The organism is Erythrobacter sp. SN6-5, from assembly GCF_057364945.1.
The window spans coordinates 1712581-1823389 of sequence record NZ_CP200282.1; the positions used below are offsets into that span (position 1 = coordinate 1712581).

At 58.0% G+C, this 110809-nt stretch carries 118 protein-coding genes, 2 tRNA genes and 6 pseudogenes (1 of these 126 cut by a window edge); 68 read left to right on the forward strand and 58 right to left on the reverse strand.

Features of this window, described 5'->3' with window-relative positions; all coding sequences use genetic code 11:
- The 12 genes from AC0V6Z_RS08490 (at position 1) to AC0V6Z_RS08545 (ending at position 11939) form a co-directional block, all read left to right on the forward strand.
- On the forward strand, positions 1–837 hold the full coding sequence (locus AC0V6Z_RS08490) for a TolC family protein (protein WP_472638096.1): 837 nt from the start codon (positions 1–3) through the stop codon (positions 835–837).
- Positions 838–844: 7 nt separating this feature from the next.
- Complete coding sequence (locus tag AC0V6Z_RS08495) at positions 845–1498, forward strand: TolC family protein (RefSeq protein ID WP_472638097.1); 654 nt, start codon at positions 845–847, stop codon at positions 1496–1498.
- 3 nt (positions 1499–1501) lie between these two features.
- The gene (locus AC0V6Z_RS08500; RefSeq protein ID WP_472638098.1) at positions 1502–2509 is read left to right on the forward strand and encodes an efflux RND transporter periplasmic adaptor subunit; all 1008 of its coding nucleotides are present in this window, start codon (positions 1502–1504) and stop codon (positions 2507–2509) included.
- On the forward strand, positions 2490–3881 hold the full coding sequence (locus tag AC0V6Z_RS08505; RefSeq protein ID WP_472638099.1) for an efflux RND transporter periplasmic adaptor subunit: 1392 nt from the start codon (positions 2490–2492) through the stop codon (positions 3879–3881). The genes AC0V6Z_RS08500 and AC0V6Z_RS08505 overlap by 20 nt, the downstream gene beginning before the upstream one ends.
- The gene (locus AC0V6Z_RS08510) at positions 3878–5119 is read left to right on the forward strand and encodes a site-2 protease family protein (protein WP_472638100.1); all 1242 of its coding nucleotides are present in this window, start codon (positions 3878–3880) and stop codon (positions 5117–5119) included. The genes AC0V6Z_RS08505 and AC0V6Z_RS08510 overlap by 4 nt, the downstream gene beginning before the upstream one ends.
- Positions 5109–6038 carry an efflux RND transporter periplasmic adaptor subunit gene (locus AC0V6Z_RS08515; RefSeq protein ID WP_472638101.1) on the forward strand — a complete coding sequence of 310 codons (930 nt, stop codon included), beginning with the start codon at positions 5109–5111 and terminating at the stop codon, positions 6036–6038. The genes AC0V6Z_RS08510 and AC0V6Z_RS08515 overlap by 11 nt, the downstream gene beginning before the upstream one ends.
- Before the next feature lie 186 nt (positions 6039–6224).
- Positions 6225–6503: a hypothetical protein gene (locus tag AC0V6Z_RS08520; protein WP_486141825.1), complete on the forward strand. Its 279-nt coding sequence runs from the start codon at positions 6225–6227 to the stop codon at positions 6501–6503.
- 45 nt (positions 6504–6548) lie between these two features.
- A complete protein-coding gene (locus AC0V6Z_RS08525; RefSeq protein WP_472638103.1) occupies positions 6549–7670 on the forward strand; it encodes an FAD-dependent oxidoreductase in 1122 nt (373 codons plus the stop codon).
- Positions 7671–7733: 63 nt separating this feature from the next.
- Positions 7734–9875, forward strand: coding sequence for an FAD-dependent oxidoreductase (locus AC0V6Z_RS08530; RefSeq protein WP_472638104.1), 2142 nt, complete (start codon positions 7734–7736; stop codon positions 9873–9875).
- 68 nt (positions 9876–9943) lie between these two features.
- Positions 9944–10732, forward strand: a complete 789-nt coding sequence (locus AC0V6Z_RS08535; RefSeq protein WP_472638105.1) for a Na+ dependent nucleoside transporter N-terminal domain-containing protein — start codon at positions 9944–9946, stop codon at positions 10730–10732.
- On the forward strand, positions 10638–11237 hold the full coding sequence (locus AC0V6Z_RS08540) for a nucleoside transporter C-terminal domain-containing protein (RefSeq protein ID WP_472638106.1): 600 nt from the start codon (positions 10638–10640) through the stop codon (positions 11235–11237). The genes AC0V6Z_RS08535 and AC0V6Z_RS08540 overlap by 95 nt, the downstream gene beginning before the upstream one ends.
- 96 nt (positions 11238–11333) lie before the next feature.
- Entirely contained in the window at positions 11334–11939 is a 606-nt protein-coding gene (locus tag AC0V6Z_RS08545) for a CDP-alcohol phosphatidyltransferase family protein (protein ID WP_472638107.1), read from the forward strand.
- Here AC0V6Z_RS08545 and AC0V6Z_RS08550 read toward each other — a convergent pair.
- A complete protein-coding gene (locus AC0V6Z_RS08550) occupies positions 11929–12726 on the reverse strand; it encodes a DUF1499 domain-containing protein (protein ID WP_472638108.1) in 798 nt (265 codons plus the stop codon). The two genes, AC0V6Z_RS08545 and AC0V6Z_RS08550, sit on opposite strands and share 11 nt — an antisense overlap.
- Positions 12727–12884: 158 nt before the next feature.
- On the opposite strand from AC0V6Z_RS08550, the pseudogene AC0V6Z_RS08555 reads away from it, so the two are divergent.
- From AC0V6Z_RS08555 to AC0V6Z_RS08575, 5 genes and pseudogenes are all read left to right on the forward strand, one after another.
- Positions 12885–12977 (forward strand): annotated as a pseudogene (locus AC0V6Z_RS08555) (NAD(P)-binding protein); the annotation flags it as partial.
- Positions 12978–12990: 13 nt separating this feature from the next.
- Positions 12991–14076, forward strand: a complete 1086-nt coding sequence (locus AC0V6Z_RS08560; RefSeq protein WP_472638109.1) for an FAD-dependent monooxygenase — start codon at positions 12991–12993, stop codon at positions 14074–14076.
- A 139-nt stretch (positions 14077–14215) separates the two neighbouring features.
- The gene (gene eda / locus AC0V6Z_RS08565) at positions 14216–14848 is read left to right on the forward strand and encodes a bifunctional 4-hydroxy-2-oxoglutarate aldolase/2-dehydro-3-deoxy-phosphogluconate aldolase (RefSeq protein WP_472638110.1); all 633 of its coding nucleotides are present in this window, start codon (positions 14216–14218) and stop codon (positions 14846–14848) included.
- A 70-nt stretch (positions 14849–14918) separates the two neighbouring features.
- Entirely contained in the window at positions 14919–18494 is a 3576-nt protein-coding gene (locus tag AC0V6Z_RS08570; RefSeq protein WP_472638111.1) for a hydantoinase B/oxoprolinase family protein, read from the forward strand.
- A gap of 60 nt (positions 18495–18554) precedes the next feature.
- Positions 18555–19802: an Nramp family divalent metal transporter gene (locus tag AC0V6Z_RS08575; RefSeq protein ID WP_472638112.1), complete on the forward strand. Its 1248-nt coding sequence runs from the start codon at positions 18555–18557 to the stop codon at positions 19800–19802.
- On the opposite strand, the gene AC0V6Z_RS08580 is transcribed toward AC0V6Z_RS08575, so the two are convergent.
- Genes AC0V6Z_RS08580 through AC0V6Z_RS08605 form a run of 6 tightly spaced genes read right to left on the reverse strand, consistent with a single transcriptional unit; the run spans position 19752 to position 24307 of the window.
- On the reverse strand, positions 19752–20360 hold the full coding sequence (locus AC0V6Z_RS08580) for a nucleotidyltransferase family protein (protein WP_472638113.1): 609 nt from the start codon (positions 20358–20360) through the stop codon (positions 19752–19754). The genes AC0V6Z_RS08575 and AC0V6Z_RS08580 overlap by 51 nt on opposite strands.
- Positions 20361–20373: 13 nt before the next feature.
- Positions 20374–21318, reverse strand: coding sequence for an XdhC family protein (locus AC0V6Z_RS08585; protein ID WP_472638114.1), 945 nt, complete (start codon positions 21316–21318; stop codon positions 20374–20376).
- A 9-nt stretch (positions 21319–21327) separates the two neighbouring features.
- The gene (locus tag AC0V6Z_RS08590; RefSeq protein WP_472638115.1) at positions 21328–21501 is read right to left on the reverse strand and encodes a hypothetical protein; all 174 of its coding nucleotides are present in this window, start codon (positions 21499–21501) and stop codon (positions 21328–21330) included.
- Between the two features lie 22 nt (positions 21502–21523).
- A complete protein-coding gene (locus AC0V6Z_RS08595) occupies positions 21524–23239 on the reverse strand; it encodes a xanthine dehydrogenase family protein molybdopterin-binding subunit (protein WP_486176466.1) in 1716 nt (571 codons plus the stop codon).
- Entirely contained in the window at positions 23181–23813 is a 633-nt protein-coding gene (locus tag AC0V6Z_RS08600) for a molybdopterin cofactor-binding domain-containing protein (RefSeq protein ID WP_472638117.1), read from the reverse strand. Before AC0V6Z_RS08600 ends, AC0V6Z_RS08595 begins: the two co-directional genes overlap by 59 nt.
- Positions 23810–24307 carry a (2Fe-2S)-binding protein gene (locus AC0V6Z_RS08605; RefSeq protein WP_472638118.1) on the reverse strand — a complete coding sequence of 166 codons (498 nt, stop codon included), beginning with the start codon at positions 24305–24307 and terminating at the stop codon, positions 23810–23812. Before AC0V6Z_RS08605 ends, AC0V6Z_RS08600 begins: the two co-directional genes overlap by 4 nt.
- Before the next feature lie 237 nt (positions 24308–24544).
- On the opposite strand from AC0V6Z_RS08605, the gene AC0V6Z_RS08610 reads away from it, so the two are divergent.
- A complete protein-coding gene (locus AC0V6Z_RS08610; RefSeq protein ID WP_472638119.1) occupies positions 24545–25039 on the forward strand; it encodes a c-type cytochrome in 495 nt (164 codons plus the stop codon).
- A 25-nt stretch (positions 25040–25064) separates the two neighbouring features.
- Here the strand turns inward: AC0V6Z_RS08610 and AC0V6Z_RS08615 are convergent, their stop codons facing one another.
- Positions 25065–25856 (reverse strand): ABC transporter permease, encoded by a 792-nt coding sequence (locus tag AC0V6Z_RS08615; RefSeq protein WP_472638120.1) that lies wholly within the window; start codon positions 25854–25856, stop codon positions 25065–25067.
- 4 nt (positions 25857–25860) lie between these two features.
- The gene (locus AC0V6Z_RS08620; protein ID WP_472638121.1) at positions 25861–26739 is read right to left on the reverse strand and encodes an ABC transporter permease; all 879 of its coding nucleotides are present in this window, start codon (positions 26737–26739) and stop codon (positions 25861–25863) included.
- 47 nt (positions 26740–26786) lie between these two features.
- On the opposite strand from AC0V6Z_RS08620, the gene AC0V6Z_RS08625 reads away from it, so the two are divergent.
- Together AC0V6Z_RS08625 and AC0V6Z_RS08630 are read left to right on the forward strand one after the other, a co-directional pair.
- Entirely contained in the window at positions 26787–27836 is a 1050-nt protein-coding gene (locus tag AC0V6Z_RS08625; RefSeq protein WP_472638122.1) for an ABC transporter ATP-binding protein, read from the forward strand.
- Between the two features lie 77 nt (positions 27837–27913).
- The gene (locus tag AC0V6Z_RS08630) at positions 27914–28972 is read left to right on the forward strand and encodes a Fe(3+) ABC transporter substrate-binding protein (protein WP_472638123.1); all 1059 of its coding nucleotides are present in this window, start codon (positions 27914–27916) and stop codon (positions 28970–28972) included.
- A gap of 40 nt (positions 28973–29012) precedes the next feature.
- Here the strand turns inward: AC0V6Z_RS08630 and AC0V6Z_RS08635 are convergent, their stop codons facing one another.
- Positions 29013–29690: a Fe2+-dependent dioxygenase gene (locus AC0V6Z_RS08635; protein WP_472638124.1), complete on the reverse strand. Its 678-nt coding sequence runs from the start codon at positions 29688–29690 to the stop codon at positions 29013–29015.
- Between the two features lie 83 nt (positions 29691–29773).
- Here AC0V6Z_RS08635 and AC0V6Z_RS08640 point away from each other — a divergent pair, with 83 nt between their 5' ends.
- Complete coding sequence (locus tag AC0V6Z_RS08640; RefSeq protein ID WP_472638125.1) at positions 29774–30577, forward strand: hypothetical protein; 804 nt, start codon at positions 29774–29776, stop codon at positions 30575–30577.
- A gap of 175 nt (positions 30578–30752) precedes the next feature.
- Positions 30753–31568: a ferredoxin--NADP reductase gene (locus AC0V6Z_RS08645; RefSeq protein ID WP_472638126.1), complete on the forward strand. Its 816-nt coding sequence runs from the start codon at positions 30753–30755 to the stop codon at positions 31566–31568.
- Between the two features lie 43 nt (positions 31569–31611).
- Here the strand turns inward: AC0V6Z_RS08645 and AC0V6Z_RS08650 are convergent, their stop codons facing one another.
- The gene (locus tag AC0V6Z_RS08650; protein ID WP_472638127.1) at positions 31612–32124 is read right to left on the reverse strand and encodes a flavin reductase family protein; all 513 of its coding nucleotides are present in this window, start codon (positions 32122–32124) and stop codon (positions 31612–31614) included.
- 161 nt (positions 32125–32285) lie between these two features.
- Here AC0V6Z_RS08650 and AC0V6Z_RS08655 point away from each other — a divergent pair, with 161 nt between their 5' ends.
- The 3 genes and pseudogenes from AC0V6Z_RS08655 to AC0V6Z_RS08665 all read left to right on the forward strand — a co-directional run bounded on the left by AC0V6Z_RS08655 (position 32286) and on the right by AC0V6Z_RS08665 (position 34992).
- Entirely contained in the window at positions 32286–33428 is a 1143-nt protein-coding gene (locus tag AC0V6Z_RS08655; protein ID WP_472638128.1) for an acyl-CoA dehydrogenase family protein, read from the forward strand.
- 13 nt (positions 33429–33441) lie between these two features.
- Positions 33442–34183: pseudogene (locus tag AC0V6Z_RS08660) on the forward strand (SDR family NAD(P)-dependent oxidoreductase).
- 134 nt (positions 34184–34317) lie between these two features.
- On the forward strand, positions 34318–34992 hold the full coding sequence (locus AC0V6Z_RS08665) for a response regulator transcription factor (protein WP_472638129.1): 675 nt from the start codon (positions 34318–34320) through the stop codon (positions 34990–34992).
- Between the two features lie 104 nt (positions 34993–35096).
- Here the strand turns inward: AC0V6Z_RS08665 and AC0V6Z_RS08670 are convergent, their stop codons facing one another.
- Both AC0V6Z_RS08670 and AC0V6Z_RS08675 read right to left on the reverse strand, forming a co-directional pair.
- Positions 35097–37793, reverse strand: coding sequence for a TonB-dependent receptor domain-containing protein (locus AC0V6Z_RS08670; RefSeq protein WP_472638130.1), 2697 nt, complete (start codon positions 37791–37793; stop codon positions 35097–35099).
- Positions 37794–37927: 134 nt separating this feature from the next.
- Complete coding sequence (locus AC0V6Z_RS08675) at positions 37928–39469, reverse strand: hypothetical protein (RefSeq protein WP_472640876.1); 1542 nt, start codon at positions 39467–39469, stop codon at positions 37928–37930.
- 154 nt (positions 39470–39623) lie between these two features.
- Here AC0V6Z_RS08675 and AC0V6Z_RS08680 point away from each other — a divergent pair, with 154 nt between their 5' ends.
- The 12 genes and pseudogenes from AC0V6Z_RS08680 to AC0V6Z_RS08735 all read left to right on the forward strand — a co-directional run bounded on the left by AC0V6Z_RS08680 (position 39624) and on the right by AC0V6Z_RS08735 (position 52262).
- A complete protein-coding gene (locus tag AC0V6Z_RS08680; RefSeq protein WP_472638131.1) occupies positions 39624–40193 on the forward strand; it encodes a hypothetical protein in 570 nt (189 codons plus the stop codon).
- Positions 40194–40440: 247 nt separating this feature from the next.
- Positions 40441–41082 carry a lytic transglycosylase domain-containing protein gene (locus tag AC0V6Z_RS08685; protein ID WP_472638132.1) on the forward strand — a complete coding sequence of 214 codons (642 nt, stop codon included), beginning with the start codon at positions 40441–40443 and terminating at the stop codon, positions 41080–41082.
- A gap of 84 nt (positions 41083–41166) precedes the next feature.
- A complete protein-coding gene (locus AC0V6Z_RS08690) occupies positions 41167–41466 on the forward strand; it encodes a TrbC/VirB2 family protein (RefSeq protein WP_472640877.1) in 300 nt (99 codons plus the stop codon).
- A 9-nt stretch (positions 41467–41475) separates the two neighbouring features.
- Positions 41476–41760 carry a VirB3 family type IV secretion system protein gene (locus tag AC0V6Z_RS08695; protein ID WP_472638133.1) on the forward strand — a complete coding sequence of 95 codons (285 nt, stop codon included), beginning with the start codon at positions 41476–41478 and terminating at the stop codon, positions 41758–41760.
- Between the two features lie 22 nt (positions 41761–41782).
- Positions 41783–44240, forward strand: a pseudogene (locus tag AC0V6Z_RS08700) (VirB4 family type IV secretion/conjugal transfer ATPase).
- A complete protein-coding gene (locus tag AC0V6Z_RS08705; RefSeq protein WP_472638134.1) occupies positions 44237–45409 on the forward strand; it encodes a TrbL/VirB6 family protein in 1173 nt (390 codons plus the stop codon). Before AC0V6Z_RS08700 ends, AC0V6Z_RS08705 begins: the two are co-directional and overlap by 4 nt.
- Positions 45406–46245 (forward strand): TrbG/VirB9 family P-type conjugative transfer protein, encoded by an 840-nt coding sequence (locus AC0V6Z_RS08710; protein WP_472638135.1) that lies wholly within the window; start codon positions 45406–45408, stop codon positions 46243–46245. The genes AC0V6Z_RS08705 and AC0V6Z_RS08710 overlap by 4 nt, the downstream gene beginning before the upstream one ends.
- The gene (locus AC0V6Z_RS08715) at positions 46242–46697 is read left to right on the forward strand and encodes a hypothetical protein (RefSeq protein ID WP_472638136.1); all 456 of its coding nucleotides are present in this window, start codon (positions 46242–46244) and stop codon (positions 46695–46697) included. Before AC0V6Z_RS08710 ends, AC0V6Z_RS08715 begins: the two co-directional genes overlap by 4 nt.
- Complete coding sequence (locus tag AC0V6Z_RS08720) at positions 46624–47403, forward strand: TraB/TrbI/VirB10 family type IV secretion system protein (RefSeq protein WP_472638137.1); 780 nt, start codon at positions 46624–46626, stop codon at positions 47401–47403. The genes AC0V6Z_RS08715 and AC0V6Z_RS08720 overlap by 74 nt, the downstream gene beginning before the upstream one ends.
- Positions 47404–47418: 15 nt before the next feature.
- Positions 47419–48468, forward strand: a complete 1050-nt coding sequence (gene virB11 / locus AC0V6Z_RS08725; protein WP_472638138.1) for a P-type DNA transfer ATPase VirB11 — start codon at positions 47419–47421, stop codon at positions 48466–48468.
- 78 nt (positions 48469–48546) lie between these two features.
- Positions 48547–50727 carry an RNA degradosome polyphosphate kinase gene (locus AC0V6Z_RS08730; RefSeq protein WP_472640878.1) on the forward strand — a complete coding sequence of 727 codons (2181 nt, stop codon included), beginning with the start codon at positions 48547–48549 and terminating at the stop codon, positions 50725–50727.
- Positions 50724–52262, forward strand: coding sequence for a Ppx/GppA phosphatase family protein (locus AC0V6Z_RS08735; protein ID WP_472638139.1), 1539 nt, complete (start codon positions 50724–50726; stop codon positions 52260–52262). Before AC0V6Z_RS08730 ends, AC0V6Z_RS08735 begins: the two co-directional genes overlap by 4 nt.
- 17 nt (positions 52263–52279) lie before the next feature.
- Here AC0V6Z_RS08735 and AC0V6Z_RS08740 read toward each other — a convergent pair whose 3' ends face one another.
- Positions 52280–53119 (reverse strand): queuosine precursor transporter, encoded by an 840-nt coding sequence (locus tag AC0V6Z_RS08740; RefSeq protein ID WP_472638140.1) that lies wholly within the window; start codon positions 53117–53119, stop codon positions 52280–52282.
- Between the two features lie 99 nt (positions 53120–53218).
- Here AC0V6Z_RS08740 and AC0V6Z_RS08745 point away from each other — a divergent pair.
- Positions 53219–53295: transfer RNA gene (locus tag AC0V6Z_RS08745), tRNA-Arg, on the forward strand.
- Positions 53296–53484: 189 nt separating this feature from the next.
- Positions 53485–53832: a hypothetical protein gene (locus AC0V6Z_RS08750; RefSeq protein WP_472638141.1), complete on the forward strand. Its 348-nt coding sequence runs from the start codon at positions 53485–53487 to the stop codon at positions 53830–53832.
- Positions 53833–53874: 42 nt separating this feature from the next.
- Here AC0V6Z_RS08750 and AC0V6Z_RS08755 read toward each other — a convergent pair whose 3' ends face one another.
- From AC0V6Z_RS08755 to leuC, 11 genes and pseudogenes are all read right to left on the reverse strand, one after another.
- Positions 53875–54657 carry an NUDIX hydrolase gene (locus AC0V6Z_RS08755; RefSeq protein ID WP_472638142.1) on the reverse strand — a complete coding sequence of 261 codons (783 nt, stop codon included), beginning with the start codon at positions 54655–54657 and terminating at the stop codon, positions 53875–53877.
- A 325-nt stretch (positions 54658–54982) separates the two neighbouring features.
- Positions 54983–55318: a Grx4 family monothiol glutaredoxin gene (grxD, locus tag AC0V6Z_RS08760; RefSeq protein ID WP_472638143.1), complete on the reverse strand. Its 336-nt coding sequence runs from the start codon at positions 55316–55318 to the stop codon at positions 54983–54985.
- 47 nt (positions 55319–55365) lie between these two features.
- Entirely contained in the window at positions 55366–55599 is a 234-nt protein-coding gene (locus AC0V6Z_RS08765; protein ID WP_472638144.1) for a BolA/IbaG family iron-sulfur metabolism protein, read from the reverse strand.
- A gap of 5 nt (positions 55600–55604) precedes the next feature.
- A complete protein-coding gene (locus AC0V6Z_RS08770) occupies positions 55605–55928 on the reverse strand; it encodes a DUF1476 domain-containing protein (protein ID WP_472638145.1) in 324 nt (107 codons plus the stop codon).
- 128 nt (positions 55929–56056) lie between these two features.
- Positions 56057–57056, reverse strand: a pseudogene (locus AC0V6Z_RS08775) (NADPH:quinone oxidoreductase family protein).
- Positions 57053–57658 carry a 3-isopropylmalate dehydratase small subunit gene (gene leuD, locus AC0V6Z_RS08780; protein ID WP_472638146.1) on the reverse strand — a complete coding sequence of 202 codons (606 nt, stop codon included), beginning with the start codon at positions 57656–57658 and terminating at the stop codon, positions 57053–57055. The pseudogene AC0V6Z_RS08775 and the gene leuD overlap by 4 nt, the downstream one beginning before the upstream one ends.
- Positions 57658–58494, reverse strand: coding sequence for an N-acyl homoserine lactonase family protein (locus AC0V6Z_RS08785; RefSeq protein ID WP_472638147.1), 837 nt, complete (start codon positions 58492–58494; stop codon positions 57658–57660). Before AC0V6Z_RS08785 ends, leuD begins: the two co-directional genes overlap by 1 nt.
- A gap of 29 nt (positions 58495–58523) precedes the next feature.
- Entirely contained in the window at positions 58524–58682 is a 159-nt protein-coding gene (locus tag AC0V6Z_RS08790; protein WP_472638148.1) for an isopropylmalate isomerase, read from the reverse strand.
- Positions 58683–58748: 66 nt separating this feature from the next.
- Positions 58749–59813, reverse strand: coding sequence for a zinc ribbon domain-containing protein (locus AC0V6Z_RS08795; RefSeq protein WP_472638149.1), 1065 nt, complete (start codon positions 59811–59813; stop codon positions 58749–58751).
- A gap of 76 nt (positions 59814–59889) precedes the next feature.
- Entirely contained in the window at positions 59890–60294 is a 405-nt protein-coding gene (locus AC0V6Z_RS08800) for a GFA family protein (protein ID WP_472640879.1), read from the reverse strand.
- Positions 60294–61725, reverse strand: a pseudogene (gene leuC, locus AC0V6Z_RS08805) (3-isopropylmalate dehydratase large subunit). The gene AC0V6Z_RS08800 and the pseudogene leuC overlap by 1 nt, the downstream one beginning before the upstream one ends.
- A gap of 114 nt (positions 61726–61839) precedes the next feature.
- On the opposite strand from leuC, the gene AC0V6Z_RS08810 reads away from it, so the two are divergent.
- Positions 61840–62241 (forward strand): acyl-CoA thioesterase, encoded by a 402-nt coding sequence (locus AC0V6Z_RS08810; RefSeq protein ID WP_472638150.1) that lies wholly within the window; start codon positions 61840–61842, stop codon positions 62239–62241.
- A 28-nt stretch (positions 62242–62269) separates the two neighbouring features.
- On the opposite strand, the gene AC0V6Z_RS08815 is transcribed toward AC0V6Z_RS08810, so the two are convergent.
- Complete coding sequence (locus AC0V6Z_RS08815; protein WP_472638151.1) at positions 62270–63049, reverse strand: M90 family metallopeptidase; 780 nt, start codon at positions 63047–63049, stop codon at positions 62270–62272.
- A gap of 150 nt (positions 63050–63199) precedes the next feature.
- Here AC0V6Z_RS08815 and AC0V6Z_RS08820 point away from each other — a divergent pair, with 150 nt between their 5' ends.
- From AC0V6Z_RS08820 to AC0V6Z_RS08830, 3 genes are all read left to right on the forward strand, one after another.
- Positions 63200–64033 (forward strand): hypothetical protein, encoded by an 834-nt coding sequence (locus AC0V6Z_RS08820; protein WP_472638152.1) that lies wholly within the window; start codon positions 63200–63202, stop codon positions 64031–64033.
- Positions 64034–64111: 78 nt separating this feature from the next.
- Positions 64112–64870 carry a fatty acid desaturase gene (locus tag AC0V6Z_RS08825; RefSeq protein ID WP_472638153.1) on the forward strand — a complete coding sequence of 253 codons (759 nt, stop codon included), beginning with the start codon at positions 64112–64114 and terminating at the stop codon, positions 64868–64870.
- Positions 64867–65367, forward strand: coding sequence for a sterol desaturase family protein (locus AC0V6Z_RS08830; RefSeq protein WP_472638154.1), 501 nt, complete (start codon positions 64867–64869; stop codon positions 65365–65367). Before AC0V6Z_RS08825 ends, AC0V6Z_RS08830 begins: the two co-directional genes overlap by 4 nt.
- 12 nt (positions 65368–65379) lie before the next feature.
- On the opposite strand, the gene AC0V6Z_RS08835 is transcribed toward AC0V6Z_RS08830, so the two are convergent.
- The 14 genes from AC0V6Z_RS08835 to AC0V6Z_RS08900 form a co-directional block, all read right to left on the reverse strand.
- On the reverse strand, positions 65380–65727 hold the full coding sequence (locus tag AC0V6Z_RS08835; RefSeq protein ID WP_472638155.1) for a YbaN family protein: 348 nt from the start codon (positions 65725–65727) through the stop codon (positions 65380–65382).
- 4 nt (positions 65728–65731) lie between these two features.
- Positions 65732–66139, reverse strand: coding sequence for a SufE family protein (locus AC0V6Z_RS08840; RefSeq protein ID WP_472638156.1), 408 nt, complete (start codon positions 66137–66139; stop codon positions 65732–65734).
- A 75-nt stretch (positions 66140–66214) separates the two neighbouring features.
- Positions 66215–66478: a hypothetical protein gene (locus AC0V6Z_RS08845; protein ID WP_472638157.1), complete on the reverse strand. Its 264-nt coding sequence runs from the start codon at positions 66476–66478 to the stop codon at positions 66215–66217.
- On the reverse strand, positions 66475–66768 hold the full coding sequence (locus AC0V6Z_RS08850; RefSeq protein ID WP_472638158.1) for a hypothetical protein: 294 nt from the start codon (positions 66766–66768) through the stop codon (positions 66475–66477). Before AC0V6Z_RS08850 ends, AC0V6Z_RS08845 begins: the two co-directional genes overlap by 4 nt.
- A complete protein-coding gene (locus tag AC0V6Z_RS08855) occupies positions 66768–67037 on the reverse strand; it encodes a hypothetical protein (protein ID WP_472638159.1) in 270 nt (89 codons plus the stop codon). Before AC0V6Z_RS08855 ends, AC0V6Z_RS08850 begins: the two co-directional genes overlap by 1 nt.
- Positions 67037–67327, reverse strand: a complete 291-nt coding sequence (locus AC0V6Z_RS08860; RefSeq protein ID WP_472638160.1) for a hypothetical protein — start codon at positions 67325–67327, stop codon at positions 67037–67039. Before AC0V6Z_RS08860 ends, AC0V6Z_RS08855 begins: the two co-directional genes overlap by 1 nt.
- Positions 67328–67395: 68 nt before the next feature.
- Complete coding sequence (locus AC0V6Z_RS08865; RefSeq protein ID WP_472638161.1) at positions 67396–67644, reverse strand: hypothetical protein; 249 nt, start codon at positions 67642–67644, stop codon at positions 67396–67398.
- Between the two features lie 97 nt (positions 67645–67741).
- Positions 67742–68041: a hypothetical protein gene (locus AC0V6Z_RS08870; protein WP_472638162.1), complete on the reverse strand. Its 300-nt coding sequence runs from the start codon at positions 68039–68041 to the stop codon at positions 67742–67744.
- A 39-nt stretch (positions 68042–68080) separates the two neighbouring features.
- Positions 68081–68344 carry a hypothetical protein gene (locus AC0V6Z_RS08875; protein WP_472638163.1) on the reverse strand — a complete coding sequence of 88 codons (264 nt, stop codon included), beginning with the start codon at positions 68342–68344 and terminating at the stop codon, positions 68081–68083.
- Positions 68345–68372: 28 nt separating this feature from the next.
- Positions 68373–68750, reverse strand: a complete 378-nt coding sequence (gene pspC / locus AC0V6Z_RS08880) for an envelope stress response membrane protein PspC (protein ID WP_472638164.1) — start codon at positions 68748–68750, stop codon at positions 68373–68375.
- Positions 68747–69058 (reverse strand): PspC domain-containing protein, encoded by a 312-nt coding sequence (locus AC0V6Z_RS08885; RefSeq protein ID WP_472638165.1) that lies wholly within the window; start codon positions 69056–69058, stop codon positions 68747–68749. The genes pspC and AC0V6Z_RS08885 overlap by 4 nt, the downstream gene beginning before the upstream one ends.
- On the reverse strand, positions 69058–69360 hold the full coding sequence (pspB, locus tag AC0V6Z_RS08890; protein WP_472638166.1) for an envelope stress response membrane protein PspB: 303 nt from the start codon (positions 69358–69360) through the stop codon (positions 69058–69060). Before pspB ends, AC0V6Z_RS08885 begins: the two co-directional genes overlap by 1 nt.
- Positions 69361–69363: 3 nt before the next feature.
- Positions 69364–70341, reverse strand: coding sequence for a phage shock protein PspA (pspA, locus tag AC0V6Z_RS08895; protein WP_472638167.1), 978 nt, complete (start codon positions 70339–70341; stop codon positions 69364–69366).
- A 21-nt stretch (positions 70342–70362) separates the two neighbouring features.
- Positions 70363–70497, reverse strand: a complete 135-nt coding sequence (locus tag AC0V6Z_RS08900) for a hypothetical protein (RefSeq protein ID WP_472638168.1) — start codon at positions 70495–70497, stop codon at positions 70363–70365.
- A gap of 176 nt (positions 70498–70673) precedes the next feature.
- On the opposite strand from AC0V6Z_RS08900, the gene pspF reads away from it, so the two are divergent.
- The 11 genes from pspF to AC0V6Z_RS08955 all read left to right on the forward strand — a co-directional run bounded on the left by pspF (position 70674) and on the right by AC0V6Z_RS08955 (position 80702).
- The gene (pspF, locus tag AC0V6Z_RS08905; RefSeq protein ID WP_472638169.1) at positions 70674–71732 is read left to right on the forward strand and encodes a phage shock protein operon transcriptional activator; all 1059 of its coding nucleotides are present in this window, start codon (positions 70674–70676) and stop codon (positions 71730–71732) included.
- Positions 71733–71839: 107 nt separating this feature from the next.
- The gene (locus tag AC0V6Z_RS08910) at positions 71840–72250 is read left to right on the forward strand and encodes a PilZ domain-containing protein (RefSeq protein WP_472638170.1); all 411 of its coding nucleotides are present in this window, start codon (positions 71840–71842) and stop codon (positions 72248–72250) included.
- 178 nt (positions 72251–72428) lie between these two features.
- Positions 72429–72989 carry a ribosome maturation protein RimP gene (gene rimP / locus AC0V6Z_RS08915; protein WP_472638171.1) on the forward strand — a complete coding sequence of 187 codons (561 nt, stop codon included), beginning with the start codon at positions 72429–72431 and terminating at the stop codon, positions 72987–72989.
- The gene (gene nusA / locus AC0V6Z_RS08920; protein ID WP_472638172.1) at positions 72989–74650 is read left to right on the forward strand and encodes a transcription termination factor NusA; all 1662 of its coding nucleotides are present in this window, start codon (positions 72989–72991) and stop codon (positions 74648–74650) included. The genes rimP and nusA overlap by 1 nt, the downstream gene beginning before the upstream one ends.
- Positions 74631–75524: a DUF448 domain-containing protein gene (locus AC0V6Z_RS08925; RefSeq protein WP_472638173.1), complete on the forward strand. Its 894-nt coding sequence runs from the start codon at positions 74631–74633 to the stop codon at positions 75522–75524. Before nusA ends, AC0V6Z_RS08925 begins: the two co-directional genes overlap by 20 nt.
- A gap of 9 nt (positions 75525–75533) precedes the next feature.
- Entirely contained in the window at positions 75534–78068 is a 2535-nt protein-coding gene (gene infB / locus AC0V6Z_RS08930; RefSeq protein WP_472638174.1) for a translation initiation factor IF-2, read from the forward strand.
- Complete coding sequence (locus AC0V6Z_RS08935) at positions 78065–78601, forward strand: hypothetical protein (protein WP_472638175.1); 537 nt, start codon at positions 78065–78067, stop codon at positions 78599–78601. The genes infB and AC0V6Z_RS08935 overlap by 4 nt, the downstream gene beginning before the upstream one ends.
- Entirely contained in the window at positions 78598–79020 is a 423-nt protein-coding gene (locus AC0V6Z_RS08940) for a PaaI family thioesterase (protein WP_472638176.1), read from the forward strand. The genes AC0V6Z_RS08935 and AC0V6Z_RS08940 overlap by 4 nt, the downstream gene beginning before the upstream one ends.
- Positions 79020–79565: a DUF1697 domain-containing protein gene (locus AC0V6Z_RS08945; RefSeq protein ID WP_472638177.1), complete on the forward strand. Its 546-nt coding sequence runs from the start codon at positions 79020–79022 to the stop codon at positions 79563–79565. Before AC0V6Z_RS08940 ends, AC0V6Z_RS08945 begins: the two co-directional genes overlap by 1 nt.
- A gap of 4 nt (positions 79566–79569) precedes the next feature.
- Entirely contained in the window at positions 79570–79995 is a 426-nt protein-coding gene (gene rbfA, locus AC0V6Z_RS08950; protein WP_472638178.1) for a 30S ribosome-binding factor RbfA, read from the forward strand.
- On the forward strand, positions 79992–80702 hold the full coding sequence (locus tag AC0V6Z_RS08955) for a hypothetical protein (protein ID WP_472638179.1): 711 nt from the start codon (positions 79992–79994) through the stop codon (positions 80700–80702). Before rbfA ends, AC0V6Z_RS08955 begins: the two co-directional genes overlap by 4 nt.
- A gap of 20 nt (positions 80703–80722) precedes the next feature.
- On the opposite strand, the gene AC0V6Z_RS08960 is transcribed toward AC0V6Z_RS08955, so the two are convergent.
- Together AC0V6Z_RS08960 and AC0V6Z_RS08965 are read right to left on the reverse strand one after the other, a co-directional pair.
- A complete protein-coding gene (locus AC0V6Z_RS08960) occupies positions 80723–81310 on the reverse strand; it encodes a YceI family protein (RefSeq protein WP_472638180.1) in 588 nt (195 codons plus the stop codon).
- A 69-nt stretch (positions 81311–81379) separates the two neighbouring features.
- Positions 81380–83020, reverse strand: a complete 1641-nt coding sequence (locus AC0V6Z_RS08965) for an AbgT family transporter (RefSeq protein WP_472638181.1) — start codon at positions 83018–83020, stop codon at positions 81380–81382.
- A 162-nt stretch (positions 83021–83182) separates the two neighbouring features.
- On the opposite strand from AC0V6Z_RS08965, the gene AC0V6Z_RS08970 reads away from it, so the two are divergent.
- Together AC0V6Z_RS08970 and AC0V6Z_RS08975 are read left to right on the forward strand one after the other, a co-directional pair.
- Positions 83183–83761, forward strand: a complete 579-nt coding sequence (locus AC0V6Z_RS08970) for a thymidine kinase (RefSeq protein ID WP_472638182.1) — start codon at positions 83183–83185, stop codon at positions 83759–83761.
- Positions 83762–83785: 24 nt separating this feature from the next.
- Entirely contained in the window at positions 83786–84469 is a 684-nt protein-coding gene (locus AC0V6Z_RS08975) for a site-2 protease family protein (protein ID WP_472638183.1), read from the forward strand.
- A 1-nt stretch (position 84470) separates the two neighbouring features.
- Here the strand turns inward: AC0V6Z_RS08975 and AC0V6Z_RS08980 are convergent, their stop codons facing one another.
- Genes AC0V6Z_RS08980 through AC0V6Z_RS09010 form a run of 7 tightly spaced genes read right to left on the reverse strand, consistent with a single transcriptional unit; the run spans position 84471 to position 90312 of the window.
- A complete protein-coding gene (locus AC0V6Z_RS08980) occupies positions 84471–85049 on the reverse strand; it encodes a hypothetical protein (RefSeq protein WP_472640880.1) in 579 nt (192 codons plus the stop codon).
- Positions 84932–85510 carry a galactokinase family protein gene (locus tag AC0V6Z_RS08985; RefSeq protein ID WP_472638184.1) on the reverse strand — a complete coding sequence of 193 codons (579 nt, stop codon included), beginning with the start codon at positions 85508–85510 and terminating at the stop codon, positions 84932–84934. Before AC0V6Z_RS08985 ends, AC0V6Z_RS08980 begins: the two co-directional genes overlap by 118 nt.
- Positions 85503–86084, reverse strand: a complete 582-nt coding sequence (locus tag AC0V6Z_RS08990; RefSeq protein WP_472638185.1) for a hypothetical protein — start codon at positions 86082–86084, stop codon at positions 85503–85505. Before AC0V6Z_RS08990 ends, AC0V6Z_RS08985 begins: the two co-directional genes overlap by 8 nt.
- Positions 86077–86595 (reverse strand): hypothetical protein, encoded by a 519-nt coding sequence (locus tag AC0V6Z_RS08995; protein ID WP_472638186.1) that lies wholly within the window; start codon positions 86593–86595, stop codon positions 86077–86079. The genes AC0V6Z_RS08990 and AC0V6Z_RS08995 overlap by 8 nt, the downstream gene beginning before the upstream one ends.
- Positions 86592–88127, reverse strand: a complete 1536-nt coding sequence (glpD, locus tag AC0V6Z_RS09000) for a glycerol-3-phosphate dehydrogenase (RefSeq protein ID WP_472638187.1) — start codon at positions 88125–88127, stop codon at positions 86592–86594. Before glpD ends, AC0V6Z_RS08995 begins: the two co-directional genes overlap by 4 nt.
- Before the next feature lie 3 nt (positions 88128–88130).
- A complete protein-coding gene (locus AC0V6Z_RS09005) occupies positions 88131–89681 on the reverse strand; it encodes an alpha-galactosidase (protein WP_472638188.1) in 1551 nt (516 codons plus the stop codon).
- Complete coding sequence (locus tag AC0V6Z_RS09010) at positions 89638–90312, reverse strand: glycoside hydrolase family 36 N-terminal domain-containing protein (RefSeq protein WP_486176467.1); 675 nt, start codon at positions 90310–90312, stop codon at positions 89638–89640. Before AC0V6Z_RS09010 ends, AC0V6Z_RS09005 begins: the two co-directional genes overlap by 44 nt.
- A 253-nt stretch (positions 90313–90565) precedes the next feature.
- On the opposite strand from AC0V6Z_RS09010, the gene AC0V6Z_RS09015 reads away from it, so the two are divergent.
- From AC0V6Z_RS09015 to AC0V6Z_RS09060, 10 genes and pseudogenes are all read left to right on the forward strand, one after another.
- The gene (locus AC0V6Z_RS09015; RefSeq protein ID WP_472638190.1) at positions 90566–91384 is read left to right on the forward strand and encodes a helix-turn-helix domain-containing protein; all 819 of its coding nucleotides are present in this window, start codon (positions 90566–90568) and stop codon (positions 91382–91384) included.
- A gap of 456 nt (positions 91385–91840) precedes the next feature.
- Positions 91841–94297: a TonB-dependent receptor gene (locus AC0V6Z_RS09020; RefSeq protein ID WP_472638191.1), complete on the forward strand. Its 2457-nt coding sequence runs from the start codon at positions 91841–91843 to the stop codon at positions 94295–94297.
- The gene (locus tag AC0V6Z_RS09025) at positions 94239–94778 is read left to right on the forward strand and encodes a TonB-dependent receptor domain-containing protein (RefSeq protein ID WP_486176468.1); all 540 of its coding nucleotides are present in this window, start codon (positions 94239–94241) and stop codon (positions 94776–94778) included. Before AC0V6Z_RS09020 ends, AC0V6Z_RS09025 begins: the two co-directional genes overlap by 59 nt.
- Positions 94779–94982: 204 nt before the next feature.
- A complete protein-coding gene (locus AC0V6Z_RS09030) occupies positions 94983–96446 on the forward strand; it encodes an SLC5 family protein (protein ID WP_472638193.1) in 1464 nt (487 codons plus the stop codon).
- 31 nt (positions 96447–96477) lie between these two features.
- On the forward strand, positions 96478–97491 hold the full coding sequence (truB, locus tag AC0V6Z_RS09035) for a tRNA pseudouridine(55) synthase TruB (protein WP_472638194.1): 1014 nt from the start codon (positions 96478–96480) through the stop codon (positions 97489–97491).
- Between the two features lie 11 nt (positions 97492–97502).
- Positions 97503–97772 carry a 30S ribosomal protein S15 gene (gene rpsO / locus AC0V6Z_RS09040; RefSeq protein WP_298468140.1) on the forward strand — a complete coding sequence of 90 codons (270 nt, stop codon included), beginning with the start codon at positions 97503–97505 and terminating at the stop codon, positions 97770–97772.
- Positions 97773–98162: 390 nt separating this feature from the next.
- Positions 98163–100455: pseudogene (gene pnp, locus AC0V6Z_RS09045) on the forward strand (polyribonucleotide nucleotidyltransferase).
- A gap of 171 nt (positions 100456–100626) precedes the next feature.
- Positions 100627–101685: a class I SAM-dependent methyltransferase gene (locus AC0V6Z_RS09050; RefSeq protein ID WP_472638195.1), complete on the forward strand. Its 1059-nt coding sequence runs from the start codon at positions 100627–100629 to the stop codon at positions 101683–101685.
- Between the two features lie 63 nt (positions 101686–101748).
- Complete coding sequence (locus AC0V6Z_RS09055; protein WP_472638196.1) at positions 101749–102426, forward strand: spermidine synthase family protein; 678 nt, start codon at positions 101749–101751, stop codon at positions 102424–102426.
- Between the two features lie 64 nt (positions 102427–102490).
- The gene (locus AC0V6Z_RS09060) at positions 102491–103741 is read left to right on the forward strand and encodes a WD40 repeat domain-containing protein (protein WP_472638197.1); all 1251 of its coding nucleotides are present in this window, start codon (positions 102491–102493) and stop codon (positions 103739–103741) included.
- 67 nt (positions 103742–103808) lie between these two features.
- Here AC0V6Z_RS09060 and AC0V6Z_RS09065 read toward each other — a convergent pair whose 3' ends face one another.
- From AC0V6Z_RS09065 to AC0V6Z_RS09085, 5 genes are all read right to left on the reverse strand, one after another.
- The gene (locus tag AC0V6Z_RS09065) at positions 103809–104066 is read right to left on the reverse strand and encodes a DUF481 domain-containing protein (RefSeq protein ID WP_472638198.1); all 258 of its coding nucleotides are present in this window, start codon (positions 104064–104066) and stop codon (positions 103809–103811) included.
- A gap of 37 nt (positions 104067–104103) precedes the next feature.
- Complete coding sequence (locus AC0V6Z_RS09070; RefSeq protein WP_472638199.1) at positions 104104–104751, reverse strand: DUF481 domain-containing protein; 648 nt, start codon at positions 104749–104751, stop codon at positions 104104–104106.
- 126 nt (positions 104752–104877) lie between these two features.
- A complete protein-coding gene (locus AC0V6Z_RS09075) occupies positions 104878–105405 on the reverse strand; it encodes a DUF1993 domain-containing protein (protein WP_472638200.1) in 528 nt (175 codons plus the stop codon).
- Between the two features lie 534 nt (positions 105406–105939).
- On the reverse strand, positions 105940–106638 hold the full coding sequence (locus AC0V6Z_RS09080) for a GcrA family cell cycle regulator (protein WP_472638201.1): 699 nt from the start codon (positions 106636–106638) through the stop codon (positions 105940–105942).
- Complete coding sequence (locus AC0V6Z_RS09085) at positions 106622–106756, reverse strand: hypothetical protein (protein ID WP_472638202.1); 135 nt, start codon at positions 106754–106756, stop codon at positions 106622–106624. The genes AC0V6Z_RS09080 and AC0V6Z_RS09085 overlap by 17 nt, the downstream gene beginning before the upstream one ends.
- Positions 106757–106787: 31 nt before the next feature.
- On the opposite strand from AC0V6Z_RS09085, the gene AC0V6Z_RS09090 reads away from it, so the two are divergent.
- On the forward strand, positions 106788–107690 hold the full coding sequence (locus AC0V6Z_RS09090; RefSeq protein WP_472638203.1) for an ABC transporter permease: 903 nt from the start codon (positions 106788–106790) through the stop codon (positions 107688–107690).
- A 16-nt stretch (positions 107691–107706) separates the two neighbouring features.
- On the opposite strand, the gene hspQ is transcribed toward AC0V6Z_RS09090, so the two are convergent.
- A complete protein-coding gene (gene hspQ / locus AC0V6Z_RS09095; protein WP_472640881.1) occupies positions 107707–108087 on the reverse strand; it encodes a heat shock protein HspQ in 381 nt (126 codons plus the stop codon).
- A 234-nt stretch (positions 108088–108321) separates the two neighbouring features.
- Here hspQ and AC0V6Z_RS09100 point away from each other — a divergent pair.
- Positions 108322–108410: transfer RNA gene (locus AC0V6Z_RS09100), tRNA-Ser, on the forward strand.
- A 336-nt stretch (positions 108411–108746) separates the two neighbouring features.
- Here the strand turns inward: AC0V6Z_RS09100 and AC0V6Z_RS09105 are convergent.
- The 3 genes in view from AC0V6Z_RS09105 to AC0V6Z_RS09115 are tightly spaced (each overlapping or abutting the next) and all read right to left on the reverse strand, a layout consistent with a single transcriptional unit that may run on beyond the window.
- A complete protein-coding gene (locus AC0V6Z_RS09105; RefSeq protein ID WP_472638204.1) occupies positions 108747–110348 on the reverse strand; it encodes a recombinase family protein in 1602 nt (533 codons plus the stop codon).
- On the reverse strand, positions 110348–110764 hold the full coding sequence (locus AC0V6Z_RS09110; RefSeq protein ID WP_472638205.1) for a DUF2924 domain-containing protein: 417 nt from the start codon (positions 110762–110764) through the stop codon (positions 110348–110350). Before AC0V6Z_RS09110 ends, AC0V6Z_RS09105 begins: the two co-directional genes overlap by 1 nt.
- Positions 110761–110809, reverse strand: the 3' end of a protein-coding gene (locus AC0V6Z_RS09115; protein ID WP_472638206.1) for a DUF3489 domain-containing protein. 152 nt of this gene lie beyond the right edge of the window; the window shows 49 of its 201 coding nt (coding positions 153–201); its start codon lies beyond the right edge, outside the window; it ends in the stop codon at positions 110761–110763. The genes AC0V6Z_RS09110 and AC0V6Z_RS09115 overlap by 4 nt, the downstream gene beginning before the upstream one ends.

Consider the following 110809-nt stretch of genomic DNA (forward strand, 5'->3'; position numbering starts at 1 on the left):
ATGAATAAGGGACTTGCACTGGTAAGCGCATCGACACTCTTCCTGGGTGCCTGCGCAACTGTACCTGAGCCGTTCACGGCGGCGGAGTTGGACGAGACAGCGGCCAGCAATTTTGAGCGGGTTGATGTGGATCAGGAGCCGGTGACGGCGCCGATTGATCTCTACGAAGCGATGGCTCGTTCGCTGAAGTACAATCTCGATTACAAGGTCGAGCTGATGGAGATCGCGCTGCGCGACCGCGAACTTGATCTTCAGCGTTACGATATGCTGCCGCAATTGGTTGCCAGCGCTGGCTATGCCGGACGCAACAACTTCTCTGGCGCTAGCTCGCTCTCGCTGATCACGCGGCGGCAATCGCTGGAGCCATCGACTTCGCAGGAACGCGATCTGTTTACCGCCGACCTCGCACTCAGTTGGGATGTGCTCGACTTTGGCCTGTCCTACGTTCGGGCGAAGCAAGGCGCCGATGAAGTCCTGATCGCGCAGGAACGTCGCCGCAAGGTTGCCAACCGCGTGATCGAGGATGTGCGTTCTTCCTATTGGCGGGCGGTCAGCGCCGAGCGCCTGCTGACCAAGCTGCAAGAGCTGGAAGATTCGGTCACCACCACGCTGCAAAATTCAGAGCGTTTGGCCGAGCGGCGCCTGTCTGCCCCGCTAACCGCGCTGACCTATCAGCGTGAACTGCTGGAAATTCAGGCGCAAATCCGCAAGCTTCAGCGCGAGCTGGTCGTTGCAAAGGCGCAATTGGCGGCGCTCATGAACCTGCGCCCCGGCACAGAGTTCTCGCTTGCTTTGCCAGATCGCACGAACACTCTGCCCGCGGTCAAATACGCCTAGCGAAGACATGATGATGACAGCACTGCTCAATCGTCCGGAGCTACGCGAAGTTAGCTATCGCCAGCGGATCAATTCGCGCGAGCTGGACGCGGCATTGCTGTCGGCATTGCCGAGTTTCCGCGGCGTGTTGGGCGTAAACGTCGATTCAAACGACTTCCTGTTTAACAATGACTGGATCAATTACGGTGCCCGCGCTAGTTGGAACGTCCTGAACCTGTTCCGCCTGCCTGCGCATAAGAAGGCCGTGCGCGCTCAGGACGATCTGCTGCAGCAGCGCGAATTGGCGCTGACCATGGCGGTGATGACGCAGGTTCACGTCTCGCGTGCGCGCTTCAGTCATTTGAGCGAAGAGCTTGACACGGCCTCGCGCCAAATGGCGGTGCAGGACAAGATACTGGGGCAAATCCGTTCCGGTCATAGAGCTGGCGCGATGAGCCGCCAGACGCTGCTGCGTGAAGAGATGAACACGCTGGCCGCAGAGGTGAAATACGACATCGCCTATGCAGAGGCGCAAAACGCATATGCTGGCTTGTTTGCCTCCATGGGTATCGACGAATTCAGTCCAAACGTGACCGGACGCGAAGATGTCGCTACGTTGCGCGCATCACTGGAGCAAATGTGGCAGGACCGCGAAGCTGCGGTAAAGCTGTCTGGAAGTTAAAACATGAGTGACATTGAGCAGGTGGACGAGGGATCACCGCCCGCAGAAGATGGCAACCGCAAGCTGTGGATTGGCGGCGGCGTTCTCGCTGCGGCTGCGGCCATTGCCGGGGTCGTCTACGCGGGCAGCGGCGATACGCAGTGGTCGGACAATGCGGCTGTCGCCTCGGCAGAGCAGACGGAGCTGGCAGCGGGTGAGGGCGGAGATGCCCTTCCAGAGCCTGAACCGGAACCGGTGCTGGATGCACGCGGCGTGATCGCGGCAAAGAACGAGAGCACGGTGGCCTCGCGTATGACGGCGCGGATCACCTCTATGCCTTTTCGGGAGGGGCGCAGTTTTGGCAAAGGCGCTTTGCTTGCCCGGTTTGACTGTTCAACCATTCAGGCGGAACTGAACGCGGCACGCGCTGCAACGGCGGCCTATCAAAAAACCTACGAGACCAATGTTGAGCTCGACAGCTATGAGGCGGTTGGCAAAAACGAAGTGGCGGTTTCCCGCGCCAATCTTGGCCGGGCGCAGGCAGAGGCCAATGCGGTCTCGGCTCAGCTGCGCGATTGTGCAGTCTATGCACCATTCGCCGGCACGGTGGTGGAAGAAATCGCCAGCCGCGGCGAAGTGGCCGCTAGCGGTCAGCCGCTGCTGCGTATTCAAAGCGGCGGCGATCTGGAGGCCGATCTGATCGTTCCCAGCAATTGGCTGACCTGGCTTGAACCGGGCGCGAAGTTTGACTTCGTGATTGACGAGACAGGCGCGACCATCACGGGTGTCGTAACCCGGCTGGGCGCTTCGGTTGATCCGGTTAGCAAGACGATCCGCATCGGTGCCAATATCGATCGCGGTGATGCACTGGTCCTGCCCGGTATGAGCGGCACGGCAACGTTCGAAAAGCCAAGCGACGAGCCTGCCGCGACAGAGGAAGTGGGCGAGGGCGCTGCTGGGGGCGCCGCTGAAGGCGAAGCGAGCGGAGCGGCCGCGGAAGGGGCTGAAGCCGATGGCAGCCAGCCAAGCTGATCCGATTGAGACCGCTGCGCCCAAGGTTAGCGCTCTGACCCCCAAAGGCGCGCAGCCAGATGCGGCAAAGCTCGCCGCATTGCTGCAATTCGAGGCGGACATTCGCCGTCAAGAGACCATCGAAGAACTGCAATATCTTGTCGCCAATGAAGCGCGCCAGGTCTTGCCCTACGGCCAGATGTTTGTGCTGCGTCAGGCGAGGATTGGGCAAGGGTTCGAGGTGCAATGCGCTTCGTCTCTGGCGACCGTTGATCGCAATGCACCGCTGATCCACGCTTTGGAAAAGGCGATTGAGCGCCTGGCCTTGGATCACGGGCTGGAACAGCCGAACGCTTTTGATGCGGCGAGCCTGCGCGCGGATGAGGCCTTTGACGAATATCCCTATTCCCAGGTGCATTGGCAGCCGCTGCTTGGCAAAGATGGTGAAGTGTTTGGCGGATTGCTGTTCGCTCGCGATGAGCCATTGCGTGAGGGCGAGAAATACCGTGCGGCGCGCATTGCGGAAACGGCGGCGCATTCCTGGCTGGCGCTGAGCGGTGGTAAGCCTGTTCGCCGTCTGCCAGTGATCGACAGCAAGAAGAAGAAATGGATCGCGGCTGCAATTGCTGTTGTCCTGCTGTTCCCTGTGCGTCTTACGGCTCTGGCCCCGGCTGAGATCGTTGCCGAGCGGCCGTATATTGTCGCCGCGCCGTTTTCAGGTCGGATTGCGTCAATCGAGGTCACGCCCAACGCGCCGGTGAAGGCGGGCCAGGTGTTGCTGCGCTTTGACGATGTGCGGCTGGATAATGAGTTGGAGCTTGCCGAGGAAAGGCTCGCTGTTGCCCGTTCGCGGCTCGAACGCTCTACCAGCTCCGCCTTTAGCGACGAGGACGAGACCTCTGATATCGCGATCATGCGGGCCGAGGTTGAGGTCGCGCAGGCAGAATATGATTATGCGAAAGAGCTCGCTGGGCAATCAGCGATAACCGCTCAGCGTGACGGCATGGCCCTTTTCAGCGACCGCCGCGATTGGGAAGGGCGCGCGGTCAATGTCGGCGATCCGATCATGCAGGTCGTCAATCCAGACGAGGTGATGATCCGCATCGATCTGCCAGCGGCGGAGCAGATGTCGCTGGAAAAGGGCGCGAAGATCAAGATGTGGCTCGATTCCCAGCCATTGTGGGCAATTGACGGCCTGTTAGAAACGGCGAGCTATCAGGCCCGCCAGACGCCTGATGGAACGCTAGCCTTTGCACTGACCGCGCAGCTTGACGATGATAACCCTAGGATTGGATCGCGCGGTACGGCTCAGGTCTATGGCCGCTGGGTGCCGTTTGTTTATTCGCTGCTGCGCAGGCCCATCGCGGCCCTACGCCAATTTGTCGGACTATGAATTCAGCGGCAATCCCGATTGATCTGCCAGAGGTGCCAAAGCCGCCTCCGCTGCCCGCTTTGCGGCAGGAACTGCGGATTGAGCCCGGCGCGCCGCTGGTGAATGGAGCGCCAAGCTGGAACCTGTTTGATCCGGTCCGCCATGCGTTCTTTCAATTGGGCCAGATCGAATTCGTGATCTTTTCGCATTGGGCGAGCGGCAATCTTGCCCGGATCGGCGATGATTTGCAGCAACGCGGCCTATCCAGCGATGAAGCCAATGATGCGTTCAATTCCGTTGTGGAATTTGCCGCAACCAATGGCCTGACCATTGGCCCGGTGGGACGCGATAGCGTTTCTGCCTATATGGAGCAGCGCGCCAACAACAAGAAGGCGGCGTGGAAATGGCTGCTCGACAATTATCTGTTCATCCGCATTCCATTGGTGAAGCCTGCCCGGTTTCTGGAACGTACGATTGACCGTGTCCGCCCGCTGTGGTCGCTCTACAGCCTCGTATTCTTTGGCGTGCTGGCTCTCACCAGCCTGTTTCTGGTTTCGCGCCAATGGGATGCCTTCATGGCGTCGTTTCTCTATTTCTTCAGTTGGCAGGGTCTGATCGCTTACGGCGCAGGATTGTTCTTTGTGAAGATCCTGCACGAGCTCGGTCATGCCTATACCGCCACTCGCTATGGCTGCCGGGTGCCGACCATGGGGGTCAGCTTTCTAGTGATGATGCCGGTGCTCTACACCGATACGACCGCGGCCTGGCGGTTGACCTCGCGCAAGAAACGCCTGGCGATTGATTGCGCAGGTGTGGCGGCAGAGTTGATGGTGGCCAGCATTGCCACGATGCTGTGGGTGATCCTGCCCGATGGCACCGCGCGCAGCGTGGCCTTTATCCTGGCGACAACCAGCTGGATCATGAGCCTTGCGATAAATCTCAATCCGTTCATGCGCTTCGATGGCTATTACGTGCTGTCAGACTTTCTCAACGTGCCTAATTTGCAGCCACGCGCCTTTGCCCTGGCAAAGTGGAAGATGCGCGAAATCCTGTTCGGGCTGGGCGCGGCTGCGCCAGAAGAGGTTCCAGGCAAGCTGCGGCGCGGGATGATCCTATATGCCTATGCGACATGGGTTTACCGCCTGTTCCTGTTCACCGGGATCGCGATCCTGGTTTACAATCTGTTTTTCCAGCCGCTGGGCCTGATCCTGGCGATTGTGGAGCTGGTGGTGTTTATCGGCTTAGCCAGTGTTTGCTGAAATGCGCGAATGGGCTGGTCTTCGTAAATCGATCACCAGCACCCGCCGAGGCAAAGCGTGGTTATGGATTATTGGTGGCCTGTTGCTCGCGGCCTTTCTGCCGCTGGACCGTCATGTGACCGGCTATGCTGTTCTGACGCCGGTTGGCGCTGCGCCGATTGTGTCGGGAGAGCCTGCGCGTGTGGTCAAAGTGATCGCGCAAAACGGTCAGTCGGTAACGACAGGGGATCCGATCATTGAGCTCGACGCGCCAGAACTTGCCGCCGATGCAGCGTCCACCAAAGTGCGGATCGCCCAGCTTGAGCTGCAAATGGGCCGTTCTATGGCTGACAGCCGGGATCGCTCCAATCGCGCCGTGCTGGAACGCGAGCTGGCGAGGGAGCGCGGCAAGCTGGCCGGGCTCGAGCGGCGAGCGGACAAACTGATCCTGCGCGCGCCGGGGCCGGGCGCTGTCTCTGGATTGATGCCCGACATGCATCCGGGACGCTGGATCGGCGGGGAAGAGGTGATCGCTCATGTGGTGACGCCGAGCGATTACGACGTTCAGGCCTATGTACCCGAAGACGAGATTTGGCGCCTGGGCGAGGGCGCGCTGGGCACATTTGTGGCCGCGGATGCAGGCGGACCGTCCCGCTCTGCCAAGCTGGTCGAAATGTCTTCTAGCGCGATCGCTCGGCTCGAACAGCCTATCCTCGCCTCGACCAATGGAGGCCCGATTGCGGTCGACAAAGATGGCGAGGAACTGGCCCCTCGCGAGGCGCTGTACCGTATTCGAATGATCGCGGAAAAGGGCGCGCTTAGCGGAGAGGACTATCAAATCCAGCTGGTGCCGGGATCGGTCCAGATACGCACCGAAGGGCGATCTTTTGCGCAGTGGGCGGCGACTGAGCTGGCGCGCATGTTCCGCCGTATCTTCTAACGTTGCGCTATGCGGCGGGCTGATCTGCGTGTCTGCAGCGTCGTAAACAGCAGGTCAACCAATGATCTTACGAGACATACCAAACTAGGAACGGGTGCCAGAGAGCCAGCGGGCCACCTGACCGTATTTACCTCTATGCCAATAGCAATTCTACATTGAGCGAAACGGGATAATTCTCGTTTCAAGATGACAAAACACGTGATCCCCTCAGAGCTGCTCGGCAATATATCCGGTGAGCTTATTCAGTTGGCCGAGATTATTGAAGGTCTCGGCGAGGCGCTGTGCTGCGATGAGCAGGTGCTCTCGAATCATCTTGCGCAATTGCAATCGGTTGATCTGGTGTCGCAGTCGCTGCGCTGTCAGGCAGGATTGCTGGCGTCTGACAATGCCATTGCCGATATCGAAAAGGTCAACCTGCTGGACTTGCAGGAGCGCTTATCCAAGGGGCTTGATTGCCTGAGATAGCGCACATTCTTTGACATCGGCGAGCAGGCGCGCAAATGGGCAGGGATGACTGCCCGCGCGCCCTTTGAGATTCTGTTGATCGGCGGCGGGCATGCGCATCTCGCGGTGCTGGCGGACTGGATTCGCAATGGCTTGCCGGTGACACGCGCGGCAGTGCTCACCCCCTCGCGGTTCTTGCGATATTCCGGCACAGTGCCCGGCTGGATCGCTGGCGAATATTCACCGGAGGATGGTCTGGTCGATGTGCAGGCACTGGCGAAACGCGCGGGCGCTGAGTTCATCGCTGACCGCTGTATTGCAATCGATCCGGCAGTACGCTCTGTTATGACGCTGAGCAGCGGGCTGATCGCGTTCAAGACATGCTCGATCGACACCGGCGGGGTCGGCAGGGCCGCGCGCGTTCTCGGCGATGATCCGCGCATTGCCGATGTCCGCCCGATTGATGCCTTTGCGGAGCGGGTGCGCGAATGGAGCCACACCGCGCGGGCTCGACGCGTTGCAGTGATTGGCGGCGGGGCTGGCGGGACGGAGCTTGCCTTTGGTCTGCGCAATATGCGCACCGAAGGCACCAAACCTGAGGTCACACTGATAGCCGGAACAGACGGACTGCTGCCGGGTTTTGGAGCAAGAGCGCGCAGCCTCGTTCAATCCGAACTGAGCGCACAAGGGATCGAAGTCACTGCAGAAAATGCCCGTATCGAAAACGCACAATTGCTTGCCGGGCCGCGAAAGCTAGAGCCAACCGATTTGATCGTCGCTGCCATAGGTAGCGGCGCACCGGATTGGCCCGCAGCTGGCGGTCTTGCCACTGATGCGCAAGGCTTCATCGCGGTCGATGCGCAGCAGCGCGTTCTATCCCACCCGTATATCTTTGCCGCGGGGGACGTCGCGAGCCGTCAAGACAGCCATGTTCCGCGATCCGGCGTGCATGCGGTCCACACTGGTCCCCTGCTCGCCGCAAATATCCGCGCCGCCGCGTTGGGGCTAGAGCCAAGCCGTACTTATCACCCGCGCCCGGCCAGTCTTTACCTGATTTCCATCGGCAATGGCTTGGCCATCGCAGTCTATGGTTCGTTGGCGGCTAAGGGCCGCTGGGCCGCAAAATTCAAACGCTGGATCGACAAACGCTGGCTCGCCTCCTACGCGCATTTGGCAGAAACAGAGTAACCGCATAGCCAAAGCGCGCGAATAGGGGGTCATAATGCACATAGGGCCACGACAAGGAAACCCATGAAAAAGATTGCCATCATAATCGCGCTGGCCGCTCTGATCGCCGCCTATTTCATTTTTGATCTGGGGCAGTATCTGACCTTTGAAGCGATCAAAGAGCAGGTGGCAGGCGCGCAGCAGACGTTCGCTGACAATCCGATTCAAGTGATCGCGGTGTTCTTTGCCATATATGTGATCGCAACAGCTGCGTCGTTTCCCGGTGCCGCCTTCCTGACTCTGGCCGCTGGTGCATTGTTTGGTTTTACCACGGGCCTTATTGTTGTTTCCTTTGCTTCGACCCTGGGTGCAACTTTTGCTTTCCTCGCTTCGCGGTTCGTTCTGCGAGACACGATTGAGGACAAGTTTGGAGACAGGCTTAAAGGCATCAATGAAGGGCTGGAGCGTGATGGCGCGTTTTACCTCTTCACCTTGCGGATGGTCCCGGCTGTGCCGTTTTTCGTAATCAATCTTGTGATGGGTCTTACCCGCATCAAGACGTTGACCTATGCGCTCGTCAGTCAAGTGGGCATGCTGCTTGGTACGGCGGTTTATGTGAATGCTGGTACGCAATTGGCCACGCTCGATAGCCCGAGCGGGATCTTTACCCCTGCCATTATCGGTTCCTTTGTCCTTCTTGGCATTGTGCCGTGGATCGCCAAGGGCATCATTGGTGCGATCAAGCGTCGCAAGGTCTACAAAGGCTTCACCAAGCCGAAAAAGTTTGATCGCAATATGGTGGTGATCGGCGCTGGCTCTGCTGGCCTCGTTTCCGCGCTCATCGCCTCCACGGTGAAGGCCAAGGTGACCTTGGTCGAAGCCAATAAAATGGGCGGCGATTGCCTCAATACCGGCTGTGTGCCGTCAAAGGCGTTGATTAAGAGTGGCAAGGTCGCCGCGATGATCCGCCATGCTGACAAATATGGCCTAGCTGCTCAGGAACCGGAGGTGCCGTTTAAACAGACCATCGCCCGCGTGATGGGTGCGGTGAAAGCGATTGAGCCGCATGACAGTGTGGAACGTTACACCGGTCTCGGCGTCGATGTGATCGAAGGCTATGCGAAGGTTGTTGACCCATGGACGGTGGAGATCGCGCGTAATGATGGCGGTACAGACCGGTTGACCACGCAGAGCATCGTGATCGCAGCGGGCGCAGAACCGTTCATCCCGCCGCTCGAAGGGCTGGAAGAGAGCGGCTACCTCACCTCGGATACGATGTGGGATGCCTTTGCCGAAATGGACAAAGCGCCTGCGCGCGTCGCGGTGCTGGGCGGTGGGCCGATTGGTTGTGAGATTTCTCAAGCCCTCGCGCGCCTCGGCTCTAACGTGACGCAGATTGAAATGGCGGACCGTGTGCTTGGCCGCGAAGATGAAGAAGTCTCACAGCTTGCGCAGCAATCGCTGGAGGAAGCGGGCGTTACCGTGCTGACCGATCATAAGGCGGTGCGCACGGAAGGCGGTGCAATTGTTGTCGAGCACGCGGGCAGCGAACGAGCGGTTGCCTATGATGCGCTGATCATTGCGGTTGGGCGCAAGGCGCGCCTTACCGGATATGGCCTCGAAGACATTGGTGTCGATACCAGCCGCACGGTTGTGACTGACGAGTTTCTCGCCACGAAATTCCCCAATATCTACGCCGCAGGCGATGTCGCGGGCCCCTATCAATTTACCCACACAGCCAGCCATCAGGCCTGGTTCGCCAGCGTCAATGCGCTGTTCGGCCAATTCAAGCGGTTCAAGGCGGATTACCGCGTGATCCCGGCAGTGACCTTCCTCGACCCAGAGGTGGCCCGCGTTGGCCTCAACGAGATTGAGGCGAAGGAGCAGGACATCGCTTACGAAGTCACACGCTACGATCTTGACGATCTCGACCGCGCCATCGCCGAAAGCGAGACCAAGGGCTTTGTCAAAGTTCTAACCCCGCCGGGCGGCAAGGACACAATTCTAGGCGCGACCATTGTCGGTGCGCATGCGGGCGAGTTACTGGCCGAGTATACCCTAGCCATGAAGCACAAGCTGGGCCTCAATAAGATCCTTGGTACAGTGCATCCTTATCCCACCATGGCCGAGGCAAACAAATTTGCAGCGGGCAATTGGAAGAAGGCGAACAAGCCAGAAAAACTGCTCACATTCGTCGAGAAATATCACGATTGGCGGCGCGGATGAGCGTGCACTGGCGTTAGGCAAGGTTTTCAGCAACAAGGGCCAGCTAACGTACAAAGAAGGGCGCGCGCTTGGAAGTTTTTGACCAGTTTCGGGGAATTCTCGGCCTTGCTCTACTGGTGCTGATTGCATGGGGTCTGTCTGAAAGTCGCGGCGGTCGGCCCAGTTGGGCCTGGATCGCCGGGGCGCTGGCAATGCAGGGCGCGCTCGCGCTGATCATCGTCCGTGTGCCATTCGTCTGGTCCGTGATGGAATATGCCAATGCCGGTGTGGCTGCGATTGAACGGGCTACGCTTGATGGTTCGTCCTACATGTTCGGCTATCTCGGCGGGGCACCGCTCCCCTTTGAGCTGAAAGAGGGCGCGGATGCGCCGCTGATCGTGGCGTTTCAGATATTGCCGTTGGTGATTGTACTGTCGGCCATTGCGGCCCTGCTGTGGCATTGGGGCGTGCTTCGCTGGTTGGTCAGCGGCCTGTCCTACATGCTGCGCCGCACGCTCAAGGTCAGTGGTGTCGTAGGGCTCGCGGGTGGCTCCAACATGTTTCTTGGGGTTGTGGAAAGCCCGCTGGTTATCCGGGCCTACTTTGCCAAAATGAGCCGGGCTGAGCTGTTTCAGGTGATGGTGCTGGCCATGTCGACGATCAGCGGCGCGGTGCTGGTGCTATACGCCTCTACCCTATCAGACACGGTGCCCAATGCGGTGGGGCACATGATTTCGGCCTCGCTCGTTTCGCTGCTCGGCTGCCTTGCTGGTCGCGAAATTGATGGTCCCGGGCGACGTGGATGCGGACGGCGGCGAAGAGATTGCAACCGAGGTCGACCGCGAAGATCCGGGCCTCAAATACGAAGGCAGCATTGATGCCATCGTCAAAGGCACGATGGATGGGATGCAGCTGTTCCTGGCTGTGGTGGCAGTGATCATTGTGGTGTTTGCTCTGGTCTCGCTGACCGATCAGGCACTGGCGCTGCTGCCCTTGGTCGGCGGGGAGGCGCTCACATTGGGGCGCATATTCGGCTGGCTGTTCTCTCCACTTATGTGGGTGATTGGCGTGCCGTGGGAACAGGCGCAGGATGCGGGCGGATTGATGGGGACCAAGGCGATCCTCAACGAATATGTCGCCTTCTTGGAACTCTCCAGCCTGCCAGAGGGTACATTTGATCCGCGTAGCCTGCTGATCGTGACCTATGCTCTGTGCGGCTTTGCGAACCTTGCCAGCATTGGCTTACTTGTGTCGACCATAGGCACCTTGTGCCCTGAACGCCGCGCAGAGGTGGCGGGTCTGGGTATCAAGAGCTGGATCGCGGGCAATATCGCCACCGCTATGACGGGCGCATGGATTGGCCTTGTGACGTTTTCATTGTGATGCAGACCTCCCGCCCCGCCTCCCCACCCGTCCACCAATGGTACCATCACGATATGGTGGCCGGTTGGGTAAGCGGGGCTGGTAGAGGGGGCAGCGATGTTTGATCCGAAACTCCGCCCTCTCATTGATCCGCCGCTTAATCGGATAGGCGCTGCGTTGGCTCGTCTCGGGGTGAGCGCGAACATGCTGACCTTTGGCGGATTGGCTTTGGGTTTGGCCGGAGCGTCAGCGATTGCCTTTGGCGAATTGTGGTTGGGCCTTGCCCTCATCATCGCCAACCGCTTGGCAGATGGATTGGATGGGGCGGTGGCGCGCGCGACGCAGCCGAGCGATCTCGGTGGTTATTTCGACATTGTGGCGGATTTTGCCTTTTACGTCTCAATCCCGCTCGGTTTCGGCTTGCTTGATCCGACGAACACTTTGCCCGCCTTGGTCCTGGTTGCCGCATTCGTTTTAACCGGCACCAGCTTCCTTGCCTTTGCGGTGATCGCGGGCAAGCGCGGCGAACAGACAGACGCTCACGGGAAAAAGAGCTTCTTTTACTCCACTGGCCTCGCGGAAGGTGCTGAAACCATTGTGGTTTTCATTGCAATGTGCGTGTTTCCGGTATGGTTCGCATTTATCGCATACGCATATGCTAGTCTATGCGTCCTAACCGTTTTTCAGCGCAGCGCTCTGGCCGTTATTCAGTTCAAGGATTGATCCGCTTTTCGACATTGCCGCGCAGATCTTCGATCCGCGCGGCATTGGCGCCCAGATCACTCACGCCGACCCGGCTGATAGAGCGAAAATCAATCTGATTTTCTGCGATGCGAGCGGTCACGTCATCTTTAAAACCAAACCAGAATGTCTCGGCCAGGCCGTCAACCCGGCCAGCTACTGTATCGGCCACCACATTGTCAAAACCCATGTCTTCCATTGCCGCAGCAACTGCGGCCACAGCGTCAGCCTGACTGGTGCTGCCCAGCGGCAAAGGCGCGAGGTCAGCGTAGGCCGATGTGATCAGTTGAGCGTGGGATTTGCCGGCGATTTCAGGATCGCTTTCTTTCCACATATCGATTTCGCCCAGCGGGGTTTGATAATCATTGATCGGGTTTGCACCGCTTTCATCACGTACAGCAAGTGCCGTTGCAGAGAGGCCGGGAGGGTTCGCGGTGTCGGTCGCAATATCGTGGATCGGCGGGATCGCGCCCGCCTGAGCGCGGACCATTGCCAGCGCACCAAATGCGGTCGCCGGGATTGCAATCGCGAGCAAAGCCAAGAGCCAGCCCTTGCGCGGTTTTCTAAACACGCAGACGACAAAAGAAACCAAGGCCGCCAGCGCCACGCCGCCGAGAAGCAGCGGCCCGGCCTTGGCGATCAAAGTGCCAAGACCAGTTTGCCAGCTCCACAATCCAAACTTGGTGCCAAGCGCTGAACCAGCGAAATAGACCGGCAAAAGCAAGGCGAGGAGAAATACGAAGCGGCTGTGCCAAGGTGTTGTTTGCATGCCCGCATCTCTAGCGAGGCAGCCCAAACCTGCAAAGCCCTCTCATTGTGCCAGTGAATTCGGATGTTGATAGAATTCACTGCGCCCGCGATAGGGGCGCTCCAGACGCCGCATGGCGGCGCAGGCAGATAGGCATGCAGTTCTATGAAAGCGTTTCCATGAAAGCGGTTATCGTTGGCGGTGGAATTGGCGGCTTGTGCGCGGCATTGTGCCTCGACCACTTTGGTTGGCAGGTGGAGGTTTTGGAGCAAGCCGAAAAGCTGAGTGAAGTGGGCGCTGAGCATTCAGGTCAGCCCCAATGGCGTGAAGGTACTGCGCGCGCTTGGCGTGGAATCGTTGTTGAAACAACACGCCTTCGCTCCGACAGAAGCGCAGTTTCGCATTGGCGCCTCAGGCACGCTCATCGGTCGCACGCGCTGGGGTACCGCTATGGAGCGGCGTCACGGCGCGCCTTATTGGCATGTGCACCGCGCAGATCTGGTCGAAGTGCTTGCAGGCGCATTGGAAACGCGCAGTCCGGGCGCGTTACGCACTGGTGCCGAGGTCACCGGCTATGGCCAGGATGAAGGTTCTGCCTGGGTCAGCCTTGCCGATGGATCGCGAGCGCAAGGTGATATTGTGATCGGCGCAGATGGCATCAAATCTGTCATTCGTCAGCAGATGCTTGGGCCGTCCAATCCTCGCTTCACAGGCAATGTCGCATGGCGTGCGGTGGTACCTATGGATCGGTTGGGCGAGCACGTCCCGCCGCCTGCTGCCTGCATCTGGATGGGCGAGGGCAAACATGCTGTCACCTACCGTCTGAGCGGCGGAACGCTGGCTAATTTTGTGGGCGTGGTGGAACGCGATGATTGGCAGGTTGAAAGCTGGAGCGAGCACGGCACCAAGGAGCAGGCCCTCGCAGATTTCGCTGGGTGGCACCCGGTCATTACTCGCATGATCGAGCAAGCCGACGCGCATTATCGCTGGGCCTTGTTTGACCGCGCGCCCATTGGCCAGTGGAGCGACGGGCGTGTCACCCTGCTCGGCGATGCCTGCCATCCAATGCTGCCATTTATGGCGCAAGGGGCAGTGATGGCGATTGAGGATGGCTGGGTGCTTGCGCGCATTTTGTCCGAAACCGCCCGCGCGCCAGACGCTTTTGCCCGTTACGAGGCGCAGCGTCAGCCGCGCACCGCGCGGGTTCAGCGCCGCGCCACCGGCAATATGGGCATATTCCACCGTCGCAGCGCGCCTGCGAAACTCGCGACATATGGGCCAATCTGGCTGGCAAGCCGTCTCATGCCCACAGCACTGGATGCTCAGTTCGACTGGATCTATGGCCATGATGTGACCGCACAAACTGGCTAAATCGGGATTTGGCGCGCATACGTTTGCTCCACTTCGGCCCGGCGTTTTCACTGGTGCATAGGGCGCAGTTGGCGTTACAGACGCCCCTCTTACAAAAGCGTCCGGCAAGCGGCGCATTGGGGCACGGAGGCATACCCATATGACCAGTGATCTTTCATCCCGGCTCAGCGCAGCGCCCGTGGTTCCCTTGATTGGTGAGAATGACGCGGCGCTCGCCGTGAAGACCGCCAATGCCCTAAACGCTGGCGGTCTGTCGGTCATCGAGGTCGTGATGCGCAGCGATGCGGCTCAGGCTGGGATGGAGGCGATCATCGCCGAAACCGAGGGTCTGATCGTTGGTGCGGGCACTGTCCTGACCCTTGATCAAGCCAAATCTGTTCGCGCGAGCGGCGCGGAATTTATCGTTTCGCCCGGCCTGGTCGATGAGATAGCTATCTATTGCCTCGACGAAGGCATTCCCTTCTTCCCCGGCACAATGACCGCTGGCGAGGTTCAGCGCGCCTATGCACTGGGCCTGCGCGATGTGAAGTTCTTTCCCGCCAGCCTCGCGGGCGGCGTGCCCATGCTGAAGGCATTGGGTTCGGTGTTTCGCGAGATGCGCTTCATGCCCACGGGCGGTGTTTCCGCCAGCAATTTGGCAGAGTTTCTGGCGCTCGATCACGTGCTGGCTTGCGGCGGCAGCTGGCTGACCCCGCGCGATGCGGTGGAAAGCGGCGACTTTGCGCGCGTCACTCAGCTGGCGAGCGAAGCTGTGGCGATTGCCAAGGGCTAGCTTGCCATCACTGCCCCGCTCGACCACAGCTTAGGTTGTGATGAGTTCTTTGGGTGCGTGTTGAGGCAAGATGGACGGGGACACCGGCTGGCAGTTTTGGATTGATCGCGGCGGCACCTTTACCGATATCGTCGCGCGCGATCCCGTTGGCGCGCTGACGACTCACAAATTCCTATCGGAAAATCCTGAGCATTATGAGGATGCTGCGCTGCATGGCATTCGCCTAATTCTGGGCCTGGACGGTGGCGCTCCGATCCCGATGGATCAGGTTTCCGCTATCAAGATGGGCACGACGATCGCCACCAATGCTCTGCTGGAGCGGGAGGGTGAAGACACACTGTTCCTAACCACGCGAGGCCTCGGTGATGTGATCGAAATTGGCTATCAATCGCGGCCAGACACGTTTGCGCTCAATATCGAGAAAGCGCACTTGCTGTACCGCGAAGTGGTCGAAATTGATGAGCGTGTGTTGGCGGATGGTACGGTCGAGCTGCCGCTTAATCGGGCGCAGGTGCGCGGCGTTCTGCAAGCGGCCTATGATACGGGTATTCGCTGCGTCGCGGCCGCATTGATGCACGCCTACAAATTTCCTGAGCACGAACGGCAAGTGGCGAAAATCGCACACGAGATTGGCTTTACGCAAATCTCCATCAGCCATGATGTCAGCCCGCTCAGCAAAATTGTGCCGCGCGGGGAGACGACGATTGTCGATGCCTATTTGACGCCTATTTTGCGCGGCTATGTTGACCGGGTGGCGAGCGCCTTTGGTAAGGTGCATGAACCGGGGCAGCTGCTGTTTATGCAAAGCTCTGGGGGACTGGTGGATGCGGCACAGTTTCGCGGGCGTGATGCCATTCTCTCTGGTCCAGCAGGCGGGATTGTCGGCTGTGTCCACACCGCAAAGCTGGCCGGGTTCGACCGCGTGATTGGCTTCGACATGGGCGGGACATCCACCGATGTGTCGCATTATGCGGGCGAGTTTGAGAAGGTCTATGAGACCAAGGTCGCTGGCGTGCAGATGCGCGTGCCGATGCTGAACATTCACACTGTGGCCGCTGGCGGTGGATCGGTGCTGCGCTATGAGGATGGCCGACTGCGGGTCGGGCCCGGCTCTGCGGGAGCGGACCCTGGCCCGGCGAGTTACCGGCGCAGCGGTCCGTTGACGGTTACGGATATCAATGTGGTGCTGGGTAAATTGCAGCCGGAGCATTTCCCGAAGATTTTCGGCGCTGATCAGAATGAGCCGCTGGGTGTGGAGGTGGCGCGCGCTGGCTTTGAAGCGGTTGCGGGCGAGATCTCCGATGGCCGCAGCGCAGAACAGGTGGCAGAGGGCTTCCTAGAAATCGCGGTCGAGCACATGGCCCAAGCGATCAAGAAAATCTCGATTGCGCGCGGTTATGATGTGCAGAAATATGCTCTCAATTGCTTTGGTGGCGCTGGGGGACAGCATGCTTGCCTGGTCGCGGAACGATTGGGTATTCGCTCAATCTTGCTGCATCCTTTTGCCGGTGTTCTCTCCGCCTATGGCATGGGGTTGGCAGCGATAGAGACTGAGCGGCAGCGGGTCGTTGACGATGAGCTGAACGGTCCGGTGCTGGCGCAGGTTGAGGTAATGATCGCCGAGCTTGAAGCAGAGAATGCCCGCGAGTTGGCGCAGCAAGGCGTAGGAGAAAAAGCGCTCGAACATCGCGCTTCCACGCTGCTGCGTTATCGCGGGACGGACACGGTGATCCGCGTCGCCATTGGCAGCGCAGCGGCAATGCGCGCGGCATTCGAAGCGGATCATGCACGGCAATTCGGTTTCCTTGCGCCAGGTAAAGCCGTGTTGCTGGACACTTTGGTCGTCGAAACGCGTGCAGCGGGAAAGCGGCCAGATGAGGCGGTGGTTAAAGCGCATGGCGACGCCACGCCAGACCCAATTGATGAAGTGCGAATGTTCACCAAGGACGCGCATCACAACGCGCCGGTCTATGACATTGCTTCGCTGGTGCCCGGAGCCACAATTCAAGGCCCCGCAATCATTACCGAGCCGACCGGTACGATCATTGTTGAACCGGGCTGGAGTGCAGACCTCAACGCCTATGGGCACCTTATCCTGACAGCGGGGGAGGTTGAAACTGCCTCCGCAGTGGACGCGCAAGTGGCCGAACAAAGCGATTCCGTCACGCTGGAGATATTCAACAATCTCTTCATGTCGATCGCGGAGCAAATGGGTATTGTCTTGCGCAACACGTCTCAATCGGTGAATGTGAAGGAGAGGCTCGACTTTTCCTGCGCCATTTTCGATGCGGACGGCAATCTGGTAGCCAATGCTCCTCATGTGCCGGTGCACCTTGGCTCGATGGACGCGAGCGTAAAGACGATCATTGAGAGTGGCCAGTCGATCCAGCCCGGCGATGCCTTCGTGCATAACAACCCGCATAGGGGCGGCTCACACCTCCCTGATATAACTGTGGTCACCCCGGTGTTTGACGAGACAGACGGATCGCTGATGTTCTTCACCGCGTCACGCGCGCATCACGAGGATATTGGCGGCATTGCGCCAGGGTCCATGTCGCCGCTGGGTCGCACAATCCACGAAGAAGGTGTGCTGCTCGACAATATCAAGCTGGTGGAGAACGGCGAATTTCAAACGGCGCGAATGGAAAGTGTTCTCAGCAGCGGGCCTTACCCGGCGCGCAATCCGGCCCAGAATATCGCTGACCTGATGGCGCAGGTCGCCGCGAACAAAGCAGGCGCGAATGAGCTCGGTAAGCTGGTGTGCAGCTATGGGCTGGGCCAAGTGCGCGCCTATATGGGCTTCATCCAGGACAGCGCGGAGGCGGCGGTCAAACGCGCAATCCAGAAACTCGAAGATGGCGAGTTCGCGCTCGAACTGGACAGCGGAGCGGCGATTAGGGTTGCCATCCGCGCCGACAAGCAAGCGAGCCGTGCGACAGTCGATTTCAGCGGAACGTCCACCCAGATGGACAATGCCTTCAACGCCCCGCGCGCGATCACGCATGCCGCGATCCTATATGTCTTCCGCTGTCTCGTCGGCGATGATATTCCGCTCAACGCAGGCTGTATGAAGCCGCTCGACGTGATTATCCCAGAAGGCTGCCTACTCAATCCCGCGTTCCCGGCGGCTGTGGTGGCGGGCAATGTCGAGACCAGCCAGGCTGTCACCGACGCTCTGTTCGCGGCGCTAGGGCGGCTCGGCACGGGGCAGGGGACCATGAACAACCTCACCTTTGGCAATGCCCGCGTCCAATATTACGAGACGATTTGCTCCGGCGCGCCCGCCGGTCCGGGCTTCGACGGGGCGTCCGGCGTCCACACCCATATGACAAACACTCGTATGACCGATCCTGAAGTGCTGGAGCAGCGCTATCCCGTGGTGCTCGACGAGTTTCGGATTGAGCGCGGATCGGGCGGCAAGGGACAATGGAACGCAGGCGACGGGGTCCGCCGGGTGATCCGGTTTCGAGAGGAGATGGAATGCGCCATTCTGTCAGAGCGTCGACGCGTACCTGCACCGGGGATAATGGGCGGCGAGAATGGCCGGGTGGGTCGCAATCTGGCTCTGCGCGTCGATGGACACTGCGATAACCTTGGCGGATGCGCGCAAACCCATATGGCGGCTGAGCGACCGGATTGTGATTGAAACACCCACCGGCGGCGGCTTTGGCCCGCTTGCTGAGCGAAAAATGGAAGAAGGCAAAGCATGATCAGCAAGGTACGCAATATCGGACCAGGAGCGCTGGTAACTGCCGCCTTTATTGGGCCGGGCACAGTAACGGCCTGTACAATCGCCGGGGCGAGTTTTGGCTATGCTTTGATTTGGGCGTTGGTGTTCGCCACCTTGGCCACTATCGTGTTGCAAGAAATGGCTGCTCGTCTTGGTGTGGTCACGCAAAAGGGTTTAGGCGAAACTCTGGCCGATCTGCTTGATAGCTCAATCTGGAAATGGCCTTTGATCGTTTTGGTTGGCCTTGCGCTCTATCTTGGTAACGCGGCGTATGAAGCGGGCAATCTGTCAGGAGCAGCTTTGGGGATCTCTGCGATTGCGGGCGAATCCGATGCAGTCTTCAAAGGTGCAGTACTGCTGATTGCGGTACTGGCCGCAGGACTATTGGTATCTGGCAGCTACAAGCATATTGAAAGGGTCTTGCTTGGGCTGGTTGCGATCATGGCAGCGTCGTTTGTAGCGGTGTTTCTAGTGGTTCGGCCGGACATGGGCGCTTTGCTGACTGGCGCGTTCGTACCGCAAATTCCATCAGGTGCATTGCTGACCGTTATTGCCCTGATCGGGACCACAATCGTGCCTTACAATCTGTTTCTCCACGCGTCCGCTGCCAAGGCAAAGTGGGCTGGCCCTGATGATCTGAAGACCGCGCGTGCCGACACCAGCATTGCCATTGGTATTGGCGGGATTATCGCGATCCTGATTGCATCGACCGCCGCGGCCAGCCTGTTTGCCGCAGGCATCTCTGTTGGCAGTGCAGCGGAGATGGCGGGGCAGTTCGAACCGTTGTTTGGTTCCAGCTCTAAATATCTGCTTGGCATAGGTTTGTTCGCAGCGGGCCTGACCAGTGCGATCACCGCGCCGCTCGCTACGGCCTTTGCCATGACCGAGATATTGCGTGTCGAAGGTGGGCAAAAATCATTCAAGTTTCGGGCAATTGCGCTCAGCGTTATTCTCATCGGAGCTGGTGTTGCACTCACCGGAATTCGCCCGATTGAGATCATCCTCACTGCGCAATTCGCCAATGGATTGCTGCTGCCAATTGTTGCGATCTTCCTGCTCTATGTGATGAATCAGAAAGCCGTACTTGGCCGCTTTGCCAATGGTACACTTGCCAATGTACTGGGCTTTGGCGTGGTGCTGATTGCGGCGGGGCTGGGCGTGCGTTTGATGCTGCTAACTGACCTGCTTTATGGTCCTATCAGCGTCATCTTCGCGTTTTTCTAGGCGTTCCAAATCACTCGGATGATCAATATCAGCCAGGAATTTAGGCGCAACTTCAATAAGCTGTGCCTGGCGAATTAGATCGCGCGCGCCCTGTTCTCCATCGCAAGAGACCAGTGCTGTGAAGTGTGAGAGTCCGAACAATGCTGGCGGCATGCGTGGACTCGAACTTTTGACGGAGCTGCGGGAGGCATAAAGAGCATTGGGCGCTGAGCATGCCGCAAGGCGTTTCAAGTGAGTGAGCGGCACGAATGGCATGTCAGCAAGCGCAATAAGCAGCGCCTCGGCCTTCGCCTCAGCGGCTAGTCTTGCCGCAAGAGCAACCGACGAGCCCATGCCGAGATCGGCATCTGGATTGACCGCGATTTGAAAGCCGTCTGCGTGCCAGCCATCGGCGCACGCGTGTTCATCGCTTGATGCAATGACTATGCGATGATCGGCGGGCAGGGCAGCTAGAGTATCGCTCGCATGGAGGCCCAGCATGGTGCCGTTCAATTCCGCAGACAGTTTGTCCGCTGCGCCAAAGCGCTGAGATTGCCCCGCCGCCAGCAGCGCGATCATTAGCCCGCCGTGACTATGCATCATGGCCCGCAAAATCAGCTGATTGATAGGCCTGCACGATTTCGCTTAACGCAGATAGCGCCAATGTCTCTGGATCGCGCGAGGAATGAAACATGCCAAGCGGGGCATTGATCGAAGCGATCGCGTCGGCGCTCACACCGCTGGCGAGCAACGCGTCGCTGCGCGCGCCGTGGGCTTTGCGGCTGCCCATTGCTCCGCAATAGAAATGCGGCAGTTCCAGCGCGCGAGCGAGCAGTTTTACTTCCCAATCATGGTCGTGAAATAGGAAAACAAAGGCGGTCCAGGGATCGCTAGTGAGCAGATGGATATCGCCGGTCCGGGTGAGCAATTGAGCCGGAGTGCCAAGGCTGGTGAGGCGCTCGCAGATCTCGGGATCGGGCGACAAAACGTCGCTGGCAATGTCCATCGCGCCTGCGAGCTTGACCAGCGCCTCAACACTGGCGCCATGCCCGATGACGCAAAGGCGTGGTCGAGGCCAATGGCCGAATATGCCTGTGTCGGATGCGACATCGGCTCGGGCTGCTTGCCAGCCGTCAATGCAAGCGATCTCACTGATGCTGATTTCCACGGTGAAGGGCGCTCGCGCGGTGATTGCTGCGGTGCACCGCTCGGTGAATTCCCTGTCCGCCAATGGTTGGAAATGCACATCGATCCCGCCGCCGCAGGGAAGGGTGATATCGATGTAACGCGAGCCTGCGCCAAAGCGGACAATGCGTGGTTTGCCCTGGCGCAGGGCCTCTAGCGCTTCAGCAACGACGGCGTTTTCGATGCACCCGCCAGAGAGCGATCCGGCAAAGCGTCCGTCTTCGCAAACTGCCATATGCGTGCCGGGGTTACGGATGGAGGGACCGTCGACCGCCATCACTGTCACAAGCGCGCAGACGCGGCCTTCGCGCTGCCGATCGCTCAGAAAGGCAAAGACCCGGTCGCGGTCCATTAGGCGTTTCTATTCAGCAGGCTGTTCGGGTTCGGCGACTTGTTCTGGCCCGGTCTCGCTGCTGGCCGCTTTGCCTGGCTCGGCTACGACAATTTGCTCGACCGGTTCCTGAACCTCTGACCCGCCACATCCGGCGAGTGAGAGTGCACTAACAGCTGTAATTGCTGCGATGAATTTGCGCATGTCTTGCCTCCTTAGCCAACGCTTATGCGAATTGCTTCGCGAACGGCATCTCGCGCAGGCGTGTGCCGCTAGCAGCAAAGATCGCATTGGCTAAAGCAGGCGCTGCGGGCGATGTACTCGGCTCACCCGCGCCGCCAATCGGCACGGTGCCGCTGTTGATGATCGCAACTTCTATGGCTGGTGTCTCGTCCATACGCAGCATTTGATAATCGTGGAAATTGCTCTGCTTGACGGCTCCGTCTTCCAGCTCAATTTCACCGTACATAGCCGCGGTTAGGCCGAACACGATCCCGCCCTCGATCTGATTACGGAAACCGTCAGGGTTCATGACATAGCCCGCATCCATTGCGGCCCAGACATTGAGCATTTTGGGGCGGCCTGAAGTCATGTCGACCTCGATTACCTCTGCGCCCACCGTACCGAAACTCTCGATGATGGCGACGCCCAGGCCAATGCCTTCTCCGCGCGGAGTGCTCCAATTGCTTATCTCGGCGACCTTTTCCAGCACGCCTTTGTGCCGTGCGGTGTTCGCACCGAGCATGTTGAGGCGGTATTCCAGCGGGTCCGCACCAGCGGCATTGGCGGCCTCGTCAATGAAGCTCTCAATGAAGAAACCCTGCTGTGAATGATCGACCGAACGCCATGCGGAAAATGGCAGGTGCAATGGCGCCTCCGCGACACGCACCGAAGTGTTGGCAATGTCGTAAATGCCAGGAACGCTTGCCTCCGCCGGGTCATGCCGCTGAGTGAAGATGTTGTTGTAAGCGACCAACCTGCCGCCTGCGTCAAGACCGCCTTTAAAGCGGCTCACATCTGCCGGTCGGTACAGCGCCTTTTGCGTGTCTTCCTCACGCGACCAGATCATCTTGATTGGATAGCCAGTGGCCTTCGCCACTCGCACTGCCATAGTCACATAATCATTCTCTAGCCGCCGCCCGAATGCGCCGCCCAGAAACGGGTGGTGCACGGTGACATCCTCGTCATCCATGCCTAGGGCTCCCGCGGCCGCGCTGCGCGCCCTGAGCGGCACCTGAGTGCTTGTCCAGATGTCGCACTTCTCCCCATCATCGGTGTCGCGCACCCATGCGGTGCAATTAACCGGTTCCATCGGAGCATGGGCAAGAAACGGAGCGGTGTATTCCGCCTCCAGCTTAGTTGTGGCATCGGCAAAAGCGCTTGCTGCATCGCCTTTGGACGCGGCTTGCTCCCCGCCGTCATCACCTGCTGCATCAATCGCGTCTCTGAAGGCTGCGAATTGATCGGCGGTTGTTTTGATCGAGCTTTCTGAGGCGCTGTATTCCGCCGTGATTGTGTTGAGCGCCTGCTGCGCGTTCCAATATCCATCGGCCACCACTGCGATGAAACTGCCCATGTTGAGGATCTGCTGCACACCCGGCATGCCTTTGGCGGCTTCCGCGTCCATGCTCGTTACCTTAGTGCCAGGTACCGGAGCACGGCGCACCGCCGCATAGGAAAGATCAGACAATTCCGCGCCGGGAATATTGGCGTCGATCCCGAAGTCGGCCTTGCCCATCACCTTCGCGGGAATGTCGGTCCGGCGCTTGCTCTTGCCCATCAGACGGTAATCTTTGGGGTCCTTCAGCCGTGGCGAGCTGTCCATTGGCTGATCAGCAGCAGCGGCTGCGAAATCAGAATAGGGCGCAGATTTGCCGCTGCCGCTATGGATCAGCGTGCTGTCGCGCGTGGTAATCTCGCTTAGCCGGTACGCCCCATTCATCGGCTGCTGCACCGATCAGCATCTTGCGCGCTGCCGCGCCTGCGATCCGCATTTGATATTGGCCGGTGGTGCGGATTGAGGAACTGCCTCCGGTGATCATAACGTCGGCCAATCGCCCGATCTGCGTGAACAGGCCGTCCCATGTCGGCTCAATCCAATCAGCGGCATTCATCGTGAACGGGGCGACGAACATGCGCGCGGCGTCGCTGACGATATAGCTGCCATCGGCGGGGGCTTGCATCACTTCGACTTTTGACCAATCGGCATCCAGCTCATCGGCCAGCATTTGCGCGAGCACGGAATGCGCGCCCTGACCCATTTCGCAGTGGGGGATGATCGCTGTCACCACATTGTCCGCCCCGACTTTTACCCAGCTGTTGACCAGCTCTTCGCCAGCACCGCCTGCGACCTTGGCTTTCAACTTGCCGACCGGATTGCCTGGGCGCACGCCAACCCCGATCAGCAATGCGCCGCCAGCCAGCACGCCAGCACCAATGAAGCCGCGACGGCTCCACTTGGCGGCTGCGCTGCGCTCAGTCTTTGCCGTAGGTTTCGCTGTTTCTTGCTCGCTCATGCCGCGCTCTCCTGCGCTTCGTCCTCGGATTGCGCGGTCTCCAGACCGGCGGCAACCTTAATAGCTTGGCGAATGCGTTTGTACGTTCCGCAGCGGCAGATGTTGCCGCTCATCGCAGCATCAATGTCTTCATCGCTCGGCTCAGGATTGTCACGCAGCAGAGCCGTCGCCGACATGATCTGGCCCGATTGGCAATATCCGCATTGTGGCACTTGCTCGCTGATCCAGGCTTGCTGAACCGCGTTCAGCTCGCCGTCTTTGCCTGCAACACCTTCAATCGTGGTGATCGCTCGGCCTTCAGCCGCGGAGAGCGGAGTGGAGCAGCTGCGCACAGGCTCTCCGTCGAGATGCACGGTGCAGGCCCCGCAAGCGGCGATCCCGCAGCCAAACTTGGTCCCGGTCATGCCCAGCTTCTCGCGCACGATCCACAGGATCGGCATATTGGGATCGGCATCCAGGCTGGTGGCTTGGCCGTTGATGGTGAACTCGATCATTCGTTTGGCTCCATTGGGGCGGGGGTTTGCTCGTGCCGCGCAGTACGTTTCAAAACACTACCAAATCTTGAGCGTCAGCGAAAGCCGCTCAGCCTTGCTCCCCTTGGCGGAGCCGCAATCCGTTTCATTCTGGCTAGCGAAAAGGAGATGGCTGTGAAAGCTAGGCATTGTAGTAATTCTCGTCTAGGCGGCGATCATTGGGGTCGACGCAATCTGGATTGTAGAGGATGTTCGAATATGAAGCGTAACGCATTGCTAGGCACTTTGGCCTTGGTGGGCCTTGTATCTGTTTCGGCTTGTGGTGGCGGCGCAGAAGAGGGCGGCTCAGCTCCTGTCGATTCAGAAACAGGTACGGTAGAGGCCGCCGTTGAAGCGCCAGTAGAGCCAACCGAAGCTGTCGCAAGCGTAGCCTTTGCTGATCTAACCGGTGACGCGGCTGCTGGTGAAAAGGTCTATGGCCTTTGCCGTTCATGCCACGTGCTTGAAGAGGGTGTGAACCGTGTTGGCCCATCATTGCACAGCATTGTTGGTAGCGTGTCCGGCTCGGTTGAAGGGTTCAACTACAGTGAAGCAAACGCCAACAGCAACATCACATGGACACCCGAAGAGCTCTTCACCTATCTGGAAAATCCACAAGGCGCTATGCCTGGCACACGTATGGCGTTCCCAGGGGTGAAAGATCCGCAAGATCGCGCTGACTTGATCGCTTATCTGCAAACCAACGGCGAGTAATCGCTAGCGCGGCGGGTCCGCTGAATTAGGATTTCGCCGCGCGGTTCAGCATTAGCACAGGGATCAGACCTGCGGCCAGGATCAAAAGGCTGGCGGTTGATGCCTCGGCCAGCTTTTCATCGCTGGCAAGCCGGTAGACCCGCGTGGCCAGGGTCTCGAGATTGAAGGGCCGCAAGATCAAGGTCGCGGGCAGCTCTCGCAGAGTGTCGATGAACACCAAAGCCGCTGCTGCCGCGAGGCTGGGCGTCAGCAGTGGGATATGGATCCGCCGCATGACCTCTCCCGGTCCCGCGCCGAGCGAACGGGCGGCGGCATCAAGCGATGGCGGGACTTTTTCAAACCCACCGCTGACCGAGTTGAAGGCGACGGTCAGAAACCGCACCGACAGAGCATAGATCAAAATCGCGCTGGTGCCCGCGAGCAGCAGGCCGTGTGTAAAGCCAAAGGTGTCGCGCGAGAAGCGGGTGATGGCTTGATCGAACACGCCCAAGGGGGCGAGCAATCCCACCGCTAGCAGCGCGCCGGGCAGGGCATAGCCCAATGTTGCCACCCGGATGGCAAAGCGGGTGATGCGGCTGTTCGAACGGCGCTGAGCAAAGGAGAGGATAACCGCCGCGACGGTGCAAACCAGCGCTGCGCTGATCCCCAGGGTAAGGCTGTCACTCGCGTAACTCCAAAGGGTCGCAGCGCTCATTTGATCGCCGGTATCGAGCGCCAAAACCACGAGATGTGCAGCCGGAATGCCGAAGCCTAGCAGCACGGGCAGGGCGCAGAAAATGAGCGCTAGCGCCTGTTGCCAGCTATTTAGCGCAACCAAGGCTTCATCCGATCGGGCGGCATCGCGGCTGTCCGTGCGTCCTCGTGCAGCTGCTTGCCTCAAGCACCACCAGCGCAATCACGAAGACCAGCATAAATGCCGCGAGTTTGAGCGCTAATTGCTTGTCACCCATCGCCAGCCAACTGCGGAAAATGCCGGTGCTGAAGGTCGGAATCGCGAAATATTCAGCAACACCGAAATCGGCCAAAGTCTCCATCAGGACAAGCGCGAGACCGCCAGCGATGGCGGGCCGTGCGGCTGGCAAGGCGACGCGAGTGAAGGCACGCAGGGGAGCTGCGCCGAGGCTGCGAGCAGCGCGAAACTGCCCGAGACTTTGCGCGGAAAAGGCCGCGCGAGCGAGCAGATAGACGTAGGGGTAAAGCACAAGGCTCAGGATCAGCGCCGCGCCGGGCAGTGAGCGGATTTGAGGGAAACTGTATTCTCCCAAACTCCAGCCAGTTATTGTGCGCAGGGCGCTTTGCACCGGGCCTGTGAACGAGAGTAGGTCGGCATAGATATAGGCGGCAATATAAGCGGGCACGGCAAGCGGCAGCACCAAGGCCCAAGCCAATATTCGCCTGCCGGGAAAGCGGGTCGCACTGATTAGCCATGCGGTGCCGACCCCGATAACGCCCGCGATCAAAGCGGCTAGCAGCATCAGCGCGCTGGTGTTGATCAGATAATCGGAGAGGATGGTGGAGGCGAGCTCAACCAGACTAGCGATCCCGCCACTTGGTGCAGAAACCACAATGGTGAGGATCGGAATCGCCGCCAGAACTGCGATGATCCAGGCGCCTAGCGACCAACGATCTAGCACCCCAAGGCTCGTTGATGCGGCGGGCGAGAGGCCCGCGCCATCTCCCTTCGCGGTTGCGCGCGGCAAAGCATTGAGCCTAAGGCGGCTCAACGCAACTGGCCCGGAATGAAGATTTGAGCCTCGAATTTCGCCATATCGCCCATGCTTACGGTAACACGAGGGCGTTAAAAGACATCAGCTTCACAGCGCCCCAAGGAGAGATCACGTGTCTGCTTGGATCGTCGGGCTGTGGCAAGTCTACATTGTTGAATCTCACCGCCGGATTGCTGCCTGTGCAACAAGGCAGCGTGCATATTGGCGGCCAATTACTGGCCGATGAGAGCCACTCTCCGCCTCCAGAAAAGCGCCCCGTCGGGCTGGTGTTTCAGGATGGCGCCCTGTTTCCGCATATGACGATCGCGCAAAATGTCGCCTTTGGCCTGCCGAAATCGGGCGGCGGCAGCGATGTGATCGAAGAATGGCTGGAGCTGGTCGGTCTGGCCGGGCTGGGCGAACGCTATCCGCATGAGCTTTCTGGCGGGCAGCAGCAGCGGGCAGCCTTGGCCCGGGCGATGGCGCCAGAGCCGCAGGTGCTGCTGATGGATGAGCCATTCGCCAGCGTTGATATTGTGTTGCGGAAAAGCCTGCGACGGGAATGTCGAGCTTTGCTGCGCCAGCGCGGGGCGACGGTCATCATGGTGACGCATGATCCGGAAGAGGCGCTGGATATTGGCGACCAAATCGTTGTCATGGATCGCGGGCGGATTGCACAATTTGGCACCCCGCAAAAGCTTTATGATACGCCGAGCAGCGCGCAAGTTGGCGCGATCTTCGGCGGCGCTCAGGTGATTTCTGGTGGGCGCGCGGGAGGCGGGATTGTGACCGCGTTCGGCACGTGGCCTCCCTCCGCTGTGGTGGGGGATATGCCGGATAGCTTGAAACTTGAGCTGCTGCTCCGCGCGGATGGCTTCGAAGTGACAAGCGCGGATGAGGGGGGCGGATTGGTGGTTCGCGACATTCGCCGCACGGGCGCAAACACGCAAATCGTGCTCGCCAATGATGGCGGGAAAGAGCTGACCATTGAGCATGCCGAAGGCGAAATGCCTGTCATTGGCGAGCAGGTGGCAGTTAAGCCGCGCGCGGCAAGCGTTATAGCATTTGCGGCCGCGCCAACGGCGGATTGATCGCCGCCATGTCATCAAGGCTTGCGGAATTAAATTATAATGCTAATCAATCGCAATAAGGCATTCAAGGAAACATAATGGCTAAGCGATTTTGGGGCGGCGCGCTCACAGCAATTCTGGCGGGCGCGCTCGCGGCGTGCTCTGGGACGAGCGGTGATAGCGAAGCGTCCGACGGCGTCGAGATCACTGGTGAAGTGAATCTCTATTCCTCGCGTCACTACGACACTGATTTGGCCCTGTATGACGATTTCACCCGCGAAACCGGTATTCGCGTGAACCGGATTGAAGCAGGCGCAGATGCTCTGATCGAGCGGATTGTCAGCGAAGGCGAATTTTCCCCGGCGGACCTTTTGGTTACCGTCGATGCGGGCCGCCTATGGCGGGCCGAAGAAGCAGGCATATTGTCTGCTGCACAGTCCGATGTGCTGACCGAACGCCTGCCGGAATATTTGCGGCACCCGGACGGTCTTTGGTTTGGCCTTTCCACCCGTGCCCGCGTGATCATCTACAATAAGGCGGCAGGCGAACCGCAGGGCCTGGCTAGCTATGAAGATCTGACCGACGCTGCCTATAAAGGCGCGATCTGTGTTCGCTCGTCTTCGAACATTTACAATATCTCGCTGCTGTCCAGCATGATCGCCAACAATGGCGCAGAGGCCGCAAAGGACTGGGCCACCGGCGTGGTTGCCAACTTTGCCCGCCCGCCGCAAGGCAATGACAGCGCCAATATCGAAGCGGTTGCCTCGGGCGAATGCCGCATCTCGATCGTCAATTCCTATTATCTCGCGCGCTATGCAGCAGAGGACGCGGAAAACCCAGAAGTGCTGGAAGCCATTGGAGTGATCTTCCCCAATCAGGAAACCACCGGCACGCATATCAACATTAGCGGCGCAGGCGTGCTCCAACACGCTCCCAACCGTGAGAATGCGATCCGCTTCCTCGAATATCTGACCGAGGAAAGCGCGCAGCAATATTTCGCCAACGGCAACAATGAATATCCGGCGGTCTTGAGTGTTGCTGCGTCATCTGCAGTGGAGGGCCTGGGCGAGTTTAAGCCAGACACGCTGAACGCGGCGGAGATCGGCAAAGGTCAAGCGCAAGCGGTGCGGATTTACGACCAAGCCGGTTGGAACTGATTTGCGGTGTGACAACGCGCTTCAGGCTTAGGGTACCCCGCTAAGGCTGCGCCCACATCCTTAGCAGATTGGCGATGCTCTTATCGAGCGTTAGTGCTAGGGCAGGATCGGTGCCGTCCGCTGCACGCAGGCTGGCGCGCAGATTATCGAGATCAAACAATAGCTCGCGCTGCGGCCCGTCCGCGATCAAGCTCTCGATCCAACCGACACAGACATGCCGAGTGCCCGAGGTGACCGGACGCACTTCATGAATGCTGGTCGACGGGTACAACACCAGCTGGCCCGCTTCGCCTGCAATCTCTTGCGTCGCGCCGGCATTGTGAATCGCCAGTTCGCCGCCCTCATATTGGTCGCGCGGGGTCAGAAACAGAGTGAAGGACAGGTCGCTGCGCATCCGGCCTTCTCCTTTCCCCATCAGCGCATTGTCGATATGCGCGCCGTAATGGCCGCCGTTTTCCGTCTTGCTGACAATCAGATGCGAGAATCGCCGGGGCCGTGCGCCCGCTAGCAGGATCGGATTTTCGACGATATGCGGCAACAGCGTTTGGCGCAGCGCCTGGCCAGCCTCATTGCTCATCACCGCTTGTTGATTGACCTTGACCGCACTGGCTCGCTTACCAGCCGTGCTGCGCCCATCTTGCCAGGTTAGCTCGCCCAGTTGCGTGGTGATGGTGTCCAGAATTTGCTGGTCTGTAATCGCGGATATCGACAAGATCATTGAGAGTTGGGCCCGATAGTGAGTTGCACAAGCGCGGCGTGCGGCTAGTGTCTCAAGCATAGAATTGCGCGAAAGGCGAGACAATGAATTCCAAGCTGAAATTGTGGACCGGATTGGGCGTGGCAACCGCGCTGATGGGCAGCGGGCTGGCAGGATGCGCTGGGGAAGGCGGCGAGGGCGGTGAAGGCGATGAAGCAGCACAAACCGGAGAAGCTGGCACTGGCGGCGAGGCTGGTGAAGGCGGTGAAGCAGCTGGAGGCGAAGGTGAAGGCGGCGAAGCGGGAGCGGATGTTGGCGCGCTTGAACTGCCCAATCGCCTTGCTTTCATGTCCGGCCATGTCGCAGCGGGCCTCGCTCTATACCGGGCAGGCGATGCTGAGGCTGCGGCTCCGCATTTGCTCCACCCGGTTTCCGAAACTCATGCCTCTGAGCGCGCGGGCTTAGAGGAACTTGGGTTCGATCCGGCACCGTTTGAGGCGGTGTCAATCGCGCTTGAAGAGGGCAGACCAGCGGCGGAAATTGAACCGCAATTGGCGGCGGCTGAGGCAAACCTTCGCGAAGTGCGCGGCAAGGCTGGCGGCGATGAGGTAGAGGTCATTCGTTTTCTGATGGATACAGCCGTGGCTGAATACAGCGTCGCGGTCTCTGGTGGGAAAGTCACCGATTCAGCTGAATACCAGGACGCATGGGGTTTTACCCGTGTGGCTTGGCAAATGGCCGCAGATCTCGACACGCCGCGCGCCGAGGATGTGCGCACGCAGCTCACCGCTATGCTCGCGCTCTGGCCAGAGGAAGGGCCGATCCCGCCTGCTGATCCTGCGCCCGCTGGGCAAGTCTCTGCGCTCGCATCAAAGGTTGCTTTGGCCCTACCGCAACCTGCGTCCTGAGCTGTTCGGTTACACTGCCGTCCCAAGACTGACTTTCAGGAGTGAACGCTAAACTCACTTGAAGAGCGCCGATCAAACCGCCAAATGCGCCGCCAAGACACATTCGGCGTATCGTGCGCCAAGGCTGCGCCATACCTGGCGGCTGGCCATTCTATTTGATTTATCGAGGCCCTAATTGACCGAGCTCATTTTAGATCGCGATCAGTTCACCGAAAGCGGCGCGCTTTCCGTTGAGACCGTCACCTATGTCCATCACTGGACGGATAGCCTGTTCACATTGCGGATCACGCGGCCTGCGGCTTTCCGTTTTCGTTCGGGCGAATTCATCATGATTGGCCTGCCGGGCGACAATGGCAAACCACTGCTGCGCGCCTATTCCATGGCCAGTCCGAGCTATGAGGAAGAGATCGAGTTTCTCTCAATCAAAGTGCAAGATGGCCCGCTGACCTCACGGCTCCAGCATATCAAGGTCGGCGATCCGATTTATCTTGGCAAGAAGCCAACCGGTACGCTTGTGACGGATGCTCTGTTGCCGGGCAAGCGGCTGTTCATGCTCTCGACGGGCACAGGCCTTGCGCCGTTTATGAGCCTCGCCCGTGATCCAGAGATCTACAATCTGTATGACGAGATTTTCATCATTCACTCTGTGCGCCAGGTGAATGAGTTGGCTTATCGCGAGCTGCTGGAAAGCCAGCTTGAAGGCGATCCCCTGCTGGAAGACGAAGACCGCAAACGGTTCCATTACATCCCTACTGTCACGCGTGAGGATTTTCACACCACCGGGCGGATCGGGACGCTGATCGACAGCGGCAAACTGTTTGAAAAGAGCAATGGTCCCAAGCACTTTGTGCCTGAGGAAGACCGGGTGATGCTGTGCGGCAGCATGGCGATGATCAAGGATCACGCTGCTGATCTGGAAGAGCGCGGCTTTACCGAAGGCAGCAATTCTCAGCCAAACCAGTTCGTGATTGAGCGCGCGTTTGTCGGCTAAACGATGGCTTCGCGCCGTTTAGGCACGTAGTCAGACGGGCCGATCAGTCGGTCTGCAAATTGCGATATTGACCGCCATAATACAGCAGCGGATCATGATCCGTGGTGAATCGCACTCGTGTGATTTCACCGATCAGGATCAGGTGATCGCCGCCATCATGGACGGCGTGCTTGCGGCATTCGAAGTTCGCCAGCGCATCGTGAATGATCGGCACCCCATGCTCGCAGGTGTCAAACGCGATCTCGGAAAAGCGGTCCGTCCCTTTGGTGGCAAACAGGGTGGATATGTGCTGTTGATCCGCGCGTAGGACATTGATCGCAAAGTGATCGCTCGCCTCCAACGCGCTGGTGGTCGAGGCGCTGCGCGCTGGGCACACCAGCAACAGAGGGGGGTCAAGGCTGACCGAAGTGAAGCTGTTGGCGGTGAGGCCCACCGGCTCCCCATTGTCGCCCAGCGAAGTGACCACAGTGACGCCGGTTGCAAACGTGCCAAGCGCATCGCGCAGGATGCGCGGATCAGAGCCAGAGCGATATTCGGTGTGGGAAGGCGACTTCATGTGTCAGCGTATGTGCGTGCACCCCATTCATTTTGCAAGCGCGCACTGGCACTCATGCGAATTTCGCAAGGCAATTATGGCTTTGTGGTCTTTACAAAATCCGTGCGTACGGCATGAATTGCAATCAGCAACTTGAATGATAATCGGGAAGAGGAACACCAATGCTCAATGTCGCCCACCGCACCGCTTACAATGATGATCACGAGGCGTTTCGCGGCACTGTTCGTAAAGTCCTGAGCGAGCATATGGAGCCATTCCTTGACCAGCATGAGGAAGAGGGTGTGGTCCCGCGCGAGGCGTGGAAGGCCTTGGGAGACGCGGGGATGCTGTGTCCCACGGTCTCAGAAGATAATGGCGGCTTGGGGCTCGATTTCGGCTTTAACTGCGTGATTGCAGAAGAGCTTGCCTATCTGGGAACATCCGCCGGTTTCACTTTGCAAAACGATATCACAGTCAATTATTTTGAACGACTGGGCAGCGATGAACAGCGCGCGAAATATATGCCTGGCATGATCTCTGGCGATATCATTACCGCGATTGCGATGACGGAGCCGGGCGCGGGCAGCGATCTGCAAGGTATCCGCACAACGGCGGTGGAAGACGGCAATCACCTCGTCATCAACGGCTCAAAAACCTATATTACCAACGGCCAGAACGCCGATGTTGTGATCGTTGTTGCTAAGACCAATCCGAGCATGGGTGCCAAGGGTACTTCGCTGATCCTGGTCGATGCGGACACGCCGGGGTTTGAGCGCGGGCGCAATCTCGACAAGATTGGCCAGCATTCCGCCGACACATCAGAGCTGTTCTTTACCGATGCACGCGTGCCCAAGACCAATATTTTGGGCGGGGAAGGGCGCGGCTTCATCCATCTGATGGAGGAGCTGCCACAGGAACGCCTCAGTATTGCGGTCTCGGCCATGGGCGGCGCGCAGCGCGCCTTTGATGAAGCGGTGACTTTCACAAAAGACCGCAAGGCCTTTGGCAAGACCGTGTTCGAGTTCCAGAACACTAAGTTCACGCTCGCGGACCTTCAGGCGAAGCTGCAGGTAGGCTGGGCACATTTGGACTGGGCGATTAAGCGTCATCTGGCCGGAGAGCTGACTACGGACGAGGCCAGCGCGGCCAAACTGTGGCACACCGAAATGCAATGGGAATGCGTCGACACTGCGCTGCAATTGCACGGCGGGGCGGGCTATATGAATGAATATGCGATAGCGCGGTTGTGGCGCGATGCGCGTGTTCAGCGGATTTACGGCGGCACCAGCGAGATCATGAAAGAAGTGATCAGCCGCTCCATTTAAAGGACAAAGCCTGATGTCAGGCCCACTCGATTTTAGCGGTAAACTTGTCCTCGTGATCGGTGGATCAGGCGGGATCGGCAATGGCATTGCACAATCGTTTCGTAAGCGCGGGGCCGAAGTGCATGTTACCGGCACGCGGCCCGACGCGGGCGATTATCTGGAGGCGGAAGACAGTGATTTCACTGAGCTTACCTACCATCAGCTTGATGTGACGGACCGCGATGCAGTGAACGCTTTGCCAGATGAGGTTCTCGAACCCGATGTGCTGATCCAGTGCCAAGGGCTTGTGCGATATGAGCGCCAGGAATTCGCCCAGAAAGGCTGGGACGATGTGGTTGATGTGAACCTCAATTCGGTGATGGATGTTGCGCGCGTCTTCCATGCCGCTTTGGCTGGTAAGGGCGGAACGATGATCGTTATCTCCTCTATCGCTGCGTTCAATGCAGTGATCGGAAACCCGGCCTATGCGGCGTCTAAGGCCGGAGCTGCGAGCCTTGTGAAAACCTTAGGCGTGGCTTGGGCGCGAGACGGCATTCGCGTGAATGGGATCGCGCCGGGACTGGTCCCCACCAAGATGACTTCGGTGATGACCGACCATCCCGAGCGATTGGAAGCGATGGTGAGCGGCATTCCCATGCGGCGAACTGGCACACCAGAGGATATGGCTTAGCGCCGCCCTGTTCCTTGCCTCGCCATTGTCGAGCTACATGACGGGCCAGACCTTAGTCGTAGATGGCGGGCTGACTTTGTCGTGAAACCTTGCAGATTTACGAGCCGAAATGCCCCCTAATTCTCCGAATATGACAAGATCGCTGTAGCGGTCAAAAACACGTCATGAATGCGTCACAAGTCGCCGCCATCCCATGCTTCAATGTGAAGCGGGGTGGTCGTGGACGTCATCAACATCTTTCTGACGAACGATCTGGCTGAAAACCAGGACGACTTTGTCCATGGCGACCGCCAATTCACCTTTGACCGGCTCTATGCCGATGGCCCGCGGCGCCTAGTAGAAGGGCCTATGTGGGCCTTTATCGATTGGGTGATGGACGATCTGGCGGGTCTGGAAATGTGCCGCCGGTTGCGCGCCGATCCGCGTACGCGTGAGGCGCATGTGACTATGGTGCTCGAACAAGATGACCATGATGACCGCCGCCGCGCCCTAAAGGCCGGGGCGCATGATTACATGATCGGGCCGATTGACCGCACAAAGGTGCTCGACCGGGTGCTGGCGCTGCAATCGCGTCAGAACGATCGGCACGCGGCGCGTTTGTTTGAAACTGGCGATTTGTCGATTGATATGGCGGCCTTGCAAGCGCGGTGGGATGGAGAGGTCATTTCCCTGCGCCCCAATGAATTTCGCCTGCTGCGCTTTCTCGCAGAGAACCCCAACCGGGTACTCAGCCGAGATGACTTGATCAACGGGCTGGGCAAGCGCGAGCCGCCCATTGATGAGCGCACGGTCGATGTCTGGATTGGCCGGTTGCGGCGTGCGATCAAGCAGGCGGGCGGGGGCAACCCGCTGCGCACGGTGCGCTCGCGCGGTTATGTTTTTGATCTGCCCTGATCATCTAACGCCACAAAAAACCCACAAAAAGGGCCGCTCTGGCTTCCCAAAGCGGCCTCTCTAGTGACTGAGCAATCCGGGGAGAGGTGGACCGCTCAGCGCGCTTAGAATTCGGTTTTGATCCCGATTGAGAAAGAGGTGCCGACATCATAGCTGTTGATGTCGATCCGGTTGTTCGAGTTTTCCTGAAACTCCAGATTGTCGCGACCAAAGATGTTGCGCACCTCCAGCTCCAGCTCGAACGGTTGGCCGAACATCCCGACCTCAGAGCGCGCGACTATATCGACGGTCAAGCCGGGGTCCTCGACGATGTCAGGGCGCTGGAATCCGCGCGTGGTCACCCGCTGGCTCGCGTAGTTGAACAGCACGGTGAACTGCTGGACCTTCTCCGTGTCCTCGATCCCGATAGAGAAGTTGGCGATGTGATCGGATTGCCCGACCAGAGGGTCACCATCATCGAACAAGAGCGACGCGTTGGTCTCGCCGCCCGGTGGCACGAAGGTCACATCAGCCGGATCAACCGAGATCTGCGACTGGGTGTAGGTGTAGTTCGCAAGAAACAGCAATTGCTTGGTTTCAAAGAAGCTACCGCCCCAATTGTAGAGGTCGATCCCGTAAACCAGGTCGATCTCGGCGCCGTAAAGCTCTGCCTTGGGCGCATTGGCAAAACTGGTCACAAGATCGCCAGCGGTTGAGAAGATGAAGGCTTCGATTGGGTTGTCGATTTCCTTGTAGAAGCCCGCGATGCTGATCCGGTCAGAGCCGCTGATGTAATATTCGGCGCGCGCCTCCAGATTGAACAGCTCGCTGTCGGTCAGGAAGGGGTTGCCGCGAAATTCGCGGTTCGATTCCGGATCGAAATAGGTCTGCTCCACCAGCTCGCGAAATTGCGGCCGGGCAATGGTTTTGGAGGCGGCAAGGCGCAACTGCAAATCCTCGACCGGCTCCCACGTGATCGTGGTGCCCGGCAGGAAGTAATCTTCGGCCAGATTGGTTGGCGTCGCGCCGACGATCGGCGTGGTGAAGATAGTCTGATCGAGCGCAACCGTCTGCGTCGCATCCTCATAGCGGACGCCAAATTCCATCGTCAGCCTGTCAGTCGGCAGGAAGCGGATAATGCCGTATCCGGCCTGTGTTTCGAGCGCTGCGTCAAAGACGGGAAACGGGCTTGTCTCGTCCAGGCGAACGTTGAAGCCAGCCAATGTCGCTCCATTGATGAGGTCGCCCGGACGGCGCAGACCGAGGATTGGCACCAGGCTGTCGTCTAGCACATCGCCTTCGATCAGCGGGCTGAACTCTCGGCTGGAGGAACGGCGGTCAGTGTCGCTATAGGCGTATCCTGCGGTCAGCTCGAGCGTGTCGGTGACTTCGTAAGAGACGTCGACACTACCGAACAGCAGTTCCTCCTGAAGATCATCGAAGGCGATGGTCGTCAGGCCCGTGTCCGACAAGCGGTTGAGATAGGCTACGAAGAATTCGCCAAGCGGGTCCTCGGCAAAGTTCGTCCGGGTGTAGCGAACATTGGCGTTGAACGGTGCCTCGCGATCAGTGCGGGCATAGCCAGCGCGCACATCAAAGTCGAAACGGTCAAAATCGAACTCGCCGACAAATTGTGTGTCGATCAGCTGCCGCTCAAACCAGGCCGTTTGCTGGTTGGCAAAATCAAATCCGGTCTCGCCGAAAAGGAAATTTGTGCCTTGCTCAAGCCGCGCGGTTTTCAGCGTGTCGCGGATGTACAGGTTGGTCCATCGCAAGGTGTGGGGGCCGAGGTCGAGGCCAAAACTGAGTAGGCCGTTCACCAGAACATTGTTGTCAGTGATGAAGGTCGTGAAGTCTTCCGTGACCGTGGCCAGGTCAGGCGTGGCAAACTGGCTGCGCACGTTGCGGTTGCGCCAATTGTTCTTGATCGATGCGGTGGCGATTATGCCGAGGTAATTGTCGCCGCCCAGCTCAATCGAGGTGCCGCCCGTTATCGATGCGGAAAAGTTCGCTGGCAGTGTGTCATTGCGCTGCAATGTGACGAGATTGGTCGGCAGGATCTGCCCCGCAACCCCTTCTTGAACCTCAATCGAGGTGTCTTCGATCCGGTCTCCGCTGGCAAAGAAAGCGGCCAGATTGGATGGTATATCGCGGTTGCCATTGTCGAAACCGAACGGGTCGAGATCAGAGCCAAAATAGGTGAGTCCATCTTGGAAGGTGGTCTCTGTGTCTCCGCCGGTGCTGAAGCTGAAGCTGAGGAAATCCTCTGCCGGCACGGCGCGCGTGGTCAGGTTGATCACACCGCCGCCAAACTCGCCAGGGAAGTTCGCAGAGTAGGTTTTCTGCACCAGAGAGGACGCAACCACGCTGGTCGGAAAAATATCGAGCGGGACAACACGGCTGAGCGGTTCCGGGCTCGGCAGGGGCAGGCCATTGAGCAGCGCGAGAGAATAGCGATCTCCCAGACCGCGCACGAATACGCGGCCATCACCGACCAACGACAGGCCAGTTACCCGGCCCAGCGCGCCGGCAATATCGCTCTCACCGGTGCGCGCGATGTCTTCTTCGGACAATACGCTGAGCACTTGGGTTGAGGCGCGCTGCGGGTCGCGGTTGCGGCGCCCGGTGACGATAATGCCGCCGCCCGGCACAGACACGTCCGGCTGCTGTTCTTGCGCCTCTTGTTCTTCTTCGCTCTCGACTGTCTCGTCATCCGCTTCAGTTACCGGAGACTGCTCAACCTCTTGCGCAGCGGCGAATGCTGGGAACGTCAGCGCGGTTGTGAAGAGCAGCGTGCCTACGAGGCGCTTGCCAATTGGCATGATATTAGACCCCCTCATGAAATCAGGTCTGAAACTGTGATGAGCCAGATGCATGGCTCTTAGATTGTGAGAAGGGAGGCGCCGGAGATCTTGACCAGATCACAGCACCTCCCTTTCGCATTTAAGGCGTCCGATCAGTAGACAGGCAGCGAGGTGCAAGCCCCGGTGGTGCTACCGAAATCAAGCGTGCCGGAATTGCAGGTCCAGTTGCCGAAGCGGGTATCCGCAGCATCTGGAACCGCGCCGACGAATGTTTCCGCTGTGAAGAAGCTGGAGAGGGCGGTTGGATCGAACGCGGCAACGCCGGTTTCATTGGTGCCGTTGACGATCCCGGTCAGTGAGATGGTGAAGGCGACGTTGTTGTTCGTGCCGCCATCGACCAATGCCTGAACCTCTGCATCGCTCACGCCAGAATCGCCGCGAACAGGCCGCGCCGCATCACAATCGCCGACTACCGAGTTGAAACTAGGCGGGACATCGCGAGTGAAGGTCTCGTCGATGCGCAGGCAAGTCTCGTCATTGGTGTCGATCACGCCATTGGCGAGATTGAGCGCTGCGCCGCCGCGCGCACGGATCGCTTGCGAGTTTGAGCCGGAGCGTTCGAGGAAGGTGAAGTTTGCCACCTGAAGCACGGTGCGTGGGCGGGCGTTGACGGAGAAGTCTGCATCGGGCGAGTCGAGTTCAATCAGGCTGTCACCGCCAGAAGTGCGCTGAGCCACTACGACAAACTGCAGGTTGGCCTGAGCGCCTGTGTCGACGTCGATCGAGTCGTCGTCTGCGCCAACGGCCACAACATTGGTCATGTTCACTGCGCCGCCGAAGAATTCCATGCCATCGTCCGAGCTGTTGAACGACATGAAGTTTGCGAGCGTGGTTCCGCTGCCGATGCCGCCAGTGGTCAGCGATTGCAGCTCATCACCTGGCGCAAGGCTGAAGCCGGAGAAGCGGATTTGGTTGTAGTTCATCTCGCCAGAACTGTCCGCACTGTCGCCGCCGCCAAAATTGGTAGCAACTGTGGTGCCCTCGAGCGATTGCTCGCAGGTCGGGTTGGCATTCGGATTGGCATCGGTGTTGAACACACCGGTTGCGCAGTCTGAGACTGGCGCGCGGCCTAGGAGAACAATGCCGCCCCATTGGCCGGTTGAGTTGTCATCGCTGAGGCCGAGGACATTGTCGCGGCTGGTCCAGACGATTGGACGCTCAGCCGTGCCGACGGAGTTCAACGCATTGCCGCGGTTGACGACCAGGAACGAACGGCCGGTCGAACCGAACACGATAACGCCGTCAGCAACCGTCAGCGTTACGTTCGTGCCGGTGCTAGCAAAGCCTTGGTCTGTGCCGACATCGACGCGGCCGGGCAGAGCGTACAGCAGGCCGTCCACGAATGGCAGGGTGTCATCGGCATCGATCAGCGCGGGTAGTTCGCACACGCGGTATTCGCCGGTTGGACCAGTGATCGTGCCAGCATCGGTAAGGCCGCCAGTTGAGTTGATCGTTGGGCAGCCAGCCGCCGGTGTGACGGTTCCGCCGCCGGTCGGCGGTGTGGTGGTGGGCGCTGGGGTTGGCGCGGGGTTATTGATGATGATGTCCCCAGAGGTGCCGGGTGAGACGATTTCATCGCCGCCGCAGGCAGCCAAAGCAGCGAGGCTGCAACCAAGAACGAGAGTACGAGACATATTTTTCACAGCGAGCGGTCCCCTTAAAAACCGAAGAATCGATTGAGCGCAGAGGTTGCGTTCGGGGACTCCGCTAGGCAGCGATCATGACGGAATTGCTTCGAATATGACGCTTCGGTTTCTTTGACCGAACTATGACAAAAAAAAGATGTTTGTGTCTTTTTCGACAGATTTTGCGTTACCTCAAGGTGATAAAAGTTGTAAAATTTGTCGTTTTAAAACAGATGGAAAGCGGATCGCGTTACAGAAAAATGACAATATGACATTTTTATTGCGATTTGGGGTGTGGCGGCGCATCTTCTCATCATTCGAGAAGGAGAGAGCCGTGTTCATCACTTCAGCATTGGTTGCTGCGTCTTTGACAGCAAGTCCTGTCACATCTGAGGCCATTGCAAGGCAGGTAGAGCCTGATTTGCAAGCCGCACATTTGGTCGCTGGCCGTAATGCTGATGCGATTGCCGAACTGGAAGCGATCCGCTCTCATGATGCCGCACAACTGATCAATCTGGGCATCGCCTATGCCAGACAGGGCGATGAAGAGCGCGCACGCTCTTTGTTTAGAGCTGCGGCCGCCAGCAGTGATCGTATTGAAATCGACACGGCCAATGGCACGGCAACCGATTCGCGCCGACTCGCTCGCAAGGCACTGCGAATGCTCAAAAATGACGAATTTGCGCCAGCTTCGACTGAACGTTTCGCCAATCGTGTGACATTGAACGAGTGAACCGTTCGGTTGGCCTTGTCGCCTAGCCAGTATTTCCAACACTTCATCGCACAAAACGACGCAATTGGGCGGGTTCGATAGGCCCCCTGATTGCTTTCGTGTTTGCAACCGGTCCAATCTATCGCTTAATCATAGGCGTTAACTTTAATTGCTACGCAATATTTTGCCTTGATAAGGGTATGGTCTGCGTAAATGTCACTTGCTTGTCATGTACTATGAGCAAGGGGGTGTGATTGGAGGGTTTTGGATGATTCTCGCTCGTTTGGGCATGGCCGGTGCCGCTGCTGCGCTTGCCCTAACAACTGCACCCGCGCAGGCGGACGTGCTGCAAATCGATGCTGACGGTGCCCGCTGGGTCACCGGCGCACGGGCGGTGGCGATCACCCAAAATCCTGAATTCTCTACCTCTGGCGAGGTTGCTGATCTCGATGCTATGATCGTACCGGACGGCATTATTGCCGATCCTTCGCGCCATGCCTTGGGTGTGCCAGCAATGTATGCCGACACCATTCAAAGCCTGTCTGTGCGGTTCGATCTCAGCCCATCGCTGCTGGAGGCACTGGTTTGGCAAGAGAGCCGTTGGCGTCCCAATGCAGTGTCGCATGCGGGCGCGCGGGGCCTCGCGCAATTGATGCCGGGCACCGCTAGATATCTGGGCGTGGACCCGGATGATCCGTTTCAAAACCTTGAGGGCGGGGCGCGCTATCTGCGCGAGCAACTCGATCGTTTTGACGGAGATCTCGAAAAAGCATTGGCCGCATACAACGCTGGACCCGGACGGGTAGAACGTGCGGGCGGCGTTCCAAACATTCGTGAGACGAAACTCTATGTCGCGGCCATCATGGGCCGATTGGCTTCGCACTCGCGCATCGATACGCAACCTTTTTAACCATGACGTCGTACACGCGGCACCTAAGGACAAAGCAGAACACGAATGAGAACATCAATGTCGTTACTTCTTCGCATGCCAGCCATGATGATGGCTCGGATTGCGACCTTTATCGCTCTGATGCTGGCACCCGTTGCTGCGCATGCTCAGCAGGTTGCTGACCCGCAAGGTTCCGGCCCGATCGTCGCGGCGCTGGGCTGGTTGCAAGGTACGCTGCTGGGCAATGTCGCGACCGCGATTGCAGTGATGGCTGTCGCAGCGGTTGGCTTTATGATGCTGACTGGCCGCATGAATTGGCGCTTTGGCGCGACCGTAATCATCGGCGTGTTCATTCTGTTCGGCGCATCGACCATCGTTGCTGGCATTCAAAGCGCGGCGGCCTGAGGCAGGTATATGACCAATCTCGTCCGCCATCCGGTTCACCGCGCTCTTACCCGTCCGCAAATGTTTGCTGGCGTCACGATGAACTTTTTCATCATCAATCTGATGGTGACGACGATTGCATTTTTGATCCTCAAAAACTGGTGGATCATGATCGTGCCGGTGGTCGTGCACGTAATCGGCTATTTTTCTTCGCTTCGCGAACCGCGCATTTTCGACCTTTGGATTACTAAGGTTTCCAAGTGTCCGCGGGTCAAGAATTACAAGCGGTGGGGCTGTAACAGCTACGCTGCGTAAGGCCTGACAAGGAGGGCCTACTATGGTGAAATGGATTGGACCGGCAAGCTGGAGCGCTAAAGAGGCGCTGGCTGGCGCTCGTCTGCCATATGCGCGGCTGATCGATGAAAGCACGGTTTTGCTGCGCGATGGATCGGTGATGACCGCGATCCAGGTGCCCGGCTTGCTGTTTGAAACCGAGGATTCCGACGCGCTCAATGCCCATGCAGCGACGCGCGAGGTGATGCTGCGCTCGACCTTGGATGCGCGCTTTGCGCTCTACCACCATGTCATCCGCCGTCAGGTTGAGGTTGATCTGGAGGCACACTTTGCCGATCCGCTGTCGCGCCATATTGACCAGCGCTGGAAAGAGCGGCTGGCGGGCGGTTCGCTGTTCATCAATGACCAGTTTATCACGCTGATCCGTCGCCCCGCGCGCGGCAAGGCCGAGCCTTGCAGAGCGTTTTTCACGGATGTGGAGCCGCACCGGGCAAAGCGAACTCGAAGCTGATATCAAGGACGTGCGCAGCCTGAAATCAGCCGCCACGGGCCTGGTCGCATCGCTTTCTGCCTACGGTGCGAGCGTGCTTGCCGATTACTCCGTGCCCGGCAGTGATGGCACCAATTCAGAAATGCTGGAGCTGCTCTCCGCGCTCTACAATGGCGAGATGCGTCCCGTGCGCCGCCCGGCTGAAGACACTGATATCGGCCATATGCTGCCCTATCGCCGCGCCAGCTTTGGCCTTGATGCTATGGAGCAACGTGGCTCTGGCCAACCGGATTTCTCCGCGATCTTGGGCCTTAAAGACTATCCCGAGGCGACCTCTCCCGGTCTGCTCGATGGCTTGCTGCGCCTCCCATATGAGATGATCGTGACCGAGAGTTATGCGCCCAACGAACGCACGACCGCGCGGGAGCGGATTGATCTGGCGCTGCGGCGCCTGCGTTCCGTCGATGAAGAAGCGGCGGCAGAGCGCAATGATATGCTGGCGGCGCGCGATGCGTTGGGCAATGGCGCGGTCGGATTTGGCGATCACCACCTTACCGTGCTGGTCCGAGAGCGCAGTCTTGATCGGCTGGACGATGCAACGGCGGCCTGCGCCGCAGCGCTGGCGGATACCGGTGCGATTGCAGTGCGCGAAGACACCAATCTGGAACCTGCATTCTGGGCGCAATTCCCCGGTAATGAGGAATATATCGTGCGCCGTGCACTCATTTCCTCGGCCAATATGGCGAGCTTTGGCAGCTTCCACGGCTTTGCCTTGGGCCAGGCCAGCGGCAATCATTGGGGCGATGCGGTCACTTTGCTGGAGACGACCAGTGCGACCCCGTTCTTCTTCAATTTCCACCACGGCGATCTTGGCAATTTCTCGGTCATCGGGCCATCTGGTTCGGGCAAGACGGTGGTGATGAACTTCTTGGCGGCGCAAGCGCAAAAGTTTAGCCCCCGGACCATCTTGTTCGATAAGGATCGCGGCGCGGAACTGTTCGTGCGCGGTATTGGCGGGCGCTATGACCGCATCTGCGCCGACGAGCCAACCGGGTTTAATCCGCTGTCTTTGCCGGACACGCCGACTAACAAGGCATTCTTGCGCGATTGGCTGGCGGTGCTGCTCGATGCAGACGGGCCAGAGGAATTCGCAACGATCAGCGCGGCTGTCGATGCGGCCTATGCCAATGATGCGGGCTTGCGCCGTCTGCGCCACTTTAAGGAGCTGCTGGCCGGGGCAAAACGCCCTGAGCCCGGTGATCTGGCCGACCGCCTGTCGGCATGGATTGGTTCGAACGACGCGTCAGAAGACGCAGAAGGCGGCGAGCATGCCTGGCTGTTCGACAATGAGCAGGATAGGCTCTATCTCGATCATCGCGTGCTTGGTTTTGACATGACTGCGCTGCTCGAAAACCCGCGCCTGCGCACGCCAACCATGATGTATTTGTTCCACCGCGTCGACGAACGGCTCGATGGGCAGCCAACCATGATCCTGATCGACGAGGGCTGGAAGGCGCTCGATGATGAGGTGTTCGCCGCGCGTATCCGCGATTGGCTCAAGACTTTGCGTAAGCGCAATGCTCTGGTCGGATTTGCCACACAATCCGCCGCCGACGCGCTGGAAAGCCGCATTTCGACCGCTTTGGTCGAGCAGACCGCGACCATGGTGTTTATGCCAAACAGCAGAGCGCAGGCTAAGGATTATTGCGAGGGCTTTGGCCTGACCGAGCATGAGTTGGCGCTGATCCGCACATTGCCAGCCCATTCGCGCTGTTTCCTTGTGCGCCAGCCCGATGCGAGTGTGGTTGTCCGGCTCGATCTGTCTGGCGCGCCTGAGGTGCTTACTGTCCTTTCTGGCCGTGAAAGCTCCGTGCGCAGGCTTGACCTGCTGCGGGAGGCAGTTGGTGACAAGCCAGAGGATTGGTATCCGGCGCTGACCAATCATGCCTGGCCTGACGGACCGAGCTTCGATTCCGATGACGCACAAGCCGTGCGATTGGCGGCCGAATGACGGCCAATTGCGACACTGTTGCCGAGAATATGGGCACTGGCGTTGCCGCCGCTTTAACGGCGGTGGATTGCATCGCCAGTGAAGTGACGGGCGACGCCTTTGGGCGCTTGTTTGCCTCGGGCGGGTCGCTGGCGACGGTGCTGACAATCTTGCTTACGCTCTATGTTGCGTTCTTCGGGATCAGTCTGCTGCTCGGGCGTTCCAATCTTAGCATTCGCGCGCTTACTCCGCGCATCCTCACCATTGGCTTGGTGCTGACCTTTGTGACCAGCTGGGTCGCCTATCAAAGCGTGGTGTGGAACATCGCCGTTGGTGGGCCAGACTGGCTGGCGGGTATTCTCACAGACAGCGATGGTTCCGCAACGCAGACCTTCGCGACCAAGCTCGATATCGTGTTCCTGGCCGTGCAAGACGCCAGTACGGGCGAAGTTGATATCAGCGCGTTCTCGCCGCCCGGCATGATGTGGCTCGGCGCTATGCTGCTGCTGCTCGGTACCGTCGGCCTGCTTGTGACGGCACGCATTGGCCTCGCACTGCTCGTGGCGCTGGGGCCGATCTTCGTAGTTATGGCGCTTTTCAATGGCACACGCGGCCTGTTTGTTGGCTGGCTCAAAGGCGTAGTGATGCTCGCGCTGACTCCACTGTTCGCGGTGCTCGGCGGATCAATCATGCTGGAGCTTGCCGTGCCAATCCTCGCCGCTTTGGTGGCTGTACCGGGCGAGATTGATCAGCAGGCCGCCATGGCGTTCTTCCTGGTCGGTGCGGTCCATGTGGCGCTGATGATCATGACGATCAAAGTCACCTCCACCATGGTCGCCGGATGGCAGGTGTTCGGCTTTGCCCAGAATGTTGAGGTTGAGAAGGGCCGCGACATGACAAGCATGCCGCCTCAGCCGCAAGTGACGGTCGCCGACAATCGGAACGCGCAAACTGCGCCAGTTGGCGCGACTGGCCAACGCCGGATTGATATGCCGACGATCACAACCATCACCGCCGCCAATGACACGGGAACGGCCAGTGGTGCTACAGTGCGCGAGACCCGCGTGTTCGCGACCAGTTCAGGCGGAGGCGTGCAGAACGCTCCGCTCAATCCATCCACGTCACGCACCCATGGGATAGGCAATCGCTTCCGTCCCGCACATTCGCGTAAACCGGAGACGACAAAATGATCCGCGCGCCGAAATTCCGGCTTCCGCTTGCAGCCCTCGCATTGGGCCTCATGCCTATCGCCGCTGCGCCTGCCGTCGCGCAGGACTCGCGCCTTGTCACCATGGTCTATGATGAGACCCAGGTGGTGCGCATTTCTGGCAAGCCCAAAGTCCAAGCCACGATCAAGTTTCGCGATGACGAGACGATCGAGAACGTTGCGATTGGCGACAGCCAAGCCTGGCAGGTCACGCCCAATAAACGCGCGAGCCTGCTGTTCGTGAAGCCGCTTTCGGCCAATGCCAGCACCAATATGACTGTGGTGACGACCAAGCGCACATATCTGTTCGATTTGGTCGCAAGTCCGCGCAACAAGCCGCTCTATGTCCTGCAGTTTAGCTATCCGGAGGCTGAGGCCGCTGAAGAAGCGGAGCGGCTTGCGCGGCTGGAGCGGGAAGAGCGCGAACGCGCCAGCGCAGCGGAATTGGCGGCGGCCAATGATCCATTCGCGGTGAGCGATCCATCGCGGCTCAATTTTGAATGGGCGAGCGAAGGCGACAAGGAACTGGTCCCGACCCGCGCCTATGATGATGGCGACACCACGTTCCTGACCTGGCCTGATGGCACGACCATTCCGGCAATCCTCGTGACCAACCACAAAGGCGATGAAGGCCCAGTCAATTTTACCGTTCGCGGGGACACTGTGATCGTGGAAGGCGTGCCGACACAGATCATTTTGCGCTCTGGCGAAGACAGCGCAGTTTTGACCAACACCGGGCCGATCCGATCGGTCGATCTCGGGGCGCTCAACGATAATGCTGCGCTTGCCCGACTTAGCACCAACACGGAGGTGAAGTGATGCGCCTTGCCATGCGAATGCCGCCCAAGAAGAGGCCAAACGGCGCGGATGCAAATTCTGACGCCAATGTTGATCCGCGCGATGGCGAGTCGGCAGAGATCATCGATCTTGCCAGCCGCAATGGCTTTCCCGCTGTCACAGAGCGCGCGTCCAAATCTGACGGATTGGGCCTCGCTTTGGGTGCGGTCATCGTCCTTGGCCTTGGCGCAGTTACGCTGTGGAGCATGGACGCTGCGCGCACCGGCACGGCGGAAACTGCTCCAGCGACCGTGGCTAGCGCGCCGCCGCCTGCGAGAGCGCCGGGAGCAGCCGCTCCTGTGAACGTTGCGCAGGTTGCGCTCGGCCAGAGCGCCGCGCAGCGACCCTGCGCCATCGCCAGTGTTTTCGAACAATCCCAATCGCGTGCTTGGCCCAGCGACCAATCCCTATGCGACGCCGACTATGGTGTTTGATGCCAGCGCTGCGGCAGGCGCTGCGCGTCTTGGTGAAGCCGTCGCACCGGCACCTATAGCGGCGACAGCTAGCGCTACCTCTGCACCGGGCGGCGCAGTAGGCTCTGCCAGCGAATTTGCCAGCCGCATCGGCGGTGTAGGCGGCGCTCCTGCTCAGGCGCAGCCAATGGCTAATCCAACCTCCACGGTGACCCAAGGTACCTTGATCCCGGCGATCCTCGAGACCGCTATCGACACCGATGTGCCGGGCTTTGTTCGGGCCGTCGTCAGTCAGGACGTGCGCAGCTTTGACGGCACCAAGGTGCTGGTGCCGCGCAGCTCGCGCCTCGTCGGGCAATATCAGTCCGGCGTCCAGCAGGGGCAAAAGCGTGCCTATGTCATCTGGACCCGCTTGATCCGCCCCGATGGCGTGTCGGTCAACATCGCCTCACCAGCGGTCGCCTTTGACGGCACCACCGGCCTGCAAGGCGATGTGAACAACCACTTCTTCCGCCGGTTCGGCTCTGCCATGTTGCTCTCTGTGGTTGGCGGTCTGTCCGCCATCGGCAGCGGCGGTGCATCGGTCGTCCTCGGCGGCGCAGGGCAGGGTGCGGCCAGCATTGCGGCTCAGCAAGACGGTGCGATCAGTCCGACGATACGCGTGAAGATGGGTGAGCCGATCCGGGTTTTCACCGCGCGCGATCTCGATTTTAGCACGGTTAACTGAGCTGATAGTGACTGCATGAGCGCAGAGATCCATCCTTTGGCCAATGACACTGGGCCAACCGCAGCGGCGACCGGCGAGCAGGCTGTACCTGCGCCGGGCGCGGCCATTATTGGCGAGCGCAGTGTCTATCTCGACGCCTATCTTGCGCCGTTTCGCCGCTGGCTGGACCGCGACACCGTAACTGAGATCATGGTCAATCAGCCCGGCGAAGTCTGGGTTGAAGACGCCTCTGACCCCGGTTTCAAGCGGATCGACGCGCCCGATATTGATGACCGGCTGGTTCAGCGTTTGGCAGAGCAGGTCGCGCGGGTTAGCCACCAGGGGATCAACCGCGAGCATCCGCTGCTTGGGGCGACCTTGCCAGACGGCGCGCGGATTCAGTTCTGCGGTCCGCCTGCCTCACGCAAGCATTGGGTGATGGCCATTCGCCGTCACCGTCGGCTCGACCTGCCGCTGGATGCCTATGACGCCGGGCCGCTCACGAGCGCGCCGGAAACGCCAATGCCGGACGCTCAGAACGAGCCGATTGCCTACCTGCGCGAAGCGATCCGCAATCGCCGCACGATTTTGATTTCGGGCGGTACCAGCACAGGTAAAACCACTTTCCTCAACGCCATGCTCGGCGAGATCCCGCGCGCAGAGCGAGTGGTGATGGTGGAAGACACTCCTGAGCTCAAATTCCCCGGCGAAAACTCGGTTGGCCTGGTCGCGGTGAAGGGCGAGCTGGGCGAGGCCAAGGTCACGGCCAATGAGCTGTTGCAAGCGGCGCTGCGCCTGCGGCCAGACCGCATTGTGCTGGGCGAATTGCGCGGCGCGGAAAGCGTCTCGTTCCTACGGGCGATAAACACGGGCCACCCGGGCAGTTTCTCGACGATCCACGCCAACAGTCTGACCGGCGCGCTTGAGCAATTGTCGCTGATGGTGATGCAGACTGGCATTGGCCTCTCCCGCACGGACACAATCGCCTATGCGGCGAGCGTCATTGACGTGATCGTGCAGCTGGGCCGTGATGCCAATGGCAAGCGCGGGATCACGCAAATCGCGGATTGCAGATCGTTGGTATGACAAGTTTGCGCGCTTGATTTACATCGCGGATATGTCCGGTAAATCAGCAGCATTCAAACTCTCAAGAATGGGGCGATGATGGGCAGCCAGCCAATCTCCAGCACTGACGACGTGCCCGCCGATCTTGGCCCGGATGACGCGGTGCCGCCGCACTCTGGCGAGGCGTACTTCAACCGCGAGCTGTCCTGGTTGAGCTTCAACGAGCGTGTGCTGGCCGAGGCTGACAATGCGAAATATCCGCTGCTGGAGCGGCTGCGTTTTCTCTCGATCTCCGGTACCAATCTCGATGAGTTTATGATGATCCGCGTGGCGGGTCTGGTCGGTCAAGTGCAGCGCGGCATCGCCCGGCCAGCGATCGATGGCCGCACCCCGTCACAGCAGCTTTCCGCCATTCGCGAGCGATTGGAAGTGATCTCCGATAACCAACAAAGAAGCTGGCGAGAGCTGCATCATTTGCTGAGCGATGCGGGGATTTCGGTGGATGAGGATCAACGGCTAAGCGATGACGCAAAGGACTGGCTTCAGACCTATTTTCGCGATGAAATCCTGCCGGTGATCACACCGCAAGCACTTGATCCGGCTCATCCCTTTCCCTTCATCGCCAATGAGGGAACCGGCGTGCTGTTCACGCTGAACCGCGATGCTGATGCTGAGCAGATCATCGAGATGATCCTGATTCCAAGTGGTTTACCACGCTTTATCCGGGTGCCGGGGGAAGGGGCGATCTATGTCTCGATCTCCAACTTGATCCAGCGCTATGCCAGCATGCTATTCCCCGGCTTTACGATCAAAGGCGATGGCCAGTTTCGGGTCCTGCGCGACAGTGATATTGAAGTTGAGGAAGAAGCCGAAGACCTCGTGCGCTATTTCCGCAGCGCGATCCAGCGCCGCCGCCGTGGCCGCGTGATCCAGCTGGAAATTGAAGAAGACTTTGATCCGCGGGCTGAGCAAATATTGCTCGAGCAGCTTGGAATTCACGAAGCTGCAGTGATCAAGACCGATGGTATTATCGGCATTGATGGGCTGGCTGAAATTGTCGAGGAAGACCGGCCAGACCTCAAGTTCGACAGCTACAGCCCGCGCTATCCAGAGCGTATTCGCGAGCATGATGGCGATGCATTTTCGGCCATTCGCGAAAAAGACATCGTAATTCACCACCCCTACGAGAGCTTTGAAGTGGTGGTCGACTTTATCAGGCAGGCGGCGGCTGATCCCGATGTCGTGGCGATCAAGCAAACGCTCTACCGCGCAGGCTCGCAATCGGCCGTCATCAACGGTCTGATCGCAGCGGCGGAAGCTGGTAAATCGGTAACCGCAGTGGTTGAGCTGAAGGCGAGGTTTGATGAAGAGCAAAACCTGATGTGGGCGAGCAAGCTGGAGCGCGCCGGAGTTCAGGTGATCTACGGCTTTGTCGACTGGAAAACCCACGCGAAAGTGGCGATGGTCGTGCGCCGCGAGGAAGAGGGGCTGCGCACCTATTGCCACTTTGGCACGGGTAATTATCACCCGATCACCGCCAAGATTTACACCGACCTGTCGTTTTTCACCGCTGACCCTCAGCTGGTTCGTGATGCGACGAAAATGTTCAATTTCATCACTGGCTATGTAGAGCCGGACGAGCTGCAGGCGCTGAAGATCGCGCCGATCAACCTGCGCGATGAGATTGACAGCCGGATCGACATCGAAATCGCCAATGCAAAGGCGGGTAGGCCCGCCGCAATCTGGATCAAGTGCAATCAGATCACCGATCAGGGGATCATTGACCGCCTGTACGAAGCGAGCGGGGCTGGGGTTATGGTTGAGTTGATAGTGCGCGGTATCTGCTGCCTGAGGCCCGGCATCGCGGGGCTGAGCGAGAATATTCGCGTGAAATCAATCATCGGGCGCTTTCTGGAGCACAGCCGGATTTACGCCTTTGCCAATGGCGCGCCGATGCCCGGCGAAGAGGCGCGGGTTTATATTGCATCAGCGGATCTGATGGAGCGCAATCTTGATCGCCGGGTCGAAACGCTGATCCCAATCACCAATCGCACCGTGCATGATCAGGTGCTGCAACAGGTGCTGCTCGCCAATATGCTCGACACAGAGCAAAGCTGGTGGTTGCAATCCGATGGCTCCTATGAACGTGTCGTAACAGATGCTAAGCCTTTTAATTGTCACCGTTATTTTATGACAAACCCGTCGCTGTCGGGGCGTGGGGGCGCATTGGAGGCGGGCGCTGTGCCGAAATTGTCGCTGCGAAGGGGCGGAACTGGATGACATTGAGAGCCAAGCGAGCGGATCGCGAGGGGGCGTTCTCTGGGAACAAAGCCGAACGCGCGATCATCGATGTGGGTTCGAATACGGTTCGTTTGGTGGTCTATGGCGGGACGATGCGGGCGCCGACTGTCCTGTTCAATGAAAAGGTAACGGCGCGGCTAGGACGCGAAATCTCCCAAACAGGCAGGCTGGCGGATGAAGCGGTGGAGCTCGCCATGCGGGGCCTAAGGCGCTTTGTGCTGCTGCTCGATGGCTTGGGGATTGAAGATATTGAGACGGTTGCCACCGCCGCTGTGCGTGATGCCGAAAATGGTCCAGAGTTCGTGGCGGATGTCCGCGCGTTGGGGCTGGATTTGCAAGTTATCTCTGGCGAGGAAGAGGCGCGGCTCAGCGCGAACGGTGTAATTGGTGCGTTCCCTCGCGCCCGCGGGGTGGTGGCCGACCTTGGCGGCGGCAGCCTGGAGCTGGTGAGCATAGCAGGCGGTGAGACAGGAGAGGCGACCTCACTGCCGCTCGGCACATTAAGGCTGCCCGAATATCACGCGGATAAGCAATCCGACATGCGCAAGGCGCTGCAAAAGAGGCTCAAGAAAGCTGGGTGGGGCGAGGCGATTGAAGCGCCGCTCTACTTGGTGGGTGGCACCTGGCGGGCGATGGCCGTTTACGCGATGCAGGAACGGGGCCATCCGCTGAGCGATCCGCACGCGTTTGAGCTCACAAAGAAAGAGGCGGTTGCGCTGGCCAAAGGGCTTGCCGATCAGTCGCCCGAAACCCTGAAATCGATTGACCGGATTTCCACCATGCGCTCGGAGAAACTGCCCGATGCGGCGGTTCTGCTGCAGGCGATGCTGGAGCAGTTGGAGCCGGAGCGGGTCGTCTTCTCGTCATGGGGCCTACGCGAAGGCTTACTGTTCGACGCCCTGCCGACGCATGGGAAAGAGCAAGATCCGCTGCTGGCCGGTGTTGCGGTGTTTGCGGTGCAGCGCGGCGCACCGCCGACCTTGGCAACGCAGATTGCGGGCTGGACGGCCGATGCCGCGCCGCTGGGCAAGCACGGATCAGAGCGGCTGCGCCTGTCCTCGACCATGCTGGCGCTGGCGAGCATGCAGATTGAGCCGAACCTGCGCCATCCGCTGGCGGTGGATTGGGCGATGCACAAGCGCTGGCTGGCGATTGATGGGCAAGGGCGTGCGATGCTGGCGGCGGCGAGTATGGCCAATGGCAATCACTGCAATCTGCCAGACGAATTGCATGCGCTGGCTTCCAAAAACGCTCTGGAAGAGGCGGTGTGCTGGGGCCTCGCCATTCGCCTGGCGCGGCGGATTGGCGGGCGCTCGCGGCGCTCGCTTCAGGTCAGCCGGTTGATGCTGGGCGAGAATGGCCTCGTCTTGCGGCTGGAGGACAGCCATCGCGACCTATTCGGCATCCCGACCGAGAAGGATTTGAAGTTGCTTTCAGACCGCCTCGGCGTCGATTTCACCGTAGAGATCGTCGATGATGGCGCGTTGCACCAGCCCGTTGGAAGTCAGGAGTAGCCTAGGGCAGGGAGGCGTTAAGCCTCTTGTTTCTCACTCGCAAAGGGGGAGAAGTTGGTCTCAGTATCGAACAGATCGACGCCTTCCGCGCTTTTCAGCTTGCCAACCACCAAATAGGTCACCGGGGTCAGTAAAGCCTCCCACAGAACCTTCAGCAGCCAATTGGTGATCATCACGGTGATCACCGCCTCAGTGCTCCAAATGCCGTAAAAGGCGATGGGGTAGAAGATCAGGCTGTCGACCCCTTGACCAACCACAGTCGAGCCAATCGTGCGGGCCCACAGCGCCTTGCCCTTCGTCCACACCTTCATCTTGGCCATAACGTAGGAATTAACGAATTCACCGGCCCAGAATGCGATGATCGAGGCGATCACGATCCGCCATGTGCTGCCAAAGACGGATTCGTAGGTTTGCTGGCATATCTCGCCGGGGATTGAGTCGCTGTCGCCTGTAAATTGCAGCGAGGCGCTGGCCGCGCATTCCCACCCAGCAAAGGCGGGCAGGCCGACTACAACATAGCTCATAAAGGCGAGGAAGATCATCGCCGCAAAGCCGGTCCAGATCACCCGGCGCGCTTTTGCAAAGCCATATATCTCGGTCAGAATATCGCCGATGACATAGCCGAGCGGGAAGAACAGGATCCCGGCGCCGTAGATAAACATCCCATCGGGCGCTGGCCACATGCCATCGGGCCAGAATGGCACTTCGACGAAGGTCAGTTTTGCCGCGCCGATGATGTTGGAGAGCAGCAGGATCGCCACAAAGGCGGCCATCACCAGGTCGTAATAGCGGAAAGTTCGCGGTGCTGTGCTGGTCGCAATCGGCCCGCTGGCCGCATTGTTATCCGGGTTATTCATAGCCGAAGTGCCTAACGCGATTTTACACCGTCGCAAAGCGCGCTATTGGGCGAATGCGCTTTCGAATTGCGATTGCTAAAGTGTTTGCAAAGAGCGTGCGCGCCCGTAGCTCATCTGGATAGAGCGCGAGACTTCTAATCTTGAGGCAGCAGGTTCGAGTCCTGCCGGGCGCGCCAGTTTGTAGATCATGCCGTAGGCTACTGCGCGAAAATTGCTGCATATGGCGGTCATTGCAACTCGTCGCTCATACCGCACAGCTGATACGGCTCATCGCTCTTGCCGCCATGACAGCGCGCCTTTCGACACCTGCTGTTCATGTGCTGAGCGACAATTTGCGCGCATTAATCACCGATAGGAGACATCCGATGACCCGTATGATTCTTGCCTCAATTGCCCTTGCCGGGACTATGATCGCGGCTCCGGTCGCCGCTCACCAGAAAGGGATTGTGGTCGACGGCTACCGCGTGCCGCTTTCGCCCAACAATGACAGCAACAAATGGTGGCTCGATTATCGGACTGACATCAGTGAAGCCAAGCGCGAGTTGGCGAGTGACCTTCGCCGGGCGACCGACGAAGAGGATCGCCGCGATGCCTATGAGGAATATCGCCAGGAAATTCGCGATGCGCGCCATGATTACCGCAAGGAAATGACTGAGCGTGGATATCGTGTTGCCAATTTTAAGCAGAATAATCGTCGGCTTGCGCGTAGATAAGTGGAAGGTGCGGGCTGGCACTGGCCTGCCAGCCAAATTTTTCTACCCGCGCTGAACGGTCTCCAGCAATTCCGCCGTGATCGGATAACCGGCGTCTTCCATGATCCGCAGCATTGGCTGATCATTGCTGTCGTCAACCATGGGAACGATGGTTTTGACTGGAATAGCCTCGGCCTGAGCGCGCGCTTCATCATAGCTTGCGAACAGAGCCAGGCGCTCCAGGTTCCGGCGGGTCGGGAAGATCAGCTTGATCTCGCCGCGTTCAGCCATGTCGAGCGCGCCCTGCGCACTGACCCAGAACAAACGCGTGTTTTCTGATTGATCCGCGGCGATCTCCACCTCGCCCGTGCCCAAATTGGCAAGGTAAAAGCGCGTGTCATAGACGCGGCTGATGTTCTCATTCTTGGGATACCAGCGGGCGAACGGCGTGATCTGATCAAGGTCGAGCGACCAGTCGAAGGCCTCAAGCACGGGTGCAAGCTCTCCCATCTCCAGCAGCATTGCCCGCGCATCGGCGGCCTTTGCCGCGTCAACATCGCCCGCAATTCCAAGCGCTAGGCCAGTTTCTTCGATGGTCTCGCGAACTGCCGCGATCTGATGTGCAAGCTCACTTACATCGAGTGGAGAGGTGAGCGTGCGGGCTAGTGCAAAGTCCGCATCATCGACGCGCCCGCCAGGGAACACCGCCATGCCGCCGGCAAACGCCATATTGCGCGATCGGACCGTCATCAGGGTTTCAGGAGCGCCGCCATTGCTGCTCTTGCGAAAGATAACGATGGTCGCGGCGGGGATGCCTTCAGGTGACTGCTGTGTGTGATCTGCCATTGCCTGCAGTGATGCCGGGGGCGGGGCGACTTGCCAAGCGTATTTGCAGCTTTGCTTGTCGGTATCTTTTACATTTGACCTTATGGTTAATCCGTAGAAACCATTTAACTGGCTGAAAAGGCCGCTCTTCGTGTTTTTGGCACGGTGGGTGCATAGTATTGTGTGCCCCTAGTGGTCTTCGATAAAGAGGTGAGGTCTTTTTTGGTCTCTTGGTTTCACCTCCCCGAAATTAGAAAACCCGCCTCGTTTGGTTCACGAGGCGGGTTTTTCGTATCTGGAACGTTTATATTCTGGCTTTCGCGCTCGCGGATGCGAGTGCGCAAACTTAAGAGGCTTCGGCCTTCGCGACCGCTTTTTCTTCCATCAGCTGTTGCAGTTCGCCCGCTTCGAACATTTCCATCATAATGTCGCTGCCGCCCAGAAATTCGCCCTTCACATAAAGCTGAGGGATGGTTGGCCAATCGGAATAGGTCTTGATGCCTTGGCGCACTTCCATGTCTTGCAGCACGTCGACGCTTTCATAGGCGACGCCGCAATGATCAAGGATCGCGATGGCCCGGCTGGAAAATCCGCATTGCGGGAACAGCGGCGTGCCCTTCATGAACAAAACGACATCGTTTTCGCTAACGATGTTGGCGATGCGGGCGTTTGTGTCAGACATAATGGCCTAAACCTTTGAAAAATGAACCATGGAAAATCGTATGGGGATTAGGTGGGAACCACGGTGGTGACTTGCAAGGCGTGCAGTTCGCCGCCCATGCGCTCACCCAGCGCCGCATAAACCATCTTGTGCTGCTGAACCCGGTTCTTGCCTGCAAATTGCGGCGCAGTGATGGTCGCAGCCCAGTGATCATTATCTCCGGCCAGATCGCGCATCTCCACCACTGCGCCGGGTAGCGCCGCAGTGATGAGCGCCTCGATGTCGGCCGCTGCCATAGGCATGCCGCTTAGCTCTCGCTCATCAATTGACGTTTTGCCTCGACGGCTTTTTCTTCCAGCTTTGTGCGAATGTCATCTTCGCTGACATTGCATTCCGCCGCGGTGAGATCACCCAGCAGCTTGCGAATCACATCTTCATCGCCGGCTTCTTCAAAGTCTGCCTGCACGACGGCTTTCTTATAGGCGTCGGTCTCTTCCTCGGTGAGGCTCATGAGGCCAGCGGCCCATTCACCCAGCAAGCGATTGCGACGCGCCGCCACTTTAAAGGCGGTTTCTTCGTCCATTGCGAACTTGGCTTCTTCGGCGCGTTCGCGATCTTTGAAATCAGTCATGTTAGTCCCCTCGGCCAGCGGCCCAAGAATTGAAATGTACCCAGGCAAAATAGGAGGCTGGGCGGCCTGCGGCAAGCGCGGATCGCGCGGCGTCTTCAATAAGCGTGCGCGAATTATGAATTTACGGCCTAGTCCATCGTCACCACGAGCTTGCCCACTGCCTCGCGGCTTTCCAGCTTGGCGATTGCCTCGCCTGCGCGCTCCAATGGGAAGGTTTCAGAGACCAGCGGATCAATCTTGCCCGCTTTCATCAACTCGAACAGCTCCTTGACCTGCTCGACGAATTTGGCCGGTTCGCGCGCTGTAAACGCGCCCCAGAACACACCGCAGATATCGCAGGATTTCAGCAGCGTCAGGTTCAATGGCATTTTCGCGATGCCCGCCGGGAAGCCGACCACTAGAAAGCGGCCCTCCCACGCGATTGAGCGCAGGGCTGGCTCGGAATATTGGCCGCCAACAATGTCATAGACGATGTTCGCACCTTCTGGGCCGCACGCGGCCTTAAATGCGCCGAGCGAGCTCTTTGGAGGCGGCTTTGTCCATTTCGTCGCGCGGATAAATCACAACCTCGTCCGCGCCAGCCTGCTTGGCGACTTCGCCCTTCGCTTCGCTGGAGACCGCCGCGACGACTTTCGCGCCAAACGCTTTTGCAAGTTCAACCGCAGACAAGCCAACACCGCCCGCCGCGCCCAGGATCAGGACCGTGTCACCTGCCTTGATGTGGCCGCGATCCTTCAACCCGTGGATCGTGGTGCCATATGTCATGAGCAGCGATGCGGCCTTCTCATAGGGTACGCCGTCTGGGATGGGGAACATGCGAGCGGCAGGCACAATGACCTTCTCCGACAATCCGCCATTGCCAATTCCGGCCATCACTTTGTCGCCGATGTTGTAGCCTTCCACGCCTTCGCCAACCGCCTCAACCACGCCAGCAAGTTCGCCGCCGGGTGAATAGGGGCGCTGCGGCTTGAACTGATAGAGGTCGCGGATCATCAACGTATCAGGATAGTTGATCGCGCACGCCTTTACGTCGACCAGAACTTCGTCTTTGCCCGGCGCTGGCACCTCAATTTCGTCGAGTTTCAGCGTTTCCGGTCCGCCAATCTCGTGTGTGCGTAGCGCTTTCATGCGTGTGTCTCCGTTCCTTGTGTCAGCCAGCTTTGCGAGGATGCGCGCTGGTTCTCATATGATTGAATGGCGTCTTTGCGCTCTAGCGTTAGCGCGACCTCGTCCAGCCCGTTCAGTAGACAATGCTTACGGAACGGATCGATATCGAACGCAAAGCGATCTTGAAACGGCGTTGTGACGGATTGCGTTTCCAGATCGATGTCGATCGGCTCGCCCGCTCGTGCGACCTCCAGCAAACGGTCAATCGCCGCTTGAGGCAGGACGATCGGCAGAATGCCGTTCTTCACCGCGTTGCCAGAGAAGATGTCCGAATAGCTTGGGGCGAGGACCGCGCGGATGCCCAGATCCAGCAGTGCCCAGGCGGCATGTTCGCGGCTGGAGCCGCAGCCAAAATTATCGCCAGCGATCAGAATTTGCGATCCGGCATAGGCGGGATCGTCAAATACATTGCCCTCGATCTCGCGAACGGTTTCAAACGCCCCTTTGCCTAAACCCTCGCGAGTGATGGTTTTGAGCCATTTCGCCGGAATGATAATATCAGTATCGATATTTTTCGCGCCATATGGGATCGCTTGCCCCGCGACATGCTGGATGGCATCCATTATTTTGCTGATCCTGGAAATGTTGGCAAGCGGCCGAGATGGCGAGGGTCATGCTGTATCAGCACGGTCGCATCGAGCGACTTTGCGATGGCATTGAAGCGTTCAAAAGAGGCCAGAGTGTCAGCGCGGTTGGTGTTGAATGATGGCACTCCGCGGTTCTCGATCTGCTCTTCGAAATGATAAAGATCCCCGGTCAGCAGAAGATTGCCGGTTTCGGGCAAGCGCACCAAAAGGCTGGTGTGGCCGGGGGTGTGGCCCGGCATCGCCTTCATGACGACTGACCCATCGCCAAAAACGTCATGATCGCCAGGAAACGCAACGACCTCTGCGCCTTCTTCACCAAGCCAGGCGGCGAAGGGCCGTGGATCAACCAGCGGATTGGGCTCTTTGGTTTCTTTCACCACGTCCCAATCACCGGCACCGATAAGCAAGGTCGAACCGGAAAAATCGCTGAGCTGGCCTGTGTGGTCGAAATGAAAATGGCTAACCCCAGCATAGGTCACTTGTTCTGTTGTCACGCCAATATCACTGAGCTGATCGGCAATCGAGCGCTCTAGCGAAAGGGTGGTGCCGCCTTGCGAAAGGCCAGTGCCAATAAGGCCTGACGGGAGGCCCGCGTCCCACAGCAAATAGCGGGTGCCATTGCGCAGCAGATAGCAGCTTGCGACCAGAGTGCGCGCTTTCCCATCATACAGGTGGGCGTCGGAAAATGCGGCTGAATCGCTAAATGCAATCGTTCCGCAATCAAGCCGCCATATCTCCAGATCGGGCTCTTCCTGAGCCTGTAGCGGAGATGCCAGCACGAATGTAGCAAGCACTGCTGCAAAGAGTTTCATAGGCCGTTTTCCCCTTGGTATAGCGGCGCTTAGTCTGTTTCCGGATTTTCGCCGGAGGGCACTTTGGGGGCCTCTGGCTTCTTGTCTTTGCTCTTGCGCTTGTTGGCATAGAGCAGCGCCGCTGCAACAGCGGCAGAGCCGATTGCACCGGCTGCGATGGCAGCTTTGCTTTTGGTGTTTTTCGTCATGATATCCTCATGGGAGCGGGAGGGCAGGCTTGCAAGGGATTGCGCGCAATATGTTCTCAGCTTCGGCTAGGTTGCAGGTGCTGGTTTGTCGACCTCAGTCTCGGCGGTGGTCCCGCAGGACATGCAAAAGCGGAAGAACGCCATTTTTCGGGTCTCGCAGCTGATGCAGCGATCGAACAAGGTCATGCCGCAATGGACGCAGAAATTGCTCTCGGTTCCCTCCATTTTTGCGATGGGCCGGTCACAGCCAGGGCACACGCTAGAAGACATTTTCTTAAACGCTTCATCGTGCGAGACGAGCTTGCGCCGCTCTTCCTCGGCCTTTTGCTCAACCTCTTGTCGCTGAGCGAGATATTGCCGCATATTCTTGATTAAGAAATGGCCCGCTGCAAATGTCAGGATAATGCCGACTCCGTAGCGAATATAACCGCCATAGCTCGGCAAATAAGGCACCAGTTCGACGAAGAAGACAAACACCGAGGCGAGCACAAACCCGCGTGAGATCGGCCAATATTCGCCCTTGCGGCGCTTCACGATCAGCCATGCGGCGATCCCCAGCATGGGCAGGGTGATGAGCAGTCTCAACCCGAACACCTGCAGCTCTTGCCAGAAATACGCCTGCTCATAGGCAGGCACGCCTGCGTCCTCGGCATCGTACAGCTGCTCTGAAATCGCGCTGCGGCGCTGGCTCAGCTCAGCCTCTTCGGTGTCGAGCGCGTTGATCGAGCTGCTTATGGAGCGCTCGTTTTGCTGCAATTGCTCAAGCGCGCGGGTGCGCGCTATAACTTCGGGATCTTGCGTCGGATCGGTTGTCGCAGAGCGGGTCTTGATCCACGCCTCAAACGTCTCTGTCGCGGATTGCTTTTCTTCCGCAGCTTGACGCTGCTGAATGCCAAGCAGTTCGCGCCGATCATCCAAAGCGGAGCGTTCTTCATCAAGCGCATTTATCTGACCGCGCAGCTGCTTTACCTCCGCGGTTTCAACATATTGATCGCGGTTCAGCTCAGCCTGGACCTGCGGCAGGTCGCCAATGATGAGATTGCCCAGGCCAACCAGAAAGGCGGCAAAGACAATCGAAACCAGCCACAGCACGCCCTTGTAGAGCCGCTCTGGAACCCGAATTCCCTTCATCACATCCATCGCTTGCTAACCCTCCCAATGCGAAGCCAATGCCTCGCGAAAACAGATCAATCAATCGCTTTGACGATCAAAGAAAGACATCGCTGCCCACTTTGCCTGGCTCCCGCCGGTGTGCAGCGTCGGCTTTGCCAAACCAATTCCGCCCATCGAGCGTGCGCGCCTCAATCCCCGTGATCTCGTCAGGTGCGAATAGCCGCATGTTCACGCCCACTCTGTCGCCGTCACAATGCTCTGTCAGCACCCAGTGGGTTGTAGCGCCGCATTCGCCGCAGAATTGCATTTCAACCGCAGGCTCTTTGTAGTCCTTGCGGCGATAGGCGCGGGTTGAACCAGCAACTTTGATCTCGCTCTCGGAGAAATATCCCCAAGCTCCGCCAGACTTCAGGCACAGCGAGCAATCGCATAGGTTTATGTATTCAGGCTGCCTCGTGATGATTAGACTCACGTTCCCGCAATGGCAGCTGCCCTGCATCACTTTAATGTGCGCACATCGGTCAGTCGCCCGGTCACAGCCGCCGCTGCAGCCATCGCGGGTGATAGCAAATGCGTGCGCGCACCGGGGCCCTGGCGGCCAACGAAATTGCGGTTGGAGGTTGAGGCGCAGCGCTCGCCCGGCGGGACCTTGTCAGGATTCATGCCTAGACAGGCGGAGCAGCCCGGCTCGCGCCACTCAAACCCGGCTTCCGTAAAGATGTGGTCTAGGCCCTCCTCTTCCGCTTGGCGTTTCACCAAGCCGGATCCCGGCACCACGATTGCCCATTTCACATTGCCCGCCTTGCGCTCAGCCATTCAGCACTTCGGCGGCGGCGCGCAGATCCTCGATCCGGCTGTTGGTACAGCTACCGATGAAGATGTTCTCAACGGGAATGTCGCTCATCGCCGTGCCCGGCGTCAGGCCCATATAGTCGAGGCTCTTTTGCGCTGCCTCTTGCTTGTCCTTATCGGCAAAGCTTTCGGGCGAGGGAACTATCCCTCCGATGGCGATAACGTCTTCGGGGCTGGTGCCCCAGCTAACCGTGGGTTCAACATCGCTGGCATCGATCACCACGCTCTTGTCGAATTCGGCGCCGGGATCGCTAACGAGCGAGCGCCAATATTGCACCGCCTCGTCCCAGTCCGCTCCCTTGGGCGCCATCGATCGTCCCTTGAGATAGTCGAACACCACATCATCCGCCGCGATCAGGCCAGCCCGCGCGCCCGCCTCTATGCTCATATTGCACACGGTCAGGCGTTGCTCGACACTCATTTGTTCGAACACTTGGCCGCGATATTCGATCACATAGCCAGACCCGCCCGCGGCGCCAATTTGCCCAATAATGTGCAAAATCAGATCTTTGGCGGTGATACCTGCGGAAAGTTCTCCTTCAACGCGAAGCTCCATCGTCTTCGATTTCTGGAGCAGCAAGGTCTGCGTTGCCAGCACGTGCTCAACTTCGCTGGTGCCGATGCCGAATGCGAGCGCGCCCAATCCGCCATGAGAGGCGGTGTGCGAATCCCCGCAAACGATCGTGGTGCCGGGTAGGGAGAAGCCTTGCTCTGGGCCAACGACATGGACGATGCCTTGTGCGTCATCCGCATCGCCAATGTAGCGAATGCCAAATTCCGGGGCGTTTTTTTCCAGCGCTTCCAACTGAGCGCGGCTTTGCGGATCGGCGATCGGGATTTTTGCGCCGCTCGCATCACGCCGCGCCGTGGTTGGCAGGTTGTGATCCGGCACGGCCAGGGTCAATTCAGGGCGTCGCACAGGGCGGCCTGCCAGCCGCAAAGCTTCAAACGCTTGCGGGCTTGTTACCTCGTGAACCAAATGCCGATCAATATAGATCAGCGACGTCCCATCCTCGCGCGTCTCAACAACATGCGCGTCCCAGATCTTCTCATACAATGTGCGTGGTTTGCTAGCCATACGGATCCGATTAGCGGCCTTGATGCAACACTTGCAAGCCGGACTGTGCCAGGCAGGCGGATAGTCATGGAAATAGTCATGGAAAAGACACCATTGTGTGTTTAACTTACAATCATGTCAGCAGTGCCCTTTGCCTTTCCGATTAAAGTCCTTCCCGAAGACATCGATTTCATGGGGCACGTGAACAACGCGCGCTATTTGAACTGGGTGCAGGATGCCGTTCTGGCGCATTGGAATAACCTTGCCCCGGCAGAGGAAATTGCTTCCAAAGCCTGGGTCGCTCTCAAGCATGAGATTACCTATCGCCGCCCAGCGTTCCTGGAAGATGATGTGATCGCGAACACGGTGCTGGAGCGCTATAACGGAGCGCGCGCATTCTACCGCACGGTTATTTCGCGGGGTGAGGAAGTGCTGGCCGAGGTGCAATCGAGCTGGTGCTGCATCGACTCGACCACCCTGCGCCCAGCGCGGATTGGCGAGCATATGCGCGAGTTCTTTTTCCCAGAGGGCGATTGAGCGGGGCGCTCGCCGCGAAGGCGAGTGATTAACCCCACTTCGCAGGGTCAAGTGCCAACAGTTCCGCCAGTTGCGCGTAAAGCGCTGGAATATCTCGCCGCAGCGCCTGCGGCTTTTCGAAGAAAGTGACGATCGCTTCCGCGAAGAACTCTTCGTGGTTGGTCGCGCCATATGGGTCGATCAAAGTTCGGTACCCGTTTTGAACCCGCTCCACGTGGTCGTTATATGCGTCCAGCATGGCCTTCTCCCAGCCTTCATATGCCTGCCCTTTGCGCAGGATGGGGATACCATTGGTGTGACCGGTTAAACTGTCCAATTGATGCGCGAATTCGTGGATCACGACATTGTGTCCGTCATGGGCATCAAGGCCGCCCTTGAGAGCATGATCCCATGACAAGACGACCGGTCCGCGGGTCCAGCTTTCGCCGAGCATGGTGAGGTCTCGCTCTTGGACGACGTAGCCGTCGTGCGTGTTGCGGCGGGTGCGGAAGGCCGAGGGGTAGATGAGCACGGTCCTGAGCGTGTCGTACCAGGCCGGGGTGTTAACGACGAGCAAGCAGGCCTGAGCGGCGATGGAAAGTTTCATGGCCTCATTCACTTCAAGGTCGTTCTGGCCATGAAATGTGATCTGATCGAGGAACAGATTGATCTTCCCTTCCAGCTTCAGTCGCAAGGGCTGGGGCAGTTGGCGTGTGATTGGCACCAATTGCCTGACCACTTCGCGCTGATCAGGGGTTAGCGGGGTCGCGAGAAGCCTTTTGCGCCGCTGCACCTTCGCAATGCGGCGATAGACTAGAAAGCTAAGCAAATGGCGCAATGACGCCTAGAAGTAGATAAAGCCCCATCTAAGCGAAATAGGGCGCGAGACACGCGTTTGTTAGATGTCATGCGTAGAGCGTTTGACCGGCCGCCAAATTTCAGCGACGTTGTAACGGGTTAGATGGGGAAGGTCGGCCGTATGATTTCACGTATCGGTTTTGCGATTTTATGTTCGGCGATGTCACTGCCTGCAAACGCGAACTCTCAAAAAGAGGACGCAGGCGAGGGCGCCCCAGTCCAGATAACCGATGAAGAAGCGACGGAATTGCAAGGCGCGTTGGAGCGCGGTCAAAAGCTTTATGCCTATGATCAGGCTGCATGGCACACTACCGATGCGATGTTTGAAGATATTGCAGACCCGGCTGGCGAAGGTATTCGCGGCTGGATCGTGAATGACATCGAAGCTGGGCTCGAAGTTGTCTTCATGAGGGGCACCGATGACGGCTTCGAAGCCGTTTGGTCGGCATTTTTCAGTGAACAGAAAGTCACCGATGCCAAGACTTACGAACCGGGCGAGAGGCCATTGTCCGAGTTTGAGGCCGCCCTCGCGAATGCGAGCAAAACTCCATTGAACGCAGAGATGCAGCGTTGTTCGCGCAAGCCTTTCAATACTGTTGTATTCCCGACTGGAAAGGCAGGCGGTGGTTTGTATGTCTACTACCTCGTGCCGCAAGAAACGCTCGATGCGGTCCCGCTTGGCGGCCATTATCGATTTGAAGTACTGGACGGAAAGGTAGTGAATAGTCGTAAGTTCACCAACAGTTGCATATCCCTTGAGAATGGCGAAAACGAAGACGGCAACCGTCCAGAAGCGCTGATGATTTCTCATCTACTGGATGATGTTCCTACTGAAATCCATGTGTTTTCCATGTTTGCTGCCGGTTTACCCCTATATGTTTCGACCATTGAGAATAAACGTGTTTGGGCTGTCGAGGCATCGAGCGGACAGGCAAGGGCTCGTATAATCAGATAAGCGGTCTGTTGATTTCCGTTTCAGTCCGAATTGTTTATACGCAACCTCAATGTCTCCAACTGCGTACCTAATAGCGTAATGGCTGCAAGATTTTCCCTGCCCGCCCGACCGCGCCAGGCGGCAATTGGCCTTGCCTTGGCGACCATGATCGCCGGTGGCTGGCTGGGGCTGCATGCTTACGGCATGTTCGTGTTTGAACTGACGTGGTCGAACTGGCCGCTGGCGCTTGCATTGGCGGCGGTGCAATGTTGGCTATCAGTCGGTGTTTTCATCATCAGTCATGATGCGATGCACGGCACATTGGCGCCGGGGCATCAGCGGATAAATTCGGCTGTCGGGGCGGTGCTTCTGGCCCTCTATGCAGGCTTTGCGTGGCGGCGGATGCGTGATGCGCATTTTGAGCATCATAAACTGGCAGGCCGCGAAGGCGACCCGGATTTTGACGAGCATCATCCGACCAGTTTTCTGCGTTGGTATTGGACTTTTTTCACCCGCTATTTCAGCTGGCAATCCTTAGTATTCGTACACGCTATCGTCGCGACCTATCTGTTTATAATGGATATTCCATTTATGCAGATATTTCTGCTCTATGGTCTGCCGGCGCTCGCATCCTCGCTACAACTTTTCTACTTTGGGACGTATCGGCCGCATCGCCACGGGATGGGCGCATTCCCCGACGATCACAATGCGCGTAGCGACCATTTCGGCACGCTGGCGAGCCTCGCCAGCTGTTTTCATTTTGGCTATCATCTGGAGCATCACCGCCGCCCAGATGTGCCATGGTGGGCGCTGCCGATTGCGAAACGGGCAGGAATTGGAGCAGGAGCGACCATATGAGCTGGCTCGAGGTTTCCCTGGTTGTGATGGCCGCGCTGATCGGCATGGAAATCTTTGCCTGGTACGCGCACAAATACATCATGCATGGCTGGGGCTGGGCATGGCACCGCGACCATCATGAGCCGCATGATAATACCTTCGAAAAGAACGACCTGTTCGCGGCCGTGTTCGGTACGATCGTCTTTTTGATGTTCTGGGTTGGATATTACGTCTCAGACGCTTTGTGGTGGGCCGCTTTTGGTATCACCCTGTACGGCGTGATCTACACGCTGGTGCATGATGGCCTGGTCCACCAGCGCTATTTTAAATGGGTCCCGAAAAAAGGTTATGCCAAGCGGCTGGTACAGGCGCACAAGCTGCACCATGCGACAATCGGTAAAGAGGGCGGGGTCAGCTTTGGCTTTGTCTTCGCGCGCGATCCGGCGAAGCTGAAGGCGGAACTGAAAGAGCAAAAGGCCTCTGGGGTTGCAGTCGTAAGGGATAGCGCTGGGGCTTAGGCACCACCAATTTCATTCGTTTCGGGTGACGATCCAGCTCCCGCAGATCAGCAATACGGCGATTGATACCCAAACCCATGGCTCGCCAAGTGTGAACCACGTCACCACTGCCCCCGTCGCCATCGCGCCAACAGCTAGCACTTTTGCTCGCCGTGAGATGGCACGCCGTTCTCTCCAATCGCGGATTTGTGGGCCCCAAGTGGGATGATCAAGGATCCGCTGTTCCCAAGCAGGATTGCTGCGGGCGAAGCAGAACACCGCAAGGAGCAGGAACGGGACGGTTGGAAAGATCGGTAGGAATGCTCCGATAGCTCCTAGCCCGACAAACAGCAGGCCTGCGGCAAGATAGAGCCGCCGCATTGCGCTACGCCGTCGCTAGCCTGGTTGCGTGTTCCTGAACCAGGGCGATCATATTGGGCACGCCCTGCGTCCGGTTGGATGAGAGCTGGCTCTTCAAATCAAACGGAGCAAGCGCCTTGGCGATATCCATGCCAGCAACTTCGCTTGCGGGTTTGTCCTGCACAGCGGCAATCACCAGAGCGACAATGCCTTTTGTAATCGCCGCGTTGCTATCGGCGAGGAAGTGCAATGTATCTGTCTGTTCCGTTGGATAGACCCACACCGCCGCTGAGCATCCGCGTACCAATGTCGCGTCCGTTTTCAGGGCGTCGGGCATCTCGTCTAGCTCACGGCCAAGCTCGATCAGCAAGCGGTAACGCTCGTCGCCTTCGAGGAATTCATATTCTTCGAGAATGTCAGAAAGAGTTCGCATGGGCGCTATGTAGGCCCGATTGCGCGCATGTCTATTCCGGTTTCTAGAGAAGACGATTTTCCGAAGTGAGCGAGCCTAGAGTTCCACTCCGTTGGCAATCGCCTCCAGCTTCTTGATGCGTTCTTTTAGATCGGCCATCTCAATTCGGGCGGCACCGATTGAAGCATTGCCTTCCACTTCGCGCGGGCCTGTGCCCAACTGTTCAAGTTGATCCAGCTCAGTGCGCTTCAGCTCCAGCCAGCCCTGCCAGCCCTTCAGCAAGGCAAAGGCGACCACGCAAAGACCCACAAGGCAGGCTCCGGCAATGACGAGGTAGGGGTCGAAAACTGCATCGATCATTCGCTCATATCCTCCGTAGTCTTAGTGCGCGGCTTACTCTCGCTCAGGCGCAGGTTTTCAATTTCGTGTGCCAGCTGCTGGGTTTTCTTGGCATCTGGCGTGTTTTCATCGGTGACAATGCGTTCAAGCACTTGCACCCGCTCGCGCAGCTCGTCGCGCTCACGCTGAGCCTCCAGTAAGGCATCGCGGTCTTCGCTGTCGATTTCGACATGGCGGTTGTGCTGCTTGTTAAATTGCAACACGCCCCAAACCACGATTGCGACGATGGCGATCAAGACCCAGCCGCCCATTACGCATTCTCCTGCTTGTTTGGCGTGCTGCGCAGCTTTTCAATCTCAAGCTCTAGGTCCTTTGAGTGGTCGGTTGCGATCCGCTCCAGAACGCGGACGCGCTCTTCCAGATCGGCCTTAGAAGGCGAGGGCGCATCCGATCCAGAATTGGACTGACCAGGCTTCGCGCGCAGCTTCGTAAACAGGGCAAACCCGCCCGCACCCACTGCCAGAGCCAATGCTCCGATTTGGAGCGCGTCAAATACCAAAGCTGTGTCAGCGCCAAACATTACGCGGTCCCTTTGTCCGTGCGATCTTCAAGCGATCGTTCACGCAGTGCATCGATCTCGCTGCCCAGCGCGTATCCGCCGTCTGTCACGATCCGTTCGACATTGCCGAGCCGATCCTTCATCGAACCCAACTCTGCGCGCAGCTCAGCGTTTTCCTGCGTCAGCAAGCGCACGCGTTCCGCTGTCTCTCCGCCATTGGTGGGCTTCAGGGATTGGCCCCACATTCCTTCGAGAGGATATCCGTGTTTGATTTTGAGCTTTGTGGTGTGAATCCAACCCCACGTACTCATAGCACCAATCCCAAGTGCCCCGGCAACAATCCAAGGAACATAAGGAATCAGGTAGGTGAGGTTTTCCATCATGCTTTCTCCTGGGATTTGATGTCGAGCGGCACGCCGCTGTCACTGGCAGTTTTGCTGGGCGCATCGCGCAGCGCTTCGATCTCGTCAGACAGGGTGTAGCCTCGGTCAGTCACGATCTTTTCCAGCACGATCATGCGGTCCTGCATCATATCAAGCTTCTCATTGAGCTCGCTGTTTTCAGCGCGCAGGCGTTTGGTTTCGGCGCTATCTTTTGCCGGTGTTTTGCCGCCCCATTCGTCCTCCAATGGATAGCCATGCTTGGCACGGATCCAATTGTTGATGATCCAACCGACGGTTGAGATGGCGATAATTGCGATAATAAATCCAGGCCCCCCCAGCTCATCACACTTTCTCCTGCTTACTCACATTCAGCGGCACGCCGCTATCGGATTGTTCGACGTCACGCACATCGCGCAGCGCCTCGATTTGGGTTGCCACATCATATCCACGGTCGGTCACAATGCGCTCCAGCACTTGGACGCGGTCTTCCAGTTTCTGCACCTGGCTTGAATATTGCGCGGCCTTTTCGGCGGTGTTTTCAGCGGTGGCTTCAACTTGCAATTTGGCTACTTTTTCTTTGTGCTTCGTCCAAATGGCGAAGAAAGGAATGCTGAGAGCCATAAGCGGTATCAACAGCGCCATTTCACCTTCCATAATTCAGTCCCTCCTGTTGAGCCGTGCTTAGCGCAGCCGTTCAATTTCTTCCGCAGTGCGGCGTGCTGGATCCGTTGCAATCCGTTCAAGAACAGCAATGCGATCCTGTAAGTGTGTGACAGTCTCGGTCAGCTCTGCTTTTTCGTTAGTCAGCAGAGCTTCTTTGTCACTCTGGCCATATTTGAGTTCTGCCATCTTGCGTCGATGTTTGAGCACGCTGTCGGTAATGCCCCAGATCGAAGAGCCACCGAAGATGAGAACGAATAGAGCGACGATCAAAAAAGTATCCATTATTCAGCCTCCCTCTGCTTCGCTGCGCTCAGCGTAGACGCTCGATTTCAGCCGTTAGGCTCTTGTTGCTGCTGACATAATGCGTTTCGACAGCCGCTAGCCTGCGATCAACATCGCGGAATTTGGCGCGAATTTCGCGAGCGGTTCGCTTCGGGCTTTGCCGTACGCCTTGCCAATACTTTTGCTCTTGTTGGTCGACATAGAGATGTGGAGGCTTCTTGTTCAGTAGGAAACCTGCGAGCAGGTATATCGGGATGGTCAGCCCTTGAGTGAGAAAGATTGACACGAAAGTAGCAAGCCGAATCTTTCCAAGGCCGACGCCAGTGTAATCGGCAATCCCTGAGCAGACGCCCATCAGCTTCGCATTATGGCTATCGCGATAAAGAGTTGTGCGAGGTGAGTTCATTGCGGGCTTCCTTGTTCATCGCGCTTGGCGGGCTTTGGACTGGTTGGGCGGTTTTCCACCTCATCGCCGCCAAAGGTTTGTATCAGTGAAGATGTGTAATTCTCTGGCGGCTTTTTGGGTATGATTAGCGCTAGCAAAAAATAGATTGGGATAATGAAAATAAAGAAGCCTGAGAATATTGTGACTAGAACCAAAACGATCCGTATGATCGTAGGGTCAACATCGAAATAATCTCCTGCTCCTGCGCATATTCCAACGAGCTTGCCTTCAAATTTGTCCCTGAAAAATTTCTTGTGTGTGCTTGGCATTACTTTCGTTCAGCTTTCTTCTCTGCGAGCATACGGTCGAGTTCACGTAGTTGTTGATTATCGACCTCTTGATCGTGAAGCAGGCGCTTAGAGTCGAAAGTTGGGTCATCGGTGGCGACTAGGCGTTCGACCGTGTCCATTCTCTCATCAAGGCGTTTGGCGAGCGAGTAGAGTTCTTCGAGCAGCACCTCATCATCGGTGGTGATGGTCGCGGAGGTTTTCCATTTGGTCACATAGTGCAGGATCAACCAAGGCAATCCGACAAGTAGTACGATTGCTAAAAAGACGATTTCATCTGGCACTTCTTAATTCCCTTTCTTGGCGCTATCTTTGCCAAGCGCTTTCTTCATTTGTTCAAGTTCATCATCGATCGCGTCGGCTCCTTCGAGAGCGGCGATCTCATCGGATAGTGATGGTGTACCGTTCTGATCAGCAATGCTCAGCGCCTCTGCGCGGCCCTCAGCGTAATCAACACGGCGTTCCATCTGGTCGAATTTCGACAACGCTTCGTCAGTGCGTTCGCTGCTCATCAGCGTGCGCAGTTTCACGCGGTTCTCCGCGCTTTCGAGGCGGGCGGCGATTTGCGTCTGGCGGCTGCGCGCCTCTCGCAGGCGATGCTGCAGCTTTTGAATGTCTTCTTCATAAGCGCGCAAGGCATCATCCAGCACGCCAATCTCTGCGCGCAATTGGCCGCCCATATCGGCTGCCTTTTTCTTCTCTACCAGAGCCGCGCGGGCCAGGTCTTCGCGATCTTTCGACAAAGCCAGTTGGGCCTTCTCGCTCCAATCCGCCTCAAGCCTCTCCAGCTTGACAACATGACGGTTCATTTCCTTTTGATCCGCAATTGTGCGCGCTGCGCTTGCCCGCACTTCGACCAATGTCTCCTCCATTTCGAGGATGATCATGCGGATCATTTTTGACGGGTCATCCGCCTGATCCAGCATATCATTAAAATTGGCAGCGATAATATCGCGAGTGCGGCTGAAAATGCCCATGAAGGCTACTCCATCTAAAAACGAATTGTCGCGTTTGTTTGACGCGCTCGTATTGTTGTCTGTCCCGTATGTTTGCCCAGTCTCAGGCCCTGTGCGCAAGCGCTGAATTTCAGCATCAAGCCTTGATACCCGATTGCCGGGCGGAATTTCGCCTATTTTTGGCGAAGCGGGGTGGGCCGGAGTGTCGCTCGCAGGTGCCAGGGCATCTGCCGGGGTATCCGCATTGGGGGGACTGTCAATGTCGGTTGAGCGCTCCGGCCCTAAAGAAGACTTGTTTGGGCGGTTCATGCGATTTCGATCAAATGCGTGCTAGGCATATGGCGCAGCGGCCATCAAAGGATCAGCCTGCATCTGAGTGGACAGCGCGATCAGCGCGGTCATCGCGGCGATGCTTGCAAGCGCTGCTTGACCCAATTTGCTCTGGAAGAAGCTGCGGTTGTACATGGCGTGGTTTCCTTTGGTCTGTGTTGTTAGTGACTTTGTCACGGTGTTGTTCATGTAACAGCAAGCGATGTGCCAAAGTTCATAAGCAACTGATATATATAGAAATAGACTGCACCTCAAAATTTGTTGATGGCAACTATTGCCAACCATTGGGAATTTTCACTATAGGTTGGTGTGTGGAACGGGAAAATCAGTTCATAGGGCAATCTGGGGCGTTTCTCGATGCGGTCGAGCGGGCTAGTCGTGCTGCCCCGATGAGCAGGCCTGTTTTGGTCATTGGTGAACGCGGAACCGGCAAAGAGCTGATCGCGGAACGTCTGCACCGCTTGTCCTCTCGCTGGGGTGAGCCGCTGGTCACCATGAACTGCGCCGCTTTGCCCGAAACTCTGATCGAAGCAGAATTGTTCGGGCACGAGGCTGGCGCATTCACAGGTGCTACCAAAGCGCGCGCGGGAAGGTTTGAAGAAGCCGACAAGGGCACGTTATTTCTCGACGAACTGGGCACCTTGTCGATGGGCGCACAAGAACGCCTGCTGCGCGCGGTCGAATATGGCGAGGTTACGCGCATTGGGGCCTCGCGCCCGGTGCGGGTTGATGTGCGCATTGTGGCGGCGACCAATGACGATTTGCCGCATTTGGCCAAGACTGGAGAGTTTCGCGCCGATTTGCTCGACCGCCTGAGCTTTGAAGTTATCACTTTACCACCCTTGCGCGTGCGCGATGGCGATATCGCTGTGCTGGCGGAATATTTCGGGCGGCGCATGGCGGCGGAGCTTGATTGGCATGGCTGGCCCGGTTTTTCTGAGCATGTCATGCGCGAGATGGAAAACTACGCCTGGCCGGGCAATGTGCGCGAATTGCGCAATGTGGTGGAGCGGGGTGTGTACCGCTGGGACGATGTTGAAACGCCGATCTCTCACGTGCAATTCGACCCATTCGACAGCCCGTGGAAACCCGCTGCGCCGCCGCATCGCCGCGATGATGGTTTTGCGGGCGGAGCAGGGCGTAACGCGACGAATGTCGCTGGAGAGGCTACTCCATCAATGCCAAGTGAAATCGACAATATTGATGATTTGCGCCTCGCCGTGGATCAGCATGAACGCACGATTGTTGAGCATGCGCTGGGCAAGCATCGCTGGAACCAGCGGCAAACCGCCAAGGCGCTCGGCCTATCCTATGATCAATTGCGCCATTGCATCAAGAAGCATAGCCTGATGGAAGAGCAAGCGGAGTAAATCTCTTTAGGTCCTTGGCTCTAAATGCATGTGTTAAGCTTTCTCTTGTTTAACTAATACCCCCTAGGTCTCGCTTTATCGCGCGGCGATCAATTCGCTTTATTTGCATGCTCATTGTGCGGCATGCGTTACCCAAATCAGGCTCAGCCTACCACTTCGATCCGTTTGTTAAAACCGGTCGGCGCGGGGCTGCGCGTTTGCGGTTGGCGATCCCCGTGCGGCTTGTTTCACTCTATGCAACCCAGCGTTGTGTCCTGATTGATCTGTCCCGAACAGGGGCACAGATTGCTCTGAAGACTCCTCTTGCCGTTGGTGATGGAGCATTGCTTCAAGTGCACACGCTGGATCATTTCGCCTCTGCTGTGCGATGCGATAACGGCTGCAATGGCTTGGAGTTTGAGGCTCCTTTGAGCGATGAACTGGTGCTTGAGATGCGTCGGTACGGCGAACAGATTGAAGAGCTGGAAAAGCGTGAATTGCGTCAGGCCGTGCGGGCTTGGGTCTCCGGCGGTCATTAGCGGACTGCAGTATCATTCCCCAGCAGAGTAAATCTCCCGCCACAATGCACTTGCCAAGCGGATTGAACGGGCTTAGTTAGCCCTCATCACGACATCGTCGAGACAGTCTGAGTTTGGCGCCTCCTGGGGCCGGACACAAACGGGTTTGTCTTTTGCATGGTGTCTACACGGAGTTACGATGGCCGATCTGGCGCGCCTTTATGAAGTGATTGAACCTGAAGCCAAAGCGCTCGGGTTTGAGCTGGTACGCGTAAAGATGATGCCGTCGGAGGCCGGTGATGGCGGCGAAGCGCTGCAAATCATGGCTGAAGATCCGGCGACCGGTCAGCTGATCATTGAGCAATGCGCTGAACTGAGCCGCCGGGTGTCCGACGCGATGGATGCGCGCGAAGAGGCGGGCGAACTGCTGATCGAAGGCGCCTACCACCTCGAAGTGTCATCGCCGGGCATTGACCGCCCGCTGACCCGGGCAAAGGATTTTGCCAATTGGGCTGGGCACGAGGCAAAGATTTCCATGGTCAAAGGGTTTGATGGGCAACGCACACTTCGCGGCTCGCTAAGCGGGATTGATGGTGATACAGTCATTATTGAAGACGCGAAGGCCGGGGAAAGCCGCGTTCCGCGCGACCAAATTCATTCGGCAAAACTCATCCTGACAGATGAATTGATTGCCGCTACACAGCCGCTCGATACGAGTGGCGCAGACGAAATTCTAGAACAAGAGAAGGCAGACGACTGATGGCCAGTGCCATTTCCGCCAACAAGGCTGAATTGCTCGCAATCGCAAACGCGGTCGCATCTGAAAAGATGATCGACAAAAGCATCGTCATTGAGGCGATGGAAGAGGCGATCCAGAAGAGCGCTCGCAACCGTTACGGTGCAGAGAACGACATTCGTGCAAAGCTGGACCCGCAAACCGGCGATCTGACGCTGTGGCGCGTGGTTGAAGTGGTTGAAGAGGTCGAGGATTACTTCAAGCAGGTCGATCTGGCCCAGGGCCAAAAGCTGCAAGAGGGCGCAAGCATTGGCGACTTTATCGTCGATCCGCTGCCTCCGGTTGATCTTGGCCGTATCGATGCGCAATCGGCCAAGCAGGTGATCTTTCAAAAGGTTCGCGATGCAGAGCGTGAGCGCCAGTTCGAAGAGTTCAAAGACCGCGCTGATGAAGTCATCACCGGCGTCATCAAATCGGTCGAATTTGGTCATGTAATTGTGAACCTCGGCCGCGCCGAGGGCGTGATCCGCCGCGATCAGCAAATCCCGCGTGAGGCCGCCCGTACCGGTGAGCGTGTGCGCGCGCTGATCACCAAGGTGGAGCGCAACAATCGCGGTCCGCAAATCTTCCTCAGCCGCAGCGCGCCTGATTTCATGCGCAAGCTGTTCGCCCAGGAAGTGCCAGAGATTTACGACGGCATCATTGAGATCAAAGCCGCTGCACGCGATCCGGGCAGCCGCGCGAAGATCGGTGTCATCAGCCACGACAGCTCGATCGATCCGGTCGGTGCTTGTGTGGGTATGAAGGGCAGCCGCGTTCAAGCCGTCGTACAGGAATTGCAGGGCGAGAAAATCGATATCATCCCATGGAGCGATGACATTGCGACCTTCGTCGTGAATGCGCTTCAACCTGCTACCGTGGCCCGCGTTGTTCTCGACGAGGAAGAGGGCCGTATCGAAGTCGTTGTGCCTGATGATCAATTGAGCCTGGCAATTGGTCGCCGCGGCCAAAACGTGCGCCTCGCCAGCCAGCTGACCGGTCACCAGATCGACATCATGACTGAGGAAGAGGCAAGCGAGAAGCGTTCGCAAGAATTCGCTGAACGCTCCAAGATGTTCGAGGAAGAGCTCGACGTTGATGAGACCCTCTCCCAGTTGCTGGTTGCAGAAGGTTTTGCGGAGCTGGAAGAGGTCGCATACGTGCCGTTGGAAGAGCTGGCCGCGATCGAAGGTTTTGACGAAGAGCTCGGTGAAGAACTGCAAAACCGCGCGAAAGAAGCGCTGGAGCGTCAAGAAGAAGCACACCGTACGGTTCGCCGCGAACTGGGTGTTGAAGATGCACTGGCTGATATGCCGCACCTCTCCGAGGCGATGCTGGTCGTGCTGGGCAAGGGCGGTATCAAGACGCTTGATGATCTGGCCGACCTCGCAACCGACGAGCTGATCGCCAAGAAGCGCGAAGCGCCGCGCCGCCGCAACAACGCCGATGGCCCGCCAACGCGGCGTCCGCCTCAGCGTCAGGAAGACAAAGGCGGCGTGCTGGGTGAGTTTGGCCTGAGCGAAGAGCAGGGCAACGAGATCATCATGGCTGCGCGTGCGCACTGGTTTGAAGACGAAGACGGGGCAGCAGACGCTGCAACCGAAGCGACAACACAGGAGGCCGCGAATGCGGACTCCGACAAATGAGCGCGTAGCGTCCGACATCGTTGAAGCTGGCGGGAAAGCCAGCGAGGGTCAGAACAATGCTTCTGGCTCCCAAGAGGGCTACGCCAATTCCGCGGCGAAGCCGGGTGCAAAATCCGGGCATCGGGGCGGAGGGTCTGGCAAGTCCAAGAACCGCCGTCGTAACTCGACTAAGGGCAAGGACGCGCCAGAGCGGCGCTGTATCCTGACCGGCGATCATGCTGGACAGGACGAGCTGCTGAGGCTGGCGATATCGCCCGACGGTGACGTCCTGCCCGATCCATCGGCCAAGGCTCCCGGGCGGGGGGCATGGATCACCCTCGACAAGGCGGCACTTGAAGCTGCAATGGCCAATGGCCAGTTTAAAGGGGCGCTGGCGCGGGGATTTAAGGGCGCAAAACTTTCCTACAGTCAGAATTTGCCGCAGCAGATCGAATCTGCACTGCGCAAATCATTGATGGACCGATTGGGATTGGAGCTGCGCGCAGGGCAATTGGTGCTCGGCTCTGGACGGATTGAGGACCAAGCGCGCGCGGGCACGCTGCACATGTTGCTGCACGCCAGCGACAGCAGCGAAGACGGGCGTAAAAAATTGGATCAGGCCTGGCGCGTTGGGCGCGAGGCAGAGGGAACTGGAGAGCGCGGCGAGGTCTTGCCACTGGACCGCGCGGCTCTGTCTGTGGCATTGGGCCGCGAGAATGTCGTTCATCTTGCTCTTCGCGGAGCAAGCGGGGCGGATCGCATGCACCGGGCACTGTCCCGGCTCATGGCGTTTTCGGGGGCTGTCATGGCTGGCTGCGGCGGCAGCACAAAACGATCAACGGACGGGGCGGATCAGCCGCGCCCGAACGACATAGAAGAATACACGAAGGACTAACGAGCTAGCATGAGCGACGACGACAACAACAAACGGACCCGTAAACCACTTGGCCTCAAACGGCCGGCTGGTGACGGTGAGGTCAAGCAGACCTTCAGCCACGGCCGCACCAATAAGGTGGCGGTTGAGGTTAAGCGCCGCCGCAAGCTCTTAAAGCCGGGCGAAACCCCGCCACCAGAGGCTGCGCCAGCGCCCGCTCCTGCGCCAGAACCGGTCGCGGAAGCGCCTGCGCCTGAGCCGAAGAAAGCGCCTGCTAAAAAGGCTGCGCCGTCAGAAACCCCGCAAGAGCGCGTAAAGCGGCTTGAGCGTGAGGCCGAAGAACAGCGCCTCCAGCTCGCCGAAGATGCGCGCAAGCGTGATGATCAAAAGGCGAAGAAGGCCGCCGAAGACGAGAAAAAGCGCGCAGAAGACAATCGCAAGGCTGATGAGGAGGCGGAAAAGCAAGCCGCCGCCGACGCGAAGGCCGCTGAGCAAGCAGCTGTCGCTGAAACTGAGGCACCTGCTGCAGCCGCTGCCGAAGCGCCAGCAGCCAAAAAGGAAGCTGCGCCTGCACCAAGCGGTCGCAAGTTTACACCAATAGCGCGTCCAGAGCCGAAGCGTCCGGAAAAGAAAAAGGGCCGCGAGGATAAACGTAGCTCACCTGCCGCCGACAAGCGTCGTTCCGGTAAGCTGACCGTCACCAAAGCTCTGAACGAGGACGAGGGCCGCCGCGCGCGTTCACTCGCCGCGCTGAAGCGTGCGCGTGAGAAAGAACGGCGCGCTCAAGGTGGCCCGTCCAAGCCGCGTGAGAAGCAAGTTCGCGACGTTATCGTGCCAGAGGCGATCACCGTTGGTGAACTCGCCAAACGGATGGGCGAGAAGGGCGCAGACCTGGTCAAAGAGCTGTTCAATCTCGACATGATGGTCACCGTCAATCAGACGATTGACCAGGACACTGCCGAGCTGTTGGTTGAGCAGTTTGGCCATAATATCGAGAAGGTTTCAGAAGCCGATATCGATATCGTCGCTGAGGAAGACAAAGATCCGGAAGAGACGCTGAAAGAGCGTCCTCCGGTCGTGACCATTATGGGCCACGTTGATCACGGTAAGACCTCGCTGCTCGATGCTTTGCGCGGGACCGATGTGACCAAAGGCGAAGCTGGCGGGATTACCCAGCACATTGGCGCCTATCAGATCGAAACCAAGAACAAGCAGAAGATCACCTTCCTTGATACGCCGGGCCACGCCGCATTCACTGAAATGCGTCAACGCGGCGCGAATGTGACCGATATTGTGGTTCTGGTAGTGGCAGCCGATGATGGCATCATGCCGCAAACCATTGAGGCGATTAAGCATACGAAGGCGGCCGGCGTGCCGATGATCGTGGCGATCAACAAGATCGATAAGCCAGAAGGCAATGCCGACAATGTCCGCACCCGTCTGCTCGAACACGAAGTGATCGTTGAGAAGATGTCCGGCGATGTGCAGGATGTGGAAGTTTCCGCGACCAAGGGCACTGGGCTTGATGATCTGATCGAGGCAATCACTCTGCAGGCGGAACTGCTGGAGCTGAAGGCACGGCCAGATCGCCATGCCGATGCGACGGTGGTTGAAGCCAAGCTGGATAAGGGCCGCGGCCCTGTTGCCACCGTGCTGGTAACGCGTGGCACTCTGAAACGCGGCGACACCTTTGTGGTTGGCACGGAGAGCGGACGCGTCCGAGCGCTTGTCAATGACAAGGGCAAACAGATCAAGGAAGCGGGACCAAGCTTCCCGATCGAAGTCCTGGGCCTGGGCGGTGTGCCATCGGCTGGTGACGTTCTGACCGTGGTCGAAAACGAGCAGCGCGCCCGTGAAGTGGCCGAATATCGGCGTGAGAAGAAGACGGAGCAGCGCACGGCGCTCGCCCCGACCAATTTTGACACGATGTTCAACAACCTTGCCTCTGACGTGGTCGAATTCCCCGTATTGGTGAAGGCTGACGTTCAGGGTTCGGTTGAGGCGATCAACACCGCGCTGCACAACCTCTCCAATGATCTCATCAAGGTCCGCGTGCTGCACGCTGGCGTTGGCGCGATCACGGAAAGCGATGTGACCTTGGCAGCGGCTTCGAAGGCCCCGATCCTCGGCTTTAACGTGCGTCCGAATGCGAAAGCGCGCGACCTGGTGAAGCGCGAAGGCGTGCGGATGATGTATTACGACGTGATCTATCATCTGACCGACGAGATCGCGAAGGAAATGGCCGACGAGCTTGGTCCGGAAAAGATCGAGCACGTGGTTGGCCGCGCGGATGTTCAAGAAGTCTTCAAGTCCGGAAAGAAGGACAAGGCGGCGGGTCTGCTCGTCACCGAAGGCTCCATTCGCAAAGGTCTGCACGCGCGCCTTACCCGCGAAGATGTCATCGTTTCGGCGACCACCATCGCGTCGCTGCGCCGCTTCAAAGACGATGTCGACGAAGTGCGCTCTGGCCTCGAATGCGGTGTGGTTCTGGAAGACACGAACGACATCCAACCGGGCGACAGCCTCGAAGTCTTCGAGGTTGAGGAGCGTGAACGGACGCTGTGAGCTTTCGGATCGCTAACTTTGAAAAGACTGTCGATGAGGCATTGAAGTTATCGTCAGAAGGCCTGAGCATCGAAGATCAATCGTACCAAACAGAATATCGGATTCTAAGTTCTTGGTTCAGTGCACAAGACGGTAAGTGGGACATCGATAAGATTAGGCTTGGTGGGCTCGCAGTCTATGGCTGGATGCCAACTATTTTACGAGCAGAGGGGAGGAACGCTAAGTCGAGAAATTTGGATTTCGGTGGCTTGGCGACGAGATTGAACTTGGGGAAGATTGATCCGAATGACGAGGATTTTCTGAACGGCTCATTTGTTGGCACCAGCAAGTTTCTTCATTTCTGGCGACCGAAGGAATACGCTATCTGGGATAGCAGAATCCATAAAGCGCTAGGTATAGGCGGCTTGGTAAACAGTCGTGCAAGTTTTGAGAATTATCAGTCTGATATTCGGATGGTTTGTAAGTTACGTAAACTTCGATTGAGGGATGTAGAACTGGCGCTTTTTCAGGCTGGAAAGTTGGAGCAGCAGTGAACAGGATCTACGAATCCAAGCGCTCTCCATCGGCTGAGCTGATGGGGAGCGAGTTCGTCTCGTTCGATGCCGATAAAGGCGAGCTGACCACGCGCTTCACCCCGCCGCCAAGCTTCGCCTCGCCAAGAGGCGCGGTGCAGGGCGGCTTGATCGCAGGTTTCCTTGATGAGGTGATGGGCGGCGCGTTGCTGGCGGTCACTGACGGCAGCGAGCATGGCACAAAACTCCCGCTCAATCTCGATATGAACCTGACATTCGTGTCGATGGTTCCGCTCGCGCCAATCATTGCGAAGGGCCGCGTGGTCAAGCATGGCCGCCGGGTCGCTTTCCTTGAGGGTGAGCTATTCGATGAGGCAGGCAAACTGCTCGCGCGCGCCACCTCCACCGCATTGCCAACCGATATTCCGGAAGACATCTGATGACGCGTTTTCTGGCTCTGCTGGGCAGCATCAATATCGGCGGCAACCGGGTCAAAATGGTCGATTTGAAGGCTGCCTTCGCGAAGGAAGGCCTCAAAGACCTCGTCACTGTCGCGGCGAGCGGCAATCTGATCCTATCAGATGACCGCGCGCCGGTGGAGATCGAGGCGCATCTGGAGCGCATTCTCGCCGATCAGTTTGGTTTTAAAAGCTGCGTTATGGTGCGTACCAAGGCGGAGGTGCAATCCGCCGTTGAGGACAATCCATTCCACGGTACCGGGCCAGAGCATGGCTCTGACAAGATGGTGCATTCGATATTCCTCAGTCAGCAGCCTGAGCAAGCGCGCTTCGCTGCGCTGAAAGACGAGCACAGTTCAAAGGGCAGTGAGCGGCTCGCGCTGGGGGACCGTGTGCTCTATCTCGACTATGTCCACGGGGTCGGCGTGTCCGACCTTTCCAGCAAATTTCTTGAGCGACGGCTTGATTGTCGCGGCACAGCGCGCAACATGAACTCGCTCAAGAACATTCTTTCAAAGATGGATTAGGCCGATGGCTCGCCAACAATTCACCGCTGAACAGCAATCGGTCCGCGTCCTGAAAGTGGGCGAGCGGGTGCGCCATATCCTGTCGGAATTGCTGGCGCGCGGCGAAGTGCATGATGATGTGGTTAGCGCCTCTAACATCGCGGTGACAGAGGTTCGCATGACGCCAGACCTGCGCAATGCGACCGCCTATGTAAAGCCACTGCTCGGCTCTGAAGAGGACGAGGTGGTGAAGGCGCTGCGTCAGAACACCGCCTTTCTTCAGCGCGAGGTTGCCAAAAGGCTGGGGCTGAAATTTGCGCCGAAGCTGAAGTTTCGGGCCGATGAGAGCTTTGATGAGGCAGACCGGATTGAGAGCCTGCTGCGCGATCCCAAGGTGGCGCGTGATCTGGCTGAAGATGACGAAGAAGCTGGTAGAGGCGAAGCTTCATGATCGCGTTTCTGGCGGCGGCCGCGCTGGCTGGCGGAGCGACTGACGCGCCTGCAGAAATTCAGCCTGTGCCCGGGCCGTCCACTCCCAGTTGGGAGAGCCTGACTTCTTATCGTGATATCGACTTCGTTCCGCGCGGCTGGCGATTGTTCGACAAGGCTGAGGGCGATCTCGACGGCGATGGCCGCACCGACAGCGTGCTGATCATTCAGGAAAATGACCCGGCCAAAATGCGGAGCAATCCCGATCGCCTTGGCATGGATTATCACGATGCCAATCCGCGCATCGTGCTTGTCGTTCTGCAAGATAACCCAGGGCAATATCGGCTGGTCGCCAAAGGCAATGCGATCATCCCTGATCACGATCAGCCGACGATCAGCGATCCCTATGAAGACATGCGGATCGACAACGGTTCGCTGCATCTCCACATCGCATTCTTCGCGAATGCTGGCAGTTGGAGCATGTCTAATCGCCGATTTCAGTTTAAATGGAATGGCGAGGCGATGGCGCTAATCGGGTTTGAGTATTCACACGTGCGGCGCAACACTGGCGAAATGCGCCAGACCAGCGTCAACTACCTCACCGGCAAGCGCAAGGATGCGAAAGGCAGCATCGAAGACGATGAGAGCAACTGGATATGGAGCGACGCGCCAAAGGGCACCCAGCCGACGCTGAGTACCATCGGGAACGGCTTTGAATTTGAGGGGTGAGCGCGCCGCCTCAGCCGGGCCTAGCGCGGGATCATCTTCGCCTTCAGGCTGATCGTCACGGTCTTGCCAACAATCAACCCAAACGATGTCATGCCATAATTACGGCGATTGATTTTCATTGTACCGGTGAGGTTGATCGCCTTGCCGGCATTGCTGGCTGGTGGCTGATCAAAGGTAACGAACAAGGTTTCATCGCGGGTTACGCCGCGCGCCGTCAGTGTACCGGTGATTTTACCGGTGCGCCCGCTGGTCATGACCAGATTAGAGCCGCGAAAGCGCGCGGTTGGGTACTTATCGACCCAGAAGAATTTTTCGGAGCGCAGGCGTTTCAAGGTTACCGAATCCGGTGCTTTGATGTCCTGCGTGTTGATCGTCACATCGACCTTCGCATCGCGCGGGCTGTCAGGAACGAAGGTGACCGCGCCGCTGATCGTGTTGAAGGTCGCCGTGCGGCTGCCAATGCCCAGGAACGGCACCTTTGCAGCGATCGAACTGGCCTTGGTGTCGAGCGTGTAGGTTTGTGACGCATTGCCCAAAAGGAGCGCTGCGAGCATCGGGACGGCGACGATTTTGAACTTGCCTGTAAGGGACTGAGGTAGGCGGGGCATAAACTCTCCTATGGCAATATGTTCGTGCCAACCCCTCGAAAAGTTTCACTCAGGTACAAATCTATGGCCTCAAATCCTTGCTGGAAGAGAATACTCCACCGGAGCATCCGGCCCAAGTGGAATGCCAAGATAGAACCAGATCACGATCAAAACCGTTCCAGAAATCAATAACCATATCGAATAGGGCATCATCATCGCAGTCAGACTGCCCAGCCCGAAATCCTTTTTCCAGCGCTGTGCGAAGACAAGGATCAGCGGGAAGTACACCATTAGTGGGGTGATGATATTGGTTGCACTATCGCCCACGCGATAGGCGGCAGTTGCGCCTTCCGGACTGATGCCGAGCAGCATCAGCATTGGAACCAGGATCGGTGCGAGCAATGCCCATTTGGCGCTGGCGGAACCGACAAACAGGTTGAGCAGGGCTGCGAATATTACCATCAGGCCCAGCACCAATGGCAAAGGCAGGCCGGTCGATTGGATCGCATCCGCTCCGTGGACAGCAGAAATTAAGCCAAGGTTGGACCAACCAAACATCGCAACAAAGTGCGCAGCGGCGAAGGCGAGGACAAGGTAGTACCCCATATCCTTCATCGATTCTGCCATCATGTTTACCAGATCGCGGTGGTTCTTAATCGCTCCGGTCGCGCGGCCATAAGCCCAGCCCGCGAGTAGGAAGAGAAGGAAGAATGCAGCAACCAGCGACTGATAAAGCGGCCTTAGCTCGCTGTGGATTGAGCAATCGGCGATGGCCGTGCCGGTTTCTGTGAGGCAGGCAGCCTCATTGATTAGCGGGGTTCCAGGCGCAAACACCATGAGCAGCCACAGGGCGATAACAAACAGCACGGCAAGTCCGGCATGGCGTAGGCCCTTTGCAGCAAGCTCTCCGTCCTGAGCGGACGGGTCGGGGCTCTGACCATCCTCTAAACCGGCCTGCGCGCCGCCTGTCCACGCACCAAGGCGAGGCTCAATGATTTTGTCCGTCACATACCAAATGATTGGCAGAAACAAGAAGGTCATAACGCTGATGAAATACCAATTGCCCGCGATATTGGCCGTCCATGTTGGATCAAGCGCGCTGGCACCAACCGCTTCTTCTGTGATCCCAAATAGCAATGCGTCCAATTGGCCAGGTGAGACATTCGCGGAAAATCCCCCTGATACACCGGCGAATGCTGCTGCGATGCCTGCCAACGGGTGTCTTCCAGCGGCGGCGAAGAGTATGCCTGCCAGCGGAATAAGTACGACATAACCGGCGTCAGCGGCATGGTTGCCGATCATTGCGACCAGAGCAACGACTGGGGTCAAAAGTGCCTTTGGTGCGCCCTTAACGGCTTTCGCCATGCCCGCTGCAAAAAAGCCAGATCGCTCTGCAACACCAGCGCCCAGCATGACGACGAGCACATATCCGAGAGGATGGAAATGTGTGAAGGTCTTGGGCATTTCGACCCACAAACGCTGGATATTTTCTGGCGATAGTAGGCTTATCGCTTCGATTCTCATCGCGCCGCCGCTTGCCTCATCGATTTCGGTCGGGTGCAAGGCGGAAACGCCAACAAGCGAAGAGATGATAGAAATGATCACCAATGCGAGGATCAGATAGAAGAATATGAACACCGGATCGGGCAGTTTATTGCCGCTGCGTTCAATCCAGCCCAGAAATCCGCCCATGCCTTGGCTTTGATCGGGTGTCGGCGCTGCGCTTGCCATAGGAGAATGCCCCTCAACTGATGCTGTGTGTCTAGACCAGATGCTAACATTGCGTGCGGCCCCTGTCTGCCCTGTGAATGGCGCTGCGCACAAGTAAAGCCTGTGCACGGCTGCCTTTTCCTGACTGGCTCAAATGCAAGCGCTGGCTTAGGCTGCGCCGCCATGGCTAAGCTCTATTTCTATTTCGCGAGCATGAATGCAGGCAAGAGCACTACGCTGCTGCAAACCGCGTTCAATTACCGCGAGCAGGGGATGCGGGTGTGCTTGTGGACGGCGGCGATTGATGACCGGCCCGGACTTGGCGCGATCAGCAGCCGGATTGGCCTATCCAGTGATGCCCGGCGGTTTGATCCAGCGACGGACATAGAACGATTTGTGCTTGATGATCATGCAGAGGCACCGATTGATTGCGTGCTGCTGGATGAGGCGCAATTCCTGACCAAGGATCAGGTGTGGCAGCTGGCGCGGTTGGCCGATGTGCACGGCATTCCGGTGCTGTGTTACGGGCTGCGAACGGATTTTCAGGGAGAGCTGTTTCCCGGGTCAGCGGCGCTGCTGGGCATTGCCGATGCGCTGATCGAGCAGAAGGCGGTATGCCATTGCGGACGCAAGGCGACGATGAACCTGCGGGTCGATGAAAGCGGCGCTGCGGTGAAGGAAGGCGCGCAAACCGAGATCGGCGGGAATGATCGCTATCTCGCGCTGTGCCGCAAGCATTTCAGCGAAGCTCTGGCGGGTTAGGGCGTACGCGCCTACCTATCCGACATGTCTGAGACACTTTCCCTTGCCCTCATCCTGATCCCCTGCCTGATCGTCGCGATTGTTTTTCATGAGGTCGCGCATGGCTATGCTGCAAAAATGCTCGGTGATCCCACCGCGCAAGAGCAAAAGCGGCTGAGTCTCAACCCGATCCGCCATGTCGATCCGGTGGGCACTTTGCTGGTGCCCGGAGCGCTGGCTCTGGCGGGCGCGCCAGTGTTTGGGTGGGCAAAGCCGGTTCCGGTTCAGCCGTGGCGGCTCAACAATCCGCGCTATGGAATGATGGCTGTGGCGGCGGCGGGACCGGGCACGAATTTTGTGCTCGCTCTGCTCGGCGCCATTGCCTTGGGCATTCTCGCGGGCAATTTGGACCTGTCCGCAAACCCGGGTGATCCCAGCATGCTGGTGCAGGGGGTGGGGTATTTCATCCTGATCAATGTATTCCTGGGCGTGTTCAACCTGCTCCCGATCCCGCCATTTGACGGCTCGCATATCGTCGAGGGATTGCTGCCGCGCAGTATGGTCAAATATTATGCAAAGCTGCGGCCGTTTGGGATGCTGCTGTTCTTTGGCCTGGTCGCGCTCACATGGTTCGCTCCGCAATGGGGCGTACTGGAAAACACCATCGGCCCAGCTGTCGGCTGGGTGATGGATCAGTACCGCTCGATTGCGGTGGCTGTCGCGGGCTGAGCTAAGCCCCGACCGCGTCGATAAAGCGGGCCTGCGGATGGCGATCAAGCAATTGCTCTAGCCACGCCTCGCGGGTGTCCTTTGCAACGCAGGCGACGATGCAGCCGCCGAACCCGCCGCCAGTCAATCGCGCACCGGCCGCGCCGAGTTCTTGCGCGGTCGCAACCAGAGCATCGATTTCCGGTAGGGACATTTCAAACAGGTCGCGCATGGAAACATGGCTGTCGTTCATTGCCTGGCCCAGCGCGGCGATGTCGCCTGCCTTCAGCGCGTCAATAGCGGCCCAGACGCGCGCCTGCTCTGTTGCGCAGTGCAGAGTGCGGCGTTTGGCGACCGGGTCTAGTTCTGCCTGCTCGATTTGCTCCACCGGTAAAAGGCACAGATCATTGGTGCCAAAATGGGCCTTGGCGGTGTCGCATTCGACTTTGCGCGCGGCGTAGCGTCCATCGGTCAGCTTACGCGTTAGCCCAGAGTGGATGACCACCATCTCGTGGCTGTCGGGCAGCGTGACCAGGTCATACTCCAAATGCTTAGTGTCCAGCGCCATGGCTGTGCCGGGGGTGGCGAGCGCGACTGCCATCTGGTCCATAATACCGCAGGGCACGCCCATATATTCGTTCTCGACCCGGCGCGCAGCGACGGCCAGTTCGACGTCGCTTTGCGTCCCGGTGCCGCAGCGGCGCGTGCTGCCTTCAGGATCGCCACGATCAATGCTGCACTGGAGGACAGGCCGGAGCCCTCTGGAATAGTCGATTGCACCGACAAAGTCGCGCCGCCGCTCAGTAGCCGCAGATCATTGGCGATCCGGACCGCGCCTACGCATGGGTCAGACCATTCGCCCACCGCATCGTCGGACAGGTTGCGGATTTCCGGCGCGCTATAGTCGCCAGAGCTGGCCGCGACGGTTTGATCCTCGCGCGGCGCCAGAGTCACCTCCAAGCCTATCGAGAGCGCGGCGGGCAGCACCATGCCGCCATTGTAATCGGTATGCTCTCCGATCAAATTTACGCGGCCTGGAGCACGCGCGGTAAAATCAGTCATGGTCTGACACCTTGCGCAGCGCCTCTACCGCGCTTTCGGGCATCACATCGACGGTGAATGTCCCGGTGTGTTGTTCAACCGAGGCGAGGTATTTGACCCGCCCCTTGGCGCGCAGCAGCGGGTAGAATTGCACTGTAAAGTGATAGCCTTCGCCGCCAGATTTGGGGGCAGCGTGGAACGCCATCATGGTCGCCGCAGGCCCATCAAACAACACGTCATAGCGGCGGGTTAACTCGCCCAACCAGTATGCCAAGGCGTCTAGCTCCACGTCGCTGCATTCCCATGGGCCAGCGCGGCGCGCGGTGGGCGCGATCCATGCCTCATAGGGGAAGCGGGCAAAGCGCGGCACGAATGCGGCGATCCCGTCCTTCTCGCCAAGCCCGTAGCCTGGCATGGCGGCCTGTATCTCGGCGGCGAGGTCATAGCCGCCCGCAAAGGCGTCTATTGCGCGCTGCTGAATCTCTGGCACGCGCTCAAATCCGTAAATCTGCCCGTGCGGGTGGTGCAAAGTTACGCCGACTTCATCACCCCGGTTTTCAAACGGCAGCACATATTCACAGCCCGCATCAAACATCGCCTGATAGCGGTCGAGCAGAGCGGCGATCAGGACGCGCTGGCTGTTCTTGACCGATGGTGTGCAGGCTGCCGCTGGCCTCTGGTGAATAGACCACCACTTCGCATGCGCCCTTGGCCGGTTCGGCGGCAATGCCATCCAGCGCACTTACATCAGAGGCGCTGGGGTGGAAGGCTGCGAATTTGTTTTCAAACACCGCGAGTTCAAAATCCTCAAACGGGATTTCTGTTTCCGGCCCGCCTGCGCGGGTTGGCGCCAAGGGATCATCGGAGGCGGCAGGCTTGAACGTGCGGTTCTGCCGGTGTGCGGCATAGACGTTCCATTCGTCCCGCAGAGGATGATGGCGGATCTCGCCACCTTGCGCAATTGGGTCCGCGTTTTCAGATTGCAGCGCCAGATCGTGCGGCGCGTGGCCGTACAATTGTAGCATCCGCCCATCAGCCTTGCGATGCTCGCGGCGATAGACAGTCTTGCCGCCAATAGCGCGGTCTAGCGGCGTGTTCTCGCTCATAGAGCGGCGGCTTTCGCGGCCGCTTGCTCGCCTGCGAACCAATCATGCACGCGTGCGCGCTCTTCTTCGGTCAGGTGCAGGGCTAGCTTGCTACGCCGCCACAGAGCGTCATCGGCGCTGCGAACGAATTCGTGCTCGATCAGATATTCGAGCTCTCGGGCGAACAGATCGCCGCCCAAATGCGTTCCCATATCGTTCAGGCCCTGCGCCCCGCCGACCAGTGCCTCGACCCGTGTGCCGTAAGCGCGGGCAAGCCGCAGCGCGGCGCCGTTGGGCAGCCATGGATAGCGCAGCTCGAGGTCATTGACGAACGCGTCAAAGCGCATCGGATCAATCTCGCCGCCGGGCAGGTGGGCATCAATCGTCCAGCTGGTGTCGCCTTGACCGAGGCGTTTCAGCGCATGTTCGGCCAGCTTGCGATAGGTTGTGATCTTGCCGCCAAAGATCGACAGGATTGGCGCGGCCTTCGCGCCGTTTTCATCGGTGTCTTCCAACTCAAACACATAGTCGCGCGTTACCGTGGAATTGCTGGCGGCTTTGTCATCGTAGAGAGGCCGCACGCCAGCATAGCTGGAGACCGCCTGATCCGGTGAAATATCCGTGCGCAGATATTCATTGGCCGCATCGCAGATATAGGTCGCCTCTTCTGGCGAGATATCGATGCCCGATGGGTCGCCTTCAAACCCTTGGTCGGTGGTGCCAACCAGTGTGAAGTCGCGCTCATAGGGAATCGCAAAGATGATCCGGTCATCCTTGTTTTGAAAGATGTAGCAGTGTGTCCCGTCAAACAGCTTGGGGAAGATCAGGTGGCTGCCTTTGACTAGCCGAAGGTTCTCATGGCTTTCGCGCGGGATCGCCCGCCCCAGCACTTTGTCGACCCATGGGCCAGCGGCGTTAACGACTTGGCGGGCCTGCACATGGGCTTCGCCATCGGGACCGTTCAGCACTGCGTTCCAGTGCTGGCCATTACGGGATAGGCTGGTGCATTCGGTCCGCGTGCGAATGTCCGCGCCGCGTTCCTTCGCATCCATGCAATTGAGCGCAACCAGGCGCGAATCCTCGACCCAGCAGTCTGAATATTCGAACCCCTTGACCAGCCGGTCTTCGAGGAAGCCCCCATGCGGCGCCTCGCGCAGGTTTACCGTGCGGGTCGGGGGCAGCAGTTTGCGGCCGCCCAAATGATCATACATGAACAGGCCAAGCCGCAGCAGCCAGCTAGGCCGCAAGCCCTTGTCATGCGGCAGCACAAATCTCAACGGCCACACGATGTGCGGGGCGATTTTGAGCAGGCGCTCTCGCTCGATCAGGCTTTCGCGCACCAGACGGAATTCCAAATGCTCCAGATAGCGCAGGCCGCCGTGGACAAGCTTGGTCGAAGCGCTGGAGGTGTGACTGGCGAGATCATCCTTCTCTACCAAGCACACTTTAAGGCCGCGCCCGGCCGCATCGCGGGCAATCCCGGCGCCATTGATGCCGCCGCCAATCACCAAGAGATCAAACATCTCTTCGCTGTGCTGTGCATTCTGGCTCATGGGTTAGTCGGTCGCTTCCAAATGATAGATCAGGCAGGTGTCGGGGAATGTCAGTGGCGGCTGGATCCCGTGGCCCATTAACGCGGCGCCTGAGAATGTCGTTCCGCCTTCAAGCAGCTTCGCCGCCTCAATGATAGAGGGCGTGCTGAGCGAAGGGTTCGCCAATGGCCAGACCATTTGCACCCGGTAGTGGCGTGCTGGATCGAGTCCGCCGAACATGATCCGGTCGGGCAGGGTGTTAAGTTCACTTTCGAGCTTGGCGTAGGAAAACAGCCCCTCGCTTTGATCGCGCGCGGTGCAGCCAATCATATTGGTGGTCGCGGTTGATTTAAGGCGCAGGAAACGTCCGCCATGGATCAGACTACGGTGCTTCTTATGCAAAGCGATCCCAGCTTTGAGCGTTTCGAGATCCGCCTCGCTCTCATCGCGCAGGTCCAGCTCCATGCCCATATGGCCGAATATCGCGCTGGCGACGCGGAAATGCATGCTGAATTGGCGGCCAGTGATGTGGCATTTCTTCGGCCCGACATGATTGCCCAGCACCCGCAACGGCAGGAAGTGGCTGCCGCCGCGCATGATGTGTTGACGCGTGCGCGCGTCGTTGTTGTCCGAGGTCCAAATCCGGTCGGAATAGCGCAAGATGCCAAAGTCGGCGCGCCCGCCGCCGGATGAGCAACTCTCTATTTCCAGATCAGGATGGGCAGCGCGCAGGCTCTCCATCAGCTTATAGACCGCCTGCGTTTGTGCATGCATCGCCCCGCGACCGCCGCTGCCCGGATAATTTGTGTCGCGGTTCATGTCCCACTTGATGTAGGCGATGCCATATTCGGTCACCAGATTGGTGATCTTGTCGAACAGATAATCGAATACCTCGCGGCGCGTCAGATCGAGCGTGAATTGCCCGCGGAATGGAACTGCATCAACGCCGTCTGCGCCCAGCACCCAGTCGGGATGCGCGCGGAACAGGTCACTGTCCGGATTGACCATTTCTGGCTCAAACCAAAGGCCGAACTCCATGCCGAGTTCTTTGACCCGGTTGACGATGGCGTGAAGCCCGCCGGGATAGACCGCGTCTGAGACCCACCAATCACCGAGGCCAGCATCCTCGTGGCGGCGTCCACCGAACCAGCCATCGTCGAGCACATAGCGTTCTGCGCCCACAGCGGCGGCGTGTTCAGCGAGCGCGATCAGCGTCGCCTCATCATGGTCAAAATAGACCGCCTCCCAGGTGTTGTAATGCACCGGGCGCGGCTTTGCGAAGCTGCGCTTATGGAGCACTTCATTGCAGAGGTGGTCGTGCAGACGCTGTGATACGTCGTTGAAGCCTTGCTGCGACCACGCCGCTATCAGATCAGGCGTGCGATAGGTTTCATCGCGGCCCAGGCTGATCTCGCCAGGGAAGGACATTTCACCGATTTGAATGAGGGACCGGCCATCGTTGTGACGGTCGACGCGCAAACGGCTGTTCCCGCTCCAGGCGAGGTGAAAGCCCGCAGCCAGGCCGCTGTCCTCAGATGTTGCATGCGTGCTTGGCGAATGCTCCGGGATAGACATCGTGGCTGGTTCGCCCAGCCTTGTTTTCGCGCACGATGCTGCCTTGGAAAGGGGCGATCTCTTCTATCGCAAATTCGCCCGACCAGCGGCCAGTGAAGCTGAAAATACGCTCCAACCTCTGGTCAAGCGGTAGGCATAGCGCCGCCGCCCAATCCAGTCCGAGCTCGCTATCCGCGCGGTTCTCGATCTCGGTGTTGCTCGTGAGTACACCAGTGCCGGGATCGAGTGTGAGCGTGTGGCATACGGCGACCGCGGTGTTGGTATCTTCGCAGCACAGGGTGACTTCATGCTCACCGCGTTGCTCAATCATGACGAGGCGCAAATCAATCGCCCAATCTTGTCCGCCGCGATGTGCGATCAGGCCAGATGGTCCGGAAATCCCGGTGCCCACCTCGTTGATCATAGAGCCGCGTAGCGGAACCGCCGCGGTGCCCGGTGCGTGCTGACGCACCGCGAGCGTGGCCAGTTCAGATGGCTCAACACCCGGCATATCGGGACCGGCATAAAGGATGATTGGGCGCGCGCCTTTGGTCGCCTCAATCGCGACAAACGTGCCGCCACCGCGAAGCGCAATAAATTGGTGCTCGCCCTCTGCCTCATCAACTGGATCGCTCGGCAGGCGCAGGGCCATGATGATGCACGGCAAGTTCGCTGCTCACGGCGTTATCTCCGCCATGTTCAAAATCGAACCCTTGGTTCGGCAATGCGTCTTCTGATGTGGCATTATTTGCCATCCAACCTATCCATCCTCTCTCGCAATACGTTTACGCAACGTAATGCCCCGCCGAACCTTCACGCTAGATACGCACATTTGTGAAGTGGGTTTTTGGACAAGCATGAATTTTTTGGTATCCGGACAGGGAAACGAAGTCTGAGGAAAAGTGATGTGGGAAGAAAAGGTATATAAACAGAACCTGCATCTGTCGCCTATTGGTGGGATAAAGCTGGCCTGTTTCCTCAATAAAGGTGTGGGTGTTTTGACCGCCCGGCGCACCTTGCCTCATTTTACCTTGGTCTATGTGACCCGAGGTGAAGGCTCTTACCGCGATGAGAATGGGCTGAACCTGCCCGTGCGCGCAGGCGATGCCATCCTGATCTTTCCAGGGGTAGAGCATTGGTACGGGCCAAAGCGCGGTGAGACCTGGGACGAATTCTATCTCGTGTTTGAAGGGCCAGTGTTCGACATGTGGCGCGAGGGTGGGTGTTTTGACCGCGATCGCCCGGTCATCCCTCTGCGTCCGATGGATTTTTGGCGTGATCGGATACTATCGATAATCAACCAATCTGATGCGCACACAGAGAACGAGTTGCTGCGCGAGTCCATCCGTTTGCAGGAACTGCTTGCAGACATCACCCAGGCCGGTGAAGAGGATTTGGGCGGCGATATTGCCTGGCTCGAACGGGCCAAGGCAGCGATTGCAGCAACCATGGATGTGCGCCAGGCGGCGCAGCAAGTGGATCAGTCCTATGAGGCGTTTCGCAAGCGGTTTCGCAAGCTTTCCGGGCGCTCTCCTGGGCGCTATCGCACTGGTCTCTTAATGGAGCGCGCTTGCCAAATGCTCAGCGAGCCAGGCGTATTGCTGCGCGATATTTCTGATGAGCTAGGCTTTTGTGACGAATATCACTTTAGCCGCCAATTCAGCAAAACGGTTGGGTGGTCGCCATCTGAATATCGTTCCCGAATTGGCCGTGATCCTATGTGATTTGATGATTTGGGATCGCGATTTGACTAACATGTTAGTTTGCTAAGGGCGTGCCGTAGCCTTGCGTTGCAAATTTATGACACTTGGGAAAGCACGCGCAAATTGACTGTGTGAAACTCCCAAAAAGTTCATGCCAGTCCAATCTGCCTATGGCTTTCGTTGGTCTGCGCGCCATTTTCACGTCTACGTCAGATTAACGCAACAACGCGTTAGCTGCCGCAACCGAAACGCCTCAGGTCGCAGATGCGATCATGTCAATTGGGTGTTCGGTGGGAAGAGGAGGATGCCACTCGCGTGACGAGAAAGGTTTGCACATGTGCCCTTGGGGGCCTGAATGCTCAGCGCATGATCTGCGAACCTCTTGCATTTTCAAACAGTTTTTTGACGAATTGTGTCGTTCGATTGTTCGCATTCCCTATGCGTCCGTCGGCGGGGCAGGGCTAAGGGAGATAAGCCATGAGAATTTCGAAGCGGGCCGTGTTGGCTCAATCAGCTGCATTCGCAGCAATTGCCATTTCGGCACCAGCCTATGCGCAGGATGAAGCTGCGCCAGCGACGGCGGAAGCGGAAGGTGAAGGCAATGCCATCATCGTTACCGGTTTTCGTAAGAGTTTGCAGGACTCGATTGATCTGAAGCGCGACAGCTCTGTTGTGGTTGATGCAATCTCTGCCGAAGACGTTGGCAAGTTCCCCGATCAAAACGTTGCTGAGGCGCTCCAACGCATCACCGGTGTGGCGATTGACCGGTCTGGCGGCGAAGGCCAGTCCATCACTGTTCGCGGCCTTGGCCCAGAATTTAACGCCGTTCTTTTGAATGGTCGGACGTTAGCGACGGATAATCCGGGGCGTCAGTTTTCTTTTGATGTATTGTCTGCGGACATCATTCAAACAGCTGAAGTTTATAAGTCGTCGCAACCGGGAATTCAGTCGGGCGGTATTGGCGCTGTTGTTAACATTGCGACTGCAAAACCATTGGATAGGCCTGGTTTCAACGTTTCGCTGTCTGCTGCCGCGATTTATGAAAATTTGAGTGAGGATCTCGGCGCTGACGTTTCTGGCGTCATATCGTGGTCAAACGATACATTTGGCGTGCTCCTGGGTGGCTCATACCAACGTCGTAACTCGCAGTTTGACCGAAGTCTCACCAATGGGTTTACGCTACGTGATAACCCAGATGGCAATCCGGACGATCCCGACGTGGTCGTTCTTGCTCCTGAAAACTCAACTGGACTGACGGATGCATCTTTCGGCTTCCTTCCAGACGGATCGCGCGTCCAGCAGCAGGTGATTTTTAGCCGTGACGAACAAGATCGTGAACGCATAACTTTAAACGGAGCTGTGCAATTCGCGCCGTCGGATCGTTTTACAGCTACGTTCGATGGTCTCTATTCGCGGCTGGATATCGAGTCATTCGATCAGCAATTCTCAGGCTTTTTCAGTCCTCCATTCATCGATCCGCAGGTTGACGCCAATGGCACAGTGACATCGTTCAGCCGTCCAAGCATCGATTTTGGCGTGCGGAACCCTGACATTGCGGATGCTGTTGGCCTCTCGCAAAACGATAACGTGCTCACCTCCAACAATCGTTTGGCTGAGACATTTGCATTTGGCGGTAACTTCGAATTTGAAGCCACCGATAGTCTGACGTTTGTAGCTGACGTGGCATGGTCACGGGCGACACGTGATGGCACGAACCCATTCGTGGTTCTGGGGGCGCTAGCGCCGACATCACCGTTGATCGAATCCACAAGTACAAGCGGGATTTCGACCATTACTAACATCGAAACCGCTGATTTCGTTAACCGCGACATTCAACGGCTCCACTTTGTGAACGTAAACCGCACACGGATTGAAGACGAAGTCTTCGAGGTGCGTTTTGACGGCGAGTGGGACGTCGATGCCGGGCCGCTTAGTAAGGTTATATTTGGCGGTATCTACACCGACCGTGAGAAAAATCAGGACCTGTTTGACAACTTTACCGCTCCGGGTTTCGGTTCATTGGGTGCTGGAGATATCTTCTGCGCTTTCTGTGGCTACAACGTCGCATTCGATACCGGCATTTTGAGTGATTTCTCGTTTGATGGCTTTCTAAGCGGTGTTGAAGGCGCAGACACGGTGCCTACCAATATTCTCACTTCAACATTCGCACAGGCATTCGCCGTACTCAACGATCCAACGAACCTAAGTGATCCTAATCGCAACGATGATGTTGGCACACCAGACGACACCACGGCAGATTTGCTTGCTTATCTCAATTCACCTGGAATTGATCCGTTGTTTGGAATTTACACACCAACGTTCAATCCAGGCGGCAGCTTTGCGGTTGAAGAGCAAATCTATTCTGCATATTTTGGCACTGAATGGGGCGGTGATTTGGGAGGTGAGCTGCCATGGTCTGCAAGTATTGGCTTCCGTATCGCGTTCACGGATGTTGTTTCGAGTGGTATTGATCGGCCGGTGATCGAATTCCGCGAGACACCGGGAGACACCCAGCTTGATGTGACATTTGCCGACGCCGCGAGCACTTCCGTTCCAAACGATTATGTCAACTTTCTGCCTTCGGTGAGTTTCAAGTTTGAACCGACCGCTGATACTGTTTTGCGCCTTGGTTACGCTCGGACGGTGACGCGTCCAACTTTGACTGCACTTGGCGTTGCGAATACCTTCGGTGGTCGCTCTGATGCTCCGCTCAGCGGCGGTGGTAACCCGTTGCTCGAGGCCTTCGAGGCAGATAATTTCGATGTTTCATTTGAATGGTACTTCGAATCGCTAAGTTACTTTAGCGTTGCTGGATTCCATAAGGAGCTGGGCGGTTTCCTCGAGGAATCAACTCTTCCCGTCCCAGGTGTTGTGATTGTGCTTAGCTGGCAATGCACTCGCTGGTGGAATTGCAGCCGTCGACACACCAATTGATGTGACCTTCCAAGACACCCGTGAGCGCAATGGCCTCTCCGGCAGCATCAGCGGGGCGGAAATTGCTTTCCAAAAGACGTTCGACAACGGCTTTGGCGGTATCATCAACTACACTTATGTGAACTCAAGCCAGGATAATGCTCCAATTGGCGATCTCGGCTTTAACGGGTTCACACCGCACACCGTCAACCTCACTGGTTTTTATGAGAGCGGCCCATTCTCGGCGCGCGTTTCGTACAACTATCGTGATGGCTTCCTGGTGCAAGAAAACGCTGATCAGAGTGAACCACGTCAACGTGAGAGCTTTGGCCAAGTCGACTTCTCAGCCAGCTATGAGATCACTGATCAGTTCCAGGTCTTTATCGAGGGCCTCAACGTCCTCAATGAGGATACACGCGACTTCTCACGTTTCCGTAACCGGATCCTGACCTATGAGCGCACTGGCGCACGTTACACCGCAGGTGTTCGGGCGAAGTTCTAAGCGTGTGAGGGTCGCACTTCATCGTGTCACGCGATGAGCGGGGAGGGCGGGTGTTCCGGATGACGGAATACCCGCCTTCGCTGTATTTGAAGACAGTTTATTCGGGCAAGAGAGCAAACGCAGGCTTGCCGGTGGCGCAGGAACTTGTGACAGTAGGGCATAAGGCGAAGCACCGGTGAAGTGCTCGCAGGGAGAGAGTTTTCGATGAGTACTATCCAAATTGCGGTTTTTGTGACCATCACCGCATTGATCGCCTTTGCTACCTACATGCATTGCCGCGGCAAGCTGGGTGAAGGTCACCAAAGCGAGAAGGACTACTTCCTCGCCAGCGGGGGCCTCAAGTGGTATTTCATCGCTGGCTCGATCACGCTCACTAACCTCTCCACTGATCAACTAATCGGGATGAATGGCAACCAGATGGCACTGCTGGCGTGGTGGGAATTTGCCGCGGTAGCGGGTCTGCTGATCCTGACGTTTGTGTTCCTGCCGGTTTATTACAAAAACAATTGCACCACGACGACCGAGCTGCTGCAGAAGAAGTACAACGACAAGAACATTCGCGCGCTGATCAGCGTACTGTTCCTATTCGGCAATCTGTTCATTTTCCTGCCTGCGATCCTCTATGGCGGTTCGCTGTTCCTGCTCTCCATGGTGGGGTTGGATACGGGGCTGGAGAACCTGTTGATCGTCGCTGTGGTCCTGGCGATTGTGGGTGCGTGCTATGCGATTTTCGGAGGTCTGAGGGCGGTTGCGGTGTCGGACACCTATTCCGGGGTGCTGATCCTGGGCCTCGCCTTGCTGGTCGTGTTCCTCGCGCTGCAAGCCATCGACTTCGACCTGACAGGTATTCCGGCGGACCGCCTGACCCTGATTGGCAGCAATGATAGCCCAATCCCGTGGCACACGCTGCTGACGGGGATGATTTTCATTCAAACCTTCTACTGGTCAACCAATCAGACGATCACTCAGCGCGCCATGGCCGCACCCAATATCAAGGAAGCGCAAAAGGGCGTGCTGACAGCGGCGGGGATTCGATTGCTGATTGTGCCTGCGATTGTCGTGATCCCGGGCATCGTATCCTACAAGCTCTATGGCGATGTGGGCGATGCGGCTTACGGGCGGATTGTTGGCGACGTTCTGCCGTTGTGGCTATCCGGCGCATTCGCCGCGGCTCTGGCGGCGGCGGTGCTCACCACCTTTAACTCCATCCTCAACGCCTCTGCGGCGCTCTATGTCTGCGACATTCACGAGGCCTATGTTGACAGGCCAACCTCGGTGGCGAAGCTGAGCGCGATTGTGTCGATCGCCATGTCGGTGCTGGCGCTGCTCTTGGTGCCGTTTTTCGCCAGCCAGGAAAGCCTGATCAACACGGTGCAGGAGCTTTACGGATTGCTATCCATGCCAATCCTCAGCGCCTTCGTGGTGTGCCTATTGTTCAAGAATGTGAAGGCAGGCGCGGCGATGATCGGTGTGGTCACCGGCGTTGCGTTCTATGGCTTCTGGAGCATGGTGTGGGAGCCTGCGCATTACATCCACGGCATGGCGGTGACATTGCTGCTGTCGATCCTCACAGCGCTGGTGATGAACAAGCTCGCCTACGGCGAAACGCCAGTGTTCTCCTTGGGTGGCGCTGATACCCAGGGAGAGGCATCACCCGAAGCGGCTTGAGGGATTGGGTACAAGTCCCTAGCGGGGCGGGATGAGCAATCGTCCCGTCCCGATCCATCCCGCTCCCCATGGCTGGATAATCCTCGATAAGCCGCGTGGGCTTAGCTCGACGCAGGCTGTCGGCGCGGTGAAGCGCGTGTTGCGCGAAGGCGGCTATGCCAAGACCAAGGTTGGGCATGGCGGTACGCTCGACCCGCTGGCCGAGGGAGTGTTGCCGATTGCGCTAGGCGAGGCGACCAAGCTGGCGGGGCGGATGTTGGATGCCAGCAAGATCTACGATTTTACGATCCTCTTTGGCGAGGAGACGGACACGCTCGATACTGAGGGCGAGGTAATCGAGCGCAGCGATGTCATGCCGACCTTGGACAAGGTCATGGTCGTGTTGCCTGATTTCACCGGGCCGATTGAGCAAGTCCCGCCGGCCTATTCTGCGCTGAAAGTGGACGGCAAGCGCGCCTATGATCTGGCACGGGCTGGCGAGCAGGTGGAGCTGAAGAAGCGGGCGGTTACGATCAACTCTCTCACGCCGTGTCATACTGAACTTGTTTCAGCATCCATCGCCAGCTCAAACTTTGAAGAGAGTTCTGAGGGATGGACCCTGAACCAAGTTCAGGGTGACGAGAGCCTAAAGAAAATCACCCTCTCAGCCCATGTTTCCAAAGGCACCTACATCCGCTCGCTTGCCCGCGATATCGCCCATGCACTTGGGACTTGCGGGCATGTCACATATCTTAGGCGCACAAAGGCGGGGCCATTTACTGAAACACGGGCGATTTCGCTGGACAAGTTGAAGAAACAAGCTAATGGCGCGCAACTATCTGACCTACTCCTGCCGCTCGAGGCGGGGCTGGACGACATCCCGGCCTTAATCCTCGATCAGACTAGCGCGCAGGCGGTCCGCCAGGGCCGGGTCCTGTCTGAACTGCCCCAAAGCGATGGGCTCTATTGCGCGATGCTGGACAATGTTCCGGTAGCGCTCGTTGAGTTGATCGACGGTACGACCAAAATCGTGCGGGGCTTTAACCTTCCCGATGTCGCTGAGTAAGAGAGAATATTATGTCGGTAACTGCCGAAGAAAAAGCCAAGATCATCAAGGACAACGCCCAAGGTAAGGGTGACACCGGAAGTCCAGAGGTACAGGTCGCGATCCTGACCCAGCGTATCCGCAACCTGACCGATCACTTTAAAGGCAACCACAAAGACAACCATTCGCGCCGCGGCCTTCTGATGATGGTCAACAAGCGCCGTAACCTGCTCGCCTATCTCAAGAAGAAAGATGTTGAGCGGTACAACGCCCTGATCCAGAAGCTGGGTCTGCGGAAATAAGAGTTTTGCGGGAAGGCGGCTCCAAAGGGTCGCCTTTCTTGCATCTGGGAAGGAGCCGTACGATGAAGAAGCGTTATATTTTTGCGCTCTTAATCGGAACTAACCTTCTCACATTCGTGGCTACCGTCGCGATTTATGCATCTGATCTTTGTCGCATGGACGGAAATCCGTTCGATTGCGATGATTATATCGAATTCAAAGATGGTAGCTATATACATGTAAATTGAGGGCGTTCGATCGACGCTTTCAGGCAATGGGCAAAGATCGCAATTCGGTGATCCAGCCTTGGGGCCTAGAGTTTCAAGCCCCACACCGGCGCGAGTCCGGTCTAACCTCGCGAAGTAGGCCCCGTGCACGCAATATGGCGGCGCGGGTCATAAAGGAAAATCAATGTTCGACACGAAAACCGTATCGCTGGAGTGGGGCGGGAAAACCCTCACTCTGGAAACCGGCCGTATTGCCCGTCAAGCCGACGGTGCTGTTCTGGCCACCTATGGCGAAACCGTGGTGCTGTGCGCAGTCACCGCCGCCAAATCTGTGAAGGAAGGCCAGGATTTCTTCCCGCTGACCGTTCACTATCAAGAAAAATTCTCAAGCGCTAAGCCGGATTCCAGGCGGCTTCTTTAAGCGCGAAGGCCGCGCGACTGAAAAGGAAACGCTGACCAGCCGTCTGATCGACCGCCCATGTCGTCCGCTGTTCCCAGAAGGTTTCTACAACGAAATCAACGTAATCTGTCAGGTCCTCTCCTATGATGGCGAGACCGAGCCAGATATCCTCGCGATGATCGCAGCTTCTGCCGCTCTGACGATTTCTGGCCTGCCATTCATGGGCCCAATCGGCGCAGCGCGTGTTGGCTTCAACAATGAAGGCGAATACGTTCTCAACCCAACCATCAATGATGCGCTGGGCGAGGAAGGCAATCTCGACCTCGTTGTCGCTGCAACGCAAGACGCGGTGATGATGGTCGAATCCGAAGCGAAAGAACTGACCGAAGAGCAAATGCTCGGCGCGGTGATGTTTGCTCACGAGGAAAGCCGGAAGGTTATCGGCGCGATCATCGACCTGGCTGAACAAGCTGCGAAGGATCCTTGGGAACTCGCTCCGGTTGAAGACAAATCGGCCGCACTTGAGCAGCTGCGCGGCGCCATCGGCGACGACATGGCAGCGGCTTACAAGCTGACCGAGAAGAGCGCCCGTCAGGACGCCGTCAACGCAGCCCGTGCAAAAGCGCGCGAGCATTTTGCCGATCTCGAAGAGAGCGATCCAGCACAATACATGGGCATCCTGAAGCTCGTGAAGAAGCTGGAAAGCGACATCGTTCGCAAGGCGATCCTCAAGGATGGCCAGCGCATCGATGGCCGTAAGACCGACGAAGTTCGCCCGATTGAGGCGATGGTCGGCCTTCTACCACGCACCCATGGTTCGGCCCTGTTCACCCGCGGTGAAACGCAGGCGATCTGCACCACGACGCTCGGCACCAAAGATGCTGAGCAAATGATCGATGGGCTGGAAGGCCTCTCTTACAGCAACTTCATGCTGCACTATAACTTCCCGCCATACTCGGTCGGCGAAGTGGGCCGCTTCGGCTTTACCAGCCGCCGTGAAACCGGCCACGGCAAGCTCGCATTCCGCGCGCTGCACCCGGTTCTGCCAAGTGTTGAGGATTTCCCTTACACGATCCGCGTTCTGTCAGACATCACCGAGTCCAACGGCTCGTCTTCGATGGCGACCGTTTGTGGCGGCTCGCTTTCGATGATGGACGCAGGCGTTCCATTGAAGCGTCCGGTTTCCGGGATTGCGATGGGCCTGATCCTTGAGGGCGAAGACTTCACCGTTCTGTCCGACATTCTGGGTGATGAAGATCACCTGGGCGATATGGACTTTAAGGTCGCCGGTTCTGAGGAAGGCATCACCAGCCTTCAGATGGACATCAAGGTCGCCGGCATCACGCAGGAAATCATGACCCAAGCGCTAGAGCAAGCGAAAGCAGGCCGTGCGCACATCCTGGGCAAGATGACCGAAGCACTCGGCGCGTCACGCGGCGAAGTTTCCAAGCACGCACCGCGCATCGAAACCATGCAGATCGACAAGTCGAAGATCCGCGACATCATCGGTACAGGCGGCAAGGTTATCCGTGAAATCGTTGCGGAAACCGGCGCGAAGGTCGACATTGACGATGAAGGCACGATCAAGATCAGCTCTTCAAACGCTGATGAAATCGAAGCCGCGAAAAAGTGGATCGAAGGCATCGTAGAAGAAGCCGAAGTCGGCAAAATCTACAACGGCAAAGTCGTGAACATCGTCGATTTCGGCGCATTCGTGAACTTCATGGGCGGCAAGGACGGTCTCGTCCACGTTTCCGAAATGAAGAACGAGCGCGTTGAGAAAGTCACCGACGTCGTTTCCGAAGGTCAAGAAGTGAAGGTCAAGGTTCTCGAAATCGACAACCGCGGCAAGGTCCGCCTGTCGATGCGCGTTGTTGACCAGGAGACCGGTGAAGAGCTGGAAGACACCCGCCCACCACGCGAAAACAAGCCGCGCGGTGACCGCGGTGGCCGCGGTGGCGGTGACCGTCGTCCACGCGGCGGCGGCGGTGGTCGAGGCCCACGTGGCGGCGGCGGCGGCGACAAAGGCGGGGACGGCGATGGCCCAGCAGCAATGCCAGACTTCCTGAAAGACTAAGTCTTTCAACTAGCCAGTAAAAGGGCCGCTTGGAGTTGATCCAGGCGGCCTTTTTTGTGCCCATGAGGGAATGCCGCAGATTTCGTGGTACCATTGCGCCATCTGGCGAGTCGTTTCGCCAAGCAAAAAACTGACCGGGTCGCACGTTTTAACCGCATAGGAGAACGTGGGATGAGTGACGTAGATTTGGAAAAGCTGGAAGCGCTGGCTGGTAAGACTATCGGTGATGTGGCCGGGGCGCTTAGCCTCTACATGGCGTATCTCGGCGATCAATCGGGGCTATTCGATGCCTTGGACGGTCAAGGTCGCCTAACTCTTGATCAATTCGCAGAGCGGACGGGGCACAACCCCAAATATCTGCGTGAATGGCTCGGGTCGGTATGCGCCGCTGGCTATGTCACACATCATGCCGAGGATAACAGTTTCTCGCTGACTGAAGAACAAGCGTTGGTGTTCGGCCGGGAAGGACAACCGGCATGCTTGCAAGGCTTTATTCAAGCCGTCGTTTCGCAATATGAAGGGCATGAAAAAGCCACCAAGATTTTTCGTAGCGGAGAAGGCCGCCCATGGGGCGACCACACGCAATGCCTGTTCTGCGGTACGGATCGCTTTTTCCGGCCAGGCTATGCCGCACACCTGATTGAAAACTGGATACCGGCGCTGTCGGGCGTTCAGGATAAACTGAAAAGCGGGGCAAAGGTCGCCGATGTTGGCTGTGGGCACGGATCCTCAACCATTCTGATGGCGCAGGCTTACCCCAACTCGCATTTCGTTGGCATTGATTATCATGCGCCATCGATTGAGGAGGCGCAGCGAAAAGCCGATGAAGCGGGCTTGAGCAATATCGAGTTCGCTGTGGCAACCGCGCAGGACTATCCCGGGAACGGCTTTGACTTCGCCTGCATCTTTGATGCTCTGCACGATATGGGTGATCCCGTTGGCGCGTCAAAGCATGTGCGCGAAAGCCTTAAGGACGATGGCACTTTTATGTTGGTCGAACCGATGGCCGGTGACAGCATGGCGGAAAATATGAACCCGCTGGGGCAAATTTTCTACGCCTTTTCCACCACGGTTTGCACGCCCAATTCGCTATCTCAGGATGTGGCTCTGGGCCTTGGCGCGCAGGCCGGTCAGAAACGGCTGGCTGAGGTTTTGGGCCAAGCTGGCTTCGGAAATGTGAAACGCGCTGCTGAAACACCCACGAACATGGTTTTGGAAGCAACTGTATGAGCGGAGGGCCTGGCTAAGGCGCGCGGGCTGGTGTTGTGCACGCCACAAGACTAAAGCGCCACCATGCTGAAACGTGAACTGATCGACACCGTTGAAATTCCCGATGGGGAAGTGCTTGAGCTGTACAGCCACGGGCGCGATTTCATGATCGTGCTGGGCTATAATGAGCTGATGAGCACGCGCATGCGCTTCTCAGAGGAGCAGTTGGCCGAGCTTACGTTTGACCGGATGGAGAAGGAAAACCCGCGCATTCTGATCGGCGGATATGGGATGGGCTTCACCTACCGTGCGGCGCTTGCGCGGATGGGGGACAAGGGAGAGGCGGTGGTCGCCGAAATCTCCGACAAGATCATCGAATGGGCAAAGGGCCCAATGGCAGAGCTGACCGGCGATGCGCTCAGTGATCCGCGCCTGGACCTCAAGATTTGCGATGTCGCCGCGCTGATCGATGACGCGAATGATGGCACCTGCGAAAAGTTCGATGCGATCTTGCTCGACGTCGACAATGGCCCAGACGGCATGGTGCGCGCCGACAACAACCGCATCTATTCGCGCACCGGCCTGGCCAAAGCGCGCGATGCTCTCACCCCTGACGGCGTGCTGGCGGTATGGTCCGCCGCGCCCGACCATGGCTTTAGACGCCGCCTGCAAGATGCCCGCCTGAACGTAGAAGAACGCCGCGTGCGCTCTCGCCCGAACAACAAAGGCGCGCATCACGTGATCTGGTTTGCCAGGAAGTGAGCTAGCCGCAGACGAACGTGAGCGCATCTTCGCTCTTAATGACAGCAATAGGAACACTCATAAAATGAATTGGAGGTTGGCGACCGGCATTGTGCTTTTGTCACTCATATTGGGCGCCTCCTTTATTTCTGTCTTGAACGCGAATGTGTCCGAAGCATTCGCAAAGCAAGCATCAGAATACAAAGCAGTTTCCGCGCCGAATCCGCTTCCAGGGGACTCGAAAGCGGATAATGAGTTACCCACCGCAATAACTCTCAATAATGATCAAGCTGCAGTTGGAGCGAGCCTCAGTCCAGACGGCTTAAAGGTCGCGACAGCTGGCAGTGATGCAAAGATCCGAATTTGGGATGCATTGTCTGGTGAGCATTTAGCGACCTTGGCAGGCCACGCGACTGGCACGAACGAAGCCTTCGAAACAATCAATACTGTGGAGTTCAGCTCCGACAATTCTAAGATCGTAACCGCAAGTCAGGATGGGACAGCGCGCATTTGGGATGTGAGTACGGGCAGAAGGTTAGCAACACTGTCTGGTCATTCCGATTGGGTTTACTCGGCATCCTTTAGCACAGATGGTTCGCGAGTTGTCACAGCTAGTCTGGATAGTACCGCGCGAGTATGGGCTGTTTCTACAGGCGAACATCTCACCACATTGGTTGGACATGCCTATGGTGTAAGCGCTGCCCATTTTAGCATGGATGGAACCAGCATCTTGACGGTTGGCGGCGATAACACTGCGCGTGTCTGGAGCGCGTCGACTGGTGAACCTCTAAGAACTATGAAGGTTCATGATAAAGGTGTCGGCTATGTAAGTTTCGCACGCTTTAGCCCCACTGCCACTCGATTAGTAACCTCTGGTGGCGATGAATCAGCACGTGTTTGGGACGTGCGGTCTGGCAATCTCTTGACGACACTGTCGGGCCATTCTGGGACTGTCCTAGATCAACACTTTAGTCCGGATGGGAAACTGATCGCGACAGCAGCCACTGATGGAACTGCGCGTATCTGGGATGCGATAACGGGTGAACATCTGTCTACGCTATCGGGACATGATCATTGGATAGTCGATTTAAGCTTCAGCCGAGATGGTCAGAGCATTCTGACGGCAAGCTATGACGAGACAGCGCGTCTATGGGATGTCGACAATGGCGAACATCTGGCAACCCTTTCTGCCAACAAAGGCATCCTTCAAAGTGCGCAGTTTAGCCAGTCCGGCGGCCGGGTGATGACCGCAAGCTTTGATGGGGTGGTCCAGATCTGGGATGTCTCAAAGATTGTCAGTCAATCGCGCTGCGATTCATCAACGGGAGCGAGGTGACAATACGATCGGATTTGCTGCTCATGGCACGCAAACCGACCCTCCGCCCTAGCTCCTAAGCCCCGCCTCAAAAATCGTAAATCAGCGTAATCCGGCTCAGCGTGTCGGTTTGCACCGCGCCCAGCGGCGGGTTCGTGTCATGCTCCACCGCATAAGAAATGCGCGCGGACAGATTGTCGCTGAGCGACGCCTGCAAGCCGGTTGTGCTGGTATAGGTGCTGTTGCCCGATTGGATAAAGGCGCTCGCATCCTGAGTGAGTTTCAGGGACTCCGCGATTTCCCAATCGAAATCGAGCGCGGCGAGCCCGGCGATATCGCGTGACACATCGCCAGTGGTGCTGCGCGTAACGCGGTATGCGGGGCTAGGCCTGTACGGTCAGTTTCGGGTTCTCAGTCAGCACGCGGTAGCCAAGGCCGCCCGAGGCAGAGACGCGCGCTGAAAAGCCCTGAAACCGGTCACGTTCCCATTGACCAAGGCCATAAGCGAACAGGCGGTCGCTGATGTCGACATCGGCCTGATAGGCGGCGAGGAATTGCTCGCGCGTGGTCACGCCATTGCTGCGTTGGAAATCGGCGAGGAATTTAAAATTCTGTTGCCAGCCCAATTCTTGGCGGCCCAGCTCAATCCCGGCGGTTACCCCGGTGTTGGATGAATTACCGGTGGACCGGAACGCGCCAAATTCGCCCTTGCCAGACCAGTTTTGAAAGATGCCAGCATTGCGGATCGCTTCTTCTTCGGCCTCTGCCTCAGCCGCCTGTGCGGCCGCGGTTTTTACGGCGACACGCTTTTTAAAGCTCGCCATTATCGTGTTCAGTTCGTCGGCATTGCCCGGAAATGTCTCATCCGCGAGGTCGATCAAAACCTGCATCGCCTCCACATCATCGCTTTCCTCAGCCTTTTCGATCATCGCGCGCACGGACGCGGGAATTTCTGCTTGCGCGGCGCTGGGCAAAGCCAGTGCGGTACCAGCGAGGAGGAGGGAGGCGGTGAGTTTTGAAAGGGTCATCATTGGGGCTCTAAGTGGCGGTGCGTGCATTGTCGCCGCCTGCTTACCAAGCAAGCGGCGCGTGGAGGCGTAAACACTCGTAAAATCATAAAGCTGCGGAGAACCCTCGCTGGTCGCCGCCGGCTGATATCATGATGGCATTTTGATCCGGACAGCGCCGGTAAAGTCGCGCTTGCCAACCTCAACCCCGAGCATCCGCAAAATGTCATAGGCGGTTGCCGCGTGAAAATAGAAATTGGGTTGAGCAAAGCTGAGGAGGAAGTTCTCCGCAGTGAAATCCATTGCCATGTCTTTGAATTCAAACCGCATGTCCTGACCGATCCAGCTTTCCATCTGCTCCTCGGTGAGGGCCCCCAGAGCGGCCTCTGCTCCGTCGAGCTTTGCGTGCAGATCGGCAAAGGTTCCTGGAGGCGGGTTCAGGTCCGGGCTGTATACTCCGACTTGAACGGCGGCGAGCGCGCCTGCGGTGTGCTCTGCAATGCATTTCACCTGATAGGTAAAGGGCAGCATATCCTCGATAATCCGCGCGCCTAGAACGTCACTATGGTCTTTGCCCTGCGCATCGCACCATGCCTCACCCTTTTTGAGCAGATGGCGTCCGGTGCCGATCATTTGGAGCCCGCTGGGGACGAAGGCGGCGTGAAGTGAAATGGGCATGGGGTTCTCCGTTCTGTCGGCATGACTAGGCGTGTTTTGCAGGCTGTGTTGCCGGGCGGATCTCAAGAACACAAGGCATGGGCAGCGTCCTATGGACAGGTGCGTTGGGGCGTGGGGCTGGTGTTTGGGCGAGCGGAGGGGAGGGCGCGCAAAGGGCGGAGCGTAAAACACTTTCCTACTGCCGGTTTGCACGGGCAGGGTTGAGGAATGATCCTTTGGCGACTCCTTTTGCGTATTTTGCGGTCGTGTTGGTGCTTGTCCGGGCGGTTAAGTTGGCGGGCTGTTTGGCGTTTAAGCGGGATCGGTCCGGAAGGCTTTGACAGATGGGCTGATGTTCGGATGCGTGTGATCGCTTTTTCCGATCAATTGCGACGGCTTCAATCGATTGGTTTTTTGACCCTGTACTGTGTTCCAGCCGTTCCAAGCGTGCCTGATGCACGACAAGGCGAGCCGCGCAGTATGGCAGCTCGCTTGTCGCATCAGAGGTGTGGGCGCAACGCGAAGGATGCGCGGCCAATGCTGGTAGTGCGCGCCTTAGCGGACCCGTGGGCCGCCAAACGGCAAGGGTGGTGGGGGTCGGCGGGCACCGCGCGGCAATTGCGCCTGATAGGCCCGGCCGCAATGCTCGACGCAATACGGAAAGCCTGGGTTCACGGCCTCTCCGCAAAAGTGGAAGTCCGCTTCGCCAGGATGACCCATGGGCCAGCGGCACACCTTCTCAGACAGGTCGAGCAGGCTTGTCTTGTCCGCAATCTCGGGGCTTGGCTTGGCCGGCACCAGACGGCGCGGCGGCGCAGGCGGGATCGGCGGTTGCTGATCACCGGGGCCTTGCCTCAGGAAGCCGCCAGGGCCAACCGAGACGATCTTGGGCAGGTCAGGGCGCGGATCGGGCAGAGGCTGCGACGGGATACCGCTCGCCGCGGGGCCGCTTGGCGCAACAGTAGGCGCGCCAGCGCTTGACCTCGCCGCAGGCTTTGCCGCAGCAGCAGGAGCCTTCGCGGTGGTCTTTGGCGGCGCTCTCTTGGCGGCTGGTTTGGCCGCAGCCTTCTTGGCCGCCTTCTTCTTCTCATTGGCCTTCACAGGGGAAGGGCGGGACTTCAGGCCCAGCCGGTGCGCCTTGCCGATTACTGCATTGCGGCTGACACCGCCCAGTTCCTCAGCAATCTGGCTGGCGGTCGAGCCGCCTTCCCACATCTTCTTGAGCGTACCAATTCGCTCATCGGTCCAAGCCATTGAAACTCCATTCCATCTCTATCGCGCCAAATGCGCGCGCGGCCCGCGCAGTGGTGCGAAGGTCGCCATCAATCTCATCCCCAGTCATACCGGCCCGGCGAACCCGCCGCACTTGCATGCCATTCCCCTTCGCCCTAACCGCACCTTCTATGGCCGATCAAGCACAATCCAGCGCAAACCAAGACGCTGTCCTAAATGAAGTGTCGCCTAGCAGTGCAGGCGCGCCAAGCACCGTTCAGTTTCCACCGCGTGGAACCCCGCTCATCACCGGGATCAACCGCGTTGGGTTATGGAGCCTCTATATTAAGGAGGTTCGACGGTTTCTCAAGGTGCAGACGCAGACTGTCTGGGCCCCGGCGGTCACAACTCTGCTGTTTCTGGTGATATTCACGGTCGCATTGGGTCGTGGGGGGCGCGAAGTTCTGGGTGTGCCATTCGCCAGCTTCGTCGCGCCTGGCTTGATTGTGATGGGCATGATGCAAAATGCCTTTGCCAATTCGTCCTTCTCGCTGCTGTCGGGCAAGATCCAGGGGACGATCATCGACCTCTTGATGCCGCCATTGTCTCCGGGAGAGCTGATGAGCGGGATCGTGATGGCTGCGGTAACGCGCGGGATTGCGGTGGGCGGCGCGGTGTCGCTCGCGATGCTGCTGTGGCCAGGTGTGTCCTTGGCGCCTCAGCATTGGTGGGCGGTGATCTGGTTCGCTCTAATGGGGACGGTGATGTTGGCGCTGCTCGGCCTTGCGACCTCAATCTGGGCGGAGAAGTTCGACCACAACGCCGCGATCAGCAACTTCGTGATTGCGCCGCTGTCGCTGCTATCCGGCACGTTCTACGTGATCGACAATTTGGCGGAGATGTTCCAGGCGATCAGCCGTTTCAATCCGTTCTTCTATGTGATCTCAGGCTTCCGCTATGGCTTCCTGGGCCGCAGCGATATCGGAGCTGACAGCGCAGTTATGGGCGCAGCGGTTGGCTTGCTGGTGCTCAATCTGGTGATGGCAGGTGCAGTCTATGCAGTGCTGAAATCAGGATGGAAGCTGAAGAGTTAGGAGACTGTTGTAGCGCTTAGTGCGTTAAGGAACGGCGCATCTGATACCGGCCGTCCTTAAAGCCATCAAACAATTGCGGAACGGTTGGATGGTCGACCGGCCCGCCTGTCGCATCATCCAGCAGGTTTTGCTGGCTGACATAGGCAACATAGCTCGCATCGTCATTTTCGGCGAGCAGATGGTAGAAAGGTTGATCACGGCGAGGGCGGATGTCCTCCGGGATCGACTCGTACCATTCCTCGCTATTGGCAAAGACCGGGTCGATATCGAACACGACGCCGCGAAAATCGAACAGACGGTGGCAGACCACGTCGCCAATACCGAAACGAGCCTTAAGCTGGCGTGGCGCAATCAACTTACGGCCCGCTTGGCTGGAGAAGAACTCTGCACTTTCCATATTCACAAATATGGACCTCCGCAGGTGCAAAACAAGCGTAAGCACGGATCACTCCCCAGTTTTGGTCAGCTTTCGACGCGAATTGCGGCCTTGTGTGGCCCAAATGCGAAGGTGCGGGGCATTCTACCCTTGGCAAGCCATGGGGCCTGCGCTAACGGCGCTCCCGACCGGAATGCGGCGCGTACGCCTGCCCATTCAAAGCAGCGCTTTTCAACAAATGCGCGCACCCAATACGGAGAGGTGCCGGAGTGGTCGAACGGGGCAGTCTCGAAAACTGTTGTGCCTTCTGGGTACCGTGGGTTCGAATCCCACCCTCTCCGCCACCTAGTCCTGCCCGAGTAGGGAATTCCAAAACCACTGCCTGAGAGCCCCGCATTCCGAGGGCTTTGCGCGTGCACTCAGCACCGCGGAGACTCCAAATTTCCGTCTCAATGCTGGGTTTTCCGCGATAGTCTCAGAACGTATTTTGGCCGGTGCTGAGACGCCATTAACAGGGAATTTTGCAAATTTTGATCACCTGTATCGGCCTAAATACAGTTAAGCTCCTGCGAACACGCCAGAATTTACCGATTTCCGGACTTCATATCAGGGAATTCAATTTCGCATATCAGGGAATTTACCCCTGCAGAACAGGGTATTTTGCGTACGGAACAGGGAATTCAATTTCCCTGTTCTAGAAGGCGCTTTTCCTGGGCTTTCCAGCATAGGGGAAGCTGAGAGGAGATGATGCGTTGCAGGGTTAGCGAGGCTGGCTGGGTGCCCTTGGCGATTGCCATCTGGATGGCCGGAGAGAGCAGCGCGAGCCGCATACGGCGGCTGGTCACCTGGACGCTCAAGCCATCTGCTTTGGCGATATCGGTCATTGTTTCGCCCGCGATGAGACGAGCTTTCCAGGTGATTGCTTTGAGAAGAGCTTGCTGGAGCACTCGATCAGGATGGGTAACCGTTGCATCGTAGACGAGCTTGAGTTCATGTTTGCGTTTGATCAGCTCGACATCGAACTCCCGTTTAAGTCGGGCGTGGGAGTGGAGTTTTGTTCCGAGCGCATCTTCAAACTGACTGCGCGAGAGCTGAATTCTGATATCACTGAGACCCAAGGCAATAGTCTCGACCAGATCAAGGATCATGGCGCGTGGACGCTCAAGCAACTCCGCCTGGGCGGTTTCAAAAGCCTTGATCTGCGAAGGACTGTTTAGTCCATCGACATCGCTAGGCCGTAACCCCTTGATGATCTGCCTAGTTGACCAGGTCACGCAGCCTTCGAGATCAGATGCGCGGATCCGCCAATCATGCGGGCTTGCTTCGCCCGACAGATAGTAGGTGTAGACCTTGCCGCGCGGATTGGCGGTATGGCGCGTCATGGCTATGCCGTCTTTGTCGAACAACCGCCCCGAAAGCGTGCCAGATACATTGCGACCTCCCTTCGTCCGATTGTTGCTCGCTAGCTTCTCTTGTACTCGGTCCCAGGTTGTCTGATCGATAATCGCCTGATGCTGGCCTGGATAGCTCGTATCTTTATGCGGGATGCGGCCGATGTAGATGGCGTTGCCAAGCACGCGGTAGATCAATCCGCGCGTGAATGGCCGCCCTCCCAGCATCCGTCCCGTCTTGGCTTCATATCGCTTCGTGAGAAGCCCTTCGCATTGGGCTTGCTCGACCACTTTGGGAACCTGCCCAAGCTCAAGGTAAAGGTCGAACAGCCTTCGGATGGTCTTCGCTTCGGCTTCGTTGACCTTGAGCGTTCGACCATCAGCATCATAGCCAGTGGGGATCCTACCACCCATCCAAAGACCTTTGGCTTTGGAGGCTGCAATCTTGTCTCGGATGCGCTCTGCTGTGACCTCCCGCTCGAACTGCGCGAACGAAAGCAGCATATTGAGCGTGAGCCGTCCCATGCTTGTGGCCGTGTTGAAGCTCTGCGTCACTGAGACGAACGTCGCATCAACCGCATCCAAGTCCTCCACCAGCTTGGCAAAATCAGCAAGCGAGCGGGTGAGCCGGTCGATCTTGTAGACGACGATACGATCGACTTGGCGTGCCCGGATCGCTTCCATCAGCCGCTCGAGGGCAGGGCGCTCCATATTGCCGCCTGAGAACCCACCATCGTCATATCGCTTTGGATCGAGCTGCCAGCCCTCATGCGCCTGGCTTTTGATGTAGGCTTCACATGCTTCGCGCTGGGCATCCAGGCTGTTGAAGTCCTGATCGAGGCCTTCTTCGGTGGATTTGCGGGTGTAGATGGCGCAGCGAATGCGCGCCATCAGTTCTGCACGCCGAAGAAACGTGGGCCCGACCAACGCGTGCCGGTGATGAGCAAGGCTATCTTGGAGAGGCTGCGATAGGTCTCGCCCTCCCATTCATAGCCATCTTCGCTTACTCGAACCGTATGGCGCCTACTCTTCCAATCGCGGGTAAGCACGCTTCCTGAATTGACCAGCGGAACCTGTTTTTCTGATCCGGTATCGAGGCTGCGTCTCAGGGTCCGTAAGATGCTGGCGTCGGTTGGCAATTTGGGATGCCGCTTACGCTGGATCGCACCGGCAAGTAGGTGACGCATCAGTTCGGGACTTAGCCTTGGTGGTAGCGCTTCGAGGCTGGCTTTGGCGCATCCAATGCGAAGCTGATGGTAGTTCAGGTTTTCCAGATCATCGAGCTCGCTCAGCGCGGTATTGCTCATGCGTCATCGCCAGCCTTGAGGACGTAACGATTGCCTTTGGCAGTA

Coding starts and splice junctions, on each gene's coding strand:
- AC0V6Z_RS08490 (WP_472638096.1), top strand. CDS start 1: ATGAATAAGGGACTTGCACTGGTAAGCGCATCGACACTCTTCCTGGGT.
- AC0V6Z_RS08495 (WP_472638097.1), top strand. CDS start 845: ATGATGATGACAGCACTGCTCAATCGTCCGGAGCTACGCGAAGTTAGC.
- AC0V6Z_RS08500 (WP_472638098.1), top strand. CDS start 1,502: ATGAGTGACATTGAGCAGGTGGACGAGGGATCACCGCCCGCAGAAGAT.
- AC0V6Z_RS08505 (WP_472638099.1), top strand. CDS start 2,490: ATGGCAGCCAGCCAAGCTGATCCGATTGAGACCGCTGCGCCCAAGGTT.
- AC0V6Z_RS08510 (WP_472638100.1), top strand. CDS start 3,878: ATGAATTCAGCGGCAATCCCGATTGATCTGCCAGAGGTGCCAAAGCCG.
- AC0V6Z_RS08520 (WP_486141825.1), top strand. CDS start 6,225: ATGACAAAACACGTGATCCCCTCAGAGCTGCTCGGCAATATATCCGGT.
- AC0V6Z_RS08525 (WP_472638103.1), top strand. CDS start 6,549: ATGACTGCCCGCGCGCCCTTTGAGATTCTGTTGATCGGCGGCGGGCAT.
- AC0V6Z_RS08530 (WP_472638104.1), top strand. CDS start 7,734: ATGAAAAAGATTGCCATCATAATCGCGCTGGCCGCTCTGATCGCCGCC.
- AC0V6Z_RS08540 (WP_472638106.1), top strand. CDS start 10,638: ATGGTCCCGGGCGACGTGGATGCGGACGGCGGCGAAGAGATTGCAACC.
- AC0V6Z_RS08545 (WP_472638107.1), top strand. CDS start 11,334: ATGTTTGATCCGAAACTCCGCCCTCTCATTGATCCGCCGCTTAATCGG.
- AC0V6Z_RS08550 (WP_472638108.1), bottom strand. CDS start 12,726: ATGCAAACAACACCTTGGCACAGCCGCTTCGTATTTCTCCTCGCCTTG.
- eda (WP_472638110.1), top strand. CDS start 14,216: ATGACCAGTGATCTTTCATCCCGGCTCAGCGCAGCGCCCGTGGTTCCC.
- AC0V6Z_RS08570 (WP_472638111.1), top strand. CDS start 14,919: ATGGACGGGGACACCGGCTGGCAGTTTTGGATTGATCGCGGCGGCACC.
- AC0V6Z_RS08575 (WP_472638112.1), top strand. CDS start 18,555: ATGATCAGCAAGGTACGCAATATCGGACCAGGAGCGCTGGTAACTGCC.
- AC0V6Z_RS08580 (WP_472638113.1), bottom strand. CDS start 20,360: ATGATCGCGCTGCTGGCGGCGGGGCAATCTCAGCGCTTTGGCGCAGCG.
- AC0V6Z_RS08585 (WP_472638114.1), bottom strand. CDS start 21,318: ATGGACCGCGACCGGGTCTTTGCCTTTCTGAGCGATCGGCAGCGCGAA.
- AC0V6Z_RS08590 (WP_472638115.1), bottom strand. CDS start 21,501: ATGCGCAAATTCATCGCAGCAATTACAGCTGTTAGTGCACTCTCACTC.
- AC0V6Z_RS08595 (WP_486176466.1), bottom strand. CDS start 23,239: ATGAATGGGGCGTACCGGCTAAGCGAGATTACCACGCGCGACAGCACG.
- AC0V6Z_RS08600 (WP_472638117.1), bottom strand. CDS start 23,813: ATGAGCGAGCAAGAAACAGCGAAACCTACGGCAAAGACTGAGCGCAGC.
- AC0V6Z_RS08605 (WP_472638118.1), bottom strand. CDS start 24,307: ATGATCGAGTTCACCATCAACGGCCAAGCCACCAGCCTGGATGCCGAT.
- AC0V6Z_RS08610 (WP_472638119.1), top strand. CDS start 24,545: ATGAAGCGTAACGCATTGCTAGGCACTTTGGCCTTGGTGGGCCTTGTA.
- AC0V6Z_RS08630 (WP_472638123.1), top strand. CDS start 27,914: ATGGCTAAGCGATTTTGGGGCGGCGCGCTCACAGCAATTCTGGCGGGC.
- AC0V6Z_RS08635 (WP_472638124.1), bottom strand. CDS start 29,690: ATGATCTTGTCGATATCCGCGATTACAGACCAGCAAATTCTGGACACC.
- AC0V6Z_RS08640 (WP_472638125.1), top strand. CDS start 29,774: ATGAATTCCAAGCTGAAATTGTGGACCGGATTGGGCGTGGCAACCGCG.
- AC0V6Z_RS08650 (WP_472638127.1), bottom strand. CDS start 32,124: ATGAAGTCGCCTTCCCACACCGAATATCGCTCTGGCTCTGATCCGCGC.
- AC0V6Z_RS08655 (WP_472638128.1), top strand. CDS start 32,286: ATGCTCAATGTCGCCCACCGCACCGCTTACAATGATGATCACGAGGCG.
- AC0V6Z_RS08670 (WP_472638130.1), bottom strand. CDS start 37,793: ATGCCAATTGGCAAGCGCCTCGTAGGCACGCTGCTCTTCACAACCGCG.
- AC0V6Z_RS08675 (WP_472640876.1), bottom strand. CDS start 39,469: ATGTCTCGTACTCTCGTTCTTGGTTGCAGCCTCGCTGCTTTGGCTGCC.
- AC0V6Z_RS08685 (WP_472638132.1), top strand. CDS start 40,441: ATGATTCTCGCTCGTTTGGGCATGGCCGGTGCCGCTGCTGCGCTTGCC.
- AC0V6Z_RS08690 (WP_472640877.1), top strand. CDS start 41,167: ATGATGATGGCTCGGATTGCGACCTTTATCGCTCTGATGCTGGCACCC.
- AC0V6Z_RS08695 (WP_472638133.1), top strand. CDS start 41,476: ATGACCAATCTCGTCCGCCATCCGGTTCACCGCGCTCTTACCCGTCCG.
- AC0V6Z_RS08705 (WP_472638134.1), top strand. CDS start 44,237: ATGACGGCCAATTGCGACACTGTTGCCGAGAATATGGGCACTGGCGTT.
- AC0V6Z_RS08710 (WP_472638135.1), top strand. CDS start 45,406: ATGATCCGCGCGCCGAAATTCCGGCTTCCGCTTGCAGCCCTCGCATTG.
- virB11 (WP_472638138.1), top strand. CDS start 47,419: ATGAGCGCAGAGATCCATCCTTTGGCCAATGACACTGGGCCAACCGCA.
- AC0V6Z_RS08730 (WP_472640878.1), top strand. CDS start 48,547: ATGGGCAGCCAGCCAATCTCCAGCACTGACGACGTGCCCGCCGATCTT.
- AC0V6Z_RS08735 (WP_472638139.1), top strand. CDS start 50,724: ATGACATTGAGAGCCAAGCGAGCGGATCGCGAGGGGGCGTTCTCTGGG.
- AC0V6Z_RS08740 (WP_472638140.1), bottom strand. CDS start 53,119: ATGAATAACCCGGATAACAATGCGGCCAGCGGGCCGATTGCGACCAGC.
- AC0V6Z_RS08750 (WP_472638141.1), top strand. CDS start 53,485: ATGACCCGTATGATTCTTGCCTCAATTGCCCTTGCCGGGACTATGATC.
- AC0V6Z_RS08755 (WP_472638142.1), bottom strand. CDS start 54,657: ATGGCAGATCACACACAGCAGTCACCTGAAGGCATCCCCGCCGCGACC.
- grxD (WP_472638143.1), bottom strand. CDS start 55,318: ATGTCTGACACAAACGCCCGCATCGCCAACATCGTTAGCGAAAACGAT.
- AC0V6Z_RS08765 (WP_472638144.1), bottom strand. CDS start 55,599: ATGCCTATGGCAGCGGCCGACATCGAGGCGCTCATCACTGCGGCGCTA.
- AC0V6Z_RS08770 (WP_472638145.1), bottom strand. CDS start 55,928: ATGACTGATTTCAAAGATCGCGAACGCGCCGAAGAAGCCAAGTTCGCA.
- leuD (WP_472638146.1), bottom strand. CDS start 57,658: ATGGATGCCATCCAGCATGTCGCGGGGCAAGCGATCCCATATGGCGCG.
- AC0V6Z_RS08785 (WP_472638147.1), bottom strand. CDS start 58,494: ATGAAACTCTTTGCAGCAGTGCTTGCTACATTCGTGCTGGCATCTCCG.
- AC0V6Z_RS08790 (WP_472638148.1), bottom strand. CDS start 58,682: ATGACGAAAAACACCAAAAGCAAAGCTGCCATCGCAGCCGGTGCAATC.
- AC0V6Z_RS08795 (WP_472638149.1), bottom strand. CDS start 59,813: ATGAAGGGAATTCGGGTTCCAGAGCGGCTCTACAAGGGCGTGCTGTGG.
- AC0V6Z_RS08800 (WP_472640879.1), bottom strand. CDS start 60,294: ATGCAGGGCAGCTGCCATTGCGGGAACGTGAGTCTAATCATCACGAGG.
- AC0V6Z_RS08810 (WP_472638150.1), top strand. CDS start 61,840: ATGTCAGCAGTGCCCTTTGCCTTTCCGATTAAAGTCCTTCCCGAAGAC.
- AC0V6Z_RS08820 (WP_472638152.1), top strand. CDS start 63,200: ATGATTTCACGTATCGGTTTTGCGATTTTATGTTCGGCGATGTCACTG.
- AC0V6Z_RS08825 (WP_472638153.1), top strand. CDS start 64,112: ATGGCTGCAAGATTTTCCCTGCCCGCCCGACCGCGCCAGGCGGCAATT.
- AC0V6Z_RS08830 (WP_472638154.1), top strand. CDS start 64,867: ATGAGCTGGCTCGAGGTTTCCCTGGTTGTGATGGCCGCGCTGATCGGC.
- AC0V6Z_RS08835 (WP_472638155.1), bottom strand. CDS start 65,727: ATGCGGCGGCTCTATCTTGCCGCAGGCCTGCTGTTTGTCGGGCTAGGA.
- AC0V6Z_RS08840 (WP_472638156.1), bottom strand. CDS start 66,139: ATGCGAACTCTTTCTGACATTCTCGAAGAATATGAATTCCTCGAAGGC.
- AC0V6Z_RS08845 (WP_472638157.1), bottom strand. CDS start 66,478: ATGATCGATGCAGTTTTCGACCCCTACCTCGTCATTGCCGGAGCCTGC.
- AC0V6Z_RS08850 (WP_472638158.1), bottom strand. CDS start 66,768: ATGGGCGGCTGGGTCTTGATCGCCATCGTCGCAATCGTGGTTTGGGGC.
- AC0V6Z_RS08855 (WP_472638159.1), bottom strand. CDS start 67,037: ATGTTTGGCGCTGACACAGCTTTGGTATTTGACGCGCTCCAAATCGGA.
- AC0V6Z_RS08860 (WP_472638160.1), bottom strand. CDS start 67,327: ATGAGTACGTGGGGTTGGATTCACACCACAAAGCTCAAAATCAAACAC.
- AC0V6Z_RS08870 (WP_472638162.1), bottom strand. CDS start 68,041: ATGGCGCTGTTGATACCGCTTATGGCTCTCAGCATTCCTTTCTTCGCC.
- AC0V6Z_RS08875 (WP_472638163.1), bottom strand. CDS start 68,344: ATGGATACTTTTTTGATCGTCGCTCTATTCGTTCTCATCTTCGGTGGC.
- pspC (WP_472638164.1), bottom strand. CDS start 68,750: ATGAACTCACCTCGCACAACTCTTTATCGCGATAGCCATAATGCGAAG.
- AC0V6Z_RS08885 (WP_472638165.1), bottom strand. CDS start 69,058: ATGCCAAGCACACACAAGAAATTTTTCAGGGACAAATTTGAAGGCAAG.
- pspA (WP_472638167.1), bottom strand. CDS start 70,341: ATGAACCGCCCAAACAAGTCTTCTTTAGGGCCGGAGCGCTCAACCGAC.
- AC0V6Z_RS08900 (WP_472638168.1), bottom strand. CDS start 70,497: ATGTACAACCGCAGCTTCTTCCAGAGCAAATTGGGTCAAGCAGCGCTT.
- AC0V6Z_RS08910 (WP_472638170.1), top strand. CDS start 71,840: ATGCTCATTGTGCGGCATGCGTTACCCAAATCAGGCTCAGCCTACCAC.
- rimP (WP_472638171.1), top strand. CDS start 72,429: ATGGCCGATCTGGCGCGCCTTTATGAAGTGATTGAACCTGAAGCCAAA.
- nusA (WP_472638172.1), top strand. CDS start 72,989: ATGGCCAGTGCCATTTCCGCCAACAAGGCTGAATTGCTCGCAATCGCA.
- AC0V6Z_RS08925 (WP_472638173.1), top strand. CDS start 74,631: ATGCGGACTCCGACAAATGAGCGCGTAGCGTCCGACATCGTTGAAGCT.
- infB (WP_472638174.1), top strand. CDS start 75,534: ATGAGCGACGACGACAACAACAAACGGACCCGTAAACCACTTGGCCTC.
- AC0V6Z_RS08945 (WP_472638177.1), top strand. CDS start 79,020: ATGACGCGTTTTCTGGCTCTGCTGGGCAGCATCAATATCGGCGGCAAC.
- rbfA (WP_472638178.1), top strand. CDS start 79,570: ATGGCTCGCCAACAATTCACCGCTGAACAGCAATCGGTCCGCGTCCTG.
- AC0V6Z_RS08955 (WP_472638179.1), top strand. CDS start 79,992: ATGATCGCGTTTCTGGCGGCGGCCGCGCTGGCTGGCGGAGCGACTGAC.
- AC0V6Z_RS08960 (WP_472638180.1), bottom strand. CDS start 81,310: ATGCCCCGCCTACCTCAGTCCCTTACAGGCAAGTTCAAAATCGTCGCC.
- AC0V6Z_RS08965 (WP_472638181.1), bottom strand. CDS start 83,020: ATGGCAAGCGCAGCGCCGACACCCGATCAAAGCCAAGGCATGGGCGGA.
- AC0V6Z_RS08970 (WP_472638182.1), top strand. CDS start 83,183: ATGGCTAAGCTCTATTTCTATTTCGCGAGCATGAATGCAGGCAAGAGC.
- AC0V6Z_RS08975 (WP_472638183.1), top strand. CDS start 83,786: ATGTCTGAGACACTTTCCCTTGCCCTCATCCTGATCCCCTGCCTGATC.
- AC0V6Z_RS08980 (WP_472640880.1), bottom strand. CDS start 85,049: ATGGCAGTCGCGCTCGCCACCCCCGGCACAGCCATGGCGCTGGACACT.
- AC0V6Z_RS08985 (WP_472638184.1), bottom strand. CDS start 85,510: ATGACTGATTTTACCGCGCGTGCTCCAGGCCGCGTAAATTTGATCGGA.
- AC0V6Z_RS08990 (WP_472638185.1), bottom strand. CDS start 86,084: ATGTTTGATGCGGGCTGTGAATATGTGCTGCCGTTTGAAAACCGGGGT.
- AC0V6Z_RS08995 (WP_472638186.1), bottom strand. CDS start 86,595: ATGAGCGAGAACACGCCGCTAGACCGCGCTATTGGCGGCAAGACTGTC.
- glpD (WP_472638187.1), bottom strand. CDS start 88,127: ATGAGCCAGAATGCACAGCACAGCGAAGAGATGTTTGATCTCTTGGTG.
- AC0V6Z_RS09005 (WP_472638188.1), bottom strand. CDS start 89,681: ATGTCTATCCCGGAGCATTCGCCAAGCACGCATGCAACATCTGAGGAC.
- AC0V6Z_RS09010 (WP_486176467.1), bottom strand. CDS start 90,312: ATGGCCCTGCGCCTGCCGAGCGATCCAGTTGATGAGGCAGAGGGCGAG.
- AC0V6Z_RS09015 (WP_472638190.1), top strand. CDS start 90,566: ATGTGGGAAGAAAAGGTATATAAACAGAACCTGCATCTGTCGCCTATT.
- AC0V6Z_RS09020 (WP_472638191.1), top strand. CDS start 91,841: ATGAGAATTTCGAAGCGGGCCGTGTTGGCTCAATCAGCTGCATTCGCA.
- AC0V6Z_RS09030 (WP_472638193.1), top strand. CDS start 94,983: ATGAGTACTATCCAAATTGCGGTTTTTGTGACCATCACCGCATTGATC.
- truB (WP_472638194.1), top strand. CDS start 96,478: ATGAGCAATCGTCCCGTCCCGATCCATCCCGCTCCCCATGGCTGGATA.
- rpsO (WP_298468140.1), top strand. CDS start 97,503: ATGTCGGTAACTGCCGAAGAAAAAGCCAAGATCATCAAGGACAACGCC.
- AC0V6Z_RS09050 (WP_472638195.1), top strand. CDS start 100,627: ATGAGTGACGTAGATTTGGAAAAGCTGGAAGCGCTGGCTGGTAAGACT.
- AC0V6Z_RS09055 (WP_472638196.1), top strand. CDS start 101,749: ATGCTGAAACGTGAACTGATCGACACCGTTGAAATTCCCGATGGGGAA.
- AC0V6Z_RS09060 (WP_472638197.1), top strand. CDS start 102,491: ATGAATTGGAGGTTGGCGACCGGCATTGTGCTTTTGTCACTCATATTG.
- AC0V6Z_RS09070 (WP_472638199.1), bottom strand. CDS start 104,751: ATGATGACCCTTTCAAAACTCACCGCCTCCCTCCTCCTCGCTGGTACC.
- AC0V6Z_RS09075 (WP_472638200.1), bottom strand. CDS start 105,405: ATGCCCATTTCACTTCACGCCGCCTTCGTCCCCAGCGGGCTCCAAATG.
- AC0V6Z_RS09080 (WP_472638201.1), bottom strand. CDS start 106,638: ATGGCTTGGACCGATGAGCGAATTGGTACGCTCAAGAAGATGTGGGAA.
- AC0V6Z_RS09085 (WP_472638202.1), bottom strand. CDS start 106,756: ATGCAAGTGCGGCGGGTTCGCCGGGCCGGTATGACTGGGGATGAGATT.
- AC0V6Z_RS09090 (WP_472638203.1), top strand. CDS start 106,788: ATGGCCGATCAAGCACAATCCAGCGCAAACCAAGACGCTGTCCTAAAT.
- hspQ (WP_472640881.1), bottom strand. CDS start 108,087: ATGGAAAGTGCAGAGTTCTTCTCCAGCCAAGCGGGCCGTAAGTTGATT.
- AC0V6Z_RS09105 (WP_472638204.1), bottom strand. CDS start 110,348: ATGGCGCGCATTCGCTGCGCCATCTACACCCGCAAATCCACCGAAGAA.
- AC0V6Z_RS09110 (WP_472638205.1), bottom strand. CDS start 110,764: ATGAGCAATACCGCGCTGAGCGAGCTCGATGATCTGGAAAACCTGAAC.